Genomic DNA, 113,441 nt, shown 5'->3' on the forward strand with positions numbered 1-113,441 from the left:
AGCAGCTTACTGGAACGAAACTCAACTAATCCAGCACGACCATGCTCAACTTCCTGTTGGAGTTTTCTGTCCGGCAGCGCGCTCTCGTGCTGCTCGGGGCTTTCTGCCTTCTTGGCGGCGGGCTTTATTCGCTCATGCATCTGCCCATCGACGCCGTGCCGGATCTCACCGGCCCGCAGGTGCAGGTGAATGTTTCCGTGCCCGCCCTCGCGCCCGAGGAATCGGAGCGCGCCGTCACACGGCCCATCGAAATGGCGCTCAGCGGCATGCCTGGCGTGCTCGATTCGCGTTCCATCACCAAATTCGGCCTCAGCCAGGTCACGGTCGAGTTTGAGGACGGCACGGACATCTTCCGCGCACGTCAGCTCGTCACGGAGCGCCTTACCGCTGTCATGCAGGACCTCCCGCCCGGCAGCGAGCTCAGCCTCGCACCGATCAGCACCGGTCTCGGCGAAATCTTCTACTACACGCTGCATTGGAAAAAGGACGCGAAAGAGCGCCCCGCCGATGAGCGCGAAGGTTTGATGCGTCTGTGGGAAACGCACGAGTATGTCGTCAAACCCATGCTGCGCACCGTGCAGGGCGTGGCGGAAATCAACAGCAACGGCGGCCACCAACGTCAGGTCACTGTCGAGCCCATGCTCGAGAAGCTGAAGGCCGCCAACATGACCGTCGGCGAGCTTGCCGACATCATCCGCGGCAACGTGGAGAACGCCGGCGGCGGCATCATCAACCGCGATGGCGAACAGCTCACCATCCGCAGCGTGGGTCGTGTTAGCACGGCGGAGGAGATCGCGAAGCTGCCGATCAAATTCGGTGCGGCGGTGCAGCCGATGAAGGTTGAAGACGTCGCCAAGGTGCAATGGGGCGCCGGATTCCGCGGCGGCGCGGCCACGATGGACGGCGATGAAGTGGTGCTCGGCACGGTCATGATGCTCATGGGCCAGAACGCCCGCGTGGTGTGCCACCGGGTCGAGCCGAGGCTGGAGGAGATTCGTGAGAAGTTGCCGGCCGGAATGGACATCACCGTGGTGTATTCACGCAGCGACCTTGTCGAGGCCACCGTTGGCACCGTGGAGAAGAATCTCGTCGAAGGCGCCGTGCTCGTCGTCGTCGTTTTGCTGGGCCTGCTGGGAAACTGGCGCGCGGCGCTCATCGTCGCGATGGCCATCCCGCTTTCGTTCCTCTTTGCCATCAGCGGCATGGTTCAGGGCGGCTGGTCGGGCAATCTCATGAGTCTCGGCGCGGTGGACTTCGGCCTCATCATCGACGGTGCGGTCGTCATGGTGGAAAACATCGTGCGACGCCTCGGTCTCAGGCAGCATCATCTCGGCCGCATTTTGACTCGGGAGGAGCGCAGCCGCGAAGTGCTCGCGGCGAGCAAGCAGATGGCCTCGCCGATGTTCTTCGGCGTGCTCATCATCACCATCGTCTATCTCCCGATCCTCACGCTCACCGGCATTGAGGGGAAAATGTTCCGTCCGATGGCTGTGACGGTCATTTTTGCACTTGCCGGAGCCTTGCTGCTCGCGCTGACGCTCATGCCCGCCATGTGCTCGTTCTTCCTCGGCGGTGACATCAATGAGAAAGAGAACTTCATCATCGCGGGGCTCAACCGTATCTTCCAGCCACTGCTGCGGTTTGCCATCAAGGCACGCTGGGTCGTCACCTTGATCGCCGTCGGCTTCTTTGCCTTCTGCGGCTGGAAATTCACCACGCTCGGCGCCGAGTTCGTGCCGAAACTCGATGAAGGAAGCATCGCGGCGATGATTTACCGCAAGGTCGGCATGAACCTCAAGGAGTCGCTCCACGAGGACCTCGAACTCGGCAAAATGGTGCGCGAGAAATTTCCGATGGTGACACGCTTCTTTACGCGCAGCGGCACCAGCGAGGTGGCCACCGACCCCATGCCGCCGAACGAGACCGACTTCTACGTTTTCTACAAGCCGCTCAAGGAATGGCCCAAAGGACCAGGCATGCCGACGACGAAGGAGGAACTCATGGCCGCGATCGAAGAAGAAGCGCTGCGCGAGCATGAAGGTCAGACCATTGAGTTCGGCCAGCCGATCGAAACGCGCTTCAACGAGATGATGGAGGGCACGAAGGCCGAGCTCGCCGTGCGCATCTACGGCACGGACTTCGACATGCTCGAAAAGCTGGCAAACCAAGTCAAAGACATCATCAACGACACCCCCGGCGGCGAGGCCGAACTCGAAACCGACGGCCGTCCGAGCACCGTGGTGCTTCAGGTGAAGCGCGATGTGCTCACGAAGTACAACGTTCCGCTCGCCGAGGTGAACCGTGCCGTCTCCGCCGGACTTGGCGGCGAGGTTGCCGGTCAGGTCGTCGAAGGCAATCGCAAGCGTGACATCGTCGTGCGCCTTCCTGAAGAGGATCGTTCCAAGGAGGAGATGATGAAATCACTGCCGCTGCGTGTCGGCGACTACGGCATGATACCGCTTGGCGATGCCGTGGAAATCCGCACCGAAAAAGCCGTCGATCCCATCCGCCACAGCCGCACGCAGCGACGCGCCGCCTTGCTCGTCGGCGTTAAAGGTCGCGACATGGAAGGCTTCGTCAATGAAGCAACCGCTCGCATCAAAAAGGAGGTTCCATTCCCCGAGGGTTACGACTTCGAGTTCGGCGGCACCTTTGAGAACCTGCAGGAAGCCCGCGCCCGCCTCGCCATCGTCGTTCCTACGGCGCTGGTGCTGATCTTGATGCTCATCTTCTTCGCCTTTGGCAGCGTGCGGCAGACGTTGCTCGTCGCCACCGGCATCCCGCTTGCTCTGACGGGCGGCATCATTGCCCTCGGTCTGCGCGGCATGCCCTTCAGCATCACGGCGGCGGTAGGCTTCATCGCGCTGAGCGGTGTTGCCGTGCTCAACGGCCTCGTGCTCGTGAACTACTTCAACGAGTTGCGTGAGGAAGGCATGAGCGTGCGGGACGCGGTGCTCAACGGGGTCGCAACACGACTTCGCCCCGTCATGATGACCGCGCTTGTTGCCGCGCTCGGCTTTGTGCCGATGGCTCTGGCTCATGGTGCGGGAGCCGAAGTGCAGCGCCCGCTGGCCACCGTTGTCATTGGCGGCATCATCAGTTCCACTCTGCTTACCCTGCTCCTCCTGCCGATGCTGTATGACTGGATTGAGCGGCGGGTGAAACCTGACGAGGCGTCCGCGGAAAGCTGAGCTCAGAAATCTTAATCAAGACGGGAGGCCGCCTCAGGCACACGCCGGAGGCGGCCTTTAAGGGCCAAAACAAGCAGCACTGTTCGCAGCGAGGACTTCGGATTAATCTCGGACTACCGCTGTGGATAGCCGGGCGGAGGTGGAGGAAGACCGGAGGGTGGTGTGGTGGTGCCGTAACCTGCCGGAGGGGGCGCACCGTAGTTCGTGGTCGGCGCTGGCGTGGTTCCATATCCCGCAGGTGGAGCGCCGTATCCCGGCGGCGAAGATCCATAGCTTGCAGGGGCCGCACCATAGCCGGCCTGAGATGGGGCGCCGTAGTTTGTCGTTGGGGCAGCGCCACCAGGGATTGTCTTGGCCGTCACCGTTACATCGCCGAGCTGATGATAAGGAATCTGAATGTACTCTGCCGCAGCGCGGGAAAGATTGATGATGCGGTTGGGATAAGACGGGAAGCGGTCATTGACGGTCACATTCACTGTGCGGCCGTTGCTGTTGTTCTTCACCTTGACCACCGTCCCGAAGGGCAGGGTGTTGTGCGCGGCAGTCCAGCCCTGCGGGTAATAAAGCTCTCCCGAACTCGTATGATGCCCCGCGTAGAGATCTGCCACGTAGGAGGCGTAGCCTCGCGCCTTGTAGGCGGGTTTGGCGCAGCTTGCCAGCAGGACCGGCAGCGCGATGGCGATGGATCGAAGGAGCATGGATAAGTTCATCATCTGCTGGTGCTGACCATAACCGGATTGGCACCCGACACAATCCTGCTCATCATCCGGGTGTGAAAAGAACGCGTGTCATGTTTGCCGCCTCATTGGTTCTGCTGCCGCCTCTGGCCGACTGGTTCGCGGCCGATCAGCTCGCGCATCCGCCGCGCAGGCCGTTGCAGAATTATCATCGCGAGTTTCTGGCCGACCCTTCGGCGCACGGCGTGGTGGTGAAGTCGTTCACCTGCAGCAACAGAACGCCCTGTCTCATGTGCGAGCCCGATCCGACGGGCGCGGTCGGAAAACGCGGGCGGGCGATTCGCGAGCAACTGGAGAAGAAGAATCTCGTGCTGCCGCCCGCCGGACGGATTGTCGGCAATCTGGTGCTCGTGCATGGCCGTCGAGGTCGGAAAGAGGATTACCTGCTCATCGCTGAGCGCTTCTGCGCCGCAGGATTTCGCTGCCTGCTTCCGGATCTGCCGGCACATGGAGATCACCCGGGCGGGACAGCCTGTTATGGGGTGAAGGAATGGCCGATTCCTGTGCTGGTGCTGCGTGAGGCGGCGGCGAAGTTTGGATTTGATCCCCAACCATGCGGAATCATGGGGATTTCAATGGGTGGTGCCGTGAGCATTCGTGCGACGGTGAAAAATGAAATGCCCTGGCGCACGGCGGTGTTTGTCTCAACGTTTGACTCGTTGGATCATGTCGTGCGGCATCAGGCTTCGGAGCTGGTGGGCTCGTGGTGCGGTTCAGGGCTTCACTGGATCACCGGCAGAGTGTTTGAATGGCAGACAGGCATGCAGATCGGTGCAGCAAACTCCCTCGCACTGGTTCCTGATTTGAAATGCCCGACGCTGATCGCCCATGGAAATTCCGACAGCGTGATTCCTGTCGAGTATGGCAGGCCGCTCTTTGAAGCGCTTCCGACGAACATCGAAAAGCGCTGGATCGAAATCCCGGGCGCAGATCACGACAACGTGCTGATCACTGATTTTCCCATCTACTCGGAGATGGCGGAGTGGATGCTGCGCCACGTTCCCAATTGAAGCCGGTTTAGGCAGCCGGATCTCGAAGCTCCACTCCACCGCAGTCGGAGCAGGCGGCGGTGCCGGTCTGATACTCGGCGCCGCAACGAGGGCAGGTGGGCAGCTTCGAGGAAGACGGCGGGTCGTAGTCCTTCTCGGCCAGGTCCTCCTGCTTGAAGAAAGCCTGAAGCGCCTCGGCTTCGAGAGAGAGTGATTCGTTTTTCGACCAGCCCGCGACGTAGCGTGCTTCGCGCCAGAATTGAACTGCAGTCTGCAGCCAGCGCTTTTCATCCAGCAGGCCGTGCCAGGCGAGCGGATGCGGCGGCTCCTCCTTTGTGCTCAGGCTCACGCCGTCAAAGGCACGCATCGTGAGCTGAGGCAGAAAGGCGATGCCGAGTGCCCGCCAGCGCCGGTGGGGCAGTGAAACCTTCCGGGTGGCCCGCAGGAACAACCAGCATTGCGCAAACTGAAGCAGAAGCAGCACGCCGGCGGCGGCGAGAACAACGACACTGTCGCCGAAGCGGTGATACAGCGCGCTGATGACTCCGAAACACCAGATGAAGTGAATCGTGGCGACCATGCGCAGTGCACGAGTGGTTTGTGCCGCAACGGATGCGGCGTTGGCTGCGTCTTTGGTCCGGAGCGTGCTGCGTGCAAATTTGAGGAAAGCGCTGCGGCGCTCCTCGGCAGTCAGGTCGCGCCACGCTTCAAGACGCTGCTTCCAGGTTTCTGCCAGCGCGTTCGATGACAGACGAATGCGGGTGATGGCATCGAGATGCAGCGTGGTTTCGTCAGCTCGCGGCGACAGTTTTTCCCACGGGATGGTGACGGTCATGTCGTCGGTCAATCGCACGCGCAGCGAGTCGTGCTCGGGCACAAACAACCATGGCAGTGCCAGGGTGTGTGCCTGCATGGGAGGCAGCGGGGCAAGCAGCACGGGCGAGCCGCCGCCGATTTGGAATCGTGACCAGGGCCGGATCGTACGCCAGACGGATTTGTCCACACCAGCGGCCATCCAGGCGGCGGATGGCACGAGGCGAAGGCATTCGATCAGATACAGCAGCGCGAATACTGCGAAAAGCGTCTGGCCGTCGGTCATGCGTTATTGGCCGGGAGGCTGCTGACGGGCGCCAAAGAGCTTGGCAAAGAATTTTTTGATCGCGGCCAGCACGCCGATGACCACGAGTATGATCCCCTTGCCAAGTTTGGCGATCAACGCGCCGAGTTTCCCGAACAGCCCCATCTTGGCTGCCGCAAATGCTCCAGTGCCGGCAATGAGCGCGGTGAGACCGTATTTTGCGACCTTGTCGCCTTCGCGGAACTCGGCGTAGCGTTCACCTTCGATGTAGCCGAAGCCGGCGAGGATTTTTTCCTGCTCGGCGATCATCTGCTGCATCTCCTCGGGTTCGCAGACGAGGGTGACTTCCATCACGCCTTTGCGGCCGAGAAGGCGCGTGTTGTAGTTGATGGAGACGCCATTGTTGTCGAGCGACTTCAGGCGCGTGCCCCATTCGAGATTGTGGGTCTTTTCGTTGTAACGCGGAGGCACCACCCACCCGATAATCTCCAGTTCAGGCAGGCCGTGCTGGCGGCGGTATTCGTTTCCCTGCTTCTGGCCTTCGCGCAGGCTTTCCATCATCTCGTCGGCGTTGATCTGGTCTTTCTCGTCGTCCTTCACATAGCCGGATTCATCGAACTCAAAGATGATCCATGGGCCAAGACCTTCGACGGTCAGCATGCCGAGTTCGCGATTCGTCGCAGGATTGGCATACATCTCCATCAATTTTCGCGTGCCGTCTCCGGCAGTGAAACGGTAGCCCTTTGGAATGACGATCTCAGCCTTGTCGCCGAGCAGTCCTTTGCCTTCGCGGGTCCAACCGAGCTTTTCAATCGCATCAATGCGCTGCTGAATGCGCTGTTTGATTTCCTCCGGCGTCGGTTGTTTCGGCGCGGCGGGGCTGGGTTGCTGGGCTTGGGTGATGGATGCAACTGCCAGGCAGGCCAGCAGCAAAGCGTGCGGAATGAAAGAATGCTTCATGCGACGCCAGTCTGGCCGGGACGACGGGAGATCGTCAAGGCGAGGTTTTGGCCGGATTCGTAATTGGCAGCTTCGGTCGGAGACGGCATGTTCGCGGGTCGTTGACACTTTTCCCCGCATGTCTGAACCGGATGCCCCCCCAAATGCTGCCCCACGTCGCGGACCTGGATGCTTTACCACTCTGTTGCTGACGCTCTTCGCGGTGATGATCGTCGGAGGTGTCGTCATCTGGAAGGTGGTCGATTCGGGATTCGGCATGAAGTGGCTGAAAGAGCACTTTCAGAAGCAGACCATTACAGAGACCTTCCGGGAAAGCGTTAAGCGCATCGCTTCAACTCAGGGAGATGTGCTGGAGCTGGCCACGCTGGAATCGGAGGAGACGGTGACCAAGTTCGACACAAAGTCGCTTTTTAATGACGTGGTGTACCTCGGGACCACCGTTTCTGAGATTCGGGCGATGGTCGTGTACCGCTACCATCTGAAGCTGTCAGACGACTGGAACCTTAGAGTCGAAAATGGCCGGTGTGTGGTGATCGCACCCGTCGTACGTCCGTCGCTGCCGCCGGCGATTCGTTCGGAGACGGTGGAAAAAAAGTCGGAAGCGGGCTGGCTGCGGTTTAATGCCTCGGAGAATCTGGCGGAACTGGAAAAGGGAATGACCTCCATTCTGGAACAGCGTGCGTCGACTCCAGGAAAACTCAGACATGTGCGCGAGGCCTGCAGGGAGTCGGTGGCAAAGTTCGTTCAGCACTGGGTGCTCAGAGAGCAGAAACTGCATGAGCAGGAGGGGATCCGCGAAATCGTGGTGATATTCCCAGATGAGCCTGCGGCCAAAGATGCGGCGGAATCACGCAAACTACCGGCCACGTTGAAACTCGACGTCAACGCTGACTGAGGGCTCAAGGCTGGTTGCCAGCCGGGTCGTAGAGCAGCAGACCGGCATCGAATTTCACGAAGGTCAGGGCTCCGGGCAGGTCGGTGGGTCGAATGTTGGTGAGGCGAAAGAGCTTCCCCTTCCACGATCCATACTGACCGACGGTGCCGACGATGAGATTGACTGCGGTTGCCTGCTTGTCGTTTTTCACGACGAATTCGGCCCCGCTCATTGTTGCGCACACTCCCAAGGAGACGATCTCCTGAGCGTTGCGCTGGTTGACCACCTTTTCCATCGCTTCCCCGTGAGGACTGCCATACCAGCCGAGCGCGACGCTGCTGAGAATGCCAATCAGGCAGATGATTGTGAGGACCTCCAGAAGGGAAAAAGCTCGCGATCCATCATTCCTAAGACGGGAGGATGGAAGATAGGAAAGTCGCAAGAGGCGGGGCACGGGTTTATAATTACCATAAATATCCATCAGTCGCAATCTCTCGTTTTGAACTGTGCTTGTTCGCACTTAGGACACATCAGACATGGAAACCGACTTTCTCGCATCATTCTCCCGACCTCAGCGTGAGGCGATCGAGTCTGCCGGCTACCGAGTGTGGCGCTGGGCGATCGCGCGTGAGGTGCTGAAGGCGCGCGTCTCCAAGGGGCGGATTCTGAACGAATTAGGCGAGTTTCTGAAGACTTGGCTGCCGCCGGTCGTGCCAAGTGTGGAGGTAGACGAACTCAGTTTGGAGTTCAGCGTCGCACCGGGCCAACTGCATCTCATCGGTGGAGATGAGCCTATTGTCGGATCCCCGGTGGAGCGGGCGCTGCTGCATCTTCCCGCCTTGCGCTCGTTTTGGAGCAGGGAACTGCGTCTCCAGCACTTCAATGCATTGCAGGCCATGGTGCCGAAAGCATGGATGCTGGATGACGCGACGATCCCTCCCGGCGCGGTGATTCATGGACTCGGCTTATCTTCATGGGAACAGTCGCTGCTGGTGTACGGTTCGGATTGGGAAATTCAGGATCAGCAAGGGCGTGTGCAGGATGACAAACTTCTGGCTTTGGCGTCACGAAACAGCGTCTTGATCGCCGATTCACCACCCGGCACAAAACTCAACGCCAAATATGCGCGGAATGTCAGACATCGTGTAGTTTTGCGTTCTCTTGAAGCGTCATCATCTTGACGTGTGTCACGCGCCCGTGCGACAATACTGCATCTCAACAAAAACTCATGGCTCGCGGTTCCAACGTCACTCTCTGCTCCTTCTGCGGCAAAAGCCACGCAGAGGTCAAAAAGCTCATCGCAGGACCGGGGGTGTACATTTGCGACAACTGCATTCATGTCTGTAAAAACATCCTCGACAAGGAAGCGTCGGTGGATTCGGAAGGCGGGCCTTCGTTGCTGGTGCCGCGTCCGGCGGACATCGCGGCCCTGCTCGACAAACATGTCATTGGGCAGGCTCAGGCGAAGAAAGTGCTGAGCGTCGCGGTGCACAATCACTACAAGCGCATTCTTCACTCGCAGCAGCAGGCGGCACGTTCCAGCGGTGGCCCTGCCCGCAAGGTTGCCACGGCAATGCCTGACCAGAACGATGTCGAAATCGAAAAGAGCAACGTTCTGCTCATGGGACCAACGGGCTGTGGCAAGACCCTGCTCGCCAAGACGCTGGCGCGTATTCTGAATGTGCCGTTCAGCATTGCCGATGCCACCACGCTCACCGAGGCGGGCTACGTGGGTGAAGACGTAGAAAATATCGTTCTGCGTCTGCTGCAGGCGGCGGACTATGATGTCGCACGCGCCGAGATCGGCATCGTGTACATCGACGAGATCGACAAGATCGGCCGCAAGACGGAAAACGTGAGCATCACTCGCGATGTCTCCGGAGAAGGCGTTCAGCAGGCGCTGTTAAAAATCATCGAAGGGACCGTTTGCAACGTTCCTCCGCAGGGCGGGCGCAAGCATCCGCAGCAGGAATACATTCAGGTCAACACAGAGAACATTTTGTTCATCTGTGGCGGCGCGTTTGTGGGTCTGGAGAAGATCATGGAGCGTCGTCGGGGTGGCAAGACAATGGGGTTCTTCAACGCTCACAAGCATGACGAGGCAAAAGTCAGATCCGAAGTTGAGCCGGAGGATCTGCTGGCCTTTGGCATGATACCGGAATTCATCGGCCGTCTGCCGGTGGTCTGTTCCTTGGAGGCGCTTACCGAGCAGGAACTCATGCGCGTGCTCACCGAGCCGAAGAACGCCCTGATCAAGCAGTATGCCAAGCTGATGAACATGGATGGCGTGGAGCTTTCCATCACGCGTGACGCCATGCTCGCCATGTCGAAAGAGGCCGTTGCAAGAGGCACCGGCGCACGCGGTCTGCGCAGCATCTTTGAGCGCATCATGCTGGATGTCATGTATGACGTTCCCAGCCGCATGGACGTGCGGGGCGTGACGATCAACGAGAGCGTTGTTAAAGGTGAGCGTTCGGCAATGCTGCGCAAACGTGTTGATCGCAAGGCGGCGTAAGGTTCTGTTACAAAGCAGGGGTGAAAATTCTGCTGGAGGTTTGACGCCTCCGCAGGTCATAGTGTGCGTCATCATGACTACGACTCCTCATTCCTCATCCCGCCGTCGTTTCCTGCAACTCGCCGCCGCTGCGGCCGCCTCCGCCGGTTCACGGCATGTGATCGCCGCTGGCAAGGAACCGCAGTTCAAGATCTCGCTTGCCGAGTGGTCACTGCACAAAGGCATCTTTGGCAAGGGCAGCACTGAGCATTACGAACACCTGGATTTCTGCAAGATCGCCCGCAGCCTCGGCATCGACGGCGTGGAGTACGTCAATCAGATGTTCTTCGACAAGGCCACGGACACCGCCTACCTCGGCGAAATGAAGAAGAGACAGGAAGGCGAGGGTGTCACCGGCCTGCTCATCATGTGTGACCGCGAGGGCAATCTTGGCGATCCTGACGAAGCCAAACGTGCGAAGACCATCGAAAACCATCTGAAGTGGCTCGATGCCGCCGCTGCGCTTGGTTGCCACAGCATTCGCGTGAACGCCGCCAGCGATCCTAAACTGAGCTGGGAGGAACAGATGAAGCTCGCGGCTGACGGACTGCATCGTCTGTGCGTTGAAGGTGACAAGCGCGGCTTGTTCGTCGTGGTGGAAAACCACGGCGGTCTCTCCAGCAACGGACTCTGGCTCACCGGCGTCATGAAGGCGGCGGATCACCCGCGCGTCGGGATTCTCCCTGACTTTGGCAACTTCTACACCGACCGCAACAAGGGCGAACTCTACAATCCCTACAAAGGGCTGCGTGAATTTATGCCCTGGGTGAAGAAGGGCATGAGCGCCAAGGCGTATGACTGGGACACCGGAGCCGGCAAGTTTTACACCGAAGACCGCCGTGAAGGCCGCGAGATGACGCTCGATTTTGAACGCCTCATCAACATCGTCGTCAAGGCGGGCTACAACGGCTACATCGGCATCGAATACGAAGGCGAGAAGCACACTGAGATCGAAGGCATCAAGCGCACCAAGCAGGCGCTCGATGAGATCAAGGCGATGCTCTGATTTTTCCAACTGTCCAATCAACCCACATCCTCAGCGCCATGAACAACGACTCACCCGCTCCTTCTGCTGCAACGGAAACCCCGCTCTGGTCCGGTCACACCTCCCAGTGGGTTCACTTCTGGTATTACTTCCTGTGCGTTCTTCTGGCCGCAGGGATTGCCGTGGCTGCCACCATCTTGGCGTTGCCGACAGGCGCGTTGAGCTATGTCGCATTGGTCATCCCTGCCCTCATGTGGCTCGTGCGCTGGTGGGTCACGAAGTGCACCTTCTACGAACTCACGAGCCAGCGTCTGCGGATTCGCACCGGCATCTTGAACAAAAAAGTGGACGAACTCGAACTCTTCCGCGTGAAGGACTACAGCATGGAGCAGCCTTTCTTGCTGCGCCTTGTGGGCCTTGGCAATCTTACCATGATCACCTCTGACGCCACTTCTCCGACGGTCGCCATTCGTGCGATTCCAGAGATTGAAGCCGTTCGCGAAAAACTCCGAACCGCAGTCCAGGCCGAACGTGATCGCAAACGTGTCCGCCAGCTGGATGTCGATAACGTGGAGGATGACGGTGCCGGCCTGCACAATTAAGCCGGCATGCTATCTTTGATCATCGGCCTGCTTCGTCGGAATTTCGTCCGAGGGCTTGCCATCTTTGGCTGACGCGGTTGCGGCGAGTGAGGCGAAGTGAAAAGCTGGAAACACGCCGAGGCTGAGGGGTTAATCTGCAGGAGCCTCGTCGATCACGCTGGCCTTGCCAGCTTTGACCTCGATCCGCAGCTTGAGGCGGCCAAATTCCTTTTTGTAGCTCCAGCCAACCTCGGCATTCCAGGTGGTGGCGCTGGTGGATTGAAGCTTGCGAAGTTGCAAGATGAAAGCGGCGAGTCGCGTGTCGGGATCGACGATTGTGTGATCGGGTTCAATGTCCTTCAGGTTCTGGGCGTTGACAAATTTGAGTTTCAGGTCGTCGAAGCGATGGGTGAACGCATCGGTGGCGGGCGTCATGCCGTCACGATTGATCTCGCCCAGCACGACCGAGTAGCTCTTGCCGACGCCTGGGTTCAAATCAGGCAGCTTGCTGATGAGATGGCGCACCGCGGCCTCACCTGCGTCGCATTCATAGAGATCCAGAGGCAGAGGGGCGGTGTCCGATGAATCACAGGCGGCGAGCCCGAGGCAAAGGCTGATGAAAAGCAGGCGGCGTGTCATGGGGGCCTCCATGGCATGGAATACGCAGCTTGGCAATGCGCCGCCGCGCTCCATACTCGCCCCTCCATGTTCGACATTCGCGAAAAACCCAATCAAGTTGAGAGCGCCTTTTTGATCGGTGCCTACTTTGACCGGCGGCAGAGGCAGGAGGCCTCGGATCTGCTCGAAGAACTCTGCGAACTGGTGGAGACACTTGGCATCAATGTCGTCGGCAGGGAGCTTGTCTTTGCCCGCGAGCATACGGCGCGCCATCTCATCGGCAGCGGCAAGGCTGCGGAACTCATGAAGCAGGCGAAAGACTTGAATGCCGATTGCATCGTCTGGGACAATGAACTCAGCCCGGGGCAGCAGCGCGCGTGGGAAAGCGAAGGAGACATTTGTGTGATCGACCGCCACGAGGTCATCCTCGACATTTTCAACATGCGGGCGAAGACGCGCGAGGCGCGGTTGCAGGTTGAACTCGCCCGTCTGGAGTACTCCATTCCACGGCTGACACGAATGTGGGCGCACTTGGACCGTCAGGGTGGTGGTGCAGGCGGCGGCGTTGGAGGCGCGGGTGCGGCTCGAGGCGAAGGTGAAACACAGCTCGAAGTGGACCGCCGTCTGGCGAACAAACGACTCGACCGGCTGCGCGCTGATCTCGAAGACGTGAAGAGGCAGCGTGATACGATGCGCAAGGAGCGCAGCCGCGTGCCGGTGCCACACGCGGCCATTGTAGGATACACCAATGCAGGGAAGTCCTCGCTGTTGAACAAGCTCACTTCCTCTGAGGCCTACGTTGAGGACAAGCTCTTCGCCACGCTCGACACGACGACTCGCCGCATGGAACTGCCCGACGGGCAGGCACTCCTTGTGACGGACACGGTCGGGTTCATTCGAAACCTGCCCCATGATTTGGTGCAGTCCTTTCGCGCCACCTTGGAAGAGGCAATCCAGGCGGATTTTCTCATCCATGTCATTGATGCCAGCTCGCCGCAGGCGGTGGAATTTTATCAGACGACGACCAAGGTTCTGGGTGAACTCGGTGCAGGGGACAAGAAGGTGCTGCTGGCGCTTAACAAATGCGATCTCATCGATGGCGAACGAATGACGGAGCTGCGCCGTGAGTTTCCCGCAGCTGTCGTGATTTCAGTCAAAACAGGGCAGGGCATGGACGACTTGCTGCATCGTTTGCACGATTTCATGATTGACCGTGTGGTGAGGCTGACGTTGAGCCTGCCGCTGGATCGCATGGACCTCGTCGCTCTGGCCCATCAGGAGGGCAAGGTTCTCAGCGAGGACTATGAAACCGGTCGCGCCGAGATTCAGTGCGTGATTCCGAAACGTCTCGAGAGCCGGTTTGCCGCGTTCTTGCCGGAAAATCCAGAATTGGCTGGTCGAAAAAAAGGAAAGAAGTAAAAAAGTCGGGCAAACCGTTGTTTCCTCCCACTCATGTTCTCACTTGCCAACAAAACCATCGTCATCACCGGAGCCGGATCTGGTATCGGTCAGGCCATCGCCATTCTCTTTGCGAAGCAGGGAGCGCATGTCGAGGTGCTGGATTTGAAACAGGAAGCCGCCCAAAACACGGTGGATCAGATCAAGGCTGCCGGCGGTTCCGCGAATGGTTCGGCCTGCGATGTGGGCAACTACAGCGAGGTGAAGGCGATTTTTGACGCGGTGGCAAATCAACACGGAACAATCGACGTCCTCGTGAACAATGCGGGCATCGCCCACATCGGCACGGCGTTGACCACGAATGAGGAGGACATGGACCGTCTCCATCGCGTGAACATCAAAGGCGTCCATGCCTGCGCTCAGGCGGCTTTGACGCACATGACGGAGCGCAAGTCGGGAGTGATCCTGAACATGTGCTCCATCGCCGCTCAGATGGGGCTGGCGGATCGTTTTGCGTATTCTATGACGAAGGGTGCGGTGTTGATGATGACCTATTCGATCGCGAAAGACTTCATCAAGCAGGGCATCCGCTGCAACTGCATCGCGCCCGCACGTGTGCACACACCGTTTGTCGACGGCTACCTCGCCAAAACCTACCCTGGCCAGGAAGCGGAGATGTTCCAAAAGCTCAGCGAAGCGCAGCCCATTGGCCGAATGGCGAAGCCGGACGAGATTGCGGCGCTGGCGTTGTATTTGTGCAGCGACGAAGCCTCGTTCGTCACGGGCAGTTCTTATCCGATCGATGGCGGCGCGGTGAATCTGCGGTAATGCAAAACGGCACCGGGCTGACCCGATGCCGTTTTGATTTTGATCGTTTTAGATGTGCTTCAGCTCACTTTCCAGCCGTCGCGATAGGACGGGCGGGTGATAAACTGATTTGGCGCTTCCACGTTCGTGACTTTCATTGCAGACTTGTTCCACTGCACCGTCTGCTGCGCGCGGATGGCGAGGTTGCCGAGCAGCACGAATTCGGTGAGCGGAGCCGAGTAATCGAAGTTCGAGCTGGGCAGGCCGCCGTTGACGATGTGGTGAGCCCACTCGCCCTGCGGATTGTCCGGCATCACGCTGCGAGTTTCCGTCTGCTTGATCTTGCCGGCTTTCATGTCGAGGCGGACCTGCGTGTATTTTTCCAGCGGATAGATGACCGGGCTCTTGCAATAGGCGTCGCCTTCGAAGACCACGCCGTCTGTGCCGATGAACATCATGCCGCTGGTGGCCTTTTTGAAGGTTTCCTCGGGAATGTCGGGATGACGTTCAGGTTTGTTCGGCACGCCATCTTTCTCGCCATCGTGCCAGGAGACTGTCATGGCCGGGTGTTTGCCCGCAGGCATGTGATATACGAGCTTGCTCCACATTGGCGCGTTCAGATCGCTGATCGGACCGCTTTCAGCCTCGATTTTTTCGGGAATGAGCTGGCCGAGAATGCTGAAAGTGGAGTCCATGATGTGGCAGCCCATGTCACCAAGTGCACCGGATCCGAACTGCCACCATCCGCGCCAGTTGAAGGGATGCGGGCCGGGGCTGCGGAGTTTTTTCTTGGGAGCGGCCGGATCGAGATCGAATTCGAAGTAGGGCTCGCTTGGCTCGCAGGAGAGCCAGAGATCCCAGTTCAGGTTTTCCGGACACTCGACGAGCTTCTTCTTAATCGGTCCCTGCGGCCAGATGGGGCGGTTTGTCCAAAGACGAATTTCCTTGAGGGTGCCGATGGCGCCCTGCTCGATCCATTCTTTTGCCATGCGCTGGCCGTCCATGGTACGGCCCTGGTTGCCCATCTGGGTGACAATCTTCGCCTCTTTGGCGGCGCGATGCAGGTCGCGAACCTCGGAGATGTAATTGCAGAGAGGTTTCTGCACGCAAACATGTTTGCCATGTTTGATGGCCCACATGGCGGCCAGGTAGTGGGTGTGATCCGGCGTGGAAACGATGACGCCGTCGATCTCGTTCGAGATGTCATCGAACATCTTGCGGAAGTCCTGATACAACTTCGGCGCAGGTGGTGCGGGCTGGCTGGAGTCGAGGTGGTGTTTCTCACGCTTCTTCGCAGCCTCATCCAGGCGCTTGGAATCGACATCTACCATCGCTACGATGTTGTGATTGAGCGTGACCATGCCTGTGTCGGCCAGACCTTTGCCGTTGGCGCCGATCTGGACCAGGTTCAGGCGCTTTCCAGCCGCATCCTGACCGCGGAGAAGAAGATTTGGCCCTGCGAATGTGCTGGCAGCAAAGCCGGCTGAGGTGGCGAGAAAACAGCGACGAGAAAGGGATGTTGAAGACATGGGGTGAATAGATGGGTGGATGCGAACCCGGGAAACGCGTCCGCACGGGCGATGTTGCTTCGGATTCAATCCGCAAACGGATGTTGAAACGTGGTCGAACCAGTGGAAAAGGCGGTTCGCCAACCTTGTCTCCGTAGTTCAATGGATAGAACGAGGGTTTCCTAAACTCTAAATACAGGTTCGATTCCTGTCGGGGATGCCAAGGTGAGGTTTGTGGTATGCGAAGGGGAGGCGGTAAAGGTAGTCTTGGAGAAGGAGGCTAATGGTTTAACCAAGGATAAAGATATCTTTATTGGCGGGTTAACTAAGAGTCGTTCGGCTGGAGTGGAAATAATCTTTGGGGATGTCCCATTTCACTGGTTACCAGACCATTACTTTTTTTGCGAAACTAAAGAAAACATTTGTCGAATAAGCCGGTTCCGTGTTTCAATACAAAGGAATCCTTTAGATGCCGTCCAACCGACATAAGACCAAATACAAGATTTGGAGAACAGCTGCCCCGTCGTTTCGCGGGGTCGCTTGCTTCTCGGCGATGGGTCTCCGGACCTCGATTTAGACTCATATGAAGACGCTACGCCAATACCGTACACTGCTTGGTTGGATCATGACCTGCCTGATGGCCGTCTGGATTCCAAGCCCCTATCTGCAGGGCGCAACCTTTTACTGGGATTCGGACGCAACCGCGGCGGGCAACAACGTTGACGGCACGGGCCTTGGCGGCACGGGCACTTGGGACACTACCTCGCTGAACTGGTGGGATGGCATCTCCACCGATCAGGCTTGGACCAACGGCACGGACTTTGCTGTGTTCAATGGTTTGTCCGGCACGATCACCCTGGGAGAGGCGATCAGCGCGGGCGGGCTGACGTTCAATTCTTCAGGTTACGTCGTCGACGGACCATTCACGCTGACCTTGGCTGCGTTGGCAGGGACGACCTCGCCGATTATAGCAGTCAATAATACTGGAAATGGAACCAATGTGGCCACCATTAGTTCTGTGCTTGCTGGCACTGCAGGCTTCACCAAAGCTGGCAACGGATCCCTGTGGCTTACCGGTAATAACACCTTCACCGGTGATATCTCCATCAAGAGCGGCAATCTCGTCATTTCAGACGCCGGCCAGCTGGGCATGGGCACGTCGGCCATTTCCATCACTGGCATCGCTCAAACGGGCAACCCGGGCTTCTCTGGCGGTGCCTTGGTTGTGCAAGGAGCCGCCACTTCGGCTTCTGGTGCAGGCGTTACGGTCAACCGCGAGATTTCCGTCTCGGGACGTGGTCCGGGCGCGGCGAATGCCACAGCGGGGTTGATCAGCGTCGGCTACAACACCTTTGCCGGTGGTTTGACGCTCGCCTCGGCTGCTTCAGAGGCACGTGCTTGGGCCTCACACGGCACCACCACCGTCAGCGGCTCACTTGACCTTGGGACTGGAGCCGCGCAGCTTCTGTATGGAAACGGCAACTGGATCATCAACCAGCCGATCGTCGGCGTCGACACCGCAGGGGACCGGTTCATCAAAACGGGCACGTTGATCGGCACCACTCTCTGGTTGAAGGGGACTAGTAGTACCTACGCCGGCACAATCCGTGTGGACAGCGGCACGCTGCGCGTCAACAACAACTCCGCGATCGGCATTAACACCGGAACGGGAACCATCGACTTGAACAACGGCACGTTTGAAGTGCGGACAGATGCCGCCGCCGGCTTCGCGGGACGCAATGTTCGCCTGCGCAACAATGTCACCGGCACGATCTTTGTGGATCACGACACAACGGGTGCGCTGGGCATCGGCTCAAACATTCAAAACCAGACCGTGACCCTTGGATCGCTGATCCGTGACGGGGGCGCTAACACCACCACCTTCACCTATAACAGCCGTAACGGAACCGGCGTCTCCTTCTCCAGCGCCCTGCCCGGTGCTGGAGACTACCGCGGGTGGTCTCTGAACAACACGAGCAGCGGCACGGTCACCTATATCGGCAACGTTTGGAATGCCAACAACGCCACAGCCTCCACTTTCACAGTTACGGGCAATGCGGAGTCCGTCATCACCGGGAGCGTCATCGCCTCGACGGGTGGGGCCCATGTGCTCACGAAGTCCGGTTCCGGCACCTTCACCTACGGTGGTACGGCGGGCACCTACACTGGTGCCACCAACATCAGCGCTGGCACATTGTCCTTTGCTGATCCTGGCGGGTTTGCGGCCAGCAGCCAGATTAACATAGGCAACGCTACAACCACAGCGGGAACCCTGACCTACACGGGGGCTGGTGCGACACTCAGCAAGAACATCCTGCTCAACACGACCACGGCCAACGTCTTCATCAATGCCAGTGGCACCGGGGCTTTGACGTATAACGGCACCATCCTTAACACCGTGAACGGAGCGCATACGCTTGTGCTCGGTGGGACGAGCTTAGATGACAACACAATCACGTCCGTGATCCCCATCAATACGACACCAGCTGCGGTGACGAGCCTTCAGAAAATCGGAACGGGCACCTGGGTCATCGCGCCCACGGCCAGCAACACCTTCACTGGCAGCACGACGGTCAGTGGCGGCACCCTCAAAATGACGGACGGGACGGCGATTGATGTCCTGCCTGACGCTGGCGCGGTGGTCTTCAATGTGGACACGTTCACCCAGGTGGCGGGCGGCACGTTGATTTACACCGGTGGTGCCAATTCGGAGACTGTGGGCGCGCTTACCAGCACCGCAGGTCACGGTATCGTCACTGCCGCCTCTGGAACGCTTACCTTTGCTTCCCTTGGCACCCGCACAGCTGGCGGAACGATCAATATTTCCAACTCAGGCACGGTCAACATCACGGGCACGTCGGGCTTCATCAACAGCGGACTGTTTTTCAATGGTGCTGACTTCGCCTACTCGGGTGCGGGCACCACGCTGCGTGCCGCCGTTTACGGCACGGATGCCGGGTTTGTCACCAGCGGTTCAGCGTTAACTGCTGCCAGCCACAACGAAATTACTGGAAGCTTTGCCACCAATACGATTGCGATCAACAGTCTCAAAATCAGCGGGGCGCAGACCTTGACCCTTAATGCCGCCCAGACCGTCACCCTTGGTCTGGCGGCGGGCAGCGGCATCATCCAGACGGGCGGCAGCGGTTCCATAACCGGCGGCACGGCTCTCGCGGCATCGGCGGCGGCCAATGATTTCTCCATCCGCGTGGATGGCGCGAACACGCTGACCATCAACACACCCATGACTGTCAGTACCGCTGGCCTTACGAAGAGCGGCGACGGAACGCTTGTCTTGGGTGGAGCCAACACGTACTCTGGCACCGTGCGTGTCAACGAAGGCAGCCTTCAGATGGCCACGGGCGGTTTGCTTGGCGCGACGAACATCGGGTTGGAAGTGCGCCAAGGCGCGACCTTTGATCTCGCGGGAATCAGCGTTGGTACGGTGGCTTCTGGCACAAACTCCGTGGATGCCCTTCGCGGAGCCGGCACTATCACCAACACAGGCGCGCTGGCGACACTGCGCGTCGGCAACAACAACACTGCTGGTTATTTCACTGGTGCGATCACTGGCGCAAACTTGAACCTCGTGAAAAACGGCTCCGGCGCCCTCTCGCTCACCAACACGACTTCCAGTTTCGGCACCCTGACCATCAGCGCGGGCACGGTCGCCTTTGCGCTGCCGGAAGGCACGACCACGATGAACGCGGGCAGCAACAGCCCCATCGGATTCGGGGCCACTGCCGGTGCGCTTGTCTTCAATGGCGGCACGCTGCAGTACACCGGCTCCAACGCCACCATCTTCTCCTCCACCCAGTCGCCGTCCTTCTCCACCGACCGCGAATTCACCCTCGCCGCCAACGGCACCATCCAGTCCTCCGGTCAGTACGGCAACAACGTGCTTGCCGCTGGCGCACAGAACAACGCGTCCATGATCTGGAGCAGCACCGCGGATGTCACCTTCAGCGGCGCGGGCACGAGGACATTGACGCTCGGTGGCAACTCGATCGGAGACAATGAATTCCGTCTTCATCTGGTGAACAACCCGAATGCAGGCGAGGCGCTCGCCCTGACTAAAGCAGACGGCGGCTTGTGGATTTTGAATCCGTCATCGGCGAACACCTACAGTGGGGCCACCACGATTTCCGGCGGTGCTTTGCGTGCCATTGACGGGGGCGGGCTGTCCTCGGGCAGCAACCTCGTCATCAATGGCGGCGTGCTGGAGACCAGCGGCACGTTCACACGCGCCTTGGGCACAGGTGCAGGCCAGGTGCAGTTGACCGGCGGTGCCTCCGGCTTTGCGGCAGCCACTTCGGACCGCCTTGTGGTCACGATCGGTGGTGGTGATATCACTTGGGGTGGCGCCACCTTCAATCCCACCAGTTTGGTGCTGGGTTCATCGACTTCCTTGGGTGAGACCGAACTCACCAACAATATCATCCTTGGCACTGCGGCGCGCACGGTCACGACGAACAATAATGGCAACACCGGCACCATGATCACCGCGGGCATCCTCTCTGGTGTCATCAGCGGTGGCGCGGGTGGTAACTTGAACAAAGCCGGCGGCGGCGTCCTCATCCTCGGTGATGCCAACACCTATGTCGGCAACACCCAGCTCCAAGCTGGCTCGCTGGTGGTGACTTCCATTGGTGCCGCCGGCGACACAGCCACCAGCTTCGGCACCAATGTCAGCGGTGGCACTCTCCAGCTTGGCAACGCCACTACGGGCACAGGCAACTTGGTGTACGTCGGTGCGGGAGAGACCACCACCCGTCTGATTCAGATCAACACCACCACGGGCAGTCCAACCATCGACTCAAGCGGCTCCGGTGCCCTGGTGCTCGCCAACATCACCAACAACATCGCCGGTGCCAAGACCCTCAACCTCCGCGGAGGCAATACAGACAGCAACAGGATCACGAGTGTTCTTTCCGATAATGGTGGCAACCTCACGATCACCAAGTCTGACGGCGGCGTGTGGATTCTCGACCCGACCGGCGCACAGACGCTGGCGGCTGCCATCAATGCCAACGGAGGTCTTCTTGGACTGACGGCCAATGCGATCGGCGCCGGTGGCATCTCAATCAGCAACGGCGGCATCTTTGCTTATGGTGGTGCACTCACCACCAGCAGGAATATCAACCTGGCCAACAATACGACGGCAGTGTTTGCCGGTCAGAACGCGATCACCATCGGTGGAACCGTAACCAAAGCAGCCGGCACTGGCGACCAGACCATCAGCAACAATCTTGAGGGGGGCGCGTTGCTGATTTTCAACGGCAACTTCATCAACAACGAAACGGCGGCCGCCACTCGAACCATCAACATCCGCGGTTTCGGCTCCACCGAATATAACGGTGTCATCGCGAACAACAGCGGCACCTCGCTGACCGCTTGGAGCATTGCTATCGCGAATGATGCGTCATTCACCTTCGGCGGGTCCAGCGCCAACACTTACACCGGGGTCACCACTCTTTCGCAAGGCACATTGATCCTGAACAAGACACTCGGCATCGCCCAGATAGGCACAGGCACCAGCCAGTTTAACTTCGGCGGTGGTGTTCTCATGTCGTCTGCGGGTGCGCTCGTCGGTGCAGATGCCCTTGCTAATTCTGTCTTCTTCACGGGGGATCCCGCCACCTTCGCCGGCACCAACAGCATCCAGCTCAGCGGTACAGTCACCAACAACGCTGGCAACCGCCAGGTGCTTAACAACCTCACTGGTCCTGCCACTCTCACCCTCAGCGGCACGGTGAACCTCTCCAATGACGCCACTGGTCGCACTTTGACTATCCGCGGGACGGGGGACACCACCATCAGTGGGGTTGTCACCAATGGCGGTGCCGGAGCTGGTGGCTTGGCTTTCTCCGGAGTGACTGGAAGCCTGACCCTGACGAATACCAATACCGCCACAGGGGCACTGACCGTTAACCGCAACACCACCACGCTCTCCGGCAACGGTTCATGGGCCGGCACCATCGCTCTGAATCCCACGGCCACCCTCACGCTCGACAACAGTGCTGGCAGCGTGAACCGTCTTGCGGACGCGAACGGTGTCACCGGCGCGGGGGGCATCCTTAATTTCATCGGCCACAGTGCCGGGAGCTCCGAAACTGCGGGCACTTTGACACTCAACAGTGTGCAGACCTACATCACGACCAACGCGCCGTCGGCTGGTGCCAACGTGCTGACCTTTGGGGCGGTGAGTCTCGCCAACGCCGGCTCGTCGCTCAACCTTCTGGGTGTTTCGAACCTTGGATCCAGTGGCACCGGCGGCAACCAGATCAAGTTCACCACATCGACCGGCCTCAATGCCAGCAATGGCGTTGTGGCCCGCGTCTTCATCGGCGGGGGAGATTTTGCTGAATATGATGCCACGAACGGCTTGAGGGCCTTCACCGGCTATGCCTCCGGCACCAACATCAACACTCCTGCCGCGACCGGTACCGTCAAGGTGACCAGCCTTTACACGGTGGACGACCTCACCGCGTCGAAGACCTTGAATGCGCTGTCCATTTTTGACACCACAGCACGCACCATCGGAACCGCTGGTGGTGTGGATGCGACGCTCACTCTCACCAGCGGCGGCCTCATCGTGAGTGGCGGCACCATTGGGACGCCCGTCAGTCATACGATCAGCGTTCCCCGGCTCAACGTTGGCACGAATGCTTTTTTCCAAGTGGAGCAATACACCACCCTGAATCTCAATGGTGCCGTCACCTCCGCCGCCAGCAACGTTGCCAAGGCGCTCGCCGGCACGCTAAACATCAACACCCGCCAGTTCTACTCCGCTCAGACCAGCCTGCTCAATGGTGTGACCAATCTGAATGTCGCGCTCAACACGCTGTTTCCGAACCAGACGCTCGTGCTGAATGATGGTGCCACCCTCGACCTCAATGGCAATGTGCAGTACATCGGCACCCTCTCTGATCCGGGAACGATGCCCGGCGCTGGCGGTATCATTCAGAGCACCGGCGGGACCGGCACCCTTGTGACCAACAGCGGCACATCGCTCTTCTCGGGGAACATCACGGGTGCGGTGAATTTTATCCGTCTCTCCGGCACCAGCGCGACCACCTTCACGATCAACAGCGCCCAGTCCTACACCGGTGTCACCACTCTCATGGGCGGCACGCTGGCGCTGGAAAGCGACGGCACACTCCTCAACACCTCCGCCATCAATATCAACTCGGCCACGCTGTTCCTGAGCAACAACAGCGGTCTGCAGTATCAGAACAACGACCGCATTGGTGACAGCATCGCGATCAACTTGCGCGATGGCACCCTCAGCGTCACTGGTCGTGTCAGCACCGCGGCAACGGAAACACTCGGCATAGTCACCTCCTCCCAAGGTGCCAACACCATCACCGCCACGGCAACGGCCGGCACCATCTACTCGATGGATCTGGCCATCGCCAGCCTGGTGCGTAACAGCAACACCACGGTGAACTTCACGGGCACCAACCTCGGCCAGCAGGGCCTCAATGCCCGGATCACCGTCGGAACACCATTGAACACCGTGCTAGGCGGCGCGCTGGGAGCGTGGGCGATCGCGAACAGCACTGATTACGCGGCCTACAATTCCGGCAATGGCATCGGCATCGTCGGCCAGGGTGGTTATGTGGGGTATGACGCAGCGTTCGGTTCCGGCCTGATCACCCAGCTTGCTGCCACGGCCAACACCACGACGACCCTCGCGGCGGGAACCACCACCACCGGCATGCTGCGAATCGCGAGTGCGTTTAACAACAGCATCGTCTTCACCAATGCCACCGATGTCCTGAACTTGGAGCAAGGCGGCCTGCTGCGCAGCAATGACAGCTTTGCTGCCAGCCTCGGCACCACCCTCGTCCGTGGTGTGCTCACCGCCGGCGGCACGGAAGGCGCTGTCGCGCGTGAGTTGGTGATTTACAACAATGCTTCCGGCACCACCGCACTGGCGGCCACCGGTACGACAACATCTGGATCACCGATCTTAACCACCGTCCCCTCCACCGCGAATCTCCTTCCGGGCATGACGATCACCGGCACCAACATCCCGGCGGGCAGCTACATCGTCTCGGTTGACGGCCCGAATCAGGTGACGATCAGCCAGAACGCGACCGGAAGCTCAAGCACCGTCGCCTTCACCTATGGCGCCAGCAACGTCATCGTGAACTCGGTGATTGCGGACAATGGCTTCGGCAATTCGGTGAACCTGGTCAAGTCTGGAGGGGGCGTTCTCGCACTCTCAGCGGCCAACACCTACACTGGCGGCACGATTGTCGTCCAAGGCACGGTAAACCTCATCAGCCCCGGAACTGGCGGCATCGCTTCGAATGTCGTCATCCCTGCAGGCGGCCTCATTCTGGGCGGCGCGAACATGACCATGCTCACCAATTCGGGCCAGATCGACCCCACCAACGTGGTCACCCTTCGCCGCGGTTCACTACTGACCTTGGTGGGCAGCAACACCCTCGACAGCCTCGTGTTTGAAAACAACGGAGGCATCGCCAATCCTCAGGTCACCATCGGCGCGGGCAACACCCTCACGCTGACCCGCACCGGTTCGCCCATCGTTTCCGTCACGGACATGGTCGCCACGACGGTGCCAACCATCAGTCTGGGCACCTTGGTGCTGCCCAACGCGGTTAACGAGTTCGCGATTGGCGGTCCCACCATTGATAGCACCCTCTATTCCACCCGTTTCGCGTCTCTCAATGTGACATCGGTCATCACTGGCACCGGCTCCATCAGCAAGACGGGCACCGGCGTGCTTCAGCTCTCCGGGCAGAACACTTTCAGCGGTGGCGTCACCGTTACGGCCGCCACCATTCCGCAAGGAACCTTTGGCGGCATCCTGCTCGGGGCGAACAGCACGCCGACGGGTGTGAGCGCGGGAACGGGCGTGTCGGCGAACGTCATTGCCGGCCCGGTCGGTTCTGGAACACTCACGATGGGAGCTGGCAGCCAGATCCTCGTGGATGCCAGCCGCACGATCGCCAACCCCGTGGTCTTCCAAGGGGATCCGATCTTCGACAGCACGGCCAACACGGTCTGGACCACCACGCTCAACGGTGCCATCACCCTGCCGGACACTGCCACTGTCACCATCAATGTGCTCAATCCGAACCTCACCGCCGCGCTCGTCGGCCCTGTCAGCTACGGCGGCAGCACCACGGCCATCGTCAAAGACGGTCTTGGAAACCTTAACCTCAACACCACCGGCTTCAGTGGCTCGATCACTCTCGCCGCCGGCGGCTCTCTTGGCATTTTGAATGACGGTGATGGTGATGTGCAGAACGAGACCATTGCCATCGGGGCCATCTCGGGCCTGTCTCAGCCCGCGACGATGACCATTGGCCGCGCCGGCCAGAGCGTCCTCTGGAACCAGGCGATCAACAAGATCATCGCTCCGTCCAGCATCTCCAGCGTCGCTTCCGGTCTGACGCTCACCAACAGCAACCAGTACCAACTCCTGGTTTCCCAAGCGACCACGCTGGACTCCACTGTCGTCGGTGGCGTCGCCTTCAGTGTCTCAACGGCCAGCAATTCGAACATCCTCGACGGCCTCGTCTTCAGCAATGTGGTCAGTGGCGGAGTGACAGGCGCCTCGAATGTCGTCTTCACCAAGGCGGGCGCGGGCACCCTGGGCCTGACCAACAGCGGCAACACCTTCGGCGGCAGCAGCGCGATCATCGACGTGACGGGCGGCATCCTTTCGGTGACCAGCAACGGTGCCCTTGGCGACACCTCCAATGTGGTCCGCCTCAGCGCCAACTCGGCTACCCAGGGCCTGCGTTTTGCCAATGACGGCGTGACCACCGCCTACACCCTGACCGGTCGCACCATCAACCTGAACGCCGCCTCCGTGGGCATTGATGTGACCGCCGGCACGACGGCCACAATTGACACAGCCTTCACTTTCAGCGCCGCGACCAATGCGCTGCAGAAGAACGACCTGGGCACTTTGGTCATCGATGCCAACAACTCCACCCGCACCGGAGTTACCAACATCGCTGGCGGTATTCTGCTGGTTGATAACGCCAACGATCTTGGCACAGGGGCCGTTCAAATTGCGTCATCGGGGTCCGGTATCGGAGCAGCGTTGTATCTTGATGGAACAACACCATTGACGTTTGCCAACGCGTTCAACCTGAACGTGGCGAACGGTGCCGGCATGAACAACACGGGTGTGTTGTTTGTTTCTGCCGGTACGGTGGACGTGAACGGACTGATCACCCAAGGATCCGGGAATGCCGGCACCTACGGTGTGGCCAGTGGTGCCGTTCTCAACATCAACGGTGGCGTCACGAGTGCCAACAGCATTGCCTTCAACGCGGTGGGCACAGGTATCATCAACCTCAATTCCAATGTGGGCAGTGGCGTGACCCTTACCAAGATTGGAACCGGCACCTTGAACATCACCACTTCGCAGACCATCAATCCCTCCACCGGCATTGTTGTGACGCAAGGCACACTGGATGTCAGCGGCACGGGAGCGTTCTCCACCAGTGCCACGACCAGCATCACGATTCAAAACAACGCCTTGCTGAATGTGAGTGACTCGGGAACGCCGACGAACCGTTTTGTTGGCACGCGGACCATGTCTATTGCCACGGGCCGGTTCACCTACACGGCCAACGGTGGTGCAGCCTCCTCCCAGGCGTTTGGAACTCTGACATCCGCTCATGGCGCGAGCACGATTACGTTGAGCAATGCGCCTCAGACCAACAATGCAACGCTGACGTTCTCCGGCCTCGCCAGCAACGTCGTCAGTGGCGGTTCAGTGCTGACGTTTAACAGTGCTGAGACTTTCAACGCCACCACCAATCGAATCATCTTCTCCACCACGCCAACCCTGACCAACAGCATCATTCAGCGTGCGGTGGTCACGGACGCCACAGGCACGAACTTCGCCACCTACAACGGATCCGGTGGTTCGGGCAACATCCAGGCATTCTCAGGCTATGCAGTGAGTGACGGCACCGGCACCGGCACGGACGTGACCTTCACCAACATCAACGGCGGCACGGCCTACGGCATCAACGCCTCGAACGTCGGCGGCGTGGCATCCACCGCACCGACCTACAATATCACCGGCGACACCGCTGCGCTCAGCAACCCCGGCCTGAACTTCCGCCAGATCAACGCCCTGCGGATCGAGGGTGCGAACACCGACGTGATCTTCGGCGCTTCCGGCGGTGTCCAACTCGCGCTGGTCTCCGGCAACCTCATGGCCGTTGGCACCGGTCAGACCATCGGGAACGCGACGCTGGTCGCTGCAAATTCGGCCCCGACCATTTTCTTTGGAACCATCAGCAACACGAACAGCCCGATCTCGGCCTCGGCTCCCGCCTTCGGCTCGGTGGAAGGCGGCATCTTGGTGGACACCGGAGACGACCTCACGGTGAACGCCTCGATGTGGAATACTGCCAACGTCACCAAGGGCCTTGGTGGCGACCTGACTTTCGCCACCAAGCAGTACTTCAATGCGGGCGGCAACTACTTCACGATTCTGGGTGGCACGGTGACGCTCGACGGCGGTCAGAACACCCTTTGGCAGGGTGGGCAGGGCAGCGGCACGCAGGGGCAGAGTTTGTCGGTCGGCCCGGGGGCCACTTTGCAGCTCAACGGCAACAGCCAGATGGTGGGTGACTTGCGCTCGCCCAACGGCGTCGCCTTCGCAGGCAGCGGCGGCACCATCATCAACGGTGTGGCTGGCACGGTCACCTTGATCAGCGTGAACGCCAACAGCGCCTGGGGCGGCAACATCTCCGCAGGCACGGGCGCGATCTTCTACAATAAGGCGGGTGCGAACACCCAGACGCTTTACAGCGACAACACTTACACCGGAGCCACACTGATCAACGGTGGTGCGCTCACGCTCATTGATGAGGGCCGTCTCTCCGGCACATCGGGCATCACGGTGATCAATTCCTCGTTCACAATGAACGATGCCGGCACTGTAGCGAATGACAACCGTGTGCCCACCGTGCCCGTGACCTTGCGCGGATCGGCCATCAGCTTGGTCGGACGTGATCTCTGGAACACCACGGAGACTTTAGGCAGCCTTACCCTCAGCCTCGGCAACAACAACATGAACGCCTCCGCCGGTGCCAACGGTGCCGTGCGCTCGGCCGAACTTACTTTCGGAAACGTCTCCCAAAGCAACCAAGCGGTGATCAACATGAACGGTGCCAGCGGTCAGATGGGCACGACGGGCCGGATCATTTGGGCCAACGGCTTGTCCCACCTTATTAACGGCATCATTCCTTGGGGCTACAATGGTGGCAGCGATTTCCTCAGCTACGTGACTCCGACCGCCGGCAATGATGCGGGTGGTGTGGGCGGGCTCAGTGCTGCGGGCTATCAAGGCTTTGACGGGTCGATTCTTCCCTTGGTGTCCAATCCTACGGGCAACTACACCACGAACCTCACGACCATCGCACTGCCTTCAGGCGGCTTGAACATCAACGCTCTGCGCACACAGGCCTCCGCGACTCAGTCCATCACCTTTGCCGCGAACTCCGATTTGCTCAACCTGACGGCAGGCGCCTATCTGAAGAACTCCGCGTTCAACACCACCTTTGGTTCCGCATTGGACAATGGGCGGCTCACGGCGGGTGGCACCCTCGGTTCCGGCGTGTTCGACTTCTACTTCACCACCCATGCCGGCAACGCGGCCAACTCGACCACGATCAACTCCCGCCTCGTGAACAATCCGAACGGGGCCGAGGTGCGCATGGTGTTCTCCCAATATACCTCGGCGCCCACAATCCTGACCAACGGCCTGAACAGCTACACCGGCGGCACAACCGTCAACGGTGGCGCTTCCTTCGTCGGTGGGCTCGATCTCAGCGTCATCGGCGCGGACGGCACGACTGGCAACTCTGCCATCCCGCTCGCCACGGTGGCTGCCGATTCTCTCGTCGTCAATTACGGCACCGTGCGCCTGCTGGCCGCTGATCAGATCCACTTCGGTATCGCCCCGGTCCTGAATGGCGGGGGCATCATCAACCTCAACAACTTCAACCAGACACTTGCCGGGCTGACCATCAACAACGAAGGCGGCACCAATGTGGCCGGCATTACGACTGGCACAGGCATCCTCACCTTGAACGGCAACATCACCGCCAGCTCCGGCAACGTGGGTGCGGTCGCCGCCATCTCGGGTGCGGGCAATAACACTTCAGCGGCTGCCATCGCGGCAGGCGGCACCATCGCCGTCGATTTGAACGGCTCGACTCGCACTCTGACCGTTGATCCGGTCACGGTGAACGGCAACAGCACCATCGCCAATGTGACGCCGACGCTGAACATCAGCTCCCCGATCGGCTCCTCCTCCAATAACGGCACCACCGGCCTCATCAAAGCAGGCACCGGGCTGCTGCAGCTCAGTGGCGCAAGCCTCTTCGGCGGTGGGGTGAACGTGCAGGCAGGCGGTCTCGCCGTGGGCGGCAGCACGAACGTCACCACCCGTGACGGCGTCACCGGCTTTGTCAGTGCTTTCGTCAGTGGCCCTCTCGGCACCGGTGCGCTGACCATCGGCGCGGCGGGCACCTACCTGACCTCGACAGGCGCGAACACCTTGAGCAACGAAGTCGTCCTTGCTGGCACACAGCTCACCCTGAAGGGCACCAACAGCCTCACGCTCCACGGCAACAACGTCACGTCGACCCTGCTGGGCAACACCACAGTCACAGTGGATGCGCCGCAGGCCATCCTGACTCTGAACATGGTGCTCGATGACGGCGGCAATAACTACGGCATCATCAAGGAAGGCCTCGGCACCCTGATTCTGGGCAACAACAACACCTTCACCGGGGGAGTGACCATCAACGCCGGCACCCTGGCCCTCGCCGGACTGAACGGCAGTTCCACCGCTCCCGTGTTTACGGGCACAACGGTCACCATCGACAACAGCGGCATGCTCTCCCTCCTCAACAGCGGCACGGGCAGCAACGGGCTCATCTCCTACGCCAACGACATTGTGGTCAGCGGTTCCCTTCCGGCCAATCTTCACATCGGCAACAACGGCACGAACACCTCGAACACCATCGAGGTCGCCAACCTCACCCTCAGCGGCGGCCAGATCCTCAACATCAGCGGCCAGAACAACTACAGCCTGCGCCTGCTCAATGTGATCGGTGACACTGCCGACAGCAACGCTCCTTTGATCAACGTGGCCGCAGGAACCTCGGTCATTGTGTTCAACTACTCGGGCGACAAGCCTGTCAATATTGGTCAGGGCACCTTGGTGTTCCCGGACATCGTGAACATCGGCACCACCACCACCCTTCAAGGCGGAGCCGCCATCGTCCTCAACGGTTCCTACCCGCTCAGTGTGCAGAACGCGGTGCTTACCGGTGCCAACATGTCGAGCTTCGGCTACACCAGCGGCGGATTGAACGGCAGTTTCGCATCTCTGGCCACCGCACCTGCGGCGGTTGTCAGCCAGCAGGTGGCCGGCATCGGCTTCTCCGGCTCCAATGTTGTCACAAACCTTCTCGCCGATGGTGGTCTGTCCAACCGTCCGGTCAATTCCCCTGGCACCTTCGCCAACGGCGAAGCCGCCTTCGCGGGCTTCCTTGAAGTCACCACGGGCGGCAGCTACACCTTCCGCGGAGCCTCCGACGACGGGTTCACCCTCTTCATTGACGGCAACGCGATCTCCAGCGACGCATTCGGCCACGCAATCACCGATGCGACGGCTGTCACCACCACGCTTTCGGCCGGCTATCATTCGATCGTTTACAAGGTGGCAAACGCATCCGGTGGCGGTGGCTATCGTCTGCTTTATTCCGGTGCCGACACCGGCGGCAATGTGCAGACCATTTCGCCGAACAAGCTGTATTACACCACCGCCGCTCCGACTGCCGCCAATGGCTTCAATGGCGCCGCGATCATCAACAATGACTACTCGATCGCGGCGAGCACCTCGGCCACAATCGACACCTTCGGCACCCAGTTTGGCGCGGTGATCGATCCGTCCAAGACCTTCACTCTGGGCAACAGCTCGGTGCTCAACATCGTCAACGGCAGCAACGGCAGCTTCGGCACCGGCTGGTTCGGCTCCGCCGCGCCAGTCACCATCGGCACGGGTGTCATCCTCGCCACCACGAACACGGCGACGTCAGGAGCCGGCACGCTGAACCTCATCGGTGCCATCACCCAGAGCGGCACGGGCCTCGTGACCGGAACCGGAACCAGCGGCGCGCTCATCAAGACCGGCCAGGGCACTTTGATCCTGGGCGCTGACAACGCCACGGCGGGCACCTTCACCGGCGACCTCGCCGTTCAGAACGGCACCCTTCTGCTCAATCACGCGGGTGCGCTGCCCTCGGGGTTGGTCACGGTCAGCGGCACCACGCTCGCCGCCCAGGCTGCCGCCACGACGAGCGCGGGTTCGACCGTCATTACCGGCATCACCTCCACGGCCTCCATGCAGCAGGGCATGGCTGTGACCGGCACGAACATCCCCGCCGGCTCCTACATTGTCAGTGTGGACAGCGCCTCGCAGATCACCATCTCGCAGAATGCCACCGCTTCCGGCGCCATCACCAACCTGGTGGGCAGCACGAGCGGCATGCTTGATGTCAATGGCTTCAGCATCAGCCACGACCTGACCCTCAACGGCGGCGGCACTGCAGCGCTGGCCACGAACTTCAAGGGTGCTCTCTGGAACAGCAGCGCTACGGCGGCCACCATTTCGGGTGCCCTGAACCTGGGCAGCAACACCTCCATTGGCGGTTATGGTGACCTGATCCTCAGTGGCGCCGTAACCTCCGGCAGCGGCTCGACCCTGACCAAGACCGGCACGAACACGCTTACCTTGGGCGCGGACAACAGTGCAACGCTTGCCGGTCCGATCAGCGTGGCTCTCGGCACTCTGAAGCTGGGCGATGCCGGTGCCCTCGGCACCACTGGCAGTGGCACCACCATCGTGAGCGGCGCAGTGCTTGATCTCAACGGCTTCTCCATTACCGGCGAAGGCCTCACCATCGCAGGCGCAGGCTATGGCGGTTCGGGCACGCTCACGGGCTTCGGCACCGTCAGTTCCCTCGGAGCATTGATCAACTCCTCCAATGCGGCTGCGACCTGGTCTGGAACTGTGGCCCTCTCTGCCGCCACAAGCATCGGTTCGAACCGCGTCAACGCCACCTCCGGCGTGGTCACGGCGGGGGACATCACCATCACCGGCGTCATCAGCGGCAACCAGACCCTCACCAAGGTCGGCAACAACACTCTGACGCTCACAGCTGCGAATACCTTCGACGCTACCACCATCAATCTTGGCGCGATCGTCGTCAGTGGAGCAGGCACGCTCGGTGACGCCGGCACGGTCACCTTGAACGGCAGCACCTACACCGGCCTTGTGGCGGGCACCCGCCTTACCCTGGACAATTCCTTCACAGGCAAGGCCCGTCTCGGCGGTCGCCCGGTGACCATGAACGGAGGCGAATTGGAAATCATCGGCAACAGCGGCACGGCGGTGAATGAATTGTTCGCAACCGACCAGCAACTGAACATCAACGTGGGCTACAACGTGATTACGCTGGACAACGCTGGCGCAAACCTCCGCATCACCACTCAGGGAGTTGGCACTTTTGAGCGTGCCAACAATGCCACCGCCTTCGTTCGTGGTGATCTCCTCGGCCAGGGCACGGGTGCGACGAACACCAACATCCTCCTCAACACCACCACGGCCCAGACGAACTTCCAGACAATTGTCGGTCAGACAGCCACGAGCGGCACCAACACCCGCATTTATTCGTGGGCGATCGGCGACATCTCTGCCACCAGCGTCGGCACCAGTGCCACCACTCAGTTCCTGACTTACGACAACACCAATGGTCTTCGTCCCCTGAATGCCGGCTCGGAGATGTCGACCACCTTTGTGGCCAATGCCAACGTGCGGCTCACGGGTGCTCTGAACTCCGGCGCCGCTGCCACTGGCATCTCATCCAACAGCATCAACTCGCTGACCTTCGAAAACAGTGGTCCGTTCACCATCAACACCTTCCGCAACCTGCAGATCGAGTCGGGCGGCATTCTCGCCAAGACCAGCTCCAGCATCACCGGTGCGGGCACCTTCACCACCACCACCCAGAGCACCAACCTGAACTTCCACGTTTACGGTTCGGGCACCATCCTCACCATGGATGTCGCGATCGGTGGACGCGTGGCCCCGACCTCCGGTGGCCTGACCTTGGACGGCAATGGAAAACTCCTTCTCAATTCGACGACCGGCAACAATTACACCGGCCTTACCTCGCTGAACCTCGGCACCCTCGAGATTGCCGCTGCCGCGCCGGACACCAACCCGCTGTTCTATCGTTTCGCCACCTCCACCATCAACACCACCGGCACGGGTGACAACGATGACGCCCTCGTGATCACGGCTGGAGCGACGCTCGAACTGAACGGCAACTCGCAGATCTTCGGAGATCTTCTCGCCCGCACCAGCACGGTGGGCAGCGGCGGCATCATCAACAACGCCGGTTCCAACGCCACCTTCATCACCACGGTGAACACCGCGCGTGACTGGACCGGCCAGATCAATGGTGATCTGAACTTCATCAAGACCGGCGGCACGCAGTTCAACATGCGCGACAACAACCAGTTCACCGGCAATCTGACTCTCATGGGCAGCATTACCGCCCTGGTCGATCAGGGCCGCCTGTCCGGCATGGGCGCGGGTGACACCATCAGCATCCGCAACAGCCTCCTGCGCTGGGATGACTCAGGCATCCAGGGCATGAGCAACCGCGTCGCCAGCGACGTGGCCTTCGAACTCGATGGCGGCGCCTTTGAATACATCAGCCGCAGCGGCACTGTGGGCAGTGTTACTCTGGGCGACCTGTCCCTCGTCGGCGGCAGCTCCATCCTGCGTGCCAACCCGGGCAACACCGGCATCGGCCAGGCCACCGTCAATCTCGGCGGCACCTTCACCCGTTCGGCAAACTCCACCCTGACCTTCGTCTCCGGTTCCGGCATGGTGGGGGCCAATCCATTCTTCATTGCCACAGACGCCGCATTGAACACCAACACCAACGGCATCCTCGGCGCCTGGGCGCTGGTGAACACTTCGGATGGCACGACAGCCAGCGGCAATCTGGAATTCGCCACCTACGAAGCTGCGGGTGGCATCCGTGGCCTGAATCTGCTGGAGCAGACCACCACGCTGGCTGCCGCGGGTGCGACGAGCAATGTCCGCTTCAGCGGCACGCAGACGGTGCTCGGCGGCGGGCAGACCATCAACACCCTGACGCTGAACGGGGCGGCTTCCACGGTGAATTTCGCGTCTGCCTCCGACACCCTCACACTGGCCGCCGGTGGTCTCCTTTCCGGCTCCGACAACAACGCGCGCACCATCGGCTCCACTGCCGTCCGTGGCGTGATTACCACGAGCGCCTCGGAGTTCTTCATCCATAACGGCGCCAACACCCTGACCATCCATTCCGAGATCACCGGTGCGGGAACTCGTCCGGTCTTCACATCGGGTGGCACGACCGGTGGTGCCACCATCCGTCTGACCAACGCCAACACTTACGCCGGCGGCACGGCCTTCTCGAACGGGGTGATCCTCCTCCTCGACAACCAGACGGGCTCGGGTCTGACCATCACAGGCGATCTGACCATCACCGGCGGAGATGCCAACGGTGGCGACACCGGCTCGGTGGCGAACTCGACCACCCGCATCCTCGGCAACCAGCAGATCGCTGACACCGCCACCGTCACGGTCCGCGGTGGCGCGGCCTGGGATCTGAATGGCTTCAATGAAACGATCTCCAAGCTTGTCTTCAACTCGCAGGGCGGTGTCTCAGGCGGTGCCGCGGTGATCACCGGCATCGGCACGCTGACCCTCACCAACACGCTGGACACCATCAGTGCCACCAGCCTTGACGATGTGCGTGTGATTCCGACCCTCAATGGTCGCCTGATCCTGCCCTCCACGGCCACGATTACCGTGGCCCAGGTCGCGGGTGGTCTCACCGCAGTTCAGGGCACGGCCGGCCAGTCCAACGAGCAAATCGGTCTCGCCATCAACTCCAACATCACCAGCAGCGGCACCCTCAACAAGGAAGGCCCCGGTGTGCTGCAACTCGGCGGCTACAGCAACCAGATCCTCAACATCAATGTCAACAGCGGCACCTTGGTTCTTGGCACGAACACAGGCAGTGGTGCGTCGAACTACGCCAATTCCACGATCAACCTGACCAATTCAGGCTCGACCCTCGACATGCGCGGCAACAACAACGTCGCGATTGGCACCATCAGCGGCGTTGCCGGTTCCATCATCAAGAACTTCAACCCGCTGGCCGCCAGCACCTTGGTGACGGGCAACAGCACCAACGGCACCTTCGCAGGCACTTTCACCAGTGACTACACTTCTGGATTGCTGAATGTGACGAAAATCGGCTCCGGTGACTGGACGCTCACTGGCGACAGTTCCACCAACCTGCTCGGCACCTTCACGATTCTCGGTGACGCCGTCGTTCTGGACCAGGCAACCGGTCAGTTGGGCTTTGTCACCACCAACCTTGGCAAAGGCGGCGTGCTCACCCTCAATGGAGCGAATGCTTTGACCAACCGCCTCGGCGGCAATCAGTCCATCCAGTCAGGCGCGGCTGACCGCGTGTTCAACAACCGTGGTGGTGTGCTCAACTATCAGGGCAGCAGCACTGGAACCGTCGTTGAAACGCTCAACACCGTCACCAACGTCGCCGGCGAGAGCCAGTGGAATCTGACTTCCAACGGCAGCTTCCAGACCCGCATCACCCTCGGCACCATGTCGGGCCAGAGTGGAGCCAACCAAGGCTCGCTCATCCTCAACGCAGGTGCCACGGGCACCCTCGGTGGTGGCGCGGCTGGCGCGAACCGCGTCAACGTCATCGCCTCCACGCCGACACTCGTCGGCACCAATCCGGCGGTCAGCGGTTCGAAGACCAACGGCATCCGCCCTGACATCATCGGCATCGACAGCAGCAACACCACGGGCGCCTTTGTCACGCACGACGCCAACGGCTACCGCCTGCTGACCTCGTCAGAGTACCAGATTCTGCCCACGGGGCTCGGGCTCGGAGCAGTCCTCCCAGGCACCACTCTCAACGCATCTGGAATCGTCACCCTTGCCGACGTCACCGGCTTCGTCATCGGCCAGAGCCTCGGTGCTGCGGTCAATGGCATTCCCACGTCCGCCACGATCAACAACATCAACGTCGGTGCCAACCAGGTCACCTTTAGTTCCAACGCCACCAGCACGGCCGTTGGCCGCTTCAACTTCATTGTGCCCACCACGGTGAACGCCCTCGCAACAGGTGCCACCAACGTGCAGCAGGCCGTCACGGTGCAAAGCCTCACGCTGAACAGCGGCGGTGGCATCGCCTATTTTGGCGGTGGCAATCTCACCTCGACCAACAGCCCGAACGGCCAGTTCTATGGCCTGAACGGTACGCTCAACACCTTGACCATCACCAGCGGCGGCATCATCGCCAATTCGGGCAACATTGGCTTCAGTGGCGGCACGATCGCCGCAGGAAACAACCCGGTGCACTTCCATGTGTTGGGTGCTGCCACCACCATCACCATCAGCAGCACGATCCTCTCAGGCACCGGAGGCATCGTGAAGTCTGAGGAAGGCATCGCGGTTTTGAATGCCCGTAGTTACAACTCGGGTGCCACCACCGTGAATCAGGGCACCCTGAAACTTGGCGCCGGGTTGGGGCTGAATGCCCTGCTGGTCACCCCAACCGCCACCGTCGCTACGGTTGCTGACCTCAACGTGAACGGCGGCATCTTCGACCTCAACGGCAACACCCAGGCGGTTCGCAGGCTTACCAATACCACGCTGAATATTTATGCCAATGGAGCTGGCACCGTGACCAACAGCAGCGGCTCCACTGCCACCTTGCTCGTGGTCCAGGATAATGCCGCCATCACCTTTGCGGGCGACATCAACGGCGGAAACATCAACTTCGAGAAGCAGGGATCCAACAACCTGACCCTCGTAAGCGCGAACGATCTCGGCACGGGCACGCTGACTGTGCGCGGCGGCAGTGTGATCCTCCGCGACAGTGGCGCCCTTGCCTCGACGGGAACGATTAACCTGACCTTCGGGGGGCTGACTCTGGACAACACCGGACTTGGGATCAGTTCGACACGTATCGGAACGAATGCCATTGCCATGACCGGCGGTACGTTGTCCGTCCTGGCTTCCGACTTTTCTGACTCTCTGACCCTTGGTGCGGTCACGATCAATGGTGGCGCCAATGTCATCCTCAATCAGATCTTTGGCACTGGGTCGGCTTCCGGCTCCAGTTCAGTGGTGACGATCCCAAGTTTGACCCGCGGCAGCGCCGTCCAGTCCACCATCAACTTCACCACCAGTGGTGGCAACCTCGGTGGCCCGGTTTCCACTCTGGTGAACACCGCCAACACCGGCATGCTGAATCAGGCCGCCAATCCGCAGGTCATCATCGGTTCGGCGCCGACGCTCACCAACAGCATCATCGGCGGCTGGGCGGTCGTGAACGGCTTTGACTGGGCCGGTTACCTTGCCGCGCCCGATGCAGTCACAGGCGCGTTCGGTGTGGGTGCCCTCAGTACCAGCATCAACGGCACCACCCCCTTCGGCAACTACGCCAACAACCTGACCAACGGTACCGCGACGAACAACACGTCCGACAATGCTGATCGCAACGGTCTTCTATTCCGTGCTGTCAATTCGGTGGCGATTCGCAGTACGACCGCCACCGCATCCGTCACCCAGAACCACACCGGCCGTGATCAGCAGGTCAATGTGCTGACGGGCGGCATCCTCACCAGCAACAACGGCCAGGCAGTGAACTTCCGCATCGGCTTCACGGCTGGTGCCGTGGCGAACTCAACGCTCTACGCCTACGCCAACAACGGCACCACGACCTTTGCCGGCAAGATCTCAGACAACCCGCTGGGAACCGTGAACTTCGTCAAGTCGGGCGCAGCGCAGGTGAACTTGGTTAACTCCGTGATCAACACCTTGGACCTCACCCCGAACGGCGGCTCAACCATCACCACGCTGGGGGCGGGCAGCACCGCCGGTCTTGTGGTCGGCATGCTTGCTCCGAACGTCATGACCATCGGGGCCAACAACTACATCACGAGCATCCTTTCCGGCACGACCTACACGGTCGGCGTGAACACGGGCGCGGGTTCCGGCACTGACACCGACGGAGCTTACGGTTACCCTGTGGCCCAGGTCCTTTCCGGACTGACACTGACCAACAGTTCAAACACCATCACGGTTCCCACCGGCACCAACATCATGCCGGGTGCCACGGTCTTGGTGGCTGTTGGCGGCACCGCCACTGCGGGCGCCACCGGCCTCACGGTGGTAAGCGTGGCCGGAAACACCCTCACGCTCTCCGGCAGCTACACAGGCACCACTGGCACGAGCACTGTGGTCTTTGGTCCTGCCTCCGGGGCGGTCCTGCGCTCACAGCCTGCCTCAGGCACATCCGCCAGCACCACGGTCAACGTTCTCTCGGCCACCGGCATCCAAGCCGGCATGTTCGTCAGCGGCGCCGGTATCGCACCTGGAACCACGGTCAGCAGCGTCTCCGGCAACACCATCACGCTCTCCAACGCCACCACCGCTGCGGTGAACAGCAACATCTCCTTCAGCCCTGCGCCGGTTGGTTTGAGCGAATCAGGAGTGGCCCTCACCGTCGCGGGCGGCAACACCATCACCGTTTCAGCCGCCAACGCACCCGGCATCTACGCCGGCATGAGCGTGACAGGTTTCGGCATTGCGACCGGCACCGTGGTCTCCAGCATCAGCGGCACCACTGTCACTCTCTCGCAGAACACGACCGCACAGCTCACTGGCTCCAGCAACACGACGACTGTCACCTTCGGTGCCCAGCTCACCAACTCCGCGACCTCGCTTCTCGCGCGCGGCACGACCACGGCTAACAGCTCCACTGTCACCGTCGGCAGCACCCAGGGGCTCTATCCCGGCATGAGGATCACCGGCACCGGTATCCCGGCCAACTACGAGATCACCGGCATCTTGTCCTCCACAACTTTCTCCATCGGCCCTATTTCCACGGGTGCGGCTACTGGCACCGGAGTGACTGCGGGGACCAACAACTTCACGATCACTGCTCCGAGCGTCCTTCCGACCTATGCGAACGCCTACAGTGGCGACACCGTCGTGAACCAGGGCACGTTGCAGATCGGCAGCAACAGTGCAGGCACGGACGCAGGTGCGATCCAGGTTCCCGGCAACCTGATCCTCAACAACGCCAACGCCACGCAGAACACGAACAACGGCACGATCGCCTCCACCAGCAACGTGACGATCAATGGGGCCGGCACTCTCACCTTGGTCGGCGGAAACACATTGGGCTCCATCACCTTCAATGGAACGGGGGCCGCCTCGAACCCCACCGTCACCGGTGGCACCATCATTGTGAATGGTGCGATCACTTCGGTGAACGACAACTACGCCAGCACGCCCACGATTGCCTCGATTCTTGAGCTCAGTGGCGCAAATCAGACGATCACCGTCGACGGCGTGTCGCCGATGGGCCTGTCCATCACCGGCGTGGTTCAGAACACCATGAGCACCACACCGGCTGGTCTCATCAAAAACGGCACGGGTTCCCTCGTGCTGACGGCCGCGAACACCTTCGACGGCGGCGTCCAGCTCAATGCGGGCACCTTGATCGTGAACAATGACGCCGCCCTCGGCACGGGCGCGCTGACCATTGCCAACGGCACCACGCTGCAGTCCGGCACCGCCATCCGCACGCTGAGCAATGCGGTTACGGTCAACGGCAACTTCACCTTTGGCGGCACCGCCAGCACTCACGGGGTCATCCTCAGCGGAACAGTGGACCTCGGTGGCGCGGTTCGCACCGTCGCCGTCAGCGGTCCGCAGACCACCAGCACTCTGAGTGGTGTCGTGAGCAATGGCGGAATCGTCAAGACCGGCAACGGCATCCTCGTGCTGAGCAACGCTTCCAACTCCTTCACCGGCGGCGTTACCGTCAGCGGCGGATTGCTGCAGATCGGTTCAGCGACCGCCATCTCCTCCGGCAATGCGCTCTCCGTCCTCTCCGGAGGCACGCTGAACCTGAACAGCAACAGCCTCACCGTTGCTTCCCTCGCGGGCGACTCCGCCACCCAGGGCGGCCTCATCACCAGCTCCGGCACCACCGGCACGGTGACCGTGACCGTGGGAGATGCGAACGACACCGGTTTCGGTGGAGCGATCACCAACAACGTGGGTTCCACTCTGAACTTCGTGAAGGTGGGTGCTGGCACACTGACGCTCGGTGGCCCGAACAGCTACAGTGGTTCCACCACGATCAACCGCGGCACCATTGCCCTGGCGGCCGACAACGCGCTGCCTATCAGCACTGCCGTCACGATCAATGAGACAACGGCGGACGAGACCGCGCTGCTGGATCTCAACGGTTTCAGCAACTCCATCGCATCGCTCACCTTTGGTGGGACGGGTGCCACCAGCACCAGCACCAACAATGTTTCGATCGGAAGCGGGACGTTGAACCTCTTGGGCAGTGTGACTTACAACGCCACGAACAATCCCCTTGGTTCCACCATCTCCGGTGCAGGAGGAGGCGTCCTTTCTCTGGGCGGAACTGCGGCAGCGGCTGTGGCGCGCACCTTCTCTGTCGACGACAGTACAAGTGCCACCGAGGAACTGACAGTGACGGCGGTTGTAGCCAACGGCACAGGCAGCGCCGGTGACAGCGTGGTCAAGACCGGAACCGGCACCATGGTTTTCGCTGGAGCTAACACATACACCGGCGGCACTGCGATCAATGGCGGCTTCCTTCGTGTGGACAGTCTTCTTGCCTTGGGCACCACCGGAACGATCAGCTTCGGCGGCGGCTGGCTGCAATATTCGGCAAACAATCAGGTCGATTACTCCAGCCGGTTTAGCACGGCAGCCAGTCAGGCGGTCAAGATCGACACCAACGGACAGAACGTGACCTTCGCAACCGGGCTGACCAGTTCTGGTGGCACGCTTGCAAAGGCGGGTGCCGGCACCTTGGTGCTGACAGACGACAATACCTACAATGGTTCCACCACTGTAACCGGAGGCACGCTGCAGGTTGGCGACGGGACCAGCGGCCAGATCAGTGGCACGGGGCAGGTATCCGTGTCGGGTGCCACCCTGTCGGGTGCAGGTAGCATCGCTGGCAGCACCATCATTGGCAGCGGCAGTGTTCTTGCTCCGGGCGTGGGAGACACCACCACCAGCAACAAGACGCTGACCTTCACCGCTGCTTCCTCGACGCTGACGGTCAATGATGGCGGCAAGATCGAGCTGAGCGTCACAGCACCCACTGCCCAGGCCACCGGTGTATTCTATAACGGTGTGTACAATGCAGGAGGCAACACCTACGCCAACGCGTCGCTGTATCTCCAAGGCAGCGGCTCCGGTGATCTGACCACCTGGAACAGCGCGACACCTGGAAACCACGACTTCGTCAACCTCGGTACCGGCAGCCTCTCCTTGGGAACGGGCACGGGAACAATCACCGTCCTGAACAATGGCTACTCCACTCCCAGCTATGGGGATGTGTTCAACCTGATGGACTGGAGTTCGTTCAGCGGTGGGTTCCAAGCAGGCGGCGGCTTCACCAGCGGTGGCACGTATAACGACTTTGTCCTGCCGGATCTCAGCTCCTTCAACCTCGCTTGGGACACCAGTGCCTTCACCACCTACGGCATCCTCGTCGTCGTTCCTGAGCCGTCCCGCATGCTGCTTCTGATGTTCGGCATCCTCGGTCTCTTCTTCCGCCGTCGCCGCCGTTCCGGCATCTGCTGACTCGTTTTCTCCCGAGAGACGCCCGGTCTGCCCGCTTTGGGCATGCCGGACGTTTTGCTTTTCGGCTCAACCCGGCAGCAGCCGGGCGGCGATGGCGCGGGCGGTGGCGATCAGCCGGTCCTTTTCTTCCAGGGTGAAATCATAGGGCTCCAGTTTGCCGATGCCCAGGGTGCCGCAAAGGCGTTCGCGATCGAGCACGGGCACTGCCAGCGTGCCTTGAACCTGGGTCTGTTTCGCGCCAGGTTTCGCCACGCCGGAGGTGTCGGTTTGCAGATTGCACATTTCCACAGGCTCCTTGCGCGCTGCAGCCACGCCGGCGATGCCTTTGCCCACGGGGATGGATTGAATGATCGGCATCAGCGCTTCTGGAATGCCCTGATGGGCCACCAGTTTGAGATGGCGGTCCGCAGGATCCAGCCGGTGCAGGGTGCCGGTGGTGCAGCCGAACTCAGAGATGGTTTGAGAGAGAAAGTCAGCCCAGGAAAGATCAGTGGAGGAAAGCATGGCAGAAAGGTGGTGGCTTGGGGCGGGATTAATCGTTGTCGGGGCGGATCGGGGGCGTTATTCTGGCACCATCTTCGTTTGTCTCATGAAATCCTGCTCTGCCTTTTTTGTCCTTCTTTGGCTGACATCTGCCTCCGCGCAGCCTGCGGCCCCGGCCGCCACGCCCATCGTGGCCAAGAGTACCTATCATCCCGACAACTCACATTCTGAGACCGTCGTGGACAAGACCACCAACGAACTTACCGAGGCAACCTACAACGCCGGGGGGGCGCTCATCAGCAAGAAGCACTACCTTCTCAACGAACGCGGCCTGCCCACCCAGGGGCACATCTACGATGGTCGCGGCAATCTCGTCGCCCGCTCCCAGGTCTATTTCGACGAATATGGCCGCGCCAAGGAGATGCGTTCCTTCAACCTCAACGGCCAGTGCTATCAGCAGGTGCTTTATGAGTATGGCAACGACGGCAAGCCCAAGACTCCCAAGGTCGTCAATGTGGATCCCCGTGCCGCCCCTTCGATCAAACCGGGCATCATCGACTTCACACAGAACACCGCTCCGCCAGGTCAGGTCGTCCCGCAGCAGCAGGGGCAGCCCCAGCAGGCCCCGGCTCCTGAAGAACCGAAGAAGAAATCCTTCTTCGGCCGCCTCTTCAGCAAAAAGGAAAAGAAGTAGTGCCACGCCTGGATGGAATCTCCCGCTCCCGGCCAGCGCTGGATCAGCCAAAGCGAGCCCGAACTCGGTCTCGGCATCATCAGCAGTGTTGAAGGCAGCTTCATCGACCTGCGCTTTCCCGCTGCGGGTGAAAAGCGCCGCTACGCGCGCAACGGCGCACCGTTGCGGCGTGCCAGCTTTCAGGCCGGAGATGCCATCACCCTGCGTGATGGAACGGCGCTGCAGATCGACTCGGTCAGTTCCTGCGACGGCGCTTTGATCTACCTGTGCGGTGTTCGCAGTGTCCCCGAGTCCGATCTCGCCGACACTCTCAGTCTTGGCGGTCCACAGGAGCGCCTGCTCGCCGCCAGTGTCGATGATCTGCAGGCATTCGCGCTTCGTGCCGAAGCCGTCGAATGGCGCTGTCGCATGCAGGCCTCGCCGGTTCGTGGGTTCATCGGCGGTCGTGTCGATCCCATCCCTCATCAAATGTCCATCGCGGCGGATGTCACCGGCCGCCTCCTGCCGCGAGTGCTGCTCGCGGACGAAGTCGGTCTTGGCAAGACCATCGAAGCCGGCCTGATTCTCCATCGTCTCCACCTCGCCGGGCGCGCCTCACGCATCCTCGTTCTCGTTCCTGATGCGCTGCCACACCAGTGGTTCGTCGAGCTCCTGCGTCGCTTCAATCTCATGTTCAGCCTCTTCGATGAAGAGCGCTGTGCCGCCATCGAAGCCGGCGATCCGGAGGGCAATCCTTTCCTCGACAGCCAGCTCGTGCTGTGCCCGCTCTCGCTGCTCAGCGGTTCAGAAAAACGCGCGCAGCAGGCCGCTGATGCCGGCTGGGACCTGCTCATCGTCGATGAGGCCCATCATCTGGAGTGGGCCGTCGATGCTCCCGGTGTCGCCTATCAGGTCGTGGAAGCCATTGCCCGGCGCGTCCCCGGTGTTCTGCTTCTCACCGCCACACCGCAGCAGCTCGGTGCCGAAGGTCATTTCGCCCGCCTCCGACTGCTCGATCCCGACCGCTATGGTGACCTGAACGAATTTCTCGCGGAGTCCACACGCTACGAACAGGTGGCGCAGATGGTGGATCGCATTCTGCAGGGCGGTTCGATGAACGCTGAGGACGGCGAACTCTTCGCCAGCCACTCACCGCGCGTTCAGCAGCACGCTGCGCAGCTTGCAGCCGGAGATGAATCCGCGCGCCAGCGCCTCGTGGCGGATCTGCTCGATGAATTCGGCACCGGCCGTGTCATGTTTCGAAACACGCGCTCCGTCATCCAGGGATTTCCGCCCCGCCAATGTCATCTTCGGCGGCTCGAGCTTGAAGCCAGTTTAACACCCGAGGACACGCTCGTCCGCTGGCTCGCCGCCACGTTGCGTGAGCTGGGCGAAGCGAAGGTGCTCCTCATCTGTCGCACCCGAAAACTCGCCGAAGACATTCACGAACGGCTTCTGCGCGAGATCAACGTTCACGCGGTGCTCTTCCACGAAGGGCTCAATCTCATGCAGCGCGACCGTCACGCCGCGGCGTTTGCCGATCCTGAAGGCGCGCGCATTCTGATCTGCTCCGAGATTGGCAGCGAGGGCCGCAATTTCCAGTTCGCCCAGCATCTCGTGCTGTATGACCTGCCGAGTGATCCGGAACTGCTTGAGCAGCGCATCGGCCGCCTCGATCGCATCGGGCAGAAGGGCACGATCAACATCCACGTGCCCTTCATTGCGGGTTCCGAGGGCGAGATCCTCGCACGCTGGTATCACGAAGGCCTGGACGCCTTTGAGCACAGCCTGCAGGGCGCCACGCAGCTCCTCCACAGTTTCGCCGCGGAAATCGAAGCCCTCTGTGCAGAGTTTGATGATGCCAGACTCGACAGTCTCATCAAACGCAGCCGCAAGCTGCGCCTCGAAGTGCGCAAGAAGCTTGAGCGCGGCCACAACCGACTCCTTGAACTCAACTCATGCAAGCCACGCCTTGCCGCGCGCTTGATCGAGCGTATTCGCGATGTGGACGCCGGTCTCGACTTCGAGCGCTTCTTCATCCGCCTGCTCGATCACTTCGGCATGCACGTCGAGGAGATGACGAACCGCACGTGGTTCATTCGTCCCGACAATCTCATCACCGATGCCCTGCCGTCGCTGCCCGCTGAAGGACTCACCTTCACGTTCGACCGCGAGCGCGCCCTCTCACGCGATCACGAGGCGTTTTTGACCTGGGATCATCCGCTCGTTTGCGGTGCGCTTGATGTGCTGCTCGGTTCGCATGCGGGCAACGCGGGTTTCGCCTTCTGGAAAGCCTCCGGCGGCGAAGGTCTCGTGCTGCAAACCTGCTTCATTGCCGAGTGCATTGCGCCGCCTGCGTTGCATGCGTCACGCTTTCTGCCCGCGACGCCCGTTCGCATCGCCATTGATCATCAGGGCCGTGATCTCACCGCCGATTCCGCTTTCATCCGCGCCAAACTCACTTCGGGTGATCCCACGCGCACGGTCGAAAACGAAACCGTCCGCCACAAGCTTCTGCCCACGATGTTGGACAAAGCTCAGAAACTTGCCGAGGCGCAGTTGAAGGCTGTTCAGCAGCGCGCGATCACCGCGATGCGAAAACACCTCGATGACGAAATCGCCCGTCTTGAAGATTTGCAGTCGCGCAATCCGCATGTGCGCGCTGAAGAAATCATCGCATTGAGCGAGCAGCGTGATGCGCTGGCCTCTGCCATTGAATCAACCGCGCTGCGGCTCGACGCGGTACGTTTGGTGCTGCGGCTGAAATGAAGAAGGGGGATCATCTTGATCCCCCCTCAACGTTTCGAAATCACAAGGGATCAGGATGACCCCTCTCCTTGTTACGCCGGCACGCCGGTCAGGCCCGGTGCCAGGCCGCCTTCATCCTCGTCTTCCTGTTTGGCAGGACGTGGATCGGTGACTTTGGGAAGAGGCGGCGGCGGCGGCGGCTTGCTCCTGCTTTCCGGCGGGTTGATCAGTCGGCCGTGTTCCATGATCTCTTTGATGTGCGAACCGTCGAGGGTTTCATACTCGAGCAGCGCGTGGGCGATGGCGTCGAGCTTGTCCTTGTATTTAAGGAGGATCTCCTTGGCCTGCGCGTACGCTTCATCGATGAGGCGCTTCACCTCTTCGTCGATCTTCTGGGCGGTGTCCGGGCTGTAATTGCTGCTGCCGCGGCCCATGAAGGCGGTGCTTTCGTTCTCACCGTACTCGACCATGCCGAGCTTGGTACTCATGCCCCAGGAGCAGACCATGCTGCGGGCGATGCGGGAGGCCATGCGGATGTCTCCGCTGGCGCCGTTGGTGACGTCGCCAAACTGGATTTCCTCGGCCACGCGACCACCCATGGCGACGACGAGATCGTCGATGAGTTCGCTCTTGCGGTCGTTGTGCTTGTCCTCCTCCGGCAGCCACATGGTGGAACCAAGGGAAGGACCGCGGGGAATGATGGTGACCTTGTGCAGCGGGTCGGTGTGCTCCAGCACTTCGATGAGAATGGCATGGCCCGCTTCGTGGTAGGCCGTGTTTTCCTTCTCCTTCTCGCTGAGGGCCATGCTGCGGCGCTCGCGGCCCCAGCGCACCTTGTCACGGGCTTCTTCGAGCTCGGGATTGGTGATGGCCTTCATGTTTTTGCGTGCGGCGAGCAGCGCGGCTTCGTTGAGGAGGTTGGCCAGTTCGGCGCCGGAGAATCCAGGCGTGCCGCGGGCGATTCGGGCGAGGTCGGCGCTTTCGGCCAGCTTCACCTTTTTGGCGTGAACGCGGAGGATTTCTTCACGGCCCTTCACGTCGGGCAGATTGACGGTGACCTGACGGTCGAAACGGCCCGGGCGCAGGAGCGCAGGATCGAGCACATCGGGACGGTTCGTTGCGGCGATGATGATGATGCCTTCCTGGGTGTCGAAACCGTCCATCTCAACGAGCAGCGCGTTCAGGGTCTGCTCGCGTTCATCGTGACCGCCGCCCATGCCGTGACCGCGATGACGGCCCACGGCGTCGATTTCGTCGATGAAGATCAGGCAGGGGGCGTTCTTCTTGCCCTGCTCAAACATGTCACGCACACGGCTGGCGCCGACACCGACGAACATCTCGACGAAGTCGGAACCGCTGATGCTGAAGAACGGCACATCGGCCTCGCCGGCGATGGCCTTGGCCAGCAGGGTCTTGCCGGTGCCGGGAGGGCCGGTCATGAGAACGCCCTTGGGAATCTTCCCGCCGAGGCGCTGGAACTTCTTCGGGTCTTTGAGGAACTCGACGATTTCCTGCACCTCTTCCTTCGCCTCTTCAACGCCGGCCACGTCCTTGAACGTCACCTTGTTGCGATCCTGGGCGAGCATCTTGGCTTTGCTCTTGCCGAAGCTCATCGCACCACGACCCGCGCTACGAAGCTGCTGACGGACGAGGAAATAGAAGAAGGCGAGAATGATCAGCAGCGGCAGCAGAAAGCCGATTAGCGAGGACCACATCTCATTCTCATAAACTGGGATGAGCACGAGGTTGTGGGCATCGAGCAGCTTATGCAGTTCCTCCTTCTGAAACTCGATGTTCACCGCGACGGAGAACGGCTTGGAGTCACCTTTGCCGAAGACGGGGGATTTTCCTGTTTCGTCCTTGGAGGGTTCGGGAGAGAGAGGCTTGCCGAGATTGTCAGGCTCGTTGCCAGCCGGTTCTTCGGTCTTGCCAGCCTGCGCGGGTTTGCCGACGAGCGAGGGGAAGTAGTAGCCGCGAATGGTCTGCTCGGAGGTGGTGTCGAGATTGACGAGTTCGAGCTTCTTGTCCTTGTCGATGCGTCCGGCTTCGACTTCCGTCTTGAACTGGGCGTAATCGAAAACTTTGCGGCTGCCCGACAGCCCCTTGTTCATCATGAACCCCGAGATCAGCAGGGTGATCGCCAAGGCGAAGAGCATGAAACCGCGCCAGTTGAACTGCGGATCCTGATTGCGACGGTTGGGGCCGTCGGGGCGGTTGTTGAAGGGGTCGTCGGACATGTGCGGGGGGGTGTTACAGCTTAGTAACGCGAGTCCGAGCATACACGCCGGTAATTTTTTTGCAAAATGCGATTCCGACCAGCTCAGGCCGCCCTAAGCAGGTCTTCTTTATGGCGCAGGGGTGCAGTCCTTAGCGCCCCATGGGTACGCGTTTGAACTCGCGCGTCAGATTCGTCAGCGAATCCTCCACGCCCATGCGCTCGAGGCTGCTCGCGCCGACGAAACCGTCCGCGCTCGTCTTGCTGAGGATGTATTCGACGTCCTTCGGCGTGTTGATCGGGCCGCCATGCGTCAGTGTGAAGACATCCTTCCGCACGCTCTTCGCGGCGTCGATGATCTCCTGCGTGCGCTTCATGGTGAAATCCCAGTCCACCACGGCATTCACCACGCCGATGCTTCCACCGACGGTGGTGCCCACGTGGGCGATGATGGCATCGGCGCCTTGTTTCGCCATTTCGACGGCCTCTTCAGGCGTGGCCACATAGACGACGCTGAAAAGGTCCATGCGATGGGCGAGCCCGACCATTTCGAATTCCTTCTGCACGCTCATGCCGGTTTCTTCCAGCACCTGGCGGAAGTGGCCGTCCACGATCGTGTGGGTTGGGAAGTTGTTCACACCGGAGAAGCCCATGTCCTTCACCTTGCCCAGCCAGTGCCACATGCGGCGGCGCGGGTCGGTGGCATGCACGCCGCAGATGACAGGAATCTCCTTCACCGTGGGCAGCACTTCGTACTCGCCGATCTCCATGGCCACCGCGTTCGCATCGCCATAGGCCATGAGGCCGCAGGTGCTGCCGTGACCGCTCATGCGGAAGCGGCCGCTGTTGTAGATGATGATCAGGTCGGCGCCGCCCTTCTCGATGAACTTTGCGCTGATGCCCGTGCCGGCGCCGGCTGCGATGATGGGTTCGCCTTTCGCCAGCGTCGCCTTCAGGCGGTCAACGACTTCGAGGCGGGTGTAGGGATTTCCGATTCCGGTCCAGGGATTGGGCATGGCGTGAGGTTGGTTGACGGTGTTTTACGATAGATGACGGTGGATGACAATGGTTTGAAACCACGGTCAGTTGGCGACAACAACTGCAAACAACCGTAAACGGCCACACATGCACGCCCAAGCTGCCATCCAAGAGCTATCCGAAACCCACACGCACGGGCCGGATACGAAGTTCCGCGTGGTGCGCGCTTCGGAGAAGGACACCCGGCCGTGGATGCGTGGGGCGCCGGTGTGCGTTACGCTCGGCACGCATCGCATCGCCCATGCGGGCGTCATGACGGCACGCGCGCCCTATCGCATCGTGCGCATGCATCAGGGCGGACTGTACTTCCTGGCCTGCCTCGAGGGAGAAGGCCGTGTGCTCGTCGATGGCACCTGGAAAAAATGCGCCGCAGGCATGGCCGTGGCCCTGCCGCCCTTCATGGTGAACGCCTTTCAGGCCGTTCCTGGCAAGATCTGGCGCTGCTGCTGGGTACGTTATGAGCAGCAGCCGGAGCAGAAGCCCATCCTCAGCAGCAGTTCCCCGCTCATGGCCTCCTTTGACGGTCGCGCCCTTTGGAACGCCATTGAGGGGCTCATCGAGGAGTCAGGGAACGAAGCCAAGCCTGCCGCCATGTTTCACTGGGTCGAACTCGTCCAGCACTACATCGAGCGCTTCGCCCAGCCTTGGCAGGTCGACGACCGTCTGCATCGCATCTGGGAAAAAGTCTCCGCCAACGTCGGCTTCGACTGGACGCTCGACGAGCTCGCCCGGCAGGCGCACGTGAGCGCGGAGCACCTGCGCCGCCTCTGCCGTAAAACACTTGGTCGCACACCCATGCATCACGTCACCTGGCTGCGCATGCGCAAGGCCGCCGAGCTGCTCTCCACCACGAACCTCAAAATCGAGACCATCTCCCACGAGATCGGCTATCAGAACCCCTTCGTCTTCAGCAACACCTTCAAAAAATGGATCGGTTGGCGCCCGAGTGAACATCGATCAAGGATGGGAGGATGACTTGGAAGGGTGAGCCAGCACGGCCAGGCGTAATGATTGCAGAACGAAGGTTCCTCGATTGTGTAAGCGGCACATGACTGGAATTTTCCTCGAGTTCGGCCTGCTGTTCGTTTTGCTCGTTGCCAACGGGGTTTTTGCGATGGCCGAGATCGCGGTGGTGTCCTCCCGCAGGGCCCGTCTGCAGATGCTGGCGGACAAAGGGACCCGAGGAGCGAGGACGGCCCTTCGGCTGGTGGAAAATCCCGGGGTGTTTCTTTCCACGGTACAGGTTGGCATCACGCTTGTGGGCACGCTGGCGGGTGCGTCCAGCGGCGCAGCCATGATTGGTGACTTGACGCCGGTGCTCGCCGGAGTGGCATTTTTGCAGCCGTGGGCGGCCACGCTGGCCACCATCATTGTGGTGGGCGGCATCACGTTTCTCTCCGTGGTGATCGGTGAACTGGTGCCCAAGCGGCTGGCGATCGTTTCTCCTGAAATCGCAGCTTCGCGTCTGAGCCGGCCGATGGCAGCGCTGTCTCGCCTAGCGGGACCGGTGGTGAACCTCCTGGATGTGGTCAGTGGGCTTATCGCCCGCATGTTGGGGGCAAAACCGGGAGGCGAACCGGGCGTGTCGGAAGATGAAGTGCGGGCGTTGATTCACCAGGGCACGCTGAGCGGCGTTTTCAAACCGAGCGAGCAGCGCATGGTCGAGGGAGTGCTGGAACTGGACGACCTGGTGGCTGCTGACGTGATGACGCCGAAGAACAGCATCGTGTGGATCGATCTGGACGCGAGTGACGAGGAAAACGGCCAAAAAATTGCCGCCAGCGGCCATTCGCATTTTCCGGCACATCGCGGCATGCGGGACAACGTGCTGGGCATGATTTCGGTGAAGGCCTTGTGGGCACGCAGGCAGCAGGGAGAATTGCCGAAACTCGAGTCCATGCTGACGGAACCGGTGTTTGTGCCGGAGACGATGTCCTGCCCGCGTGTCATTGAGGAATTTCGCAAGCAGCGTCGTCACCTGGCGCTGGTGGTCGATGAGTTTGGAGGAGTGGCCGGTCTGGTGACACTCAATGACATGATGGAGGCCGTGCTCGGTTCCATGCCGGACCAGGACCAGCGTGAGCGCCCGCAGGTTCGGGAACAATCAGAAGGTGTTTGGATTGTTGATGCGCAGATGGACATCGAGGACGTGGCGGACGCCACCGGTCTGGTGCTGCCGCGGGAGGAGATCCGTGACGGTCTCTATCGTACCCTCTCCGGCTTCATCCTGCACCGCCTGGGCCATGTGCCGAAAGAGGGCGAGCGCTTTGCTTCCGGTGCTCATCAACTCGAAATCACTGACACGGACCGCCAGCGCATCGACAAAGTGACGATCCGGCGAATGGGGGGGGCGTCCATTACGTGACGAGGCGGGATCATCGAATCACGCCAGCCTTTCGATACACGTCCACGATGTCCAGAATGGTGCGTGCGAATGGAGCGGGGAGATACCAGTGCACGTTTTCATAGGTGCGCCCGGTCATCATGCCGGGCATGCCGCCGGGAGGCTGCATGTTGGGAGGAAGATTGGGGATGTTCGGGACTTGCATGGTTTTGTCCCGGAAGGCGGTCTTGATGCAGACGACACCGCCGCCCCCTCCGAGGATCTGATAAGGCACCTCTTTTCCATTGCTGCCATTGTGCGTGAGGCTGATCAGGTTGTAATAGGGCTCGCGAATGCCGTCGGGGACGGGGAACCAGCGGACATTTTTGCCGTTTTGATCCACAAACTGCACGGAGACGACTTTCCGCTCCTTGTCGATGAGCAGGAACATCTGGTTGAAAGGCTGTTCTCGGTCCAGGAAGCTTTTGAACTGAAATCCGCAAAGGGTCAGTGAGTCCGTCGGCAGGCATGAGTGAACCATGGGGCGTTCCATGAGCTTGTTGTAACCCCGGGGCAGAGTCTGGATCACTTCATCAATTGGCATACGCCAGCGGATGGCCCCCACAATGTTGCCCGGCACCGGCTCTTTCCCCCTGGCGGCATTCCCGATGGCGGCCTTGCAGTAGAACTCCAGCGACTCCAGCAGTTCGCGTTTGGCGGTGAGCGTCTGAGGCAGCCAGTTCGGTGAGAATACCATGCCTCCCGGCAGCGGCTGCGCGCCGGGGAAGCTGGATGGAGTCTCGCCCCCCGTGCGTGACGTTTTGAGCCATTGCTGGTCCGTCTGGCTCAAGGTGGAAAGACCGATCGTGTACACCTGGCCGTTCTCCAGTTTCAGGGTGACCTGATTGTTTTGGATGGAAACGAGCGACGCGCGAAGACTGCGGCCTTTGGCATCTGTGAAAGTGCGCAACGTCTCGGCCGACAAGGCGGCTGAGTGAAGCAGGAACGTGAAGGCAAGGACGAGTCTGAGGGATGATTTCATGGGAGCAAAGGGTGTCAGGGAAAGACTTCGCAAAGGCGGAGGCAGGGTTGCATCGGTTCAGCGCTTTTTTTCAGAAAGAGCCCGGGAGACGGCGGGCTCGAGGTCGCTGCCGCGCAATCCGCACGCGAGGACCTTGCCGGTGTCTGCATCAATGAGGAAGTTGTTCGGCACGGAGTGGCACTCGAAGAGTTTCAATAGCGGATGGTTCATCGCGTCGGTTCTCCTTCCACGTCGAGCACGAGACGAAAGCCGACGCCATTGGGGGCTTCCTGAGGCGGTCGCGTGTGACGATGGGATGACAGCATGGCATCCACACTGTTGCTGTTCCAAGACCCGCCGCGCTGCACCTTGTACCTTTGCTGCGGATTGAACCAGTCTTCACACCACTCCCACACGTTTCCGCCCAGGTCATAGAGGCCAAAACGGTTCGGCGGATAGGAGCCGACAGGTGAGGTCGCGGCTGCTCCGTCCTTGTAGCCGGGAAGCTCGCCTTTGAAGTGATTGAACCCCGGTTGGCCAACCATTGGGCGGAGTTCCTCGCTCCAAAAATTTCCGGAGCCAGATGGTGGCGGCCATTCTTTCTCCCATGGGTAGATACTAGGCAGTTTCTGATACTTTTGCTCGGGGATGAGGTCCGCCTGCTCCCGATCACCGATGCCCGCCGCGCAGCTCCACTCGTGGTCAGTCGGCAACCGGTAAATGGCACCGGTTGGCAGTTTGCGTTCCTGCCGTTCACGCGCGGTGAGCCATCCGGCAAAAGCCCGGGCATCCGTCCAGCTCACCATCACGGCTGGATGAGTGGGGCCTTGGGTGAATTCAGGGCTGCTCCACGTCCGCATCGTTGCCTGCACAAATGCGTTGTAATCCTGCACCCGTGTCTCCCAGATGGAGAACAACATGCGTTTTCCTCCCGTGGGCCCTCCCTTGATGGGAACCGGCACAAATTTCATCCCCAGAGTGTTCACGAACGGCTTGTCCTTGGCGGCCTTGGCCGGATCGCCGACCTCCGCCAGTCGAAGGGCCGCGTCCAGTTCCTGCGCCAGCTTCTGGCTCTCTGTGGAGAGCGTGTTAAGCGGCACGGGCGAGATTTTGCCGGCAATGTCGAGCAGCACGTTGCCGCCGGTGATGGTTTTGAAGGTGGCGTTGAGGCTGCGACCCTTGGTGTCCGTCCAAGTCGTGGGTTCGGTGGGCAGGGCCGGGGCGGCCGTGGACGATGGCAGGGTAGAAGCGGCAGCATCCGTCGCCTGTGGTTTGGTCGCCAGAGAGAGCACTACACGGAAGCCGTGGCGAATGATCCTTGCGGCTGGAGCATGGCTGCCCCTGTTGGACGATAGAAGTGCCTGTGCGGTGCCGCCGTTCCAACTGTGACCCCGCACCACCCGATGCTGCCGACTTTCATCGGTCCAGTCCTCACACATCTCATAGACATTCCCCGCCAGATCGAAAAGACCGAGTTTGTTTGGCTTGAAACTCATGACGGGAGCGGTTCCCGCCCAGCTGTCCGAATAACCTTCGATGAATGATGCCAACGTCTCCAGTGGAAACACCTGTTTCGCGGTGGCATCGGAAAAATTGCCCGAACCCTGAGGCGGAGGCCACTCGGTCCCCCAAGGATAGACCCCAGATCCCAACTGCATGAGTTGCAGTTCCACGGGAGTCTTCCCGGCAGGTTCGTTAGCCGCGATGCCGACGGCCGTGCTCCACTCGCGGTCTGTGGGCAGGCGATAGCTGAAGCCTTCCTTTTTTCCCAGCCAGTCACAGAATGCTTTCGCATCATCCCAGCTCACATTGCACACGGGATGATCGTCACCTGAACTGACCGGAATGCCGCGCAAGTCCGGGTTCTTCCAAGATGCATCCACGGCGGCATTGCCCGCGGCATAAGCGGCATAGTCCGCCTTTCGTGTCTCATGAATGCAGAAGAGCACTTCAGTGTCGGGCACGGGCACAAACTGCATGCCGAGAGAGTTCACGAAGGGCTTGTCCTTGGTGGCACTGACAAGTTCAGCTTTGGCCGTGACGGCTGTTGTTGGCCTGGGCGGCGTTGATTTGCTACCCCTGCTGCCGGAGTCCATCACGACGCGGAAGCCATCAGCGGCGCTTCGGCTCTGGAGAGGGCGGGAAACACGCGAGGCGCTGCGCAAGTAGTTGCCGTTGTCCAACCCTCCGTCGCGGTAGCATCCGCCTCGCAGCACGTGGGTCTGCTTGGACGCGTCATACCAATCTGAGCACCACTCCCAGACGTTGCCGGCGAGATCATAAACGCCGAGTGCGTTGGGCGGGAAACTCATGACGGGCGCCAGTCCGCCAAAGCCGTCGTGATACCCGGGAATGGCCTTCGTATTGAGCAACTCAGCAGCGCTGGCGTCGCTGAAGTTGCCGCTTTTGGGCGGCGGAGGCCAGCTCGTTCCCCATGGATACTCTCCGTGCAATCGGGCCACGAGAGCGGAGGGAGGCGTGCCTGGGTCCTCTTTGTCACCAATGCCGACGGCCCAACTCCATTCACGGTCGGTAGGCAGGCGGTACTCGCGCCCGTCCTTTTTCGATAGCCAGGCACAAAATGCCTGAGCTTGATCCCAGGTCAGGTTGCACACCGGATGCAGATCAGTGGAACCAACGTCAATTCCGTCATGTTGAACACCTGTCATCGTGCTCTTGACGGAGGGGTTTGCACCCAGATAGGCCGTGTAATCCTTCCGGCGCGTCTCATGAATGCACATGAGAATCGTGGTGCCTGGAACGGGTACAAACTTCATGCCTAGCGAGTTCACGAAAGGCTGATCCTTTGTCGCCTGGTCGGGATCGGCAGTAGATGGCCCAGCTGTTACCTCCGTCGTGACCGGCGCGGCATCAGGCGTTCTCAACAGTTTCCCATTCCCGGTGACCTCACGCACGGAGATTTCGTGAAACACCGTCTTGCTCCACCAGATGCCGATGCCGAGGGCGCGGGAGTTTGGCATGACGTGGGCGGGATCCGCACTCAGGTCGCTGTAATCGGTCTTCCACTCGACCAGCATCTCCCCGTCCACATAGCCGGTCACACGGTCGCGACGCACCTCGACGAGGGACTCGTAGCGCCGGTTCAGCTCGCGCCGGGTCGGGAGCTTCACACCGGCGCCGCTTTGCATCATCGGCTTGCCCTTGATCATGTTGAAGCCCGCCCATTTCTCCGGCTGACCACTGGCGGTGCCCCAGGTGAACTGGCGGCCGGCGGCGCTGAGAATCTGGGAGATCTCGGCATTGCCGTCCAAGGTTGTATAAGAGACTCGGAAATCATACTCCTCTGGCGGTTCATAGGGGAGTTGGAGCACCTGGGCGCCTTTGCCATCCGGGAACCGCTCGCCTTGCAGTCCGTCGGCGATTCGCGACCACTTTCCGGACACGGTGCCGGCTTTTGGATCGACAAGTGCGAGGAGATCCCTCCACTCTCCCGCATCGGCTGGCAGTCCCACCGGTGAAACGGTTTGCCCACGATTCAGGTTCAGGAAGTAGAAGACGGCAGCACCCGTCACAGCAAGAAGGACCACCGCGACAAGGCCGCTGCTGGAGGATTTTGTCCGTGGTGCAGGCCGGGGCAGACTGACCGGTGGACGATATGGCTGGCCGGGTGAGCGTTGAGAACGCACTTGAGTGGGCAGCGCGGCGGGAGCTTTCTCGTCCGTGGCTTCCACCTTCACCACCGGCTGGGTGAGGATCGCGTCCAGATCTCGCCGCATGTCCAGCACTTTGGGATAGCGCACCTCGCGATCTTCCCGCAGCGCTCTGCCGATGATCCCATCATAGCGGGGATCAAGACCAGGAATTTGCAGGGAGGGCAGCTCAAACAGGCCCTGCGGCAGCTTGCCGGTGAGCATCTGGTAGAGCATGACGCCCACGGCATAGATGTCCGCACGATGATCGACTCCCGCACCGAGCATGAGCGCTTCCGGGGCCATGTAGTGCAGCGTCCCCATCGCCATCCCGCTTTGAGTGAGGCCGAGCGTCTCCCCGGTGTTGGTGCTGAATTTCGCCAGACCAAAGTCAGCCACCTTCACCACCCCGTCATCTCTGAGCATGATGTTCGCCGGCTTGATGTCGCGGTGGATGATGCCGCGCTCATGCGCGTAGGCGAGCGCATCGCACACGTGCGCGGTGATCGCCATCGCGTGCTCGGAGTGCAAGCGGCCCTGCCGGGCGATCATGGCGCCCACGTCCGTGCCCTCGACAAACTCCATCACGATGTAGAGCAGGCCGCCGGCTGCTTCGCCAAAATCATAGACCGCGACGATTCCGGGATGCGAGAGCTTCGCCATGGCGCGGGCTTCGTTCTTGAACCGCTCGATAAAGCTGGCATCCACCCCGGCGAGATGACTGGAGAGGATTTTGATGGCGACAGGTCTGTCCAGCGAGATCTGCCGCCCCTTGTAAACTGCGCCCATGCCGCCGCGCCCGAGCATGCGCTCGATCTCATACTGTGGCAGAAGATCGGCCAGATGTTTCGGTGTTGGTGGCTCCCATGGGGATGATGGAGTCGCGCCCGGAGCGCCTTCCAACGCGCCGCGAATCAGATCGCTGGCAGGGTTTCCAAAGAGCGGGTCGTCGGCAGGAGCGGATTCTGGCATGCTTCAAAAAGGTTTCAGAGAGCAGATTCGGAATGGAGGCACGCGGGTTGCATGCCAGATCGAAGAATCAACAGCGTGCGTTCATCAGTTCGCGCAGCTCGGCGGTGACCGCCTCGGGTGAGGGATCATCCAGCGTGGCGGCAACTTGTTCCCGGATGAGCTGCTGGCATCTGGCGCGGATGCGCGAGATATCGCTTTTCAGCGTGCCTTCAGGACGGTCGAGTTTTGCGGACAGCTCCGCGATACGGAGATCTCCCTTTCCTGTGATGAATGGAGCGAGTGCGGCAAAGAGGTCGGCGAGACCGCGCTGTTCGTAATCGGTGCGGAGCTGGTTGATGGCGTTGGTGGCAATGGTCTCCATCCACTTACGCTGGAAGGCGACGATGGGCGTGGTGTCGTCCACCGGTTCGGTGAGGAGGGCCTGAGTCTCGCTCAGATCTGCCATGCGGGCCACCTGGCCGGCTCCGCGTTTTTGGGCCATGTAATGCCGGTGGTGGTCGATGAGGAATCCTTGCAGTTTGGTGATCAAGAAGGCCCGCAGCTTTATTTTGAGGCCGGACGCATCCTCGAAGGCATTCTTGGCGATCAGGTGCTCAAAGAAGGCCTGCTTCAAATCTTCCGCCTCCAGCGGCGGGAAGCCTTTGCGAAGGATGAAGGTCAGGATTGGCCGTTCGTATAGCTGGCAAAGTTCGTTCAGGGCTTGATCCGAACCGGGACGACCCTCCGCCACAGCCAGTTGAACCATACTCCACATCGTGGGTGGGAAGTTGCCAGTTACCGCAGGCTGAACTGAGGATGAATGCATCAAGTGCTTCTATAGCAACATATCTTAACCCGGGAACAGAAAAACATGCCGGGACTGGAAGGATGGCATTCATCATTCGATGCGGTGGCGCGCAGTTCCAATGGGGGCGCAAGCGGTGCGCAACCAGTGTTTGACCAGATCTCAATCATCCCCGTCCTCCCGCGAGATGCCGGCATATAGCTGCGGGAAGCGGCGTTCGAGGGATTTTGGTGTGATGTAGCCAATGAGCTGGGCTTCGTTCCAGTCGGCGAGACCCCAGAACTCGTGCGGAAAGGCCATTATGACGGCGGCACAGGTGGGAACCTTGGGAACGTTGGCCCGGGCGAGGATGTGCTCAGCGAAGTCATGCAGGCCGGGATTGTGACCGAAGAGCATGACGTGATGCCAGCTTTCTTCGAAGCCGCGCATGACGTCGAGGATGTGGTCGGACGGGGCAAGGTAGAGGCGAGACTCGAGCAGAAGTTTGTCCACGGGCAGGGCAAAGGTCTCACGCATGATCTGCGCGGTGCTCAGGGCGCGAAGTGCGGTACTGGTGACCAGACGATCCGGCAGCGGAAGCAGCGGAGGGCTGTCGTTGCCGCCGAAGTAGGTGCGATGCAGAAAAGTCGCGACGGCCGGAGCCGCACGTTTTCCCCGTTCATTGAGCGGTCGATCATGATCCGCGAGTCCAGGCTGACCCCAGCTGGATTTCGCGTGTCGCACGATCGTGAGATACTTCATGGTGGCTGAATCAGGCGGCGAGTTTTTCGAGTTTCACGGGATAGGTTTGAAACGCATTCCACTGGCAGACAATGAGGTCGCCGTTGTCCAGCACGCAGACATCATGCCCATGATCAAAAATGCGTTCGGCCTGCATCAGCGGTTTGAGTTTGCCGTCCTCATACACAGGCTCCGTGCCGCCCGGCGCGCTGACGACTTTGCCAGCGGCGTCGAGCACGACGGTGAAGCCGCTGGGGTTCTGCGGGAGCTTGTTGATGTCGGGTGTCTTCGACCAGCAGACACCGGCGTAGAGTTCCTGACCGGCGATGACGGGACGGCAGACCATGGCACCTGGCACTGGGATCGTTTCAATGAACTTGCCGTCGAGCGTGAAGCGCTGGAAGCAGTTGTCGGCGCGTGAGGTGACGATGACGGTGGCTTTGTCGGCGCCGTTGCGTGTGTCGATGGCGACACCGTGGGCGTTGTTGAGGCGTTGGGCGGCGGGCATGCCTTCTTTGCCGCCGAAGCGCTGGATAAATTTGCCGCGTGCGTCGTAGCGCAGCACGAACTGCGAACCGTAGCCGTCGGCGACGTAGATGTCGCCATTCGGCGCAATGGCGGTCTCGGTGGGATTGAAGACCATGTCGGGCTCGTAAGCGCCGACGCTCATGGGATGGCTGATGGAGAAGATCTCTTTGCCGGCGAGATCGATCTTCGTGATGCGTCCGGTTTGACGATAGCCGCCGCTGCCGCTCTTCCACAAGCCGCTGTCGGTGACGAAAAGGAACTCCTCACCATTTTCATTCGAGAGCGTCAAGCCGTGTCCGCCGGGCCACACGCTGCCCCAGGAGTCGAGGATGGTGCCGTCGGGCTTGAAGACGAGCATCTGGTTGTCCCAGTGGTCGCCGATCATGAAGAGGCGGCCGTCTTTGACCTGCACCATCTCATGGCAGTTGAGGATGGGATGATGACGGCCCTGTCCTGCGGGGACCCAGTCCTTGTTCACCTTGTAGCGAAAGGCACCATGTCCGATGACGACATCCTTTTTGGGGTCCGGCGCGCCGCGGAGCGTCTCGGTGAACGTGGCGGCCGCAGCAGTGCTGAGTCCGGCGAAGAGGAAATGGCGGCGAGTTTTCATGCAGAGAGAAACCTTCGATTCAAGCACGCCGGGGCGCGTGCTCAATGGCGTTTCATCATCGTGGCGACACGATGGACGACCTGGGTGAGCTCGCCGGCCTCATAGGGCTTGGGCAGGACGCCGACGAAGCCGCGCTCAAGGAAGACCATCTGCACCTCCTCCGTGACACTGCCACTAGTGCAGACGATGCGTGCATCCGGGTCAAACTGGAGAATCTCAGAGGCCGTTTCGGTGCCGTTCATGCCGCCACGGAGTGTCAGATCCATGAGTACGACATCAGGCGGTGTGCCGGTGCGGAAGAGGCTTTGATAGATGCGCACGGCGTCCTGTCCGTTGTCGCATTGAACGACTTCATAGCCGCTGCGTGTAAGGATCATGTGCGCCACTTTGCGCAGATCGTCCTCGTCATCGACGATGAGCACCTTGCCGCTGCCAGATTGGAGCGGAACGGGTGCCGTGTCCGCAGGCTTCAATAGTCGCGTGCCGCCGGAACCTTCCGCAGCTGGCAGATAGACACTGAACTCGGTGCCAATGTTCGGTGTGGAACTGACACGAATGTCGCCGCCCATCTCGTCGATGAAGCGTTTGCAGGTGGTGAGGCCGATGCCGTTGCCATCCGCCTTCGTGGTGAAGGACTCACGGAACAGGCGTTCGAGATTCTCTTTGGCGATGCCGCAGCCGCGATCGCGCACGACGATGCGCACATGCGGGCCGGGTTTGAGAACGCCTTCGCCCTGGGCGCTCACCAGATGGTTTTGAGCCTGTACATCCATGTATCCACCGTGTGGCATGGCCTGGATACCGTTCATGACGAGGTTTTGCAGCACCTGGCTGAGTTTGACCGGGTTGGCGATCGCATGACGCAGGTTGTCATCGCTGCTGACGCAAACCTGCACGTTGGACCCCGCACCGGCGAACTCGACCGTGTCACGTATCAAGGCAGCGATGTCAGTAGGTTCCTGCTTGCGTGGCGAGGCCTTCGACGCCGTGACGACCTGCGAGGTGAACTGCTTGGCTCTCTTCAATCCGGCGAATACGAGCTGCAGCTCCTGCGCCAGCGCCGGATGCTCCTGCACCTGCTGGATCAATGCCGACAAGCGCATCGTGACGGGACCAAGGAGGTTGTTCACGTCATGCGCGATGCCTTGAGCGAGCGCGGCGAGGTTTTCTTTTCGGAGCTGAACGGACTGGGCGTCCAGATCATCTGCTGCAGGCTTGGGCTCTGACTTGGTGCTGCTGGCGGCGACCTGGGAAGGGCTGATGAGAATGGTGAAGTTCAGCAGCTTGCGCAGGCTGTTGAAAACCGCCCGCACGCGCCATTTGCTGAGCACTGGCGTCTGTGTGCGCAGGCTTTGCAGATGGCATTCGCATTCATGGCAGCCGCCGTTTTCGACGGCCAGTCGCAGGCTTTCTCTCAGCGTAGTGGCGTCGCTGTCACCTGCCACGAGATCATTCAGGCCTAGGCCGCGCAGGCCGGCCTCAGGGTCGGCACCGGCCATCATGGCGGCGGCGGCGTTGCTGAACAGCACCTTGTGGCCGCTCCTAGGATCGCTGGCTGTGCTTTCCACGATCACCACGCCATCGTTGACCTGGTCCAGCGCCACCCTGAGGTAATAGTTGGCCACTTTGAGGTGCTCCAGCCCCTGCTCCAGCTCAGCGATTGCTGCTGGAGTTGCGGAAGAAGTGGAGGGAGAGGAAGTCATGAATTATCCGCGTGCTTCCAACCCATTTAGCAATCTCAGATAATTAAGACAACTTTAATTTTTGATATTTTGAGTTTTTCTGACTCCCACATTTGAGACCGAGCGTTTGGAGTGGCTCGATTGGTTCTTTGGAACTCGGTGAAAAACACCTTGCCGAAAGGCGCTTCTCCTTTACCATCGCCGCCCCTATGTCCAAAAATGCCGGTATCGCCAAGACGAGGAAAGCTTACGCCAAGCGGTTCAAAATAACTGCCACGGGTAAGGTGCTGCGCCGTAAACAAGGCAAGCGCCACATCCTGCAGAACAAGAATCGCAAGCGGAAGCGTAACCTCGGTAAAGTCGCCCTCGTGGCGGAAGTGGATGTCAAAGCAATCAAGGCGAACATGCCGTTCTCCCATCGCTAAGACGACCACGGTCTCTCATAAGTGACCACGATGATTTTGCCTGATCCCCTCCGCGGGATCTTCGAACAGGTGAGGCAGACCATCGCTACCCAAACAACAGCCTGATCATAGACAAAGAAAAATGCCAAGAGCCACCAACTCCCCCGCCAGCCGCAAGCGCCGTAAGCGCGTGCTGGCAAAAGCCAAAGGTTACCGCGGCTTCCGTTCCACGCACTTCCGTTATGCGAAGGACGCTGTCCGCAAGGCCGAAACCTACGCAACCCGCGACCGCAAGGCCAAGAAGCGCAGCTTCCGCAACCTTTGGGTGCAGCGCATCAACGCCGCCACACGCCCCCTCGGTTTGAGCTATTCCCGATTCATGGAAGGCCTCAAGTTTGCCGGCATCGAACTCGACCGCAAAGTCCTCGCCGACCTCGCCGTCAAAGACATCGCCGCCATTGAGGCTCTCGTTCAGCAGGCCAAGGCCGCGCTGGAGAAGAAGGCCGCTGCAGCTCCCGCTGCCTGATCGCAGGTTCTAATTTAACCTTTCACCGCAGCCGGGACGCATTGCGTCCCGGCTGTTTTCTTTTCCGACCCATTCTCCTGTCTCGCCATGCTCTCCCAACTCGACTCACTCAAAACCGAAGCCCTCGCCGCGATCGAAGCTGCGCAGGATGAATCCGCGCTCGAAGCCGTGCGTGTGAACTTTCTGGGCAAAAAAGGCAGCGTCACCGCCCTGAGCCAGGGGATGAAGGACGTGCCAGTCGATCAAAAGAAGGAAGTTGGCGCCAAGCTCAACGATGTGCGCACCGCCGTCACCGATGGCATCGAGTCAAAGAAACTCGCGCTCCAAGCCGCGAAGGACGCTAAAGCCGTCGAAGGCATTGATGTCACGCTGCCGGGTCGTCCGGGCGCTGGTGTGGGGGCGTTGCATCCGCTCACTCAGATTCGTGATCTCGCTATCCGCACGCTGCGCCGCATGGGCTTCGCGCTGGCGGAAGGTCCGGAAATCGAAACGGAATGGCATTGCTTCGACGCATTGAACACGCCCGCCGATCATCCGGCCCGCAATGAGAAGGACACCTTCTATCTGCCTGACGGCCGCCTGCTGCGCACACATACGTCCAGCGTGCAGATTCGCACGATGGAAGCCGCGAAGTCACTGCCTGTTCGCATCATCGCTCCGGGTGCTGCCTATCGTCGTGATGAGATCGACGCCACGCACCTGAGTGTCTTCAACCAGCTCGAAGGCCTCTATGTCGCCAATGACGTGAGCCTCGGTGACCTCAAAGGCACGCTCGAATACTTCTTCCGCGAGATTTTCGGTGCGAACACCGCCGTGCGCTTCCGCCCGCATTTCTTCCCGTTCACGGAGCCGAGCTTTGAGATCGACGTGAAACTCGAAGCGAAGGGCAAGGATGCGCGCTGGATCGAAATTGCCGGTTGCGGCATGGTCGACCCCGCCGTCTTCACCGCCATCAACAAAGCGCGTGGCGACACGCTCTTCGATCCTGACACCACCACCGGTTTTGCCTTCGGCCTCGGTCTCGACCGCCTCGCCATGATCATGCACGGCATCACCGACATCCGTCACCTCATCGACAACGATGTCCGTTTCCTTCAGCAGTTCGCCGCTTGATCCATTCTGACCATCTGAACGCGTAAACGTCATGCAAACCTCCCTTTCCTGGCTCAGCACCCATCTTGATCTGAGTTCCTACACCGTTCCGCAGCTCTCCGATCTTCTCACCTTCGCCGGTGTCGAAGTCGAAGGCATTGAGGAAAAAGGTGTCACCACCGACAAAGTCGTCGTCGCGCAGATTCAATCGTTTGTGCAGCATCCGGATGCCGACAAACTCAGCGTCTGCCAGGTCGATGACGGCAGCGGCACGCCGCGCCAGATCGTCTGCGGTGCGAAGAACTTCAAAGCAGGTGACAAGGTGCCGCTGGCATTGCCGGGTGCTGTGCTGACCGGCGGTTTCACGATCAGAGAAGGCAAGCTACGCGGTGTCGATTCGCTCGGCATGATGTGCAGCGGCAAAGAACTCGGCCTGGGCGAAGATCACAGCGGTCTCCTCATCATGTCGCCAGACTCACCCGTCGGGACGCCGTTCAACCAGCTCAATCCCGCCGACGTGCTCTTCGATCTCGAGATCACACCGAACCGTCCGGACCTTCTCAGCCATCTTGGGCTCGCACGCGAACTCGCCGCGCTCACCGGTCTTCCGCTCAAGAGCGAACGCGATCACGCGAAGACTGCCACGAAGCCCAAAAGAGCGGCTGAGGATCAAATCGCCATTCAGGCTGCTGAAGCCTGCCCGCTTTACACCGCACGCTTGATCAAAGGCGTCAAAGTCGGCCCCAGCCCTGACTGGCTGCGTCGTCGTCTCGAAAGCATCGGCCTGCGTCCGATCAATAGCATCGTGGACATCACAAACTTTGTGCTGATGGAGATGGGGCAACCGTTGCATGCCTTCGATCTCGACAAGCTCAACGGCGGCATCGGCGTGCGCATGGCGGCCGAAGGAGAAAAGTTCCTCGCGCTCGATGGTCAGACCTACGCGCTGCAAACCGACGACCTCGTCATCGCCGACAGCCAGCGCCCGGTCGCGATCGCAGGCGTCATGGGTGGTGAAGAAACCGGTGTCACCGACACCACGGTCAACGTGCTGCTCGAAAGCGCCTACTTCGCCCCCAGCGGCATCCGCCGCACCTCGCGTCGTCTTGGCCTCAGCAGCGACAGCAGCTACCGCTTCGAACGCGGCATCGATCCGCAGCAGGTTTCCGGTGCCTCCGAACTCGCCACCAAACTGATTCTCTCCATCGCTGGCGGCACCGCCGAAGACGTCATCCTCGCCGCTGGCGAAGCGCCGACGCTCGTCGGTGAAGTCACGCTCGATGAAGATCGTGCTCGCAAGCTGCTCGGCACGCCGGACATGCAAGGTGATGAGATCCATGCCATCCTCGAAAAGCTTGGCCTCACCAAGAAGTCCGCCAGCAAGCAAGAGAGCCGCTGGCTCATTCCCAGCTACAGGCTTGATCTCCAGCGCCCGGTTGATCTCATCGAGGAAGTCGCTCGTGTCATCGGCCTTGATCGCGTGCCGTCGCGCCAGACCGCTGTCGCATCACCCGTGGAGGCCGCCGACCGCGCTTATGACTTCGCGATGAACCTGCGTCAATCGCTGGCCAGCCGCGGCTTCTTCGAAGCGCAAACACTGCGCCTCATCTCCACCGCGCAACTCGCCGACAATCCCAACACCGCCGAACCTGTCGCCGTCAAAAATCCGCTCAGCGAAGACCACACCACGCTGCGTCCGAGCATCGTTCCCGGCCTCATCGCGACGGCCGCGCTGAACATCCGCCAGGGATTGCACCGCCTGCGTTTCTTCGAACTCGGCCGCGTGTTCCTTCAATTGCCGAAAGGCGGCAGCCGCGAGGAAGAACGTCTCGCCATCCTGCTCAGCGGACCCGTTTCGCCATCGAGTTGGCATGCACGCGAGCCGCAGGCTGCGGACATTCACGAACTCGTCGGTCAGATTCAAAACCTGACGCGCACGCCGTTTGAAGTGCGCCCTGCGAAGGAAAACACCGCGAACTTCCTTCTCACCAGCGAGCTTCGTGCCGGCAATCGCGTGCTCGGCTGGATTGCCCAGCTCCATCCTGCGCGTGCCCGTGACATCGACGCTCGTCATCCCGTTTACGTTGCCGAACTGCTCCTCAGCGCCCTGCGCCAGGGCAGCACCGGTCCCACCAAGTTCGAGGAACTCCCGCGCTTCCCCGGCATGACGCGCGACGTCGCCATGGAAGTCCCCGCCGACCTCCCTCACGCCAAAGTTGCCACCTTCTTCGCGAGCCAGAAGCACCCGCTCTTCGTCGGTGCCGAGGTCTTCGATGTCTTCACCGATCCCACCGGCACCAAGATGGCGAAGGACCGCAAATCCATCGCCTGGACCCTCACTTATCGCGCCAGCGACAAGACTCTCGAAACCGCTGAGGTCGATGCCGCGCATACGAGCATCCTGAGCGCGCTGGAAAAGACGTTGCCCGCAGTGGTGCGTCGCTGATCAGACGGCTTCGCTGATCACCTTTGCCACGCGGTCCATCTCGGCTTCCGAGTTGTAGAAGTGCGGGCTGAAGCGCAGCAGCGGCTGCCCTGCGCGGTTGTGGCGCAGGGAGGTGACGATGTTGTTGGCCGTGAGATGCTTCGAGATGTCTTCGAGCGAACGTGTGGCGTGCCGCACGGTCGTGATGCCGGAGGCGTTGATGCTTTTTGGATCGGGACCGAGGAAGGTGAAGCCCTGCGGAGCCAGACCGGCATGCAGGCGGGCTTTGAGCTTCAAAAGCTGGGCGCTGATGGCTTCGAGGCCGACTTCTTGAATCAAGTCGATCCCTGCTTTCATGCCAAGGATGCCGGAGATGTTCAGCGCGCCGGGTTCGTAGCGACGCCCTCCGCGTTCGAAGGCGATTTCCTCCTGCGCGATGAAGTTCGGGCTGCGCACGTTCCAGGAGCCGAGCAGGCTGGGCCTTAGCATGTCCTGCAGTTCTTCACGCACATAAAAAATGCCCGCGCTCATCGGGCCGAGCATCCACTTGTGCGAGTCGGCGGAGAGGAAGTCGACGTGATCGACGCGGGTTTCGAATGCGCCGACGGTTTGAATCGCATCGAGACAGAACAACACGCCGCGTTCACGCAGCATGCGGCCGATGCGATCGATCTCGATGCGGTAGCCGCTCTGGAAGTGGCAGGAGGCGAGGGCGACGAGCTTGGTTTTCGGCGTGAGTGCCGCCTCGACGAGTTCAGGGGTGATTTCGCCGAGAGAAGCCGGTTGGAGTCGTTTCAAGACGACACCGTGGCGTTCCAGATCGCTCCACGGATACACATTGGCAGGGTAGTCATCGAGATAGCTCACGACTTCGTCGCCCGCCTGCCATGGCAGGCCATTCGCGACCAGGCTCAATCCGACCGACGTCGGGCCGATCAAGGCGATCTCGCTCGCTTTCGCGCCGATGAGTTGTGCAGCGACGACACGCGTTTCATTCACCGCACGCCATGCTTCGGGATACTCCTGCATGCGCAGGCAGCTTTGCTCCAGATAGTCCTGCATCGTGCGCGCCACACGGCGCGGCAGGATGGTCACGCCGGCGTGACCGAGAAACAGGCTTTCCTTGATGACCGGAAACTCCTGCTGACGCAAGGATTCGTCGCTGAGCAGGGCTTCAAGCGTGAGCGCCATATCACGCGACCTTCAGCGTCTTTGCACCTTCGTCGATTAGGTGCCAAAAGCTCTTGGACTGGCTCAGTGCGTCATCCTCACCGCCGCCTGGCAGATTGCTGCGGAAGAGGAAGTCCTGCAGTGTGTTTTTGTGAAGCACGCGATGCACACGCACGTTGCCGTCGGCGATGCTGAAATAGATCCGGTGGTCGCCGGCGCGGCAGCGGTAGAACTTTTTGCCACCGCGTTCGAGCACTCCGTAGCGTTTGCCGAGGATGTCCTCGTCGATGTCGGCGGGCTGGATGTTCAGCGCTTCAAGCAGGTGAAATTGGACCTGGGTTGGTAGCTGGGAGAGCTCGGCGGCGCTGATGTCATTGAAAACAATCTGGATCACGGGGCGGGGGCGTGTTGGAGGATTAGAATCTCTTGATCACGTGCTTCTTGCGGATGCTGTCCATCCACTTGTCGATGTTGGCCTTGGACTTTTCCTGGTTGATCATCTTCTCGATCTCAGGGCGCATCTTTTCGAGATCAGGTGCCGTGCCGAGTTTTTTGGCGTCACAGGCGACGATGATGTAGTTGTTTTCCAGATCGAGCACCTGGCTGACGCCTCCGGTCTTGAGTTCCATGGCGGTATTGGCGATGGCGGGCATCATGTCGGTCTTGGCCATGAAGTCCCAGGAACCGCCGGTGTCCGCGTGACTGTCCTGAGAGTAGGCTCTGGCGGTGGCGCCGAAATCAGCTCCGTTGACCACTTTCGTGCGCAGATCCTGGGCGAGCTTCTTCTGTTTTTCGGGGGTGGAGCCGGGTTCGCCTGAGAACTTGGGAATGGTGATGGTGGAGATTTTGATCTGATCCCCCTCGCGCCATTTGTCCACATGCTGGTCGTAGTATTCCTGAACTTCGCGCGGAGTCGCGGGGGGATGTTCGCCTGAATTGCGCGCGCGCATCACGTTCATGATGACCATCTTTTCGCGCATCTCGCGGAACTTTTTGACCGACATTCCGGTCTTGGCCAGCTCATCCACGAACGCATCTCGATTTCCCTTGAAGCTCTCACGGATGATGCCGTTGACGTCGTCATCAACGTACTGGGCTTTGATGACCCCGCCGATCTTTTTGAACTCGGCCAGCAGGAGTTCGCGGTCGATCAAGGATTCGACGGCGCCATCACGGAGGAGTTTCAGCTCCTTGTTGATGCGGTCCGGGTCGTTTTGATATTGATACCGGATGATCTGTTCCTGCGTCCTGATCGTTTCCTCGACTTCAGAAGAGGCGATGGGGTATCCGTCGACGACAGCGACGATCCGGTTGGTGTAGCTCTGGGCCGGGACAATCGTCCAAGGAGTGGCGGCGAAGAGGGCGATTAGACAGTTGCGCAGGGAAATCATGACAAATGGGTGCGTATCGTAAGGCGTGGGAACGGTGTGGCAAGGCGAAGTTCGGCCCCCGGATGGACCGGAGATGCAGCTTCGCCTTGCGCGCAGGCTGCTCCGGTTTCTACTCTGCGCCTCCCAATCGCGACCCTACCCAGCCATGAGCAAGAAAACCGCAGCCAAATCCGCCCCGAAGAAAGCCGCCAAATCCGCCGCAAAGGCCGGAGGCAGTTCGAAGTCTCTCCTCGTCGAAAATCGCGTGTTCAAACCCGCTGCGGAGTTTGCCAAAAAGGCGCGCATCAGCAGCATGGCGCAGTACAAGGCAATGCATGCGGAGTCGCTCAAGCATCCCGACAAGTTCTTCGGCCGCGAAGCCAAGGAGCTTCTATGGTCGAAGCCGTTCAAGAAGGTGCTCGACTGGAAATGCCCCAACGCGAAGTGGTTCACCGGCGGGAAGCTCAATGTAAGCGAAAACTGCCTCGACCGTCATCTTCACGATTCCCGCAAGACCAAGGCCGCGCTCATCTGGGAGGGGGAGCCTGGCGAGAAGCGCGTGCTGACCTACCAGCAGCTCCACCGTGAAGTCTGCCGCTTTGCCAACGTCCTCAAACGCCACAAGGTGAAGAAGGGCGACCGTGTCATCATCTACATGCCAATGATTCCAGAGGCGGCGATCGCCATGCTCGCCTGCACCCGCATCGGCGCCGTGCACAGCGTGATCTTTGGTGGTTTCAGTGCCGAATCCATCAAGGACCGTGTGCTGGACAGCGGCGCGTCCATCATCATCACCGCAGACGGCGGCTACCGTCGCGGCGCCGTGGTGCCGCTGAAGAAGAATGTGGACGATGCGCTCAAGGGCAAGGACACGCCGGTGAAGACCGTGGTCGTGTTTCGCCGCACCGGCCAGGATGTGCACATCGAGGAAGGTCGCGACGTCTGGTGGCACCGCGAGCTGGAATACGTCGATGCGCATTGCGCGGCCGTGGCGATGGATTCCGAATCCCCGCTGTTCATTCTCTACACCAGCGGCAGCACCGGCAAACCGAAGGGAATCCTGCATTCCACCGGCGGCTATCTGCTGCATGCGCAGATGACCAGCAAATACGTCTTCGACCTGCGTGATGACGATGTGTACTGGTGCACTGCCGACGTCGGCTGGGTCACCGGTCACACCTATATGGTCTATGGACCACTCGCCCTCGGGGCGACCTCGCTCATGTATGAAGGCGCGCCTAACTGGCCTGAGAACGACCGGTTCTGGCGGATCATCGAAGAGTACGCCGTGACCGTGTTTTACACCGCACCAACGGCGATTCGTGCCTTCATGAAGTGGGGCGACAACTGGCTCAAGAAGCACGACCTCAGCAGTCTGCGCCTGCTCGGCACCGTCGGTGAGCCGATCAATCCGGAAGCCTGGATGTGGTATCACAACAAGGTCGGCGGTGGCAGATGCCCGATCGTTGACACCTGGTGGCAGACTGAAACCGGCGGTCACATGATCACCCCACTTCCTGGGGCGGTTCCCACCAAGCCCGGTACCGCCACGCTGCCGTTCTTCGGGGTTGATGTCGGCATTGTCGATGATCTGGGCAAGGAAGTCGGAGCCAACGAACAGGGCAAACTTGTCATCAAGAAACCCTGGCCTTCCATGCTGCGCGGCATCTGGGGGGACAAGAAGCGCTATCAGGAAACCTACTGGAGCGAGTTCAAAGGCTGGTACTTCGCAGGTGACGGAGCTCGTCGCGACAAGGACGGTTACATCTGGATCATCGGACGCATCGACGACGTGCTCAATGTCGCCGGACATCGACTTGGCACTGCTGAGGTCGAAAGCGCCCTCGTATCGCATCCGACCGTCGCCGAGGCTGCCGTTGTTGGCCGTCCGGATGAGATGAAGGGCCAGGGCGTCGTCTGCTTTGTCACGGTAAAGGAAGGTGTCAAAACTAGCCACGAACTTGCGTCCGAATTGAAGAAGCACGTGCGCAATGTCATCGGCCCGGTCGCCACGCCGGACGAGGTTCGCTTCGCCGCCGCGCTTCCGAAGACGCGTTCCGGCAAGATCATGCGCCGCCTTCTGAAGCAGATCGCCGCCGGCGAACTTATCAAAGGCGACACCACGACACTCGAGGACATCAACGTCATCGCCCAGCTTGCGGCGAGCGGCGAAGACTGATCTTCTCGGACAGAATCTTTCCATCATGGGCGATGGCTGAACGTTTTAGTTCGCCATCGTCCGCTTTATTTTGATCAATGCAGACGTTCTCGTCTGCACACACCTCTCCCACCATGATCCGCCCTCTTGTTGTCTCCCTCATCCTCGCTGTGAATTTTCTGTCTGCCGCCGACTGGCCGACGTTTCGTGGCGCAGACCGCACGGATATGTCCACTGAGACGGGCCTGCTCAAGACCTGGCCTGCTGACGGTCCGAAGCGTGTCTGGCTCAATGAAAACGCCGGTGTGGGCTATTCGGGTTTTGCTGTCGTGGAAGGGACGCTTTACACGATGGGTGCCCGGGATGCGGTGGAGTATGTGATTGCGATCGACGCGGCTACTGGGAGAGAAAAGTGGTCCGCTGAAGCGGGAGCATTGCTCACCAATGGTTTTGGAGACGGTCCGCGCTCGACGCCGACAGTCGAGGGCGGCAAAGTGTATGCTCTGAGCGGGAAGGGGGCGCTGGTCTGCCTCGATGCTGCCGAAGGCAAGGAAGTCTGGCGCGTGAGCATGACCGAGCAGCTGGGAGGCAAGGTGCCCGGATGGGGCTATTGCGAGAGTCCTCTCATCAGCGGCGAGAATGTCATTGTCACCCCCGGCGGTGCACAGGGTACGGTGGCTGCGTTCAACAAGAGCACCGGCGAGAAGGCCTGGCAGTCCGAAGGCTGGACTGACGGTGCGCAGTATGCCTCCGCCATTGTTGCCGAGTTCAACGGCGAGCGGCAGATCATCCAGCTCACGATGCAGAGCGTCGCCGGGGTGAATGCCGCGAACGGTGACCTGCTGTGGAAGACCGAGTTTCCCGGCAAGACCGCCGTCATTCCCACGCCCATCTTCAGCCAGGGGCAGGTCTTCGTCGCCGCTGGCTACGGCGTCGGCTGCAAGTCCGTCAAGATCGGACCCGGCAACACGGTGGAGGAGGTTTACTCGAACACCGACATGGTGAACCATCACGGTGGCGTCATTCTGCACGAAGGGAATCTCTACGGCTACTCGGACAAGGGCGGCTGGACCTGCATGGATTTCAAATCGGGTGCGGTGAAGTGGCAGGAGAAGAAGGCCCTCGGCAAGGGTGCCATCCACTACGCCGATGGCATGTTCTACTGCCTTGAAGAAAAGACGGGCACGGTGGCCCTCATCGAGGCCTCGTCCGAAGGATGGAAGGAAAAATCCCGCTTCACGCTCAGTCCACAGACGACACAACGGAGCCCCAAAGGCATGATCTGGACCCATCCCGTTGTCAGCGGCGGCAAACTCTTTCTGCGCGATCAGGAGTTGCTGTTCTGCTTCGATGTGATCGGGAAGTAAACCGGGAACAGACCTCCCCAAACCTTTCATCTCCCGCATGAGGCGCTCACTTTGGATGCTCCTGATCGTGGGAGGCCTTGTGTGTTGTTCCAAGTCATCGCGGTCTGTGGCTTCCGCCAGTGGCCTGCCTGAATGGGTCGAGGGGGAGAGCGAGCCGCTGAATCTAAAAAGCCCCGGGTCGCCTGCCTATCTTAAGGTCAATCAATCGGCCGCGATCATCCGACCAAAACCCTTGACCAAAGCAGCCGACCTGGAGCAGCTGAACCCTGGTCTGTCGAATGCATGGCCGAAGCTTTCGGAACTGCTGCATTCGGCCGTGGTGTCGCCGAAGTTCAAAGCTTTCTACGATGCAAAAATCAGCGCCGTCGCGGAAGGCGAGAGCATGAGCACAAAGCATTACTTTGACTGCGCCACCGTGCTGCATCTCACGGACGCCGCGACTGGCCGCTGCGCGGTTCTGTTCCAATCGGACATGGATGTGGATACGGACGGCACCGACCCGGTCCGGCTGCCGCGTCTTGAAGATTACGATGACGCGCGCATTTCGCGGAGCTTCCAGCCTGTTTTGGCTTATTCATGGGCAATGCGTGGTGCAGACAAGGCGGAGAACCCGTTCATTCGATACTATTCGGACACGCTCACACGTCTGCGTTTCTTTGAGCAGGAGATCGCAAAGGAGGCAGCGAACGATCACGGCTACATCTGGCAGGGGGCGGAAAAGTACTTTGGAGACCAGATCAACAGTCTCGACAAAAAGGCGAAGTACTATGATCAGGACCTGCGCGAACGTCGCTCGCTGGTGGGCAGTCTTGATCCGTTCATCGTGGTGCCGCAGACATGGCCCGACCGCTTGAAACTTCCATTCAGCGTGCAGGTGGGAGATCTGGTTGCTGTGATCTACAGCGGGAACGTTTATCCCTGCCTCATCGGTGACACTGGAGGCGATACAAAGGCTGGCGAGGCGTCTCAGCGTCTGGCCATAGCGATCAATCCGAAGGCTTCCGGCCGAAACAGCGCGGTGGAGACTGTCGGGGTGACCTATGTGATTTTCCCCAAAACCCGTCTTGCCATGGGCCCGCCTGATCTGTCAGTCTTGCACTCAGAGGTTGCCCGTTTGCTTGGAGAGATGGGTGGCCTTGGCGCAGGGGTGGCTCTTCACTCCTGGCAGTAAACGTAACTCACAGACCTGAACGACCATGAGTGATGACGCATCAAAACCATCTGCTGAGAAACCTGCGGCCAAGCCTGCGGCGACTCCTCCTCCATCACCTGCGGCAAAGCTCATGGCTGATCTCAAAGGCAGGTTCAAGCCGGAAGGTTTCAGTGCCACGTTCAGCTCGGTGGCGCTCGTCGCAGTGCCGCTGGTCATCTTCCTGCTGCATGCACTTTTTAACGGCGGCGTTGTCGAGCGCCGTCAGAAAGGCGATGTCCGTGTGCCGAAGGGAACCGAGGCTGCGCCGCAGGTCGTGTTCGCCGCGCGTCTTGGAGCCTGTTCGGACAGGGGAAATTACGAGGACGGAGGCCGTGGTGTTTTTGTGCCGCCGATGCTTACCGTATGGGTCCGCAATTTCGACGGCTGGCTTATGGATCGTGCCGAAGGCAACGAGGCTCTGCTCAAGGACTCGGGTTTTACCGCGGCGACCTACCGCAACTATCTCGCGATCAAGTCACGTACGGGCAGCGTGCAGTCGTGGAGCGAGGAACTGGGCTTTCGCAGCTGGCTGACAAAACTCGCGGAAGATCCGGTGGCTCAAAAGGTCGAGGGAGTACCGGATTCTGCAACGGTGGCTCAAATAATCAGAAATTCCGGTGGCGGCCCTGGACGGAACGACATGCCCGTCAGGGTGGATGCGGTCGCTCAGCGAATGCAGGAGGGGCTTCTCTCGGCCGTGAAAAAGCTGCCTTCATTGCTGGATGGTTTTAAGATCAGTCAGACTGTTGACCACACGCCGGAAACCTTTGCGGCTTTTTTAACCGAACGCGGAATGACGTGGCCGCAAAAGCTCAAGGACGACAAGCTGAAGTTTCACAACTGGCTGGAGACAAGCCGGCTGAATCTCTGCCTGACCATCGGCGGACGTGAATTCGCCAGCATGAAGCCGGATGCAAATGGCGTGAGCAGCATCAGGATGGGTGTGCTGGAGGGGCAGACATCGGACGACACCATTCAGAAGCTGCTTTTCCGCCATGTTGCGCCGGTGGACACCGAGATGGAAAAGTGGCGTGATCTCGTGGCCACCTACGGAGTGGACAGCAAGGCCTCCGTCTCCGTCGGCCTGCGCGTGATCGACGGCAAAGGTGATGCCATGACCTTCAAGATGGCCTCATTGGTCAACAGCGGGCCGGCTGAATACGCCTTGGAGCTTCCACTGCGGCCGGTGCTCATGCGTTCGATCGCCTGGGCGGCGCTGGCGGGCGTTCTTTGGTTCATTGTGCTTGTTTCCATCTATACAGGCACGTTGCGGTCCACCGTGCCTGCTGGAAATACGGAGATCGAAAACTGGACGCAGAGTCCTTGGAGCGCCTCGCGCGTGGTTTTTGCCTGGTGGCTGGCCATCTGCACCGGCTGCTATCTCTTTCTTTGGGCCATGAAAGCGCAGATGGACGTGCTTTCCGGATCCGCCCCGCTTCTGCTGGGCATCAACGGCGGCACGCTGTTGGCGTCGTCGTTCGTCGGTTCTGGCAAGCCGATGGTGAGGAGCCGCAGTTTCCTGGAGGACATCGTTTCGGAGGGCGGAGACGCCGAAATCTCAAGACTCCAGATGCTGGTTTGGAACGGATTGCTCGGGGTGGTGTTCGTCTGGCAAAGCGTGTCAGACTGGCAGATGCCCACGTTTGACTCGTACCTGACCACTCTGCTGGGCATCAGCTCGACCGCTTACGTCGGCTACAAGGTTACGTCCAAGTGAACCGTATTCCGAAGCAACCATACCATGAAAACCATGCTTTCCCTGCTCCTCGCTTTCTGTCCGCTGCTCTCCTTTGCCGACAACTGGCCGATGTGGCGCGGGGCGAATGGAGATGGCACCTCCTCAGAATCAAACCTCCCGGAAAAGTGGAGCCAGACGGAGAATGTGGTGTGGAAGGTGGCGCTGCCAGATCGCGGGAACTCGACGCCGGTGGTGTGGGGGGACAAGGTTTTCGTGACGCAGGCGATCGAGAAGGAGGGCAAGCGCCTGCTGCTGTGTTTTGACAAGAAGACCGGGAAGCAGCTTTGGGACGCGGGCACGATCTACAAGGAGCCAGAGTTGACGCATGCGACGAACCCATACTGCTCGGCCTCGCCAGCGACTGATGGGGAGCGGGTGGTGGTGTTCTTTGCGTCTGCGGGAGTCTTCTGCTACGACATGAACGGGAAGGAGTTGTGGAGGCGCACGGACCTGGGCAAGCAGCATCACATTTGGGGCAATGGCACGTCGCCAGTGCTGGCTGGTGATCGCGTGTTTCTGAACTTCGGCCCGGGTGAGAATACGGTGATGTATTGCTTCGATAAAAAGACCGGCAAAACACTCTGGCAGCACAAGGAATCCGGCGGTGCGAGCGGTGAGGCAGGCAACAAGAGCTGGCTCGGTTCATGGAGCGATCCGTTGCTGCGCAAATCGGGCTCCCGCTATGAACTGCTGATGTCGTATCCCGGACGCGCCTGTGCCTTTGATCCGATGAGCGGCAAGGAACTGTGGACCTGCGGCGGACTGACCCCGCTGGTGTACAACTCCCCTCTTTTCGCGGACGACATTGGAATCTTCATGTGCGGCTACGGTGGCGCGGCAATGGCGGTGAAACTGGGGGGGAGCGGTGACGTCACCGAAAAGAACCGCGTCTGGCATCTGCCGCGCGTCCAGCAGCGGATCGGCAGCGGAGTGATTCACGAAGGCCATCATTACATCCTGACCGATGGAGGCGTGGTCGAGTGTCGGAACGTGAAAACGGGTGAACTGGTCTATCAGGAGCGCCTGAAGGGGCCCGGTCCCACGGGACAGAACTGGTCCTCTCTCGTGCTCAGCGCCGACGGCAAGTGCTACGCCGCAAATCAGGGCGGCGACTGTTTTGTCTTCAAAGCGAGCCCGCAGTTCGAGTCTCTGTCCACCAACTCGCTCGGTGAAAAGGTCATCGGTTCCATTGCCGTGAGCGACGGTCATCTGTTCATCCGCGGCCACAGGAACCTTTGGTGCATTGGTGGAAAGTGAGATTAGGGGGATTTTGGGCTGCCTCGGCCCTCCTGCATTTCCCTTTGACCCTGCCGGGGCGAGACGCTAACAGACGCCTCTCCTGCCCCGCCTATGGCCTCTGATCGTCAGCACACCCTCGCCAAAACCGTCTCCATGAAGGGGACCTCGCTGCACACCGGCGAGCAGGTCACTCTCACCCTCCAACCGGCACCGGAAAACTTCGGTTTTAAATTCCGCCGGGTGGACTTGGAGGACAAGCCCTTCATCCCGGCGCTCGTCGAGAAAGTACAGAAAGTCGAGCGCGCCACGACCATCGCCGAAGGCGGCGTTAATGTGCACACCGTCGAGCACGTCATCTCCGCGCTCGCAGGCATGGGCGTGGACAATGCCATCATTGAGATGGACGCCAACGAACCGCCGATTGCTGACGGGAGCTCAATGCCGTTTGTCGAATTGATCAAGTCCGCAGGGTTGCAGGAGCAGGGCGAGGCCCGGAAGTTCTTCGAAGTGCGCGAGCCTATCTATCAGGAGACTCGCGACGGCACCATCCTCACCATCGTTCCTGATAAGAAGTTCCGCATCTCCTGCACGAACGTCGGCCCGGGAGGTCGCTTCACACAGTATTTCAGCACGGAGATCAATCCTGAAACCTACGAGAAGGAAATCGCCGCTGCGCGCACCTTCGTCTATTACGAAGACATCGCTCCGCTGATGGAGAAGGGCCTCATCAAAGGCGGTACGCTGGAGGCTGCGGTGGTGATTCGCGGGGATACGCTGCTCTCGAAGCAGCCGCTGCGCTTTGCTGACGAGTTCGTCCGCCACAAGATTCTCGACATCGTGGGCGATCTGATGCTTTCCGGCAAACGCATCCTCGGCCACGTCATCGCCGTGCGACCCGGTCACGGGCCGAACACCGAACTCGCCCGTGCAATTGTGCAGCAGTACAACCAGATGCGCAGCATGGTGCCGGCACCGGTGAACATTCCTGGCGGTGAGGCGGTGCTCGACATCAACGAGGTAATGAACATCCTCCCGCACCGCTATCCTTTCCTTCTGGTGGACCGCATCATCGGCTTCGAAGGCGAGACCAAGTGCACGGGCATCAAGAACGTCACCATCAACGAGCCCTTCTTTCAAGGACACTTCCCGGGTCATCCCATCATGCCTGGCGTGCTGCAGCTCGAAGCCATGGCGCAGGTCGCGAGCATCGTGCTCCTCCGCATGCCAGGAAATCAGGGCAAGATCGGCTACTTCATGAGCGCCAATAACGTCAAGTGGCGCCGCCCCGTGCTTCCTGGAGACACACTCACAATCGAGACCGAAATCCTCAAGACCAAGCGCAGCATCGCCAGCGGCATCGGCCGCTGCAGTGTCAACGGCCAGGTCGTCTCCGAAGCCGAGCTAATGTTCAGCGTGGTGGATCGCTAAAACTGACTGCTCACGCATGCCTTCCTCGATTCATCCGACTGCCATCATCGATCCGACCGCCAAAATCGGAGCGGACGTCCACATCGGACCCTACTGCATCATCGGAGCGGATGTTGAAATCGGAGACGGCTGCTGGCTCCAGCATCACGTGACGATCATGGGACCTTCCAAGATCGGGAAGAACAACAAATTCTTTGCCTACGGCTCCATCGGTCAGCAGACACAGGATTTGAAATACAAGGCCGAGCCGACGTGGCTCGAAGTGGGTGACAACAACACCTTCCGCGAGTTCTGCTCCGTGCATCGCGCCACCTCGCCGAATGACAAGACGATCATCGGCAGCCACAACAACTTCCTCAGCTACGTGCACATCGCGCACGACTGCATCGTGGGGAATCACGTCATCTTTTCCAACAACGGCACACTGGCCGGTCATGTCGTGGTGGAAGATCACGTCATCATCGGCGGGCTCACCGCCGTGCATCAGTTCTGCCGTATCGGCACGCGTTCCATCACCGGCGGCTGTGCCAAGGTGGTGCAGGACATTCCACCCTACTGCACGGCTGATGGCAATCCTGCCCGTGCACGTGGTTTGAACATCGTCGGCTTGCAGCGTGCAGGTTTTACCCGCGAGCAGATCCGCTCGCTGCGGGACGCGTTTCGCAAAGTCTATCGCAGCGGATTGAACAACGCCCAGGCGGTGGAGGAACTGCGTGCCGGCGAGCTCACGCCAGAGGCGGCCGCCTTCACCGACTTCGTCGCCACCACCAAGCGCGGCATCATTCCTGGCGGCAAGGCGGTGGACGAAGAAGATTGACGAGGTCGTCTCGATCAAGATTGCTTCATCGCTTTCGTGCCGGGGCCGATCCGTGCTAAAGTGATGAACTTGTTTTCTTGATGCAAATCCTACTAGCCACCGAGCCCGGAGTGGACGGCGTGTTTCGGCACGTCGAGGCCCTCGCGTCCTTCCTGCTGAAGCGTGGCCATCGGGTGCACTTGGCGTTTTCCGATGTGCGTGGTTCGGACAGGCTTACACAACTCGTCGAAGACATTTCGGCCGCAGGTGGTCAGACGGTCAATCTTGCGGTCAGTAATGCGCCTGGTCCGGGTGACCTCGCGGCGTTGTTGAAGTTGCGCAAGCTGGTGCGGGAGGCGAAGCCGGACGTGATCCATGCCCACAGCTCCAAGGCGGGGGCGCTTGCACGCGCGTTGATATGGCTGGGAGTTCGGCAGCCGGTCTTTTACACGCCGCATGCCTATTACGGTTTGTCCGGCAAGGGAGGGATGAAGTCGCTTCTGTTTAATTTCATCGAGACCCTGCTGGGCCGCACGGGCATCACCATCAATCTTTCAGCCGGTGAGCGGGCTTTTGCTCACGGTGTCTTGAAAATCCCCGAGCGGCGGCTGCGGCTCATCCCCAATCCGGTGGACTGTGAGCGCTTCCGTCCGGCGGATCCGCAAACGCGGCAACACATCCGCGCCGAACTGGGAGTTCCCGACGATGCCCTGTTGCTCGGCTCGGTGGGCAGGCTCGCGTTTCAGAAGGATCCGCTGACGCTGTATCGCGCCTTCGCTCAGGCATGCCAGAACCGGCCGGAACTCCGGCTCTATCATCTGGGAGATGGTGAACTCACGGCTGAATGTACGGCTCTTGCTGATCAACTCGGTATCGCGTCGCGCATCATTCGCAAAACCTATCTGTCCGAGCCCTTGTCCTTCTATCAGGCGCTGGATGGCATGATTCTGACCTCACGTTACGAGGGGTTGTCCTTTGCGGTGCTTGAGGCTCTGGCATGCGACCTGCCGGTGATTCTGAGTCAGGTGCCGGGAAACAACGACTTCACGGAGATGGGCCTGTCCCATTGCTGGTCCGCACCCAAGGAAGACGTGAGTGCGTTCGCAGAGGTGATCGGGAACTGGGCAGGCGATCGCGAAAATGCGCGTGCATCCAATCATCGGCAGATCGCGGAATCCCGGTTCAGTCAGGAGGCCTGCTTCGGTGCGTTGGTGCGTGAATACGAGCAGCAACTCACCACACGCTGACGTTTGAGCGGGGCGATTGAGTACCACGCAGCTTGATCTCATGAAAACAGGCGCTTAGCGTACCTCTTTCATGCCTCCGCCCGGACAGATTTTCGGTCTGCTCTGCCTGCTTTTCCTGGTTCGCCTGGAAGCGAACGGGCAGGAGGTGCCATGGGAGCCGGCGGTGCGTTCGGAGTCGGCCGACTGGTTCCAAACCGTGAAGGAGCAGGCCGCGGCGGTGAAGCAGTCGCAGGCAAAAATCATCTTCATCGGCGATTCGCTCACCGAAAGCTGGGACGAGGAGATTTGGAAGACTCGTGTCGCACCTGCCCAGGCGCTCAACTTGGGCGTCGGTGGAGAAGGCCCTCAGCATGTCCTCTGGCGCATCGATCACGGCATTCTTGACGGTCCGGCACCCGAAAGCGTCGTGCTCATGATCGGCATCAACAACTTCTGGCGCGAGTTCACGGCTGCTGACACGGCGCGTGGCATCGAAACAATCGTTGCACGCATTCATGATCGGCATCCGACCTCGCGCATCGTGCTGCTTGGCCTGCTGCCGGTTTATGAAGCGGCTTCACCGATCCGTCCTTGGATCGGAGAAATCAATGAGCGGCTCAAACGGCTCGACGGCCGGGACAAGGTGGAGTTCTTCGATCTTTCCTCAGGCTTTCTCGAAGCGAACGGCGATCAGCGTCGTCAGCTCTATGTCGAGGACAAGGTGCATCTTTCCAAGACGGGATATGTCGTGCTGACCCATGCGCTCGCTCCCATTCTCAAACTGCCCGCCGCCACTCCATGAACAAGATCAATCCCTCGCTGCGAATCTCGGAACTGGACGCCCTGCGTGGCATTGCAGCCATGGCGGTGATCTTCTTCCATTTCACCAGCAGCATCGCGAAGAACTGGTCTTTTCACCTCTACGACCCGCCGTTTCAGTTCTGGTATGGAGACAAGGGGGTGGACCTGTTTTTCATGATCAGCGGCTTCGTGATCTTCATGACGCTGGATCGCGCCAGGTCCGCCGCCAGCTTTGCGGTGGGACGCTTTTCGCGACTGTTTCCCACCTTCTGGGCCTGCGCGCTCATCACCCTGCTGGTCACGGCGAACTTCGGCCTGCCCGGTCAGGAGGTGAGTCTGCGTGATGCTCTTTGGAACATCACCATGATGCCGCGCTTCGTCCGTGCGCAGATGATCGACGGCGCCTACTGGTCGCTCGAGTTCGAACTGCTTTTCTACATGGCCATGCTCGTTCTGCATCAGCTTGGAGCCTTTCGGAAGCGGACGATTCCGGTGCTGCTGCTCTGGCTGGCCGCGGCCGCCGTTGCCTATGGCATCCTCACGCATGGGAATCCTGAGTCGTTGCTGTATAGGCTCACGGGCAAGATCAAGGCGGTCACCAGTCTCGATTACATTCACCTCTTCGGTGTTGGCATGGTTTTGTATGATGCCCATCGCGGGCGTTCGTGGCGCGCCGGTCACACGCTGGTGCTGCTGGCCTGCGCGGCCATGGCGTGGTGGAAAGCCATCATCCCGATGCATTTCGCGCTCACGCTCGCCTTTGGCCTGCTGCTGCATCTGGCCACCACGGGGCGCCTTCCATGGCTCAATGCGAAGCCGCTCGTGTTTCTTGGGGCCATCTCTTATCCGCTCTACCTCATCCATCAAAACATCGGCCTGGTTGTGATCAATGCGCTGGGAGCGGTCACGAACTCCTCCTGGCTGCGCTTTGGCATCGCGGTCGCGGTGTCGATTCTGCTCGCGTGGATGATCTCCATTTTCATCGAGCGTCCCTCGATGCGCTGGATTCGCGACAAGATGCGCCGCTTCACCTGAGACGGGCTACAGCTTGTTCGCCTGAAGCCACGCCTGGAACATCAGGATGTCCCAGAGATAGAAGTGCCAGTTGCGTGTGCCGCTGAGATGCTCCTGCCACTTTTGCCGGATCGGAGCGGGATGGAAGAAGCCTTCGCGCTTCAATCGTGATTCGCTCAGCAAATCCTCCGCCCACTCACGCAGCGGACCCCGCAGCCAGATCTCCAGCGGGATGCCAAAGCCTTGCTTCGGGCGGTCGATCAGCGCCTTCGGTACGTGACGATAGAGCGTTTCGCGCATCAGCCATTTGCCTTTGCCGTTGCGCACCTTCATCGAATACGGGATGCGCCACGCGAACTCGATCAGTTCCGTGTCCAGCAGCGGAATGCGTCCTTCAAGGCTCACGCCCATCGCAGCACGGTCCACTTTGACCAGAATGTCACCCGGGAGGTAGGTCTCCATGTCGAGATGCATCATGCGGTGGGTGAAGTCGCTGACGCGGGGCCAGGAAGCCGTGTTCGTAATCGCGGTCACAGGATCCTGGCCGTCGATGACAATGTCCGTGGGCTTCTTCCAGTAGGACATGAGATTGAGATAGAGCGTCTCCACTCCCGGTGCGGCCACGACTTCGGCCAACTTGTGCAGTTTGTCGCCGACCGGGATGTGACGCAGGCGTTTGGGCAGCAGCTTGGCGCCTACAGTGTTCATGACGCCTGGTGGCAGCAGCGTGAGCGCTTCGGCGGTCAGTCGCTTCATCACCGGCGGCATCCACGAGATGCGATCCCAGATGCTGCGGCCCATGGCATAGCGTTCGTAACCACCGAACAGCTCATCTCCTGCGTCGCCGCTCAGCGCCACGGTGACGTGCTGGCGCGCCATCTTGCAGACGAGATGCGTGGGGATCTGCGAGTAGTCGGCGAACGGTTCGTCATAAAGAGCTGGAAGCTGTGGGATCACGTTCAGCGCGTCCTCGCCCGTGACATACATCTCCGTGTGTTCCGTGCCGAGATGTGCGGCCACGCTCTTGGCAACTTCGGCCTCGTTGTACTGCTTCTCGTGAAATCCGATCGTGAAGGTGCGCACAGGGCGTGCGCTCTGCGCCTGCATCATCGCCACGATGAGAGAAGAGTCGATTCCGCCGCTCAGGAACGCGCCCAGCGGCACATCGGAGATCATGCGCATGCCCACGGCCTTCTTCAGCAGCGCTTCAAAGGCGTCAATGGCCTCGGCTTCGGTGCCGGTGAAGGGATGATCGAGCCCATGTTCGACGACTCGCGGCAGACTCCAGTAGCAGTTGGGTTGAGGTCGCTCGGACGGCGATTTCAACGTCAGCATCGTCGCTGGCGGGAGCTTTTTGAAACCCTGATAGATGCACAGCGGATCAGGGATGTAGTTGAAGCGCAGCAGCGAGGTGAGCGCTTCACGGTCCACCGAAGCATTGAAACCGGGAAAGCGCTGAATCGCCTTCAGTTCGGAGGCGAACACAAACGTTTCGCCGACCCAGCCGTAGTAGAGCGGCTTCTCGCCCATGCGGTCGCGTGCGAGATGCATGACACGCTCCTGCCTGTCCCAAACCGCAAACGCGAACATGCCATTGAAACGCTTCGTCGCCTCGACGACGCCCCACTGGCAGAATGCGGCGAGCATGATTTCGGTGTCTGAGTGTCCGCGCCAGGAATGACCGAGAGGTTCGAGTTCTGCGCGCAGGTCTTGAAAGTTGTAGATCTCGCCGTTGAACACGATGACGAACCGGCCGTCGGCGCTGTCCATTGGCTGATGGCCGAGTGGCGAGAGATCGAGAATGGAAAGACGACGATGACCAAGCGCGATGCCGTTGGTCGAATCGACCCATGCGCCCGCGTCATCCGGACCGCGCAAAACGATGGCGTCTGTCATCGCCGTGACGATGGCGTCCATCTCGTGGGACGGTCGTGATTGAGCCGGAGCGAAAAAGCCTGCGATGCCGCACATGGGTCAGGAATGGGGGAGCGGTGTGGTCAGCGGAACCGACACCGGTAGTTTGGCAGACTCTGATGATCCGTGCGGCGCGTTGAGCAGGCTGTTGAATTGCAGGAGGACGCTTCGGAGGGAGAATTGCTGTTCGATCCGCTGCCGTGCGTCGAGGTCTTGCAGGATGCCCGCGTCGAGGATTTCGAGACAGGCCCTCGCGAGTGCCTCGGGATCGCTTGGCGGAACGATGCGGCCGGTCTCGCCCATGACCCAGCGCGTGTCGCCGATGTCTGTGGCGACGACGGGAACGGCGCATGCCATGGCTTCACCGATGACATTGGGAAAGCCTTCTCCAAACGCGGAGGACGACACGGCAATGTTGAGTGACGCCGTGAGTTCGGGCAGGTCGTGACGTTCGCCGAGGATCTGGATGTTGTCGGGCACCTCGAGTTCTTCGGTTCCTGCGCCGACGATGATGAAATGCGTTTGCGGACGTTTTTGAGCGATGATTTTGGCGGCGGCGATGAAGGTGGTATAGTCCTTCATGGGCGCGTTGCGGCCGAAGCGGCCGATGCGACCTGCGACCGGCGTTCCGGGCTGCCATTTGGCGAGATCGAAGCCGTTGGGAACGAGTTGCGTTTTCGAGGCCCGATAGCCGATGGCCTCGTGTTGCTTTGCACCGGTCTGCGTGTTGTAGGTGATGCGTTGTGGCATCCAAGACAGCCATGCGAGAGCACGGATGACCAGCGCGGAGCCGCGTTTTTCGTGCTTCAAGTCGTAGAGGCTTTGGCGGATGTTCCAAATTAATGGAATGCGTTTCAGACGCATGAATCTGGCCAGCACAGCGGCGAAACAGCCGTGATACATCCAGCCCATCAGGATGTCGGCCTTGGTACGCCTAACGATCCGGAATAAACGCCAGAGCGAACGCAGCGTGGGTTTGCCAGCGGGCATGTCGAGGCTGTGAACTTCGATTCCCGCTTCGCGCAGCGCGGTGGCGTGCTTGCCGCCGGAGGTGAGCGAGATGACGACGTGCTGAAACTTCGGCAGCCCTCGGATGAGCTGGGCGAGCATCATCTCCGCGCCGCCGCTGCCAAGACCGGTGGTCAGCCAAAGCACTTTTTGAGAGAGCAGACGGCTCGTGCGTTCGATGAGCTTCTCGACGCTGAACTCGTCCACGATGCGCTGACGTGGATGGTTCGCTTGAAAAGCAAGCATGCATTGAGCCAGTGCTTCGTGATCGCCTGCAGGAAAGGTTTGCGCCTTGTCTCCGATGATCCACGCGCTGTCGCCGACATCGCTCGCAATGCAAGGAACGCCGCAGGCCATCGCTTCGCCGATGACGTTGGAAAAACCTTCGCCAAACGCCGAGGAGTTTACGAGGCAGTCCATTTTCGCGTAGATGGCGGGCATGTCGTTCTGCGCAGGAAGCCAGGTCACGCGTTCGGCAATGCCGAGTCTCGCGGCGAGGTCGCGCATTTGTTGTTCGTAGGCGTCGTCGCCGGAACCGACGATCAGGAACCGGGCGTGAGGATCGAGCGCAGCGGCGGCGAGGAAGGTGGCATGATCCTTCATGGGGTTCATGCGTCCCACAAGACCGAAGGTGAGCGTGTCGGAAGCGGTTCTCGGCTGAGGCCTGAAACGTTCAATGTCGATGCCGTTTGGAACGACATGCATCGTGGCGATTGGATAACCACGGGCTGCGTAGTAATCGCGTCCTGCCTTGGAATTGCAGATGATGAGATCGGTAAAACGCGCGAGCAGGCAGTTGAGGCGGAAGCTCAGTTTGCTGAGCGCACCCCAGAGATGTGCATCGGTCTGTGAGTCACGCACGCCCCAGACCACACGCGGCGAGCCGCAGAAGGGTTTCAGGAACAGCGCCATGAGGTTGGACTCGGCCAGATAGCCGTGAAGAACTTCAGGTCGAATGCTGCGCGCTGCGTGGACGAGGCGCAGGAAAAAGCCGATCAAGTCCCAGCGGCTCTTTTTGCCGACACAGATCGTCTGCACGCCGCCGGATTCGAGTTCTGCGCGGAAAGCGCCGTCATAAAAATGCAGCACGGTGACCTCATGGCCTTCGCGCACGAGACCCTTCGCGAGCAGGACGAGCTGTCGCTGTGCTCCGCCGTGACCAAGGTCACGAATGATGAAGGTGATCTTCATGACTGGGGCAGGGGAGTGTGAGGACGTGCCGCCGCCTTGGCGGGCGAGTTGAGCACGAGGCGGAACCTCCCGCTGAAGACGAGATTGCAGCAGACTGCGGCGGTGAACCAGTAGTGCGGTGATTCGACGAGGATCTGGCTGCACGGAACGAACAGCCACAGAGGAACAAGACAGTAAAAACCGCGGAACTTGAGCGCGAGTGAGCGGAAGGTCAGCAGGAAGAGCGTGCTGACATAGAGCAGTGGACCGAAGATGCCGATGTCGATCCAGAGCGAGACGACCTGATTGTGCGGCTTCCAGACGCTGGTTCCCGCGCCGGTGCCGTGTCCCCACATCGGCTTCTTGCCCGCGGCCTCCCAGCCGTCCTGCAGGTCTTTGCCACGTTCCGGTGACTTGATGCGCTCGAAGTCGAGTTCGTAGATCGCCTTGAGACGGTCTGCCGTGTCCTTGTTGGTGACAATTCCCACCTTGGTCGAGGTCTCTGAGAGAATGGCGATACCCCCAATGGCCAGCGGCACGCTGACGGCGACGATGAGGAGCATGCCTGCATAGTGCTGGCGCAGGTTTCCCACCATGTAGCAAAACAACAGGCAGGAGTACACCGCCATGCCGCTGCGGCTGAGCGTGAGGGCGATGGCAGGGGAGACGACTGCGATGAGAGCGACGTTCCACCAGAAGCGCCGGTTCAGCGTGAACATGACTGCGAGCATCAGGCTGATGATGATCGGCGGATCGTTTGGATCTTCGGGGAAGCCGGCCATGCGACCGTCGATGCGCGTGAATTTCTCAAAGCCCAGCCATTCGTAGTAGACACAGCCGGCGCAGACCAGCGAGGTGCAGACGGCCACCCACATCGCGACGCGACGCCACGATTCTGTCGAGAGGAGCAGCACGGTGGTGAACGTCACAAGGAAGTTCGAGAGCAGACTCATCACGACGATGCTGTGATCTCCGAGCGCCGTGATGGTGAAGCGCTGCAGGAAGGTGGCATCGAGCACTCGCAGCAACGGCACCAGCAGCATGAGAAAGGCGGGCGGGCAGATGCTCGGCCGGTTCAGCATGACCATCACGCCTGCGGCGGCGAGCGTGAGCAGGGTGTAGTCGCGCGGCTTGAAGGGCAGCACGCCGACATCGTCCGCCCACGAGAGCGATTTGGTCATCGCGGGCACTAGCAGTGCGAGTGCGGCGAGGATGAGCAACTGCACCAGACGTTCGTGGCGTTTTTCCACCGCAGACATGCGGGCATGTCTCATGGGAACGGAGGGGACGGCGTTCATGCAGCTTCCTCCCTCCGGCGAATGACGACAAGGCAGGTGCCGCAGGTGGCCGCTGCACAGATGGCATGCACGATCACGGTGGAGAGCGCGATGCCCGCTGCACCGAGATGACGCATGAACAGCCAGTTGAAACATGCATTGAGCACGAGGGCGCTGAAGGCGATCGTCAGCATGAAACGCGAGGCCTGAAGCGACACCGCAATGCGCGCTGCGACAGTGCCGAGGATGTAGAACGGAATCTGGAAGGCCGCTAAGCGCAGCACTTCGGCGACGCGCCGGGTGTCATCCGGCCCGAAAGCTCCGCGCTCGAACAACGTGCTGACGATCCACGGTGCCAGCAGGCACAGCATCAGCGTCAACGGCAAGGCGGCTGCGACGATGATTCCGGCGCTGCCGAAGAGACGTTTGCGCAGGCCGTTCCAGTCGCGGCGCGCGACGAGTTCGGCGAAATGAGGAAACAGCACGTCCGATGCCGGTCCGGCGGTGACTGCGAGCACGATGGCGCAGACTTTGTCGGAATAGCCAAGTACGGCCACGGAACCTGCGGTGAGCCATGCGGCCATCGTTTGATCCACGACGATGGCACTGCCGAAAGCGACGCCGCCGAGCAGAAACGGCAGCGCATTGCGCAGCACGACACGCAGCCCCGGTTCCCAATGCTGCAGCGAACAGCGCCACCAGCCTGAAGAGCGGGGCAGACGGCGGGCGATGGCCACCAGCAGCACCGTGAGATGCGCGGCGGCTCCCCAGACAGTGCCGGACACGAGCGTCCATGCGCTGACCTGATCACCTGCGAGAAGCAGTGCGGTGACAATGCCGAGCGGAACGAGCATCGGAGCCGATGCGGCCAGCAGAAAGGTTTTGCCGGCACGCAGCCATGCACCGAGATGCTGGGCCAGTCCGAAGCAGAGCAGGAATGGGACGAGACCGCGCAGGAGTTTCGCGGCGAGCGTCTGCTTGGCGGGATCGAACCCTTTGGTCGCCCAACCGACGACCCACGGGGCGGCGAGTGCCAGGACGGAACCGCAAATCAGCAGGGCGGTGAAATGCCACGCAGCGCACTGGACCCCGAGCCGGTCGGCACGGCGCAGACCGCGACGCTCACGCAGTTCGGCGTAGGCCGGCACAAACGATTCCGGCAGTCCGCCTGCCAGCACGGTGCTGGCGAAGGTGAAAAAGGCGAACACCAGCATGAAGGCGTCGAGGTCATCCGCCGTGCCCAGTTTGGCGGCGACGACCGCGTCTTTGGCGAAGGCGACGACCTTCCCCACCATCGTGAGCATGGCCACCAGCACGAAGCCCGAAACCACGGCGGACCCCCTCCCTCTGGCAAGCAGAGAGCGAAGCGGGGCGGGCAGGGCGATGCGGATTGCAGGCATTCATATAAACTATAAACACCATAAAACATTTGAGCAAACGACCGCTCGGAGTTTTTCGGGGGTGCCGACGCTTCTTTCAGGCTCCTGATTTGACCGTCCGCCCCGGTCAGAATCAGAACGCTAGCAGGCCTTGGGCTCGAGGTCCAAACCTGCGCCCGTTGTAGTCAGTTCCAAGCACACCACGCTCTGCCCTTGAAGCGCGTATTTCCGGCCTCCGGCGTGGGTTACTTGTCCGTTGGGAAAGGAGGGGCTCAGGGAGGTGTCAAAAGCGAGTGTCCAAACGATGTCTTTGTCCCCGGGTAGAATGAAAGGCTCGGAGGCGGAACCGTTGTTGAACAGGAGCAGCAGGGGAGTGGAGCTGTCGTTTTGAGGCCCCAGCAGCGCTCCGAAGCAGCGCCTCTCCTCGCTATGCCATTCCTCGTGACAGAGCAGGGTGCCGTTGCCTTCGAGCCAGGTGACATCGCGCAGGCCAATGGTGGGGTTAAGTTTGCCGTCGAAGTAGGTGCTGCGGCGGAATGTGCCGAGTCTGCGGCGAAACGTGGTCATGCGCCGGGTGAAGTCGAGCATGTCCTTGTCACAGTGGTTCCAGTCGAGCCAGCTGATCTCGTTGTCCTGGCAGTAGGCGTTGTTGTTCCCGCCCTGCGTGCGCCCGCGCTCGTCTCCGGCGGTGAGAAAGGGGACGCCGAGGGAGCACATCATGGTGGCGATCATGCCGCGGCGGAGCCGTGCCCGCGCCTGAATCACCTTCGCATCCTTGGTTTGTCCTTCGACGCCGCAGTTGGTGCTGTGGTTGTGGTTGTCGCCGTCCCGGTTGTCCTCGCGGTTCGCCTCGTTGTGTTTGTGCGAATAGCTCACGAGATCCATCAGGGTGAAACCATCGTGCGAGGTGAGGAAGTTGATGCTCGCAATCGGCGGACGCTGGTTCCAGCCGTAGATGTCCTGACTGCCGCACAGACGTTTGGCAAACTCGGCGGTGGCACCCGGATCACCGCGCCACCAGCTGCGCACGGTGTCGCGATACTTGCCGTTCAGTTCGCGCCAGGGCTCTGGGAAATGGCCCACCTGATAGCTGTCCTCGCGTGAGATGTCCCAGGCTTCGGCGATGAGTTTGACCTTGGACAGCACCGGATCCTGCGCCACCGCGCTGAGAAACTGCGACTGAGGATTGAAGCCATCCTTTTCATTTCGAGCCACCGTCACGGCCAGATCAAAGCGGAAACCGTCAACGTGCATCTCCGTGACCCAGTAGCGCAGGCTGTCGAGGATGAGCCGCAGGGCCGGCGTGCTGGCGGAGTCGACCGAATTGCCGCAGCCGGTGACGTTCAGATAGCCTGCGCCGTCCTCCCCGTAATGATGCCGGTAGTAGCCATGATCGTCGAGCCCGCGAAACATCAGTGACGGGCCGTATTCGTTGCCTTCGGCCGTGTGATTGTAGACCACGTCCAGAATGACCTCGATTCCGGCGGCATGCAGGGCTTTTACCATCGTCTTGAACTCGCGCACTTGTTCCTGCGGGTCCTTGGCGGCGGCGTATGTGTTGTGCGGCGCGAAGAAGCCGATGGTGTTGTAGCCCCAGTAGTTTGTCAGCTTGCGGCCCAGAAGAAAGCCGTCGTCCAGATGCTGATGCACCGGCAAAAGCTGCACGGCGGTGATGCCGAGATCCTTCAGGTAGGACGTCACCGAGGGATGCGCGAGGCCCGCGTAAGTGCCGCGGATTTTTGCGGGAAGGTCAGGATGCGTTTTGGTGAAGCCCTTCACATGCAGCTCGCAGATCACCGTGTCACGCCAGGGCACCCGTGGCGCGGCATCTCCGGCCCAGTCGAACATCTCGTCGATCACGACGCTTTTCAGGGCCTTCGCCCCGTTGTCGACACAGCCGGGCGCGTGCTGCGGATCAGGCACGGTGCGCATGTGCTCCGCCTCGTCAGGCCGGCCGTGGATCGCACGTGCGTAGGGGTCGAGCATGAGCTTCTTGGCATTGAAGCGCATCGCGTTCTTTGGCAGCCAGGGACCGAGCGCTCGGTAACCGTAAAGCGTGCCCGCCTTGACGTCGCGGACGGTGGCATACCACAGGTCGCATTCGGTCCGCCGCATGCGTATGCGGGCGGTCTCGCGGGAGTCGTCGTCAGGATCATACAGGCACAGGTCCATGGCCGTCGCATGCCGCGAATGGACCACGAACCGCGTTCCTTCGCGCTGCAGCGTCACGCCTGGAGTCAGCGGCTGATCGCCGGTTTCAAATGAAACAGGGGCTGGGGAGACGGGGGCTGGCACGGCTGTATGAGTGGGGAGCGCTTTCTTCCGCGCAAATCTTCGTTTCCAGCTGTCGAGCAATGGTTGCATGAGTCCCATCACGCACAACGTTTGCCACCCCGCCATGATTTATCGCCCGATTTTTGCCCTGCTTGTCCTGCTGATTGCCACAACACAGGCTTTGGCCCTTGCTCCTGCAAACCCGGCACGTTTTGAAAAAGCCATCCTGGCGTTCGAAGCGGAAGACGCCGCCAAGGCGCCGCCGAAGGACGTTACTTTGTTCGTTGGCGCTTCCAATGTTCGCCGTTGGGAGTCGTTGTCGAAGCGATTCAGCAAGACGCCGGTGCTCAATCGTGGGTTCGGCGGCTCGCAGATCAGTGACCTGGTGCATTTCGCCGATCGCGTCGTCATCAAATACAAGCCGAAGCAGATCTACCTCAACTCAGGCGGCAACGATCTGCACTACGGACGCACGCCGGAGGAGGTCCTGGCTTCATTTGAAGCTTTCGCGACCAAAGTTCACCAGGATCTGCCGCAGACAAAGCTCGCCTTCATTTCGATTCCCACCGCGCCTTCACGTCAGGACGACGTCGAACTCGTCAAAAAGACCAACGGCCTCATTTCTGCCTGGTGTGCGAAGAACGGTGTCGAATTCATCGACATCTTTCCACATCTCCTCGGCGCGGATGGAAAACCGCGTCCTGAGCTCTATGTCGAGGACAAGCTGCACTTCAGCGAAGCCGGTTACGACGTCGTCACCTCCGCGATCCGCTGGCAGAAGGAGATTTTCGCGTTCGCCGCCCAGGATGCGAAGAAAGCACCGCCCTCGAATCCGATCATCTTCACCGGCAGCTCCAGCATCCGTCGCTGGAACTCGCTCGCAGACGATTTTCCGGGCCTTCCCGTCATGAACCACGGTTTCGGCGGCTCCGAGGTCTTTGACGCGTTCAACTATGCCGATCTGCTCGTGATCAAATATCATCCGCGTCAGGTCGTGATGTATTCAGGCAGCAACGACATCGGCGCAGGCAAGACGCCACAGCGTGTGCTGGCCGACATCAAGGCCTTCGTGGCCAAAGTGCACGCCGCGCTGCCCGACTGTCGCATCAGCTACATCTCCAATGCGCCGAACCCAAAGCGCTGGAGCTTGGTGGACAAGATGCGCGAGCTGAACCGCCTCGCCGAGGAGTTCTGCAAGACCGACAAACGCCTCGAATACATCAACACGCACGACGACATGCTTGGCGCAGACGGCAAACCGCTGCCGGACATCTTTGTCTCAGATCAGCTTCACATGAATCCGAAGGGCTATACGATCTGGACCAAGATCATCGCCCCGTATCTGCTGAAGTAGCCGTTCACACCAGCCCTTCCTTCACCGCCTTCGCGATGGCGCTGCCGCGGCTGCGCACCTGCAGCTTCACATACACGCTGCGGATATACTCGTCGGCGGTGTAATAACCGATGCCGAGTTGAGCGGCGGCGTCCTTGATGGTGCTGCCGTCCACGAGGAGTTTCAGGATGTCCATCTCACGCGGTGTGAGGCCATAGTCATTGGGCGCGGCCGTGTTGGCCTTGGAAAACATCTCCAGCACGCGGCGGGCGATGGTCGGATTGATCGGCGATCCTCCGGCCGCCGCGCTGCGAATGGCGGCGGCGATGTCCTCGGTGCTGGATGTCTTGAGAAGATAGCCAGCCGCACCGGCACAGATGGCGCGGAAGATCTTATCGTCTTCTTCAAACACCGTGAGAATGACGATGGCGGTTTCCGGTGCGAGCTGCCGCAGACGTGCGATGCCGTCGATCCCGCTCATTCCTGGCAGCCCCACATCGAGCAGCAGTACCTGCGGCGCGGCCTCGGCGGACAGCGCGGCGAAGGCATCCTCGCAGGCGGTGAGACGTCGCGAGCATGAGATGCCTTCGAGGCGGTTCAGGGCGCGCGCGAGGCGCGCGCCATAGGTTTTGTGATCCTCGATGAGCCAGACGTGGATGGTTTCAGGCATGAAGCGGAAGTTTGATGGTTAATACGGTGCCCGTCGATGAAGACGTGATCCCGGCGCTGCCCTGATGCTTCGCCGCACGGCGTCGCAAATTGGTGAGGCCCATGCCTGAAGTTTCAGCGGCGGGATCAAAGCCTCTGCCGTTGTCCTGCACGGTCAAAACGACCGAATCACGATCGGGCGCGAGGGAAATGCTCACCTCGGTGGCCGCGGCATGACGCGTGATGTTGTGCAGCGCCTCCTTGAACATGAGGATCAGGTCGCGCTGGCGGTCCACGGCGAGAAGCCGGGTCTGCGCGTGACCGTCGATGCGGATCTGATGCTGGATGCCGCGCAGCATGCGGTCCGCCGTCTCGCGCAGGAGTGTGGGCAGATCATCGGTGCCGTAGCGCTCGCTCTGCATCAGCCGTGTGATGTCGCGCATCGCGCTCACGGTTTCATCGGCGATGTCCTTGATCTCGGTCAAATCATCGCGTGCAGGACCGTCCTTGCCGCCCTCCGCGAGGATGTCCTGCGCGATCAGTGCGATGCTGCCCAGGCTGCTGCCGATCTCGTCGTGCAAATCCTGTGCGATGCGCTGGCGCAATGCCTCCATTTCGGCGAAGCGCGTCCGCCGGTGCTTCTGCATGATCATCAATGCCGCGATGATGCCGAGCGCCAGCACGGCGGCGAGCACCCCGAGCCCCAGCCGCTGCCACCAGCGCATGATGCTTTCACGTCTCGCGTCCAGCACAGCGAGCTGATGTGTGATTTCACGGCGTTTCGAAAGTCCGGCGAGCCACGCAGGCCACGGCACGATGTCGGCGCGGCTCGTGAAACCGTCCACCAGAGCAGCCCGCGACCAGCCGCCTTTTTCCGTCGAATCCGACGCAGTGACATCGCTCCCCGGGGCGATGTTTTTCTCGCCGGACCACACCTGCATCTCCGCCATCGCGAGCACCACACTGCCGTTGCTCACATGCGGCTCCAGCACCTGCAGGCGCACAAAGCGCGCGCGGTGGCCGCTGACGATCGTCACCACGTTGTCGCCCGGGACGGCGTTGTAACTGCCGGACTGCGGCCCGTTCAAGAGGAGCGGTACGTCATTTTCCTTCTCGCGCAGCTCGATCTGATAGCGCACGGGAAAGCCATAGCCGTGGCTGTGCGCGAACTGCGGCGGATGCGCGGGGAAAAGCCGGACCTCATCGACCTCCTTCACGCTGCCGAGATCAACCTCCACCCACGGATTGTTCCAAGGGCGGCTCTCGCTCGTGGGAACGCTGCGAAAGCCGAGGGTCGGACTCTTCTTCGTGCCAAGCGCTGGACCGAGGACAGTGTGCCCGTCCACGAGATTGATGCGTCCCCAGTCGGGTCGTGTTCCCTGGCTGCTGCTCGCCCGCACCGCGTCCGGGCCGATCGCCTCCAGCCGTGCACCAAGGTTTTGATTGCCCTGAAGCAGCATCGCTTCGCCCAATGCGAAGAAGCTGCGACCCTTCGCCTCAAACAACCGCGTGGCCGTGATGCGCACCTTCTGCGCCATGCGTCCGTCCGCGGGGATCACCACGGGAAGCAGGCCGGGATTTGGAAAGTCCTCGTCTGTGTAGTCGGCGATGATCGTGCGCTCGTTGTCGTCGCCCTCGCCGAGAAGTTCGACATAGAATCTCCGCGGAAAACCGTAACCCACGCCCACCGTGCCTCCGTTCGGCGGCGGTGCGATGAGCACCACGGCATCGATCTTCCGCGCCTGTCCGAGATTCAACTCCACCCACTCCGCCTTGTCCGGCGAGGTCGAGTAATCGCTGTGCCAGCCAAGTCGCTGCGTGAGCTGCTCATCTGGCACAGCGGGCAGGCCGGCCAGTTGCTCCTGCAAAGTCACACGCTGTGCTTCGAGATTCCGCATCTCGGGAATCCAATACGTCGGTGAAAAATCCGCACGCACATGCAGACTCCACAGCAACGGCAGCAGAGCCATGCCCGGCCAGGAATGGAGGAGCAAACGCACGACGCGCGAGTGTAGCCACGCCATCGTCCCGCTGCCACCGTGATCTCACGCGTCCTCGTCCCCCGAGGATTCGGGGGGCTTGCAGAATGCGTCAGTCTCGGTCGTTTGAGAATCATGCCATCGTCCAGCCATCGCTGCTCCGTTCTGCTTTTGTTTTGGGCCGTCCTCGCGACGGCTTCCGCCGCCGAATTGCACTTTGCAGGCACGCTCGGCAATTCAGACAACTCGCAGGCGGTGTTCGCTGGGAAACTCTTTTCTGGCATCGGCCCGGTGCTCGATGACGAGGGCGCGCTGTGGGAGCGCGGTGGTTCGACACGGCTGAATCGCTATGCGCTCGATGGGCGCCTGCTGGCGAGCTTTGAGATTCCCGAGGGCGATGAACGTGGCAACGATCAAATCACAAGAGTCGGTGATCTGCTCGTGCTGAAATTGAAGAAAGCAATCTACACGCTGCCGTTGAACGCCACGCCGGGCACGAAGCTGACGCGTCTGAAGGGCGATGTCGATCTGATCGCCTCGAGCGCGGTGAAGGATCGTGTGATCGTTTTGGAGAAGGACGCGCTGGCATCGCTCGATCCCGTCACAGGCGGGCGCACGCCGATGATGCAGCCGGGCGCGAGGCTGAACGGGCTGCACATCGAGCCGGATGGCACGATCTGCGGCTTTGGCGAAGGCAGGGTCTTCGCGTGGCAGGACAGCACGCTGAAGGACGGTTTTCCGAAGCCTTTTCAAGGCGAGCGTCCGCAGAAGATCGGGCGCCATTGGTACAGCCAGTCGTGGCACGGCACGATCAATCGCTTCAACGAGGCCTTCGAGCCTGATCCGGGCGTCGTGCTTGGCGGGGCTTCGGGTTCGTTCATTGGCTACATGCCGATGAGCAACGACATCGTGAATGGTCGCGGCATGGTGAAGCTGCGCGATGGCCTGCTCGCCATTTCGGGCATGGGCGGTGTGATTCAATTCGTGCAGTGGAATGACGCGGAGAGCCGCTTTGATGTCGTGCGGCGCATCGGCGGCCTTGTGGGACTCAAAGGTCTCGCACTCGACGTGGACGGCAACATCTGGACCACGCGCGGAAGCTGGCGCTGGCAGGATGAGCCGCACACGCCCCACACGCTCGGCGATCTGGAGCCGTCCATTTGCGCGCAACCAACGCTGCTCGGCGGCAAGACGCTGTGCATCCTCAAGAAGCACTACAGCAACGTCCAGCTCGCACGCGGACCGGTCATCGACGAAAACGGCCTCTCGCATCTCGACACACCGGGCATCAAGGACTTCACCGTGCCGGAAAACATCAGCGGCGCGGCGGTGATCGACAAAAACATGATCGTCACCACGCCAAACGGTGACGGTTTCAAGCTGCCCATCTCATCCGACGGTCATCTCGCGGGCAAACCGCAGCCCATCAAGCTGCCAGGCCTCACGAACTGCATGAGTCTCGCGTGGTTTCAAAATCACCTGCTCGCCGGAGACACGGATGCCATCGTGGTGCTCGACCGCGACCTCAAGGAGGTGAAACGCCTCACGCAGTTCGGCGGCGCGGTGTTTGTGCACAGCGACGGCCAGCGTTTCGCCGTCAGTGATCCGAAGAATGGCGCGGTGCACGTCTATGACTCGCTCGATGCCGCGCCGGTGAGCTACACCGGCCTCGACTCGCCCGCGCACATCGCCATCGCCGGTTCGCGTGTGGTGGTGAATGAACTGGGAAAGCAGCGGTTGGTGAAGCTGGAGCTCGGAGAGCCAGCAGCAAAGAGCCAGATTGCGTCACGCTCCGTACAGATGGCCAAACCTGTTGAAGTGAACTATGTGGAGATGAGCCGAGCTGGCGGATTGCCCTGCGCAATATCTATCACCGGAAGCAAAGTCTCAGTGCAGGCTCCCGGCTCGAAAGTTACTCTTGGTGTGCTTGCGTTGGATGCCTCGAAGAGGCCTCTCGCGTTCATCACTCAAGGTAGCGCCATCAAACTGCCAGAGTTCGTGCTGGCAAAGCTGCGCATCGCCGTGGCATTGGAACATGACGGTCAGCGCGAGCGTTTCGGATTCAACGACCACCAAGCGATTCACGCGCCTTTCAATGACGATCCGGCCTCGTGGGCCGAGTTTGACCTCGAATCGTATCGTGAGGCCGTGACCGCAAGGCAGCAGGAGATTCGCATTGAGTTCACGCAGCCAAGCGAAGGCAAGGCGACCATCGTGATCGAGAACGACAAGGGTGAGCGCGTGCGCAATCTCGTGAGCGGTCGCAGTTTCGGTGCGGGGAAGCAGTCGCTCGTGTGGGATGGACTCGATGAAACGGGCTGGCTCGTGGCTCCAGGCAGCTACACGTGGAGCGGTGTGACGCATGAGGGCATCCGCCCGCAGTATGTGATGAACTTTGCCAACGGTAACGAACCGACGACGGAGCCGTGGGGGCCGAATCACAGCACGCTGCATGCGGCGGCGGCGAACTCGAAGCTCGTCTTCTTCGCCGCGCCGGTGACGGAGGGTGGGTGGGCGCTGGTGGCGCTCGATGATAAAGGCAAGCTCGTGCAAGGCTACGAGCACCAGCAGGGCTACGGCATCCAGCACGACGCCATCGCGGCGGATGAGGAGCATCTGTATGTCGCGCAGGATGGTTTCGCGTGGGGTGGACGTCCGGACTTTGCCAAGGCCGATTGGAAAGCGACATGGACGGTGACGATCTGCCGCTTCGACATCGCCACCGGCAAGCTCGTCGAGTGGCCCGGCAAGGTGCGCGGCCTGCCGGTGGACACGATGGAAGTGAACGGGCAGTCCGATTTGAAGCAGTTCAACCTCGGCGGCATCGCCGTGCTCGACGCGAAGCTGTATGTGAGCTGTCGAGATGAGAAAGCGATCCTTGTGCTGGATGCGAAGACAGGAAAGCAACTCGACAAGATCGCGCTCGCAGACGTGCGGCATCTCGCAGCGGGAAAGGACCTGTTTGCGGTCACGGATCGCGGCGTGGTGCGTGTGAATGATAGGAAGCTCGTCGTCGAAAACGCGGATATCAGCGGCATCACCATCGCGCCTGATAGCGATATCCTCATCAGCGATGCCAAGACGCATCAGGTGCGTCGCTTTTCATCGGCGGGCATCGAACACGCGATCACGGGCAAACCCGGTGGGCCGTATCGTGGCAAATACGAACCTGAACGCATGGTGAATCCGGCAGGGCTTGTGCTCGGGCCGGATGGAAAGCTGTGGGTCACGGAGAAGCGTTGGAATCCGAAGCGCGTGTTCGCGTGGGATTTGAAGGCGAACAAGGTCGTGGTCGAAAAGTTCGGCATGCCGCACTACGGCGGCGATGGCAGCGGCTTTGATCCCGAAAATCCACGGCGCTGGATCGGACTCGGCTGCTTCTGGGATGTCGATTTGGAAAAGAAGACAGCGCGGCCCACGAGCATTCTCAGCATCGACGAAGGCCACCTCGGCCACTACGAGCCACACAGCTACGCGTTCTTCCGCGAGGCCGGACGCATGTTCGTCGCCACGCGTGGAAAGATCGCGCTGATCAGCGAGGTGCTACCGGATGGCACGCTGAAGGACATTGCTGCGACGGCGGGCACGCATCATTTTGGCTACGCCTTCAACTGGCAGCCGCCGCAGGCCTACATCGACGCGTTTTACGCGAAGTGGCCGGAGAAACGCGCGGGCGAGAAGCCCGGCAAGAAGGGCGAGGGCAAACCGTGGTCGCAGCGCGGCATGGGCGTGCTGTGGGTCGATCGCAATGGCGACGGCGAGGCGCAGAAGGAGGAATTCGACTTCTGTGGCGATCAAATCGACTACGCGGGCGGTCCGTGGGGGCACATGCAGAACTCGCTGACGTTTTACATGCCTGTCGCCGACAAGACGCAGGTCAAAGTGGTCGCGATCAAGCCGAAAGGCTTCCTCGCGAACGGTGTGCCGGATTATCCGACGCTCGACGAAGCGATCGCGCAGGCCACGCCTGTGAGTTTGACTCCCGGCTACAAGCGCAGCGGCGTGGCGACGACTCGCGATCGATTTGGTCGCTTCCTTTTCAACTCCGATCCCGAGATGAACGCGTATGCGAGCGATGGGAAGCATCTCTGGAGCTATCCGAACCAATGGAGCGACGTGCATGGCAGCCACGATGCGCCGCTGCCCGAACCCGGAGTGATGCAGGGCGTGATGGCCTTCCTCGGCATCGCGCCGTTCGATGACGGCGCGGACGTGTTCTTCGTGAACGGCAACCACGGCCGCTGCTTCACGTTGACTAGCGACGGCTTGTATCTCGATGAGGCCTTCGTCGATGTGCGCGTGAGCTATTTGAAGAACGAGTATCGCCTTGGTGGCGAGATCTTCGGCGGTTCGTTCGGTCGCGATGCGAAGAGCGGCAAATACTACGTCCAAATCGGTCACGGCCCCTACCGCATCTATGAACTGACCGGCTTTGACAAGGTGAAGCGCGTCAGCGGCAAGCTCACTGTGACGAAAGCGCAGATCGCCGCTGCGGAAAAACAAAACCTGCGTCAGGTCGCCGCGAAACAGCAGGCGCGCGAGGCCACGATTCCCGGCAGCATTACATGGGACAAAAGCGGCAAGTTCAAAACGCAGTGCGACATCGCCGCCGATTCCACGCACCTGCATCTGACCTGGCGTGTGCAGGATGCGTCGCCGTGGATCAACAACGGTCGTGACTGGACGAAGCTCTTCGCCACGGGCGACACGGTCGATTTCCAATTCGCCTGCGATGCAAAAGCCGATCCGAAGCGTCGCGAGCCGGTGATCGGCGACAAACGCCTGCTCATCGCTCCGCACGAAGGAAAACCGCTCGCCGTGCTTTACGAACATCGCAAACCCGGCGGTAAGAATCCGGTCGAGTTCACCAGCCCGTGGCGCGGCGCGAAGGTCGATGATGTCCGCCAACTCCCCGAGGCCAAAATCGAGGTCAAAACGGACGCGAACGGCTACACGGTGAAGGCCAGTCTTGCGCTGAGTGACCTCGGTTTGACGCTGACGCCTGACACCAAGCTCCGCGCGGATTTCGGTGCGACCTTCGGCGACGCCGCAGGCACAGACACCAACCTGCGCTCCTATTGGTCAAACCAAAGCACCGGCCTCGTCGATGACATCCCAGGCGAGATCATGCTCTCGCCCAATTTGTGGGGCGAAATCGTCATTTCACCACTACTCTTGAAACGCTGATCCTCACAATCATGAGCAACATTCAATCCCAACGCTGGCTTGTCTCACGTCGCCATCTTCTGCGTGGTGCGGGCGCCTGCCTGGCGCTGCCTCTGCTCGAAACGATGGGACTCGGTGCGGAGGGAGGATCGCAGGTGAAGCGCTTTGTCTGCGTGGCGAATCCGTTTGGGATGATTCATGACGCCTTCTTCCCGACGGAAGCTGGCAAGACTGCCGCGTTGCCGGAGAATCTGCGGGCGTTCGAGCCGCTGCGCGGAAAGTTCACCGTCTTTTCGAACCTCGACCACGGCATCAATGGCGGACACTCGGGCACGCATGCCTTTCTCTCTGGCGTGCGTTCCAACGAAGCCGCGGGCATGCCGAACGGAAACATCTCGCTGGACCAATTCTGCGGCGAAAGCGTGGCGGGTGAGACGCGCTTTCCGGTGCTCAATACTTCGGCAGGCAGCAATGACGGTGGCGCGGTCGAGTTGTCGTGGACGCGTTCGGGCGTGATGGTGCCGTCGATTCAAAAAGTGAGCCGCGTGTTTCAGATGCTTTTCGTGGACGATCCTGCGGACATGGCTGCGCGGCGCACGACGCGCTATGAGCGGCAGGGGTCGATCCTGGATGCGGTGCAGGAGCAGGCGAAGATCATGAACAAGCGGCTGAGCCGGCCGGATCAGCAGAAGATGGATCAGTATTTCACCTCCATCCGCGAGGTGGAGAAGACGTTGCAGCAGGAGAAGGCGTGGGTGTCGCGTCCGCGTCCGAAGGTGGACATGAAGGAGCCGAAGAACGGCACGGTGTCGCAGCAACTGCCGATCCTATATGACCTGATCACTCTGGCGCTGCAGACGGATTCGACGCGCGTGGCCACGATCGAGGTGCCGGGCGCCTTCGACACGGCGGCGGTGGGCATCGAGGCAAAGGGCTACCATGCCTATTCGCATCATGGCAAGGATCCGACGTTGATGGCCGGGATGCGCAAAGTGGAGCGCTATCAGATGGAGCAGATGGCGAAGTTCATCACGAAACTCGCCGACCTGGACCTGCTGGACAGCACGCAGGTGCTCTTTGGCAGCGGCATGAGCGACGGCAGCGCGCACACCAACCGCAACCTGCCCATCCTGCTCGCGGGCGGCGGCTACAAGCATCAGACGCATGCGAAGATGCCCGAGGAGCAAGGGAAGAAGGTGCCGCTGAGCAATCTCTACCTGACCATGGCGCAGCGCTTTGGCATTCAGACCGACGCCTTTGCCTACAGCAAGGGAACCCTGACGGAAATCATTTGACCATGTTCGAATCCTTCACTCATCGGATGGTGCGCAAGGACCGGGTCGGTTCGGCATCTCCGCGTGTCGCAGCCGGCTTGCAGATTTTGATCGCGCTGATTCTGCCGGGCATGTCGTCTGCGATTGCAGCGAGTGATTTCAAAACATTCGTCTCGGAGCACTGCATGGACTGCCATGATGATGCGACGAAGAAGGGCGACTTCTCCATCGAAGCCCTCGGCACGGATATCACGACTGACAGCTCGCGAGAATGGATCAAGGTGCTGGAGCAGATCGAACGCCACAGCATGCCGCCTGCGGACAAGACGCAGCCTGCGCCTGAAGATCGTCATGCAGCCGTTCTGGAGCTGGAAGGAAAGCTGGTGGCACATGCGACCACGCTGCCGCAGCGACAGACAGCAGTGCTGCGCCGTCTGAACCGCGCGGAGTATCGTCACACCGTGCGCGATCTGCTGCATCTCAATGTCAGCAGCTTTGATCCATGCCGTGAATTTCCCGAAGACCAGCACACGCACGGCTTTGCGAGCAACGGTGCCAAACTGGTCACGTCCGGCTTCCTGCTGCGCCAGTATGTGGAGGCCGCCGAGCAGATCGTGGCGCGCGCGGTGCACTTTGAGCCGAGGCCGGAAACGCGCCGCTGGGATCTGCGGCCGCCGTTTGACCGCACGACGAAAGGTTTCATCTACGCCGAGAACGCCTACTACAAGAAAGAGCTGAAACAGGATCCGCCGCATCAAACGCTGACGGAAAGAATGCGCGGCCTGCCGCAGAGCGGCTACGCACCGGTGGACGAACTGCGCGAGGGCGTGCCGGAGAGCGGATGGTATCGCGTCCGCATTCGCGCGGAGGCGAAGTTTCGCTACGCGGAGCTCGATCCCAAAGATCCGAAGCTGGATCTGCGAAAGCAGAAGTTCCCATCGATGTGGGATCCCGCCGAACCGATCCGCCTCGGACTCTACACGGGCACGCTGGAAGGCATCGACCCTGAAAACAAGGAGGCGCTCGATGTCGCGGCCAAAGGTTATCAGTCGGGTCAGCGTCAGCTCGCGGTGTGGGACCTGCCTGACGACGAGCCGACCTGGCTGGAGTGCCGTGTGTGGCTGGATCGTGGCGAGTTTCCGCGCCTCGGCTTCCCGAACGGCCCGAGCGACTCAAACAACCGTCTGCGCAACTATTTCAAAGCGAACATCGACCGGTTGTTGAGCCAGGAGCAGCGCGCGAAATTCGACGCGAGCAAGAGCAGCGACTGGAATCTCTTCATGTGGTTCGAGTCGCCGCGCATTCTGCTGTCGAAGATCGAAGTCGAAGGGCCGCTCATTGAGGCTTGGCCACCTGAAAGTCATCGTGTGATCTTCGGCACAGAGGCTTATCGCAGCGAAGATGCAGCGCACATCCTCGAAAACCTTGCCACCCGTGCATGGCGCCGTCCGGTGATGAAGGACGAGGTGGCTCCGCTGGTGAAGCTGGTGCGCGATGCGGAGAAGGACGGCATGAGTGCAGAGCTTGCGATTCAGGAAGGCATCAAAGCGATTCTCTGCTCGCCCGAATTTTTGTATCGCGAGGAGAAGGTGCAAGCCCTCACCGATCACGAGATCGCCTCGCGCCTGTCCTATTTTCTCTGGGCCTCGATGCCCGACGAGATTCTGCTGAAACTGGCCGTCTCCGGTGAATTTCGAAAACCTGAAGTGCTCCGACAACAGGCGCTGCGCCTGCTCGACGACGCACGCTGCGAGGCCTTCGTGGATGAGTTTCTCGACGGCTGGTTGGCTTTGCGCAAGCTCGGCACCATGGCGCCCGACGTGCACAAGTTCAGCGTGTATTACAACGACGATCTGGAATCGGCAATGCGCATGGAAACGCGCCTGTTCTTCCGTCAGTTGCTCAACACGAATGGTTCCATCACGCGTCTGTTGAATTCTGACGACACCTTCATCAACAAAGAGCTCGCCCAGCTCTACGGCATCGATCCGAAACGCGTTACCGAAGCGCAACGGAGACCAGTAGAAGGTCTGCCGCAGGAGCAACTGGTGCCGGACGGCGACGGCCATGCGCCGACACTTGCCTTTGCCCAGGTGAAACTCGCGGATTCATGGCGCGGCGGACTGCTGGGGCAGGCCAGCGTGCTGACGCTCACGGCCAATGGCGTGGACACCTCGCCGGTCATCCGTGGTGTCTGGCTGCTGGAGAACATTCTCGGCGCCACGCCCGCACCGCCGCCGCCAAACGTGCCCACGATCGAGCCGGACATCCGTGGAGCGAAGACCATCCGCGACCAGCTCATGAAGCATCAGGAGAACGGCAGTTGCCGGACCTGCCATCGGCAGATCGATCCGCCTGGATTTGCACTGGAAAACTACGACGCCATCGGCCGCTGGCGCGGTCACTACGTGGACGGCAAAACCGTGCTGCCAGTGGATGCGAGCGGCCAGTTTGGTGCGACGAAGTTCACGGACGTCAGCGGGTTCAAAACGGAACTGCTGAACCGCCGCGAGCAGTTTGCCCGCTGCCTCGTCGAGAAGCTGCTGATCTTCGCGCTGGGACGCGAACTCGAAATCACCGATCGACCACACATCCGTCGCATCCTCGAAACGGCCGCGACCAACGACTACCGGCTTCGCGATCTCGTCGTTCTTTGCGCCACGAGCGAAATTTTCCGCCTGAAGTGATTTAACCTGCGCTCCCACGAACCTCATGAGCAACATCCAATCCCAACGCTGGCTTCTCGTTCGCCGCCACTTTCTGCGCGGCATCGGCACCACCATGGCGCTGTTGGGCATGGTAGCTGCATGCAGCACCGCCTTCGCAGCCGACGTCGAACTCTCCGAGACGCTCCAGCTTCCCGAGTGCCATAGCATCGGCTGGGTGCGGGCGAACGCAGGTGTGAAAGGACAGGGTGCGGGTAACATCATTCTCGACGAGGCCAAATGGGGAACGCCTGCGCCGAATCAGGTCATCGAGCAGCATTGGGACTGGAATCTGAGTGACGCGCAATGGGCCGAGGCGGTGAAGCAGAAGGGCGAAGGCAAAAAGGAAGACGTGAAGTTCGATCTCTGGATTCCGGAAGGAGTCGAATTGGCACGCGGCATCGTCGTCGTCTCCGGTCACGGCAGCGGCGAGGCGCTTTTCAAGCACGCGGAACTGCGGAAGCTCGCACGCGAGCTGCATCTCGCACTCTTCAAATTCGTCGGCAATCCGATGCAACGCGGCTTCTGGCCTCGCAGTCTGCTCTATGATCGCTTGAAGGGCTTCGGAGCCCGCTCGCAGCATCCCGAACTCGAGAACGCACCGCTGTTTCTCTACGGTCATTCCAATGGCACCGGATTCTCCGCCATCTTTCCGGCCACGGAGGGCGCACGTGTCTGGGCATGGGTTTCAATGCGTCCCGGAACGACTTATCAGGTGTATCAACCCGGCGCGGCTCAGTTGCCTGGCATGATCATCTTCGGCGAGGACGATGCCTTCTTCGCGCGTCCCTCCAAGGAGCAGAACATGGCCGTTGTTGAGGCGATGCGGAAGAAGCATCACGCGCTTTGGCACTACGCAGTCGAGCCGAAGACCGGTCATGGCCCCGGCGAGAAAACCTGGCCGCTCGTCTTCTCCTTCCTGCGCCTCAGCTTCGCCGCCCGCGTTCCTGCCGATGCTGACGCATCAAAAGGCCCGGTGAAGCTGAATGAACTCAAAGCCGAATCCGGTTACCTCGGTCAAAACTGGAATGCCGAGAAAGGCGGCTATCAAACTCTGCCTATTGCTCCGGTCGCTGACTTCGCCGGCGACAAGTTCACCGCCTCCTGGCTCCTCAATGCCGCTTTCGCCGCGGACTGGCAGACCTCCCAACGTGATGGTCAGCTCGCGAAGTAACCTCATTTTATCAACCCACACTCCAACCACCCATGAAACTCACGCTCGCCCTGTTCACTTCCTTTGCCATCTCCGCCTTTGCGCTCGATCCGCACGTCGAGGCCGTCATTCGCACCGTTGAGGGCGCGAAGGGCAAGGTCGAAAAGACGGAGGATGGCCAGAGTCTGAAGCTTGTTGATTTGCAGGTTCCGAATGCGGGTCCGCACGATCATCGGAAGGACGACCCGTATGACGCGGACTTCTTTGAACATCTCGGCCACATCAACACCCTGGAGTCGTTGAACGTCATCTCGACGAAGGCGAACGACGAATGGATCAAGCCACTCGGGCAGCTCACAAATCTCAAGTCGCTGCGATTCACCAACAACGGCAAGCTGACCGACGCAGGCATGGAGATCTTCGCGGGTCTGAATAACCTCGAGAATTTCTCCTTCGTCGGCACCGCGATCACTGGTCGTGCTTATGCGAAGTGCGCTGACTGGAGCAAGGTGACGAAGGTCAGCCACCGCGGCAGTAGCATTGATGACGAAGGCTTGAAAGAGCTCTGCGAACACCTGCCGAACCTCGAGAGCATCAGCCTCGCGCACGCCAAGTTCACCGACGCTGGGGCTCCTAATCTGGCCAAGCTTACGAAGCTCAAGGGCCTGGAACTCGGAGCGCATGCCACTCCGGCGGCGCTGAACAACATCGTCGCATTGCCACTCGAATATCTCCAACTCGGCGAGGGCTTCGACAAATCCGAGTCACTGCCGATCGTCAAGAACATCAAGACGTTGAAGAGCCTCACGCTCACGAACTGCAAGGAAACCACCGATGATGACTTCAAAGTACTCGCCACCATGACGCAGCTCGAATCGCTCGAACTCGGCAGTCCGCTGCTTCCCGACGAACGTCTGCCGTTGCTGCAAGGCTTCACCTTCCTGAAGGAACTCAAGCTCATCGACCGCAAGACCGGCTATCCGCCGGAAACGCAGGCCAAGATCAAGGCGCTGCTGCCGAAGGTGGATGTGAAGTTCCAATAGCGAGTGCTACGACAAAGCGCCGGAGCTGCGGTTTGTCACTTCGTTGCTTCCGCTGGCTTGGCGTTCTCGTCGCGCTGATGCAGCGGACGGACCCAGATGTTGCGGTAGCGGGTGGGATTGTGGTGATCTTGGAGCGCAAAGCCGAACTCTTGTACCTTCGCGTCCATTTCCACGGCGTGCTGCACGATGACGCCGTTGTGAATCACGGTGAGGCGGGCGGGTTGCAAGACGTTGCCCTTGTCGTCGATCTTCGCGCACTCGCAGATGATGTCGTAGCTCTGCCACTCGCCGGGTTTGCGGCTGGCATTCACGAGCGGCGGATACCGGTTGTAGATGGCAGCGGCCTGGCCGTCGGGATAGGTGTCGTTGTCGTATGAGTCGAGCACCTGCACCTCGCCCCAGCCGTGGATGAGCACGCCGCTGTTGCCGCGGCCCTGGCTGCTGCCGACAACCTCAGTGGGCGTGGCCCACTCGAGGTGAATCTGGCAGGAGCCGAATTTGTCCTTCGTGTCGATGTCACCGCCCTTCGGTTTGATCTCTGCGTAACCGTTTTCGATCTTCCAGCTTGGAACGTCACTTTGATCAGGATCTCCGTTGCGTGGCTTGCGGATGAATTTGGAGAGGTCCTTGCCATCGAATAGGACGATCGCATCGCTCGGCGGTGTGTTTTCCGTCGGCGGCGTGATCACCGTAGGCCGAGGTCGCTGCATGTCACCCTGCCGGTAGATGCCGCCGGGGGTGAAGGGCTTTTCTTTTTTCGGTTCGGCTTTCTTCGCAGGTTCGGCACCAGCAGCGAAAACGACGGATGCAAAGAGGACAAGCAAGGCAGTTTTCATCGGCAGGGATTATTTAAACACTTTGTCGTCCTTGTTCCCGCCGCTGACGACGTAGGCGACGAGGTCGAGGAGTTCGTCTTGATTGAGCGAGTTGATGAGGCCGGGGGGCATCATGCTGACTTTGCGGGTGCCTTTCTTGGCGATGTCGCTTTCATTGATGGCCATGTGGTCATTGGGCGCGAAGGGGTTGGTCATGATGAAGACCTTGCCGTTTTCCTCGACGACGATGCGGCCGATGATGATGCTGCCGTCTTTCTTGGTGATCTCGTGGCTGTCATACTGGTCGGAGATGACCTTGCTGGGATCGACGATGTTCTCCATGAGGTCGCGCATGGTGTAGCGGTTGCCAGCGCCGGTGAGGTCGGGGCCGATGCTGCCGCCGTCGCCGTTGAAGCGATGGCAGATGGCGCACATGGTGCTGCGATACATGGCCTCGCCATTCGCAAAGTCGCGGCCTTTGAGTCCGCCCGCGGTGAGGGCGACGACTTCATCGACGGTCCAGTTTTTGCCGGGTCCCTTCGGGGCGACGTAATTGGGCGCGGCGGTGAGGGCCTCTACTTTGCTGCTGAGCGTGTCGAGTTCGGCGAGTTCCGGCTGAGGCACGAAGGTGGCGAGCGCGTCTTTGCGGATGTTTTCGATGAAACCTTTGAAGCTGTTGCCGCCCTTCCACGTGCGTGCGTGCGGGAACCAGGAGAAGTAAGTCTGACGCAGTTCAGGCGTCCAGCCAGCAGTAGCGTTGCGTAGCGCGGCCATGTAGCTGATCTGCTGCGCGTTCGGGCGGCTGCCTGCCGCGGCGCGTGCGGCGTTAGCGTAGCCGTCATTGCGGCTCAGCACGGCATCGCTGGCGACTTCCTGGAAGTCGTCTTTGGCAGTGGCCATGAGCGCGAGTGTTTTAGAGACGACCTTCGGCGAATCGACGGCAACGAGAATCTGGCAGAGCTCGCGGTTGATCATCGGATCTTCGGCAGGATAAACAGCGTCGAGTGCCTCGGCGATTTGCGTGCAGACTTCGGCACTGGGTTTGCCCAGACGGGTCAGCACAAGTTCAAGCGCACGCAGGGCGGCGAGTTGCTGGCTGAGAGGAAGTTTGGTGCCTTTGAGATTGCCGAGAGCCGTGAGCATTCGGCCCTGCAATTCGACATTTTCGGGCACGACATTTCCGATCGGTTCGGAGGAGGTGCCGGTGGGTTTGGCAGCGGGTTTGCCACCCGTGTGAGCCGACTTGGCGCCCGTGACACGAGCGAGGGCGATGATGCCTTCGATCAATGCGACTGGTTGCGTTTCATTGAGAGCCTTGTCTTGCCAAAGATCGACGGGCAACTTTTCGATCGCGACGCGTGCGGCGTAGCGCACGTTGCGATCGCTGTGGCTGAGGTAACCCCAGAGCTTCCCGAGGTCACCCGCGGTGGTGTGGGAGGCCTCGATGGCGTGGCGCATGCGCGTTTCTTCATCGAGCGGCAGCGCCTTGGCTGGCGCGGTGGATTCATCACCGACGTAAGTCACGCGATAGACGCCGGACTGCGTGCGACGTCCGCCGACGGCAAAGTACATCGCACCATCTTTCGGATGAATGACGACGTCGGTCAGCGGCAGCGGCTTGCCAAAGACGAACTCCTCCTTCGTGGCGTCGTAGCTGGCACCTTTGCTCTCGAGGTGGATGGCCCACATGGTGCCATAGGTCCAGTCGTTGATGAAGACGGCGTGCTGATACTTTGCGGGGAATTTTGCGCCGGTGCCGGCGACGACACCCGTGGGACTGCCTGGCCCGATGTCGAGCGTGGCGGGCAGTGAGTCGGCGTAGTAGCTCGGCCATTTGCCGCTGCCGCTGCGCCAGCCGTAGTCCGCGCCGCTGACGCAGTGATTCACGCGTGTGGGGCGATACCACGGGCTGCCGATGTCCCATTCCATGTCGGCGTCATAGGTGAAGAGTTCGCCCTGGTCGTTGAAGCAGATGTCAAACTCGTTGCGGAAGCCGGAGCAGAATAGCTCCACGTTTTTGCCATCAGGATCCATGCTGCAAATGAAGCCACCGGGAGCGAGGCGCCCGCGTGCATGACCATTCGCGTCCCACAGGCGCGGCAGCACATGATCTTCGGACCAAATCTTGGCAGGGCGACTGGTGCTGAGTTCCTCAGGCAGTTCGGTGTGGTTGCCGCCATTGAAGAAGATGCGTTTGCCGTCCGGGCTCACGACCATGCTGTGCAGGCCGTGTTCGCCGCCGCCCTTCATGGTCACGAGTTTCTCGGTCTTGTCGTATTGATCGTCGCCGTTTGTGTCGCGCAGGCGGTAGAGGCCGTTTTTCTGGCCGTCCTCGTTCACCATGACGTAGAGGCTGTCGAAGGCGGCGAGCAGACCGTGCGCTTTGCCCATTTCAATCGCGAGCTTCTCGGGCTTGAGGTTCTCGGGCTTGCCGATGGCGGGAACGCTCATGCGGTAGATGCTGCCATACTGGTCGCAGGCGATGAGGCGGCCCTTTGGATCGACCGTCAGCGCCACCCAGGAGCCTTCCTGGTCCTTCGGCACGTTGTAGAGCTTTTCCACTTTGAAACCTTTCGGCACCGTGATCTCAGCAGCAGCGATGGATTCGGCCGGGCCATCGTTTTTTCCGCCGCCTGGTTTTCCATCCAGCGCCAGACCCCAAGGGCCTTTGCCATAGATCTCGATCTCTGCAGCCGGTTTCCACGCATTCTTGCCCGTGGCTGTGGCCTCCCACGTGCCGTTCGTCTCCACCAGCACCTTTTCCGTGCCGTTCGCCACCTTGATAGTGAGGCGTGCGATCATCGCCGCGATGCCTCCTTTGTTGTGGGCGCTGACGGTGATCTCATTTTGTTCGCCTCGTTTGATCTCCTTGCTCACATCCACTTTGGACCGCTCCTGCCAGTCGGGATTGGTCAGCACCTTTTTGCCGTTGAGGAAAGCCTCGGCACCGTTGTCGCAGGTCAGCTCGAGGGTGGCAAAGTGGGCGTTGGCCGGGATTTCAAAACGATGACGGAAGGTCACGTCCTTGTCTTTGGTGGCATCTTTGGTCAGCCAGATCCAGAGCGGGGCTGCGGATGCAGTGTTGAGCAGGAAGACGAATGCGAGCGTGGAGAGAATACGGGGCGACATGGTGGGCGAAAAATACGCTCCAAATCACCCGACGTTGCACGCGATCATCGCTCACGTGGGAATGGGCCATAACAGCCGGTTAAGCTGTTCGAATGCCCGTTCTAAACGTGATTGCCATTCATGGCGTGATCACCGTTCATGCTGTGATTGCCATTCATCTGGCTTACCGAAAGAGCGGCCACCCGGGACTTGAGCTCCTTGCTGGGCTTGAAACGCACCACGCAACGATCGGGAATCATGACTTCAGAATTTGGCTGCTTAGGGTTACGTCCAATTTTGCCTCGGGCTACCCGAAGGTCAAAGGTTCCGAAAGTTCTCAAAGTGACCTCGTTCCCTTCACTTAGATTCTTTGAAACCAATTCCATAAACGCCTCGACCATGGCCAGTGTGTCGGCGTGTTTGATACCGGTGGCGTTGCTGAGTTCGGCAACCAGATCTTTTTTGGTGATCGTTGTCATATGGGAGGTGACTAGCGAGACGTTTAATGAGGTGCAACTAAATTCTGTGTCGAATTATCGGCATTACCTACGACACAATCGGCATATTTTGATCATCGCAATCCGAAACTGACCCGGACAGCACCTCTGAACTGGTGCGGAAGTGAATTTTGCAATGGGTCCGCAGAACATCGTTCCCATGTTGGCTGACCAAGTTTGCCGCGGTTTCTTTGACCAGACTTGAGACTCCTTTGTGAAGCACGATTCCAAGCTTCTGGCCCTGCGACTTCAACCATCCAACAAAGGCTTCCCGCGCCAGGATGGAGGCGGCCGCCACTGCAGGGTCGCTCTCAGCCTTGGTCCGCTGAATGAGTTCGATTTTGCGCCCGCGCTCCTGCAACGCACGTTGCAACACAGCGGGGTTGGCAAACTGATCGGAGATCGCGCGCGGACAGTCGGGCACGCGCTCCAGCAGGTTCTCAATGACGCGGGCATGTCCCCAGGCCAGCAGGCGGTTCAGATTGCCAAACTTGGCGTGCAATTCGTTGTACCGCTCAGGGTGAATGGAGATCACCTCCCAGGCGAGCCCGGGTATGCTTCGAATGTCGGCCGCAATTTTAAATATGCGATCGTCGCTGCTGATGCGCTTGCTGTCCACGGCTCCGATCTCGCGCAGTTGGCGTGCCACATCGCCATCAATATAGACGCCCGCGATCACCAAGGGGCCGAAGAAGTCGCCCTTGCCGCTCTCGTCTACGCCGATGTGCGGTTGGAACATCTCTGGATGATGAATCTCCTCATAACCGAGTTTGGCCTCACCCAGCACTTCCGGTTCGAGCAGGTTGGAGACGAAGTCCTCTGTTTCTTTCCCTTGGACGACTACCTTCGGGCCCTTTTCATAGACCAGGACATTTACTTTCGATTTGGCCGCAGCGTAGAGGCAGTAGGGTTTGGTTTGAAACTCAAAGCCCCGCTCTTCCAGCAGCGTGCGCAGTTTCTCCGCCTGGGTGGAGGTAAGCGCGTGGGTGTAGCTGGTCAGGGCAGGCATGAGGGGTAAAATTAAACGCACAAGCGATCAAAGATTCATGAAAAATGCGAGGGCTCGTTGATAAGTGATGCACAATGTCCTCTCACACTGCCACGCCTCAGCCCCACGCAATCGTGGAAGAGCTTGTGAACTGGTTTCAGCAGCACGCGCGTGACTATCCCTGGCGGCGCACGCGTGATCCGTATGCGATTCTCGTTTCCGAAGTGATGCTGCAGCAGACGCAAATCCCGACCGTGCTGGGACGCGGCTTCTATTCACGATGGATGGAACGGTTCCCTGATTTTTCATCACTGGCCGCCGCTCGTGAAGAGGAAGTGCTCAAGGTGTGGGAGGGGTTGGGGTACTATCGGCGTGCACGTAATCTTCAAAAGCTAGCCCGGGAAGTGATGGAGAATCATGCAGGAGAGTTTCCGCGTGACCACGCGGCCATCCTGGCCCTGCCCGGTGTTGGCCCTTACACAGCGGGTGCGGTGGCCAGTTTTGCCTTCGGCCTCGCTGAACCCATCGTTGATGGCAACATCGCGCGTGTCCTTTCTCGCATCCATGATGACGCCACACCGGTCGACTCAACTGCAGGGGCGAAGCGGTTGTGGGAGCGGGCGAGGGCGCTCGTGCACGCCACGGATGATCCGCGTGCGTTGAACTCCGCACTCATGGAGTTAGGTCAGACGCATTGCACGCCGACAAAGCCAGCGTGTGATCTCTGTCCGGTGCGCAGCCATTGCCGCACCACTGATCCGGAGTCACTTCCTGTGAAGAGTGTACGTCAGGAGATCACGGCGATCACGGAGCGGGTCATTTTTCTGCGCACCAGCGAAGGTGTTTTGTTGGAACTCGAGACAGGCAGGCGACGCACGGGCCTTTGGAAGCTGCCTGCCATGAATGCAGACCAACCGCCGCCGGTGCTGATGCGCACGCACTACAGCATCACTCGTTACAAGGTCACGCTGTGGGTGCATGAGCCGCATGCCCACGACGGCGTCTGGCCGGATACGCATCGCATCATTCCTTTCACAGAACTGGAGTCCACGCCCATGTCGGCGCCCTATCGTCGGGTGCTGCGGGAACTCATGCAGCGAGGTGAATTCAAACTGGATGTTTGAAACTGCATTTTGCCATTTACTTCCGAAGCATTTCAGACTGCTATCTTCGCACACTATGAAATTACGATTCTTCCTTTCCAGCCTCTTGGTTCTCCTTGGTGCCTGCAAACCTAGTTCGACTGAGCCGGGTGATGGGAAGTCAGTTGCTGTTCCGGCCAGATCCGGCAAACCGCAGGTGCTTGTCGCAAATTATCCGCTGCAGTATTTTGCCCAATGCATCGCAGGTGATGCTGTGGAAGTGAGGTTTCTTGCGCCAAAGGACGACGACCCTGCCTTCTGGCAACCGGACGATGCGGCGATCACCGCGTTTCAAAATGCGGATCTCATTTTGATGAACGGCGCTACGTATTCGAAATGGGCGGACAAAGTCACGTTGCCGGAGTCCAAGGTGGTGGATACCTCTGCTGCTTTTGCCAACACGTTCATCGAAATCAACGACGCCACCACGCACAGTCACGGTCCGGGCGGTGCGCACAGTCACAGCGGCACCGCATTTACCACTTGGGTCGATTTCAATCAGGCGGCCATGCAGGCCCAGGCCGTTGGTGAGGCGCTGACGAAACTTGTGCCCGACGCCAAAGATGTGATCGCCAAAAACACCGAGGCGCTCAAAGACGAACTGGAGTCCTTGGATGATCGCATGAGTGCGCTAAGCCGTCGGTTGGTGCAGCATCCGCTCGTCGCATCACATCCTGTGTATCATTACCTCGCACGGCGTTATGGACTGAATCTGAAGTCTGTCTTGTGGGAACCGGAAACGGTGCCGGATGACAACGCAATGAACGACTTGAAGAGCATTCTTGCCGGCCATCGAGCGCGCTGGATGATCTGGGAAGGTGAGCCTGCGAAGGAGAGTGTGGAAAAGATCGCAGCGCTCGGTCTGAAAAGCGTTGTGTTTGATCCCTGCGGCAACGTGCCGGATAGCGGCGACTTCATGACCGTCATGAAGGCCAATGTGGAGGCAATGGAAAAGGCGTTTCAGTGACGTGTTGAGGTTTTAGGGATAAAAAATGCCTTGGGAATTCCAAGGATAAGAAAAATTTAGATTTTGTGTTTGACCGGCTAATAAAGCCGTGGCAAGATGC

General features: G+C 60.3%; 66 protein-coding genes and 1 tRNA gene. 37 read left to right on the forward strand and 30 right to left on the reverse strand.

Annotation, left to right across the window (positions count from 1 at the left end; genetic code table 11):
- The first annotated feature begins 41 nt into the window (after positions 1-41).
- Complete coding sequence (locus KDL09_RS12480) at positions 42-3,191, forward strand: CusA/CzcA family heavy metal efflux RND transporter (RefSeq protein WP_294385416.1); 3,150 nt, start codon at positions 42-44, stop codon at positions 3,189-3,191.
- Between the two features lie 113 nt (positions 3,192-3,304).
- Here KDL09_RS12480 and KDL09_RS12485 read toward each other — a convergent pair whose 3' ends face one another.
- Positions 3,305-3,889: a septal ring lytic transglycosylase RlpA family protein gene (locus tag KDL09_RS12485; RefSeq protein WP_294385419.1), complete on the reverse strand. Its 585-nt coding sequence runs from the start codon at positions 3,887-3,889 to the stop codon at positions 3,305-3,307.
- Between the two features lie 92 nt (positions 3,890-3,981).
- Here KDL09_RS12485 and KDL09_RS12490 point away from each other — a divergent pair, with 92 nt between their 5' ends.
- Complete coding sequence (locus KDL09_RS12490) at positions 3,982-4,938, forward strand: alpha/beta fold hydrolase (protein ID WP_294385421.1); 957 nt, start codon at positions 3,982-3,984, stop codon at positions 4,936-4,938.
- Between the two features lie 7 nt (positions 4,939-4,945).
- Here the strand turns inward: KDL09_RS12490 and KDL09_RS12495 are convergent, their stop codons facing one another.
- Positions 4,946-6,016 (reverse strand): hypothetical protein, encoded by a 1,071-nt coding sequence (locus KDL09_RS12495; protein WP_294385423.1) that lies wholly within the window; start codon positions 6,014-6,016, stop codon positions 4,946-4,948.
- A gap of 3 nt (positions 6,017-6,019) precedes the next feature.
- Entirely contained in the window at positions 6,020-6,955 is a 936-nt protein-coding gene (locus tag KDL09_RS12500) for a DUF2167 domain-containing protein (protein ID WP_294385425.1), read from the reverse strand.
- Between the two features lie 118 nt (positions 6,956-7,073).
- Here KDL09_RS12500 and KDL09_RS12505 point away from each other — a divergent pair, with 118 nt between their 5' ends.
- Positions 7,074-7,850: a hypothetical protein gene (locus KDL09_RS12505; protein WP_294385427.1), complete on the forward strand. Its 777-nt coding sequence runs from the start codon at positions 7,074-7,076 to the stop codon at positions 7,848-7,850.
- A 4-nt stretch (positions 7,851-7,854) separates the two neighbouring features.
- Here the strand turns inward: KDL09_RS12505 and KDL09_RS12510 are convergent, their stop codons facing one another.
- Entirely contained in the window at positions 7,855-8,283 is a 429-nt protein-coding gene (locus KDL09_RS12510) for a hypothetical protein (RefSeq protein ID WP_294385430.1), read from the reverse strand.
- 82 nt (positions 8,284-8,365) lie between these two features.
- On the opposite strand from KDL09_RS12510, the gene KDL09_RS12515 reads away from it, so the two are divergent.
- The 4 genes from KDL09_RS12515 to KDL09_RS12530 all read left to right on the forward strand — a co-directional run bounded on the left by KDL09_RS12515 (position 8,366) and on the right by KDL09_RS12530 (position 11,970).
- Entirely contained in the window at positions 8,366-9,010 is a 645-nt protein-coding gene (locus KDL09_RS12515) for a hypothetical protein (protein ID WP_294385433.1), read from the forward strand.
- Positions 9,011-9,057: 47 nt separating this feature from the next.
- On the forward strand, positions 9,058-10,344 hold the full coding sequence (gene clpX / locus KDL09_RS12520; protein WP_294385435.1) for an ATP-dependent Clp protease ATP-binding subunit ClpX: 1,287 nt from the start codon (positions 9,058-9,060) through the stop codon (positions 10,342-10,344).
- 73 nt (positions 10,345-10,417) lie between these two features.
- The gene (locus tag KDL09_RS12525) at positions 10,418-11,389 is read left to right on the forward strand and encodes a sugar phosphate isomerase/epimerase family protein (RefSeq protein ID WP_294385438.1); all 972 of its coding nucleotides are present in this window, start codon (positions 10,418-10,420) and stop codon (positions 11,387-11,389) included.
- A gap of 38 nt (positions 11,390-11,427) precedes the next feature.
- Positions 11,428-11,970, forward strand: a complete 543-nt coding sequence (locus tag KDL09_RS12530) for a PH domain-containing protein (RefSeq protein WP_294385440.1) — start codon at positions 11,428-11,430, stop codon at positions 11,968-11,970.
- 129 nt (positions 11,971-12,099) lie between these two features.
- On the opposite strand, the gene KDL09_RS12535 is transcribed toward KDL09_RS12530, so the two are convergent.
- Positions 12,100-12,588 carry a hypothetical protein gene (locus KDL09_RS12535; RefSeq protein WP_294385443.1) on the reverse strand — a complete coding sequence of 163 codons (489 nt, stop codon included), beginning with the start codon at positions 12,586-12,588 and terminating at the stop codon, positions 12,100-12,102.
- Between the two features lie 66 nt (positions 12,589-12,654).
- On the opposite strand from KDL09_RS12535, the gene hflX reads away from it, so the two are divergent.
- Together hflX and KDL09_RS12545 are read left to right on the forward strand one after the other, a co-directional pair.
- Positions 12,655-13,986 carry a GTPase HflX gene (gene hflX, locus KDL09_RS12540; protein ID WP_294385445.1) on the forward strand — a complete coding sequence of 444 codons (1,332 nt, stop codon included), beginning with the start codon at positions 12,655-12,657 and terminating at the stop codon, positions 13,984-13,986.
- 33 nt (positions 13,987-14,019) lie between these two features.
- Complete coding sequence (locus KDL09_RS12545; RefSeq protein ID WP_294385447.1) at positions 14,020-14,793, forward strand: glucose 1-dehydrogenase; 774 nt, start codon at positions 14,020-14,022, stop codon at positions 14,791-14,793.
- A 59-nt stretch (positions 14,794-14,852) separates the two neighbouring features.
- Here the strand turns inward: KDL09_RS12545 and KDL09_RS12550 are convergent, their stop codons facing one another.
- Complete coding sequence (locus tag KDL09_RS12550; protein WP_294385448.1) at positions 14,853-16,301, reverse strand: Gfo/Idh/MocA family oxidoreductase; 1,449 nt, start codon at positions 16,299-16,301, stop codon at positions 14,853-14,855.
- A gap of 127 nt (positions 16,302-16,428) precedes the next feature.
- Between KDL09_RS12550 and KDL09_RS12555 the strand changes: the two genes are divergently transcribed.
- Together KDL09_RS12555 and KDL09_RS12560 are read left to right on the forward strand one after the other, a co-directional pair.
- A tRNA-Arg gene (locus KDL09_RS12555) sits at positions 16,429-16,503 on the forward strand.
- A 360-nt stretch (positions 16,504-16,863) separates the two neighbouring features.
- Positions 16,864-42,108 carry an autotransporter-associated beta strand repeat-containing protein gene (locus KDL09_RS12560; RefSeq protein WP_294385450.1) on the forward strand — a complete coding sequence of 8,415 codons (25,245 nt, stop codon included), beginning with the start codon at positions 16,864-16,866 and terminating at the stop codon, positions 42,106-42,108.
- Between the two features lie 66 nt (positions 42,109-42,174).
- Here the strand turns inward: KDL09_RS12560 and KDL09_RS12565 are convergent, their stop codons facing one another.
- Positions 42,175-42,612, reverse strand: coding sequence for a GAF domain-containing protein (locus KDL09_RS12565; protein WP_294385453.1), 438 nt, complete (start codon positions 42,610-42,612; stop codon positions 42,175-42,177).
- A gap of 85 nt (positions 42,613-42,697) precedes the next feature.
- On the opposite strand from KDL09_RS12565, the gene KDL09_RS12570 reads away from it, so the two are divergent.
- Both KDL09_RS12570 and KDL09_RS12575 read left to right on the forward strand, forming a co-directional pair.
- Positions 42,698-43,285 carry a hypothetical protein gene (locus tag KDL09_RS12570; RefSeq protein WP_294385456.1) on the forward strand — a complete coding sequence of 196 codons (588 nt, stop codon included), beginning with the start codon at positions 42,698-42,700 and terminating at the stop codon, positions 43,283-43,285.
- Between the two features lie 12 nt (positions 43,286-43,297).
- A complete protein-coding gene (locus tag KDL09_RS12575; protein WP_294385458.1) occupies positions 43,298-46,033 on the forward strand; it encodes a helicase-related protein in 2,736 nt (911 codons plus the stop codon).
- 71 nt (positions 46,034-46,104) lie between these two features.
- Here KDL09_RS12575 and ftsH read toward each other — a convergent pair whose 3' ends face one another.
- Positions 46,105-48,249 carry an ATP-dependent zinc metalloprotease FtsH gene (gene ftsH, locus KDL09_RS12580; protein WP_294385460.1) on the reverse strand — a complete coding sequence of 715 codons (2,145 nt, stop codon included), beginning with the start codon at positions 48,247-48,249 and terminating at the stop codon, positions 46,105-46,107.
- Positions 48,250-48,379: 130 nt separating this feature from the next.
- Positions 48,380-49,243: a phosphoenolpyruvate hydrolase family protein gene (locus tag KDL09_RS12585; RefSeq protein WP_294385462.1), complete on the reverse strand. Its 864-nt coding sequence runs from the start codon at positions 49,241-49,243 to the stop codon at positions 48,380-48,382.
- A 109-nt stretch (positions 49,244-49,352) separates the two neighbouring features.
- Between KDL09_RS12585 and KDL09_RS12590 the strand changes: the two genes are divergently transcribed.
- Together KDL09_RS12590 and KDL09_RS12595 are read left to right on the forward strand one after the other, a co-directional pair.
- A complete protein-coding gene (locus tag KDL09_RS12590; RefSeq protein WP_294385464.1) occupies positions 49,353-50,240 on the forward strand; it encodes a helix-turn-helix transcriptional regulator in 888 nt (295 codons plus the stop codon).
- Between the two features lie 73 nt (positions 50,241-50,313).
- Entirely contained in the window at positions 50,314-51,630 is a 1,317-nt protein-coding gene (locus KDL09_RS12595; RefSeq protein WP_294385466.1) for a hemolysin family protein, read from the forward strand.
- A gap of 10 nt (positions 51,631-51,640) precedes the next feature.
- Here KDL09_RS12595 and KDL09_RS12600 read toward each other — a convergent pair whose 3' ends face one another.
- The 7 genes from KDL09_RS12600 to KDL09_RS12630 all read right to left on the reverse strand — a co-directional run bounded on the left by KDL09_RS12600 (position 51,641) and on the right by KDL09_RS12630 (position 61,576).
- Positions 51,641-52,630 carry a hypothetical protein gene (locus KDL09_RS12600; RefSeq protein WP_294385471.1) on the reverse strand — a complete coding sequence of 330 codons (990 nt, stop codon included), beginning with the start codon at positions 52,628-52,630 and terminating at the stop codon, positions 51,641-51,643.
- Positions 52,631-52,687: 57 nt separating this feature from the next.
- Positions 52,688-52,840 (reverse strand): hypothetical protein, encoded by a 153-nt coding sequence (locus tag KDL09_RS12605; RefSeq protein ID WP_294385474.1) that lies wholly within the window; start codon positions 52,838-52,840, stop codon positions 52,688-52,690.
- Positions 52,837-57,231: a bifunctional serine/threonine-protein kinase/formylglycine-generating enzyme family protein gene (locus KDL09_RS12610; RefSeq protein ID WP_294385477.1), complete on the reverse strand. Its 4,395-nt coding sequence runs from the start codon at positions 57,229-57,231 to the stop codon at positions 52,837-52,839. The genes KDL09_RS12605 and KDL09_RS12610 overlap by 4 nt, the downstream gene beginning before the upstream one ends.
- 67 nt (positions 57,232-57,298) lie before the next feature.
- Positions 57,299-58,036 carry a hypothetical protein gene (locus KDL09_RS12615; RefSeq protein WP_294385480.1) on the reverse strand — a complete coding sequence of 246 codons (738 nt, stop codon included), beginning with the start codon at positions 58,034-58,036 and terminating at the stop codon, positions 57,299-57,301.
- A gap of 141 nt (positions 58,037-58,177) precedes the next feature.
- Entirely contained in the window at positions 58,178-58,756 is a 579-nt protein-coding gene (locus KDL09_RS12620) for a histidine phosphatase family protein (protein ID WP_294385482.1), read from the reverse strand.
- A gap of 10 nt (positions 58,757-58,766) precedes the next feature.
- On the reverse strand, positions 58,767-59,873 hold the full coding sequence (locus KDL09_RS12625; RefSeq protein ID WP_294385486.1) for a hypothetical protein: 1,107 nt from the start codon (positions 59,871-59,873) through the stop codon (positions 58,767-58,769).
- Between the two features lie 41 nt (positions 59,874-59,914).
- Positions 59,915-61,576, reverse strand: a complete 1,662-nt coding sequence (locus KDL09_RS12630; RefSeq protein ID WP_294385488.1) for an ATP-binding protein — start codon at positions 61,574-61,576, stop codon at positions 59,915-59,917.
- 188 nt (positions 61,577-61,764) lie between these two features.
- On the opposite strand from KDL09_RS12630, the gene rpmI reads away from it, so the two are divergent.
- The 4 genes from rpmI to pheT all read left to right on the forward strand — a co-directional run bounded on the left by rpmI (position 61,765) and on the right by pheT (position 66,023).
- Positions 61,765-61,980, forward strand: a complete 216-nt coding sequence (rpmI, locus tag KDL09_RS12635; RefSeq protein WP_294385490.1) for a 50S ribosomal protein L35 — start codon at positions 61,765-61,767, stop codon at positions 61,978-61,980.
- 121 nt (positions 61,981-62,101) lie between these two features.
- Positions 62,102-62,485 (forward strand): 50S ribosomal protein L20, encoded by a 384-nt coding sequence (rplT, locus tag KDL09_RS12640; RefSeq protein WP_294385492.1) that lies wholly within the window; start codon positions 62,102-62,104, stop codon positions 62,483-62,485.
- An 87-nt stretch (positions 62,486-62,572) separates the two neighbouring features.
- Complete coding sequence (pheS, locus tag KDL09_RS12645) at positions 62,573-63,598, forward strand: phenylalanine--tRNA ligase subunit alpha (RefSeq protein ID WP_294385493.1); 1,026 nt, start codon at positions 62,573-62,575, stop codon at positions 63,596-63,598.
- A gap of 31 nt (positions 63,599-63,629) precedes the next feature.
- Positions 63,630-66,023, forward strand: coding sequence for a phenylalanine--tRNA ligase subunit beta (gene pheT / locus KDL09_RS12650; RefSeq protein WP_294385495.1), 2,394 nt, complete (start codon positions 63,630-63,632; stop codon positions 66,021-66,023).
- On the opposite strand, the gene KDL09_RS12655 is transcribed toward pheT, so the two are convergent.
- From KDL09_RS12655 to KDL09_RS12665, 3 genes are read right to left on the reverse strand one after another with little or no spacing between them, the layout of a single operon-like run.
- Entirely contained in the window at positions 66,024-67,193 is a 1,170-nt protein-coding gene (locus KDL09_RS12655; protein ID WP_294385498.1) for an aminotransferase class V-fold PLP-dependent enzyme, read from the reverse strand. It lies immediately after the preceding gene.
- 1 nt (position 67,194) lies between these two features.
- Entirely contained in the window at positions 67,195-67,566 is a 372-nt protein-coding gene (locus tag KDL09_RS12660; protein ID WP_294385500.1) for a hypothetical protein, read from the reverse strand.
- Positions 67,567-67,588: 22 nt separating this feature from the next.
- Positions 67,589-68,563, reverse strand: coding sequence for a peptidylprolyl isomerase (locus tag KDL09_RS12665; protein WP_294385502.1), 975 nt, complete (start codon positions 68,561-68,563; stop codon positions 67,589-67,591).
- A gap of 145 nt (positions 68,564-68,708) precedes the next feature.
- Here KDL09_RS12665 and acs point away from each other — a divergent pair, with 145 nt between their 5' ends.
- From acs to KDL09_RS12715, 10 genes are all read left to right on the forward strand, one after another.
- Positions 68,709-70,721 carry an acetate--CoA ligase gene (acs, locus tag KDL09_RS12670; RefSeq protein WP_294385504.1) on the forward strand — a complete coding sequence of 671 codons (2,013 nt, stop codon included), beginning with the start codon at positions 68,709-68,711 and terminating at the stop codon, positions 70,719-70,721.
- Positions 70,722-70,834: 113 nt separating this feature from the next.
- On the forward strand, positions 70,835-72,067 hold the full coding sequence (locus tag KDL09_RS12675) for a PQQ-binding-like beta-propeller repeat protein (protein WP_294385506.1): 1,233 nt from the start codon (positions 70,835-70,837) through the stop codon (positions 72,065-72,067).
- 232 nt (positions 72,068-72,299) lie between these two features.
- Complete coding sequence (locus KDL09_RS12680) at positions 72,300-73,238, forward strand: glycoside hydrolase family 75 protein (RefSeq protein ID WP_294385507.1); 939 nt, start codon at positions 72,300-72,302, stop codon at positions 73,236-73,238.
- Between the two features lie 25 nt (positions 73,239-73,263).
- A complete protein-coding gene (locus KDL09_RS12685) occupies positions 73,264-74,976 on the forward strand; it encodes a hypothetical protein (RefSeq protein ID WP_294385511.1) in 1,713 nt (570 codons plus the stop codon).
- Between the two features lie 33 nt (positions 74,977-75,009).
- The gene (locus tag KDL09_RS12690; RefSeq protein ID WP_294385515.1) at positions 75,010-76,254 is read left to right on the forward strand and encodes a PQQ-binding-like beta-propeller repeat protein; all 1,245 of its coding nucleotides are present in this window, start codon (positions 75,010-75,012) and stop codon (positions 76,252-76,254) included.
- A 93-nt stretch (positions 76,255-76,347) separates the two neighbouring features.
- A complete protein-coding gene (locus KDL09_RS12695) occupies positions 76,348-77,664 on the forward strand; it encodes a bifunctional UDP-3-O-[3-hydroxymyristoyl] N-acetylglucosamine deacetylase/3-hydroxyacyl-ACP dehydratase (RefSeq protein WP_294385518.1) in 1,317 nt (438 codons plus the stop codon).
- 16 nt (positions 77,665-77,680) lie between these two features.
- The gene (gene lpxA / locus KDL09_RS12700; protein WP_294385520.1) at positions 77,681-78,481 is read left to right on the forward strand and encodes an acyl-ACP--UDP-N-acetylglucosamine O-acyltransferase; all 801 of its coding nucleotides are present in this window, start codon (positions 77,681-77,683) and stop codon (positions 78,479-78,481) included.
- Between the two features lie 80 nt (positions 78,482-78,561).
- Positions 78,562-79,707, forward strand: a complete 1,146-nt coding sequence (locus tag KDL09_RS12705; RefSeq protein ID WP_294385522.1) for a glycosyltransferase — start codon at positions 78,562-78,564, stop codon at positions 79,705-79,707.
- A 70-nt stretch (positions 79,708-79,777) separates the two neighbouring features.
- A complete protein-coding gene (locus KDL09_RS12710) occupies positions 79,778-80,488 on the forward strand; it encodes a GDSL-type esterase/lipase family protein (RefSeq protein WP_294385525.1) in 711 nt (236 codons plus the stop codon).
- The gene (locus KDL09_RS12715; protein ID WP_294385526.1) at positions 80,485-81,522 is read left to right on the forward strand and encodes an acyltransferase; all 1,038 of its coding nucleotides are present in this window, start codon (positions 80,485-80,487) and stop codon (positions 81,520-81,522) included. The genes KDL09_RS12710 and KDL09_RS12715 overlap by 4 nt, the downstream gene beginning before the upstream one ends.
- 6 nt (positions 81,523-81,528) lie before the next feature.
- On the opposite strand, the gene asnB is transcribed toward KDL09_RS12715, so the two are convergent.
- From asnB to glgX, 5 genes are all read right to left on the reverse strand, one after another.
- Positions 81,529-83,472: an asparagine synthase (glutamine-hydrolyzing) gene (asnB, locus tag KDL09_RS12720; protein ID WP_294385528.1), complete on the reverse strand. Its 1,944-nt coding sequence runs from the start codon at positions 83,470-83,472 to the stop codon at positions 81,529-81,531.
- Positions 83,473-83,475: 3 nt separating this feature from the next.
- Positions 83,476-85,614, reverse strand: a complete 2,139-nt coding sequence (locus KDL09_RS12725; protein ID WP_294385532.1) for a glycosyltransferase — start codon at positions 85,612-85,614, stop codon at positions 83,476-83,478.
- The gene (locus KDL09_RS12730) at positions 85,611-86,867 is read right to left on the reverse strand and encodes an O-antigen ligase family protein (RefSeq protein WP_294385534.1); all 1,257 of its coding nucleotides are present in this window, start codon (positions 86,865-86,867) and stop codon (positions 85,611-85,613) included. The genes KDL09_RS12725 and KDL09_RS12730 overlap by 4 nt, the downstream gene beginning before the upstream one ends.
- 20 nt (positions 86,868-86,887) lie before the next feature.
- On the reverse strand, positions 86,888-88,270 hold the full coding sequence (locus tag KDL09_RS12735) for a lipid II flippase MurJ (protein ID WP_294385536.1): 1,383 nt from the start codon (positions 88,268-88,270) through the stop codon (positions 86,888-86,890).
- A 120-nt stretch (positions 88,271-88,390) separates the two neighbouring features.
- A complete protein-coding gene (gene glgX / locus KDL09_RS12740; RefSeq protein ID WP_294385539.1) occupies positions 88,391-90,544 on the reverse strand; it encodes a glycogen debranching protein GlgX in 2,154 nt (717 codons plus the stop codon).
- Positions 90,545-90,647: 103 nt separating this feature from the next.
- On the opposite strand from glgX, the gene KDL09_RS12745 reads away from it, so the two are divergent.
- Entirely contained in the window at positions 90,648-91,877 is a 1,230-nt protein-coding gene (locus KDL09_RS12745; protein WP_294385541.1) for a GDSL-type esterase/lipase family protein, read from the forward strand.
- Positions 91,878-91,881: 4 nt separating this feature from the next.
- Here the strand turns inward: KDL09_RS12745 and KDL09_RS12750 are convergent, their stop codons facing one another.
- Together KDL09_RS12750 and KDL09_RS12755 are read right to left on the reverse strand one after the other, a co-directional pair.
- Positions 91,882-92,526, reverse strand: coding sequence for a response regulator transcription factor (locus tag KDL09_RS12750; RefSeq protein ID WP_294385544.1), 645 nt, complete (start codon positions 92,524-92,526; stop codon positions 91,882-91,884).
- Entirely contained in the window at positions 92,519-94,504 is a 1,986-nt protein-coding gene (locus tag KDL09_RS12755; protein ID WP_294385546.1) for an ATP-binding protein, read from the reverse strand. Before KDL09_RS12755 ends, KDL09_RS12750 begins: the two co-directional genes overlap by 8 nt.
- Positions 94,505-94,618: 114 nt before the next feature.
- On the opposite strand from KDL09_RS12755, the gene KDL09_RS12760 reads away from it, so the two are divergent.
- Genes KDL09_RS12760 through KDL09_RS12780 form a run of 5 tightly spaced genes read left to right on the forward strand, consistent with a single transcriptional unit; the run spans position 94,619 to position 105,824 of the window.
- On the forward strand, positions 94,619-99,670 hold the full coding sequence (locus tag KDL09_RS12760; RefSeq protein WP_294385548.1) for a FlgD immunoglobulin-like domain containing protein: 5,052 nt from the start codon (positions 94,619-94,621) through the stop codon (positions 99,668-99,670).
- An 11-nt stretch (positions 99,671-99,681) separates the two neighbouring features.
- Positions 99,682-100,944: a DUF1552 domain-containing protein gene (locus KDL09_RS12765; protein ID WP_294385549.1), complete on the forward strand. Its 1,263-nt coding sequence runs from the start codon at positions 99,682-99,684 to the stop codon at positions 100,942-100,944.
- Between the two features lie 2 nt (positions 100,945-100,946).
- Positions 100,947-103,610, forward strand: coding sequence for a DUF1592 domain-containing protein (locus KDL09_RS12770; protein WP_294385550.1), 2,664 nt, complete (start codon positions 100,947-100,949; stop codon positions 103,608-103,610).
- Positions 103,611-103,635: 25 nt separating this feature from the next.
- Complete coding sequence (locus KDL09_RS12775; RefSeq protein ID WP_294385553.1) at positions 103,636-104,802, forward strand: hypothetical protein; 1,167 nt, start codon at positions 103,636-103,638, stop codon at positions 104,800-104,802.
- Positions 104,803-104,834: 32 nt separating this feature from the next.
- Positions 104,835-105,824: a G protein-coupled receptor LGR4 gene (locus KDL09_RS12780; RefSeq protein WP_294385557.1), complete on the forward strand. Its 990-nt coding sequence runs from the start codon at positions 104,835-104,837 to the stop codon at positions 105,822-105,824.
- Between the two features lie 35 nt (positions 105,825-105,859).
- Here the strand turns inward: KDL09_RS12780 and KDL09_RS12785 are convergent, their stop codons facing one another.
- From KDL09_RS12785 to rnhC, 4 genes are all read right to left on the reverse strand, one after another.
- Positions 105,860-106,660 (reverse strand): DUF1080 domain-containing protein, encoded by an 801-nt coding sequence (locus tag KDL09_RS12785; protein ID WP_294385559.1) that lies wholly within the window; start codon positions 106,658-106,660, stop codon positions 105,860-105,862.
- 9 nt (positions 106,661-106,669) lie between these two features.
- On the reverse strand, positions 106,670-109,768 hold the full coding sequence (locus KDL09_RS12790) for a c-type cytochrome (RefSeq protein WP_294385562.1): 3,099 nt from the start codon (positions 109,766-109,768) through the stop codon (positions 106,670-106,672).
- Between the two features lie 101 nt (positions 109,769-109,869).
- Positions 109,870-110,226: an HU family DNA-binding protein gene (locus KDL09_RS12795; protein WP_294385566.1), complete on the reverse strand. Its 357-nt coding sequence runs from the start codon at positions 110,224-110,226 to the stop codon at positions 109,870-109,872.
- 67 nt (positions 110,227-110,293) lie between these two features.
- Positions 110,294-111,253, reverse strand: coding sequence for a ribonuclease HIII (gene rnhC, locus KDL09_RS12800; RefSeq protein WP_294385569.1), 960 nt, complete (start codon positions 111,251-111,253; stop codon positions 110,294-110,296).
- A gap of 74 nt (positions 111,254-111,327) precedes the next feature.
- Here rnhC and KDL09_RS12805 point away from each other — a divergent pair, with 74 nt between their 5' ends.
- Both KDL09_RS12805 and KDL09_RS12810 read left to right on the forward strand, forming a co-directional pair.
- On the forward strand, positions 111,328-112,356 hold the full coding sequence (locus KDL09_RS12805) for an A/G-specific adenine glycosylase (RefSeq protein ID WP_294385573.1): 1,029 nt from the start codon (positions 111,328-111,330) through the stop codon (positions 112,354-112,356).
- A 55-nt stretch (positions 112,357-112,411) separates the two neighbouring features.
- Complete coding sequence (locus KDL09_RS12810; RefSeq protein WP_294385575.1) at positions 112,412-113,341, forward strand: metal ABC transporter substrate-binding protein; 930 nt, start codon at positions 112,412-112,414, stop codon at positions 113,339-113,341.
- Positions 113,342-113,441: the final 100 nt, after the last annotated feature.

Source organism: Prosthecobacter sp. (assembly GCF_020439865.1).
Lineage (GTDB): Bacteria > Verrucomicrobiota > Verrucomicrobiia > Verrucomicrobiales > Verrucomicrobiaceae > Prosthecobacter.

Bases quoted from the DNA above. Each gene is read 5' to 3' on its own strand.
- KDL09_RS12480 (WP_294385416.1), top strand. From the start codon at position 42: ATGCTCAACTTCCTGTTGGAGTTTTCTGTCCGGCAGCGCGCTCTCGTG.
- KDL09_RS12485 (WP_294385419.1), bottom strand. From the start codon at position 3,889: ATGCTCCTTCGATCCATCGCCATCGCGCTGCCGGTCCTGCTGGCAAGC.
- KDL09_RS12490 (WP_294385421.1), top strand. From the start codon at position 3,982: ATGTTTGCCGCCTCATTGGTTCTGCTGCCGCCTCTGGCCGACTGGTTC.
- KDL09_RS12495 (WP_294385423.1), bottom strand. From the start codon at position 6,016: ATGACCGACGGCCAGACGCTTTTCGCAGTATTCGCGCTGCTGTATCTG.
- KDL09_RS12500 (WP_294385425.1), bottom strand. From the start codon at position 6,955: ATGAAGCATTCTTTCATTCCGCACGCTTTGCTGCTGGCCTGCCTGGCA.
- KDL09_RS12505 (WP_294385427.1), top strand. From the start codon at position 7,074: ATGTCTGAACCGGATGCCCCCCCAAATGCTGCCCCACGTCGCGGACCT.
- KDL09_RS12515 (WP_294385433.1), top strand. From the start codon at position 8,366: ATGGAAACCGACTTTCTCGCATCATTCTCCCGACCTCAGCGTGAGGCG.
- clpX (WP_294385435.1), top strand. From the start codon at position 9,058: ATGGCTCGCGGTTCCAACGTCACTCTCTGCTCCTTCTGCGGCAAAAGC.
- KDL09_RS12525 (WP_294385438.1), top strand. From the start codon at position 10,418: ATGACTACGACTCCTCATTCCTCATCCCGCCGTCGTTTCCTGCAACTC.
- KDL09_RS12530 (WP_294385440.1), top strand. From the start codon at position 11,428: ATGAACAACGACTCACCCGCTCCTTCTGCTGCAACGGAAACCCCGCTC.
- KDL09_RS12535 (WP_294385443.1), bottom strand. From the start codon at position 12,588: ATGACACGCCGCCTGCTTTTCATCAGCCTTTGCCTCGGGCTCGCCGCC.
- hflX (WP_294385445.1), top strand. From the start codon at position 12,655: ATGTTCGACATTCGCGAAAAACCCAATCAAGTTGAGAGCGCCTTTTTG.
- KDL09_RS12545 (WP_294385447.1), top strand. From the start codon at position 14,020: ATGTTCTCACTTGCCAACAAAACCATCGTCATCACCGGAGCCGGATCT.
- KDL09_RS12550 (WP_294385448.1), bottom strand. From the start codon at position 16,301: ATGTCTTCAACATCCCTTTCTCGTCGCTGTTTTCTCGCCACCTCAGCC.
- KDL09_RS12560 (WP_294385450.1), top strand. From the start codon at position 16,864: ATGAAGACGCTACGCCAATACCGTACACTGCTTGGTTGGATCATGACC.
- KDL09_RS12565 (WP_294385453.1), bottom strand. From the start codon at position 42,612: ATGCTTTCCTCCACTGATCTTTCCTGGGCTGACTTTCTCTCTCAAACC.
- KDL09_RS12570 (WP_294385456.1), top strand. From the start codon at position 42,698: ATGAAATCCTGCTCTGCCTTTTTTGTCCTTCTTTGGCTGACATCTGCC.
- KDL09_RS12575 (WP_294385458.1), top strand. From the start codon at position 43,298: ATGGAATCTCCCGCTCCCGGCCAGCGCTGGATCAGCCAAAGCGAGCCC.
- ftsH (WP_294385460.1), bottom strand. From the start codon at position 48,249: ATGTCCGACGACCCCTTCAACAACCGCCCCGACGGCCCCAACCGTCGC.
- KDL09_RS12585 (WP_294385462.1), bottom strand. From the start codon at position 49,243: ATGCCCAATCCCTGGACCGGAATCGGAAATCCCTACACCCGCCTCGAA.
- KDL09_RS12590 (WP_294385464.1), top strand. From the start codon at position 49,353: ATGCACGCCCAAGCTGCCATCCAAGAGCTATCCGAAACCCACACGCAC.
- KDL09_RS12595 (WP_294385466.1), top strand. From the start codon at position 50,314: ATGACTGGAATTTTCCTCGAGTTCGGCCTGCTGTTCGTTTTGCTCGTT.
- KDL09_RS12600 (WP_294385471.1), bottom strand. From the start codon at position 52,630: ATGAAATCATCCCTCAGACTCGTCCTTGCCTTCACGTTCCTGCTTCAC.
- KDL09_RS12605 (WP_294385474.1), bottom strand. From the start codon at position 52,840: ATGAACCATCCGCTATTGAAACTCTTCGAGTGCCACTCCGTGCCGAAC.
- KDL09_RS12610 (WP_294385477.1), bottom strand. From the start codon at position 57,231: ATGCCAGAATCCGCTCCTGCCGACGACCCGCTCTTTGGAAACCCTGCC.
- KDL09_RS12615 (WP_294385480.1), bottom strand. From the start codon at position 58,036: ATGCATTCATCCTCAGTTCAGCCTGCGGTAACTGGCAACTTCCCACCC.
- KDL09_RS12620 (WP_294385482.1), bottom strand. From the start codon at position 58,756: ATGAAGTATCTCACGATCGTGCGACACGCGAAATCCAGCTGGGGTCAG.
- KDL09_RS12625 (WP_294385486.1), bottom strand. From the start codon at position 59,873: ATGAAAACTCGCCGCCATTTCCTCTTCGCCGGACTCAGCACTGCTGCG.
- KDL09_RS12630 (WP_294385488.1), bottom strand. From the start codon at position 61,576: ATGACTTCCTCTCCCTCCACTTCTTCCGCAACTCCAGCAGCAATCGCT.
- rpmI (WP_294385490.1), top strand. From the start codon at position 61,765: ATGTCCAAAAATGCCGGTATCGCCAAGACGAGGAAAGCTTACGCCAAG.
- rplT (WP_294385492.1), top strand. From the start codon at position 62,102: ATGCCAAGAGCCACCAACTCCCCCGCCAGCCGCAAGCGCCGTAAGCGC.
- pheS (WP_294385493.1), top strand. From the start codon at position 62,573: ATGCTCTCCCAACTCGACTCACTCAAAACCGAAGCCCTCGCCGCGATC.
- pheT (WP_294385495.1), top strand. From the start codon at position 63,630: ATGCAAACCTCCCTTTCCTGGCTCAGCACCCATCTTGATCTGAGTTCC.
- KDL09_RS12655 (WP_294385498.1), bottom strand. From the start codon at position 67,193: ATGGCGCTCACGCTTGAAGCCCTGCTCAGCGACGAATCCTTGCGTCAG.
- KDL09_RS12665 (WP_294385502.1), bottom strand. From the start codon at position 68,563: ATGATTTCCCTGCGCAACTGTCTAATCGCCCTCTTCGCCGCCACTCCT.
- acs (WP_294385504.1), top strand. From the start codon at position 68,709: ATGAGCAAGAAAACCGCAGCCAAATCCGCCCCGAAGAAAGCCGCCAAA.
- KDL09_RS12675 (WP_294385506.1), top strand. From the start codon at position 70,835: ATGATCCGCCCTCTTGTTGTCTCCCTCATCCTCGCTGTGAATTTTCTG.
- KDL09_RS12685 (WP_294385511.1), top strand. From the start codon at position 73,264: ATGAGTGATGACGCATCAAAACCATCTGCTGAGAAACCTGCGGCCAAG.
- KDL09_RS12690 (WP_294385515.1), top strand. From the start codon at position 75,010: ATGCTTTCCCTGCTCCTCGCTTTCTGTCCGCTGCTCTCCTTTGCCGAC.
- KDL09_RS12695 (WP_294385518.1), top strand. From the start codon at position 76,348: ATGGCCTCTGATCGTCAGCACACCCTCGCCAAAACCGTCTCCATGAAG.
- lpxA (WP_294385520.1), top strand. From the start codon at position 77,681: ATGCCTTCCTCGATTCATCCGACTGCCATCATCGATCCGACCGCCAAA.
- KDL09_RS12705 (WP_294385522.1), top strand. From the start codon at position 78,562: ATGCAAATCCTACTAGCCACCGAGCCCGGAGTGGACGGCGTGTTTCGG.
- KDL09_RS12710 (WP_294385525.1), top strand. From the start codon at position 79,778: ATGCCTCCGCCCGGACAGATTTTCGGTCTGCTCTGCCTGCTTTTCCTG.
- KDL09_RS12715 (WP_294385526.1), top strand. From the start codon at position 80,485: ATGAACAAGATCAATCCCTCGCTGCGAATCTCGGAACTGGACGCCCTG.
- asnB (WP_294385528.1), bottom strand. From the start codon at position 83,472: ATGTGCGGCATCGCAGGCTTTTTCGCTCCGGCTCAATCACGACCGTCC.
- KDL09_RS12725 (WP_294385532.1), bottom strand. From the start codon at position 85,614: ATGAAGATCACCTTCATCATTCGTGACCTTGGTCACGGCGGAGCACAG.
- KDL09_RS12730 (WP_294385534.1), bottom strand. From the start codon at position 86,867: ATGAGACATGCCCGCATGTCTGCGGTGGAAAAACGCCACGAACGTCTG.
- KDL09_RS12735 (WP_294385536.1), bottom strand. From the start codon at position 88,270: ATGCCTGCAATCCGCATCGCCCTGCCCGCCCCGCTTCGCTCTCTGCTT.
- KDL09_RS12745 (WP_294385541.1), top strand. From the start codon at position 90,648: ATGATTTATCGCCCGATTTTTGCCCTGCTTGTCCTGCTGATTGCCACA.
- KDL09_RS12750 (WP_294385544.1), bottom strand. From the start codon at position 92,526: ATGCCTGAAACCATCCACGTCTGGCTCATCGAGGATCACAAAACCTAT.
- KDL09_RS12760 (WP_294385548.1), top strand. From the start codon at position 94,619: ATGCCATCGTCCAGCCATCGCTGCTCCGTTCTGCTTTTGTTTTGGGCC.
- KDL09_RS12765 (WP_294385549.1), top strand. From the start codon at position 99,682: ATGAGCAACATTCAATCCCAACGCTGGCTTGTCTCACGTCGCCATCTT.
- KDL09_RS12770 (WP_294385550.1), top strand. From the start codon at position 100,947: ATGTTCGAATCCTTCACTCATCGGATGGTGCGCAAGGACCGGGTCGGT.
- KDL09_RS12775 (WP_294385553.1), top strand. From the start codon at position 103,636: ATGAGCAACATCCAATCCCAACGCTGGCTTCTCGTTCGCCGCCACTTT.
- KDL09_RS12780 (WP_294385557.1), top strand. From the start codon at position 104,835: ATGAAACTCACGCTCGCCCTGTTCACTTCCTTTGCCATCTCCGCCTTT.
- KDL09_RS12785 (WP_294385559.1), bottom strand. From the start codon at position 106,660: ATGAAAACTGCCTTGCTTGTCCTCTTTGCATCCGTCGTTTTCGCTGCT.
- KDL09_RS12790 (WP_294385562.1), bottom strand. From the start codon at position 109,768: ATGTCGCCCCGTATTCTCTCCACGCTCGCATTCGTCTTCCTGCTCAAC.
- KDL09_RS12795 (WP_294385566.1), bottom strand. From the start codon at position 110,226: ATGACAACGATCACCAAAAAAGATCTGGTTGCCGAACTCAGCAACGCC.
- rnhC (WP_294385569.1), bottom strand. From the start codon at position 111,253: ATGCCTGCCCTGACCAGCTACACCCACGCGCTTACCTCCACCCAGGCG.
- KDL09_RS12805 (WP_294385573.1), top strand. From the start codon at position 111,328: ATGTCCTCTCACACTGCCACGCCTCAGCCCCACGCAATCGTGGAAGAG.
- KDL09_RS12810 (WP_294385575.1), top strand. From the start codon at position 112,412: ATGAAATTACGATTCTTCCTTTCCAGCCTCTTGGTTCTCCTTGGTGCC.